The sequence below is a fragment of the Pantoea sp. SGAir0215 genome (assembly GCF_043543215.1).
On sequence record NZ_CP028031.1, the window covers coordinates 3,283,361 to 3,398,703 of the forward strand.

Here is a 115,343-nt window from a genome sequence, read left to right on the forward strand (position 1 = left end):
AATGTTGCCCCCAGCCCGTGGCAGGCCAGCGTGATAAATGCCCGTATTCCATGCGGTATCAACGCGTCGTTAAAGTCATAGGCCGCATGGTGCAGCGGCTTGCAGGGCGCGGAGCCGATCCACAGATAGGCGCCGGGTTTGGCCTGCAACATAAAAGCAAAATCTTCTGAGGTGAGCGCGGGCTGAGCCGCGAGGCGTGCCTGCATACCTGCGGCCTGCAGGGCGGCGAGTGCCTGAGTCGCTTCCGCATCACTGTTGATCGTGGCCGGGTAATAGCGCAGATAGTTCACCTCAGCCTGTAAGCCGTGCGCGGCCGCGATGTGTTCTGCCATCTGCCGCAGGCGTGATTCGATGATGTCCTGCGCCGCGGGATTAAAGGTGCGCACCGTACCGGTGATGTTGGCTTCCGCAGGGATCATATTGTGGGAGAAACCGCCCTGCATGCGCGTCACGGTCAGTAGAGCCGGTTCGCAGGGATCGAGTGCCCGTGGCACCAGCGTGTTGAGCTGGACCACCAGCTCGCTCAGCGCCAGCAGCGTGTCATGGGTCAGATGAGGCTGGGCAGCATGCCCGCCTGCGCCTTTGATGGTGATATCAAAACGGTCGGCTGCCGCCATAATCGGCCCCGGACGGGTTTGAATCTCCCCAAGCGGCAGCTCGGGCCAGTTATGCAGCGCATACACGGCATCGCAGGGAAAGCGTTCAAACAGGCCATCGTCGATCATAGCCTTCGCGCCCGCCAGCCCCTCTTCTGCCGGTTGAAAGATAAAACACACCGTACCGTCAAACGCAACGTCACGCGCCAGTTTCTCCGCTGCGCCCAGCAACATGGTCGTGTGGCCATCATGACCACAGGCGTGGCTGCGGTTTTGTTGCAGGCTGGTCCAGGCAACCTCGCCTTTATCCTGCACAGGAAGCGCATCCATATCGGCACGCAACCCAATCATGCGCGAATTTGTGCCTTTCTTCAGTATGCCCACGACGCCGGTTTTACCGATGCCACGATGCACTTCAATGCCCAGATCGTGTAAAAAGCGGGCAACAATGTCGCTGGTACGCTGCTCCTGAAATCCCAGCTCCGGGTTACGGTGCAGATCCCGGCGCAACGCCACTAAATGATCCATCTTAATATCCTCGTGAACGATCGATAACGCCGTGCAGCGGCTCACCGCGCTGAAAACGCCGCAGGTTGGCCACCAGTGCGCTCACCGCGCTGTCGTTTTGTGTGCGGCTGGCAATGTGGGGCGTGAGCCAGATGGCGGGATGGGTCCAGAACGCATGACCGGCAGGGAGCGGTTCCGGCTCCGTTACGTCAATCACAGCGGCCCGTAACTGACCGCTGTCCAGCGCGGTCAGCAAATCCTGTTCGTTAAGCTGCGGTCCGCGTCCGGCCTGCACCAGCGCGGCCCCGGCGGGCAACTGGCTGAACAGTCTGGCATTGAGCAGGCCCTCTGTGCTGGGCGTCAGTGGTAACAGGCACACCAGAATGTCGCTGCGTGCCAGAAACGCGGGCAGCTGCGCGTCACCGTGCCAGCACACTGCGCCCGGTATCTGATGGGGCGTCCGGCTCCAGCCGCCGCAGTCAAAGCCTAATGTCTGAAGCTGGGTCAGTGCGGCGCGCCCCAGTTCGCCGAGTCCCATGATCCCTACGCGCCGTTCGCTGGCGGGCACGGCTGAATGCGCCTGCCACTGCTGCGCACGCTGTTGCTGGAAATAGCGCGGCATATCGCGATGCAGTCCCAGCACGGCGAAGGTAATGTATTCCACCATGCCCTGCGTCAGCCCGGGTTCAATCATCCTCACTAACGGCAGGTGCGCAGGAAGCGCGGACAGATCGAACTGTTCCGCCCCGGCACCGACAGAAAACAGAATTTTCAGGTTGGGAAACCGGCGGGTCACATCGTCCGGCGGCACCCAGGCGATCACCGCCTCCACCTGCTCCGGCTCACCCGTTTCGGGCCAGAGATGTAAGTGGATATCCGGCGCATGCGCCGCCAGCCAGCGCTGCCAGTAAAGGCCGCGCTGGGGCTCCGATTTGTACACGATATGCATCAGGCCATCGCCTGGGTCATTAAGCCAAACGCCTGCATGCCCTGTGGTGCCCACACCTGGCCACGTACCATGGTGACCGGGGCATCCACATTGGCCAGTCCAAGACTTTCAAGCCAGCTGGCCATCGGCAGCGCGGCGTCGGTGTCCATGCGCAGATATTCCCCTTTCAGGCCCTGCATTAACGCGGCGGTCAGTGCCTGTGCCACCGGTAAACTGTCCGCGATCACCGGTCCAATCACCCAGCCGCGGCCAAAACGGCGCAGGCTGGCAAACCCGCGCGCCTGTTGTGCGTCATCCTGCAAAATAACGGTCTGGTTATCGTTAATAAGATGCGCAATAAGTTCAGGGCGGTACAGCCCATGCGCCGCCTGGTCCATCTGCACCAGCCTGTCCTGGTCGTCGACGGTTGCGGCAGACAGAGTTAACCCCGCCGGGATGGGCACGGCCGGCACGCTGCTCAGGGACGGCGTTTGGTACTGGAGAATGTTGCCGCAGGCCACAAAACCCAGTTTCTCGTAAAGGCCCTTGCCCATGTCGGTAGCGTGCAGACGTACGTTATAGCCGGGGACTTTTTCCAGCAGCGCCAGCATCAGCTGCTTGCCCAGTCCCCGGCCCTGATGCTGATTGGCCACAATGACCAGGCCAATGGTGGCGGCCTCGTCACCCCAGCGCCACAGAATCGCGCTGCCGATGATCTCACCCTGCTCTTCAATCACTACGCCTTCGCCAAGCTGGATGCCGATCGCCCAGTCCTCGCGACGGTGCGGCCAGTTAAGTGCCTGGCTCATGGCGTGAACCTGCGGGATATCGTCTGAGGTCATGGTACGAATGTGAAATGTCATTTTGCTTTCCTTACATCATGCCAGGTGCACCAAGTGCGCTGCCGTCAGTGAAACGGCTGTAGCGATAAGGTGTCGGATCGACAACCGGCGTGGCGTCAGTTGCCAGCTCGGCGGCAAGGCGGCCCGCACCGGGGCCAATGCCAAAACCGTGGGCGCTGAAGCCCGCCGACAGCACCAGACCGGGCAGTTTTGCCACGGTGGAAATGACCGGAATCGCATCCGGGGTGCTGTCAATCATGCCGCCCCAGGCCTGGGCAACCTTCAGGTTGGCCAGGGCAGGAAACTCCCGGCGCATCGCTGCCAGGCCGTTTTCCACCACCGAGCGATCGGCGGCCGGATCGAGAATACGCATGCGCTCAAACGGCGAAACGCTATCCAGATCCCAGCGGCCCATGGCTTCAGGCCCATGGAAAAACGGTTTAATCCCGAGGTTCAGGGTAAGGTTTTTACGACGACTTTTGAATGTGGGATAAAACTGCTTCAGATAGCGCAGCCCCTGCGCGCCGGGCTCCAGTCTGCCGCGGCCGGAGACGGAAACCGTATAGCTGCCGTCCAGTTGTGGGCGACAGGCGAAACGTTCGGTATAAAACGGCACGGTAATGGCCTGCCGAATGGGCTGGGTGCGAAACGCGGTGCCAATCACGTTGCCAAGCGGCAGATCGAGACCGTGACGACGGCAAAACATTGAGGTCCATGCCCCGGCAGCACAGATAACACGGCTGGTCTTGATCAGGCCGCGTTCCGTAACGACGCCGCTGACACAGCCCGCCGTGATATCCAGCCCGCGCACGGCACACTGCTGAAAAACCTGCGCCCCGTTTTTCTGCGCCCCTATGACAATGCCGGGGGCGGCGAGTCGCGGCTCAGCAGCACCGTCCGTAGGCGCTGATACGCCGCCCAGCCAGTCAGTGGTACTGCCCGGCGTCATCGCTTTAGCCTGCCGGGCATTCAGAATATCGCTGCGCACGCCGTACTGCTTCGCCATCTGCCCCCACTTATCCCAGGCGGCAATATCCGCTTCATTGCGGGTGGCATACACCAGGCCGCTGCGGCGAAACCCCAGCTCTTCCCCGGTTTCCTGACTCAGTTGTTCCCAGCCGCGCAGGGCTTCAATCACCAGTGGCAGTTCACGCTCGTCGCGATTCTGCTGGCGGCACCAGCCCCAGTTGCGGCTGGACTGTTCGGCCCCGACCAGGCCTTTTTCTATCAGCACCACTTTCAGGCCCTGCTTTGCCAGATACCAGGTTGCGGCTGCACCGGCGATACCGGCACCTATCACCACCACATCAGCAGCATCCGGGAAATCCGGGCTGTCCTGTACATATCGAATCGGTGCGGGCATGTCGTCACAACCTCGTCGTGTGTTGGGGCAACATGGCAATGGCGTGCTGCCCTGCCCCGGAATAGGGGGCGCTTGTTTACCGGTTATTCGGCTTTCAGGATCTCTTCGTGCTCGTCGAGCCAGCCCTGACGGAGTTCAGGCACGGCACGTTTCAGGCGTTCAAAATAGAGCTCGCGGGTCGGCTGCTCGTAATTTTCCCGCGCCAGTTGGGTGACGATAGCGCCATTGCGCATGACGACGATCTCATCGCACACCGCTCTGACGGCGTGCATATCGTGGCTGATAAAGATGACAGACAGCCCCAGTTCACGGCGCAGCTCACTAATCAGATCCAGTACCGCCGAGGCCACCACGGTATCGAGCGCCGAGGTTACCTCATCGCACAGAATGACATCCGGCTCTGCCGCCAGCGCGCGCGCCAGGTTCACGCGCTGCTTTTGTCCACCGGACAGCGACCAGGGACGGCGCGAGAGCACGGTACGTGGCAGCCTGACCAAATCCAGCAGTTGATACAGCCGGTTCTGCCGGGCGATGCCGCTCAGCCCATGAAACAGCGTCAGCGGGCGTGACAGAATTTGTTCCACACTGTGTGCAGGATTGAGCGCCGTATCCGCCATCTGGAAAACATACTGAATACGACGCAGTTCGTTATCCGTGCGCTTTTGCATCTGACCGGCCACCATGTGACCGTTAAACAGGATTTGCCCCTGACAGGCCGGGTTCAGGCCGGCGATAGCATGAGCCAGCGTGGTTTTGCCCGAGCCGGACTCACCGATAATGCCGATGGCCTGGCCTTTCCAGAGCGTAAGATTGATGTTTTCCAGAATGCGCACTTTGGGCAAACCATCACTGCCTTTGGGTCCGTAACCCGCAGACAGGTCGCGTACTTCCAGCAGCGGCAGCTCATTCGCCTTTGCCGGGCACCAGTTGCTGGGGCGTTCTTTCTGTTGCGCCGCCGCCATCAGCAGGCGCGTATAGTCCGACTGCGGTGCGCCTATCAGATGGGCCGTGGTGCCGTATTCGGCAATTTTTCCCTGCAGCAAAACCAGAATACGGTCGGCCATTTGTGCAACGACGGCCAGATCGTGGCTGACATAAATCGCCGTCACGCCACGCTGTTTGACCACGCGGCGGAAGGCTTTGAGCACTTCGACCTGCGTGGTGACATCCAGCGCGGTAGTAGGCTCATCAAGAATCACCACCTCCGGATCGCTAATCAGCGCCATGGCCGTCATTAAGCGCTGTAGCTGTCCGCCTGAAACCTGATGCGGAAAGCGATCGCCAATGGTGTCCGGATTTGGCAGCGCCAGCTCCCGAAACAGGCCCAGCGCTTTGGCTTTTGCCGCCTTGCGCGTCATCGTGCCGTGAATCACCACTGGCTCGATCACCTGGTCGATAATTTTCATGCCGGGGTTAAACGAGGCCGCCGCACTTTGCGCAATGTAGGCGACCTTATTTCCGCGGAAAAAGCGAAGTTCGGCAGGCGTCAGTGCCATGACGTTGGTGCCCGCGACGTGGATATTTCCCTCGGCGATCTTACAACCGTGGCGGGCATAGCCCATCAGCGCCATTGCGATGGTGGTTTTCCCCGAGCCGGATTCACCAATCAGCGCCAGGACTTCCCCCTTCTGCACGGTGAAGCGAATATCGGAGACGATATCCAGCTCATCGCCATTGTCGTTGTGCGCCGTTACGCGCAGCTTATCCACCGAAATCACAGGCATCGCCGTATGTGGTGTCACGTTCATGCCCCCTCCTTTGCCAGCGTCAGCGGACGCATGCTTTGCAGACTGTCAATAAACAGGTTTACGGCGATAGTAAGACTGGCAATCGCCAGGGCGGGCATCAACACCGCCGGCGAACCGTCAAACAGCCCCTGAATATTTTCGCGGACTAAGGTGCCCCAGTCGGCATACGGCGGCTGGACGCCCAACCCCAGGAAGCTCAGGCCGCTCAGCAGCAGGACGATGTACACAAAGCGCAGACCAAAATCGGCCAGCACCGGATGAACCATGTTCGGCAGAATATCGTGGATGGCGATGTACCAGCGGCTTTCGCCCCGCAGCCGGGAGGCGCGGACGTAATCCATATTGCGCAAACTACTGGCCAGCGCAAACGCAATGCGGAAGGCGCCCGGCCAGTAGGTGAACACCGCCGTGATCAGCAGCATCGGCAGTGAAGAACCAAATACCGCCACAATCATCAGCGCCAGAATTTTACCCGGCAGCACCAGCATCGCGTCGTTAATGCGACCCAAGAGCTCCTCCAGCCAGCGTCCGGTGACCGCCGCGATTAAGGCCAGCATCGTCCCAATCAGGCTGGCCAGAATGGCCGCGCCGAGTGCCAGGCCCAGCGAGAATTTCGCGCCGTACATAATGCGCGTGAGCATATCCCGCCCCAGATAATCGGTGCCCAACAGGTTTTCGGGGGTGAATCCGCCCATCAGCGGCCCGGAACCAATATCGTCGAGGCTGTGCGGTGCCCACCAGGTGCCAAACAGCGCGATGACCAGCCAGAACAGGGTCACGATCAGGCCCAGGCGACCTGATAACGACAGTGACTGAAAAATGCGCCAGGGAAGCAGAAGTTTCATCAGCTCCTCCATTTCGGGTTAAAGGCGATAGTGACAATATCCGCAGCCAGCAGCAGCAACAGATAACAGCCGGCAAACAGCATGACGCAGAGCTGCACGACGGGCAGATCGCGGTTACTGACCGCATCCACCATCTGGCTGGCCAGACCGGGATAGCTGAAGATGGTTTCAATGATGATGACGCCACCAAACAGATAAGAAAGGCTGAGGGAAATCGCGTTTGCAATCGGGCCAACGGCGTTAGGTAAGGCATGACGCAACACGGCGCGCATCGGGGAAACGCCTTTCAGCAACGCCATTTCCAGATACGGGCTGTCGAGCTGGTTAATGATGGCCGCACGCGTCATGCGCGCCATCTGGGCGACCAGGCCGCAACATAGCGTGATGACCGGCAATGCATAGGCTTTTATATAGCTGGCGAAATCCATGTTGGGACTGCCCAGTGACATAGCCGAGACCCAGTGCAGCTTCACGGCGAAGATCAGCACCGCTACGGTCGCCACCAGAAATTCCGGTACGGCTACCGTGGCCATAGTGCCAATCACCAGCGCGCGATCCAGCTTCGAGCCGCGGTTCATCGCGGCGGCAATACCGATAATCAGCGCAAGCGGCACGCAGATGGCGGTGGTGGTCGCCGCCAGTTCAAACGTGGCCGGAAGCCGCTGTGCCACCAGCTGTGCCACCGGCAGATGACTGGCAAATGAGGTGCCAAAATTCCCTGTCAGCATGCCGCCGAGCCAGGTGAAATAGCGCACCAGCAGCGGCTGATCTAAGCCCAGTTGCTGACGCAGGGCCGCCACAGTTTCGGGTGTGGCGTTTTGCCCCAGGATCATTTGCGCCGCATCGCCCGGCAGCAGACTGGTGATAAAGAACACCACCGCTGAGACGATAAGCAAGGTCAGGATGCCGGCGCCAATGCGCCGGGCAATCAGGAACATCATGTATCGGTTCATCGGCGAACTCCTCTTACAGACGCGTGATCAGGCAGACAGCCAGGCAAACTCATGGAAGCGATAGCCCATCAACATGCCTGACGGCCAGGCTTCCAGCCCTTTCAGCTTTTTGCTGTAACCATCCATCGAGCTGATAAAGGCAGGAATCAGCGTGCCGCAGTGGTCATAGATCAGGGTTTGCATATCGCCGTACATCTGCTTGCGTTTGGCTTTATCACGTTCGCCACGCGCCGCAATCACCAGCTGATCGAACTGTTCATTTTTCCAGCCGCATTCGTTGTTCGGTGCGCTGGAGAGATAAAACTGTGAGAACAGCATATCCAGTGTTGGCCGCGGGTTGATGGAGCCGTAACCAATGGGATCTTTCATCCAGTGGGTACCCCAGTAGCCTTCATACGGCACACGACGCACGTTGACGTTCAGTCCGACGTTGCGACCTACCTGCTGAATCAGCTGCGCGCCTTCGGTTGCGCCTTCCAGCGGCGGCGTCGTAACAATCTCAATGGTTTGCCCGCTCATGCCGGCTTTGTTGATATAAAACTTCGCTTTTTCCGGATCCAACGGACGGGGTTTGAGATCGGCGTTGTACAGCGGGTGCCACGGCGGCACCGGCGTGTCGTTGCTGACGTCGCCAAAGCCCTGCAACACGGTTTTCACCACGATCTCTCGGGGTTGCAGATATTTCATCGCCAGCACGAAATCCGGATTACTGCCGGGTTTAATGTCGGTGCGGATAATCAGGTTGGTGTACATGCCGCCCTTGGTTTCAAGCACCGCATGATCCGGTGTACGGCTGATGCGCATACTGTCCGAGGCTTTCAGCCCTGAAGCCACCTGAATATCGCCTGATAACAGGGCATTGACGCGGGCCGCCTGATCGGTCACGCCGAGCAGTTCCACCTGGTCCAGATGCGGCAGCCCCGGTTTAAAATAGTTGGGATTTTTCGTGCCAAGCGTACTGACGCCAGGCGTAAAGCTTTTGCAGACAAACGGCCCTGTGCCGATACCTTTGCTGAAATCTTTGGTGCCGTCCTGCACGATCAGGAAGGGCGACGTCGCGAGCATGTAAGGAACATCAAAGTTAGGTGCCACCAGAATAAGCTGCACTTCATTGTCGTTGACGGCGTTGATGGTTTTGAACTGCTCAGCCAGCTTGAAAGCGCTGGACGCGACGGCCGGATCTTTATGGCGGCTCAGTGAATAAACCACGTCTTTGGACGTAAACGGCTTACCATCATGGAAGGTCACGCCTTTACGCAGCTTAATGCTCCAGGTGACGCCATCGTCAGAGTCGATGGATTCCGCCAGCGCAGGTTTCACCGTCAGGGTTTTATCCACCTCTGTCAGACCGCTGTAGAACATAAACTGGCGCGTAAAGTCGGCGCTGTTATTGCCTTTCGCCGGGTCCAGCGTGTCAGTCGCCGACGCATTGGACATGCCCACACGGATTTTGCCGCCCTGAGTCGGTTTCTCCTCTGCCAGCGCCATGCCAGGGAAGCCGATCAGCCCGGTGCTCATCGCGGCCCCGGCTGAAAGCAATTTCATCAGGCTGCGGCGGGACAGCGTACCTTCAGTGATCATCCGCGTCAGAGCAGGATTGGTTACGTCAGATTCTTTATTATCAATTTTACTCATCTGTACACCCTCATTACATTTTCAAGCGAACGGTGAAATTCCCTGCGTTAATCAGACGGCACATGCTGTGTGGCGCGCACCGCGAAGGCGATGATCCGGTCATGATGTTTCGACCCGACAATGCCCCGGCGGCCTGAAAAACAATGTGAAGTTATGAAAGGCGATCCTTTGCTTTGTAGTAGAGCCCGGCGAGAGGCAGGAACCACGGTTTTCCGTGATAACCCGGCAGTGCAGGCCATGTCTCGCGCTGCCAGGGGTTATCGCGGGATTTCTCACTCAACAGATCGGCCATGACCCGGCCCATCCATACCGACATCTGCGTGCCATGCCCGCTGTAACCCAGCGAGTAAAACACACCGTCCTGTTCGCCTGCGTGCGGCAGGCGATCGGCGCTCATATCCACCATGCCGCCCCAGCAGTAGTCGATCTGCGTATGGCGCAGTCTGGGGAACATACTGGCCATGGCGGCGTGCAGGATGTCCCCGCTGCGGGAGTCTGACGTTGGGTTACTGATGGCGAAGCGTGCCCGGCCACCGAACACCAGACGGCTGTCCGCGGTGGTCCGGAAGTAGTTGCCGATGTTCATGGAGGTCACATAGTTACGTTTATGCGGCAGCAAGCCGGTAAGAAGCGCCCTATCCAGCGGCTCGGTCACCACGATAAAGCTGCCTACCGGCACAATACGGCGCTGGAACCACGGGAACGGACCGTCACTCGAACAGCCCGTCGCCATCAGCACTTTATCGGCCAGAATGTCACCTTTGCTGGTCACCACCCGATGGCGGTAGCCGTCAAGCCGTTCCAGCTTCGTAACGTGATGGTGCGTATAAATTTTTGCCCCACTGCGGGCCGCGACTTCGGCCAGGCCGACGCCAAATTTGCCCATGTGCATCTGGCCGCCGTGATGCTGTAGCAGGCCGCCATGAAAGTCGCCGCCGTCGATCTCCTGCGCAATCTCTGACTGACTGAGCAGCTCCACTTCCGGATCCACCGTACGGCGCATCAGTTCCCAGGCCTCACGCAGGCCGGAGAAGTGCGACGCCTTACTGGCCAGTTTGAGCTTGCCGCACAGACGAAAGTCACAGTCAATCTGCTCGTCTTTAATCAACTGTCCGACATAGGTCACGGCATCATCGAATGCCTTATAGAACCGACTGGCCTGCTCAAGCCCCTGGCTGGCCACCAGTGAAGCAAAGTTTTGCGCCACGCCGGTGTTGCAGTGACCGCCATTACGGGCGGAGGCCTGACTCATTACCTCCCCGCTGTCCAGCACCACCACATTGATCCCACTGCGCGCCAGCGATAAGGCCGCCGAAACACCGGTAAAGCCCGCCCCGATCACCACCACATCCGCGTGGGCGGGTAACGGACCGCTGGCGGCCGCGCGAAACGCCGGTGCGGTCGCCTGCCAGTACGATTCTAGTTTCATGACGCTGTCCTCACAGACCCACGACGCCGGGCAGGCCGCCAATGTCTTTGATTTCGGTGTATTGGTAATAGGGGTTAGCCGGTTCGTGGCCACGGTTGACCCAGACCTTGTGTTTGATGCCAAGATCGTGCGCCGTCATCAGGTCATAGCGGAAACTGGAGGAGACATGCAGAATTTCGTCCGGACGGCAGTCCAGTTTCTCCAGCATGTATTCAAAGCCTTTCATCTGCGGTTTATACGCGCCCGCTTCTTCTGCGGTAATCGTCATGTGGATGGGCGCACCCAGACGAGGAATATGGTGTGGAATCAGATCCTTCATTGAATTGGTCAGCAGCACCAACGGGAAGGCTTCCGCCACTTTAGCTAACCCGGCAGGCACATCCGGATGCGGTCCCCAGGTGGCGCAGTCGGTGTAAATGTAATCGCTGTCAGCCTGCGTCCATGTCACGCCCCACTTTTTACAGGTGCGCTGAATCGCATTGCTGACCACATCGTAATAGGGTTTCCACGCGCCCAGCACTTCGTCCAGGCGGTAGCTGGAAAAGTCGGTCACAAAGGCCGCCATGTCTTTCGCGTCGACGCGATCGTGAAAACAGCGTTTTGCCGCACCGGCCATATCAAAAAAGATCAGCGTGCCATAGCAATCAAACGTGATGAATTTGGGTTTAAACAGTGCCATTACATTAACCTCGTTATTGTCTGGTTAGGTGCTTAAAAATCGATAAGGACGCTTTTATGGCGCTGGCAGGCCTGGAACGCCTGACGACCCAAATCTTTGCCGATACCGGACCCCATGAACCCTCCGGTAGGAATAATGAAATCGCCGGACCGCCCGTAGCGGTTGACCCATACCGTGCCGGAAGCGATTCCCCGTATCGCACGCATCGCACGTGGCAGGCTCAGCGTGTGCACCCCGGCGCACAGGCCATAGGTCTCATGTGCCGCCAGCGCCAGCCCTTCGTCTTCGCTGTCGAACGTCTGAATTGTCAGCACAGGCCCGAAGATTTCCTGCTGCACTGCCGGATTATCCTGTTTCACCTGCGTCAGCAGCGTAGGTTGCCAGAACCAGCCCTCGTCGGTATCCGCGAAGCGGTCACCGCCCACCAGCACGTCTGCGCCCTGGGCTTTCGCCGCCTCAATCACGGACTGCACTTTTTTGCCCTGACGCGCATCAATCAGCGGGGCATAGCGGCTGGTTTCCTGCCAGGTCACGCCAGGCCGGACCTCACGACACAGCGCCGCCAGCCGTTCCGTCAGCGCATCGGCAATACCGCGCTGCACAATCAGGCGCGTCCCGGCAACGCAGGCCTGGCCGCCGTTGGCGGTAAAGCCACGCAGAATACGTTGTGCCAGCACCTCAATCTCGCCCGCATCATCAAACACCAGTTGGGGGCTTTTGCCGCCTAACTCCAGCGTGACGGGCTTCATGCCAAACTGGGCCGCATCACTCATAATGCGCGCGCCTGTCACAGTGGAGCCGGTAAAGGAGACTTTGCGCACCAGGGGATGCCTGACCAGGGCGCTGCCGGTCACCGCACCGCTGCCCTGCACAATATTCAGAATGCCCGCCGGTAACCCGGCCTGTACCGCCAGCTCGGCCATACGCACGGTGGACAGCGGCGTCAGCTCTGAGGGTTTTAGCACTACCGCATTGCCTGCGGCCAGCGCAGGTCCGCATTTCCACGAAGCCATCGACAGCGGGAAGTTCCACGGCGTGATCGCCCCGATAACGCCATAGGGCTCCGCAATCAACATGCCCAGGCTACTGTCGCGTGTCGGAAACAGATCGCCGCTGTATTTGTCGGCGCACTCGGCATAGAAGCGAATGGCTTCGGCAGTAAAGGGAATTTCATGTTGCACGACATCGGTAATCGGACGGGTTGAGCCAAGGGCTTCAAGCTGCGCCAGCAGGGGATCCTGTTCGATTAAGTCTGCCCAGCGGCGCAATACCCGACCACGTTCACGCGGTGCACATCCTGACCAGCCGCTGGTTTTCAATGCCTGATGTGCCGTCATGACGGCATGGTCAACATCCTCTGCCTGGGCTTCGCGCAGCGTGGCAAACACCTTGCCATCAGACGGGCGTTTAACGGCAAAAGCGTCGCCCTGGGTCTGTACATGTTTTCCGCCAATATAGTGACCAGGCGGGAGTTGCACGCTTTCCGGGTCGAAACTCAACATGAAAGAATCCTTATTTGTTACACCCATCACACGCTGGATGAATTAATTTCTGGCAATGCTTTTCGGCACGCTTTATTAGGTAATGCAGAAAGTATGCCAGCCGTTAAAAAAATAAAAATGCGTTTAAAACCGCCCAAAAAAATTTTTGTGCCGTATTCGTGAAGGATTTATTGCGGAATTGCCGAAGGGTTAAACAGATGATTTAGTTCACAAAAAAGCCGCATTGCTTTGGTGCAATGCGCATGAAACTTGCACTAAAAAGGAGAATACCGATAAAACGTCGATCTGGCGCACAAAAAAAACGCCAGCATAACGTTCATGCTGGCGAGGAATATCAGAAATTAAAAGTTAAATTACAGGCTGCCCATGTGAAATGTTTTTTGCTCCAGATATTCGTCAATGCCATATCGTGACCCTTCGCGACCTATGCCGGATAATTTCACGCCGCCAAACGGCGCGACTTCCAGCGAAATGACGCCAGTATTAAAACCGACCATGCCAAACTCCAGCGCTTCCGCCACGCGCCAGGCTCGACGGATATTTTCAGTAAAGAAGTAAGCGCCGAGGCCAAAGGGTGTGTCATTTGCCATCGCCAGCGCCTGTTCTTCATCATCAAAGATAAACAGCGGAGCCACCGGTCCAAAGGTTTCTTCCTGCGCGATACGCATCTCACTCGTGACCTGTCCCAGCACGGTGGGCTGCACCCACGTACCGGGGCCGTTGCTGATGCCACCGGTCAACAGCGTTGCGCCTTTTTGCAGCGCATCATCAATGTGCCCGTTGACCTTCTCCACCGCGGAGGTATTGATCAACGGCCCGATAGTGCTGCCAGGGGCAAAACCATCCCCGACCTTCAGGGTCGCCACCGCGTCCAGCAGTCGGGCGGCAAAGCGTTCATAGATGTTACGCTGCACCAGAATACGGTTGGCACACACACAGGTTTGTCCCGCATTACGGAATTTGCTGGTCATCACGCCTGCGACGGCAATCTCGATATCCGCGTCGTCAAAGACAATAAGCGGCGCGTTGCCGCCCAGCTCCAGACTCAGGCGTTTAATGCTGTCAGCGCACTGCTTCATCAGCAGCTGGCCCACGCGCGTTGAGCCGGTGAACGAGATTTTACGCACCAGACGGCTTTCGGTCAGCGCGGCGCCGATGTCTGTCGGCATGCCGGTGAGCACCTGTAAAACGCCTGCCGGGAAACCCGCGCGCTCGGCCAGCACGGCCAGTGCCAGTGCAGACAGCGGCGTCAGGTCAGACGGTTTAACGATAATCGGGCAGCCTGCCGCCAGTGCCGGTGCGACCTTGCGGGTAATCATTGCGATGGGGAAATTCCAGGGCGTAATCGCTGCCGCGACGCCAACCGGTTGTTTCAGGACAATAATGCGCCGGTCGGTCGTTGGGGCGGGAATGGTGTCGCCATAAATCCGACGCGCTTCTTCCGCAAACCATTTCACAAAACTGGCACCGTAGAGCACTTCACCGCGCGCCTCCGCCAGCGGCTTGCCCTGTTCGGCCGTCATGATGATGGCCAGATCGTCAGCGTTATCAAGAATAAGCTGATGCCATTTTTCCAGCAGCGCCGCACGGGTGGCATTGGGGGTTGCCGCCCATGCATGGCGGACCGATTCGGCACAGGCAATCGCCGCCTCCGTTTCCTGGCGACCTAACGCCGGTACGCTAGCCAGCGTTTCGCCCGTAGCCGGATCGTTAACGGCGAGCGTTGCGCCCTGATAACCGTGTTGCCATTCACCGGCAAACAGCGCCTGCTGGCGCAGTAGTGTGTGATCTTTCAGTTGTATACGTGACATCGCATCCCCCTTTTTCAGTTCTCTTCACTTTATCGGTTGGGGGAAGCGCAGGATGTTGTTATTGGCAGCCAGAAAGCGTTCGCTATGGCGAATGACGGCCGAAAAAAAATTTTATGCCGTCAGGGCGCAACGCGGAGTCAGATTTGAAAGTCGATTACGGGCTCATCATCGCCTGCCGTAGAGAGCGCCTGCGCTTTAATTTCTTCAAGCGACAGATTCGCGTTGCACAGCTCAAGGAACTGCCAGACGTAATTGCGCTGCAGTTGTCCCCGTTTCAGGCCCAGCCAGACGGTGTTGGCGTCGAACAGGTGAGTGGCATCCAGCCGGACCAGCTCTCCGCCCGGCTCCTTTTCACAGGCCTGATCGGCCAGAATACCGACGCCCAGCCCGAGTTTGACATAAGTGCGCACCACATCGGAATCCTGGGCGCTGAGCACGATATCCGGTTTTAAGCCGGCGCGCTGAAACGCGCTGTCCACCCGGGAGCGGCCGGTAATGCCCTGCCGGTAGGTAATTAACGGATGCTGACTGAGGGCATTCAGTGAGACCGGCTGCTGTTGTGCCAGTTCATGATCGCGCGGGACCAGCAGTGCATGATGCCAGCTGAACCAGGGAAACGCGGCCAGGCTGTTATTATTGGCCAGCATTTCACTGGCAATCCCGACATCCACCTCACCGGCCAGTAGCATATTCACAATTTCCTGCGGCGATCCCTGATTAAGTTCAAGCCGGACATTAGGATAAAGCTGGCGAAAGGACTTGATGACCGGCGGCAGGCTGTACCGGGCCTGCGTGTGTGTGGTGGCGATAGAGAGAATGCCGCTGGATTCGTTCGTGAAGACATCGGCCAGGCGACGCACTTTACCGGCTTCATCGAGAATGCGTTCGGCGATGGTAAGCAGCGCCTTGCCCGGCTCCGTCATACCAAGCAGGCGCTTGCCCCGGCGGACAAAAATTTCGACGCCAAGCTCATCCTCCAGATCGCGAATATGACGGCTGACGCCTGATTGCGAGGTAAACAGCGTGCTGGCGACCTCCGTGAGGTTGAACTCCTGCCGCGCGGCTTCGCGAATAATTTTAAGTTGCTGGAAATTCAAAATATTTACCTCTCTTTACGCAATCTGATCATTTGATAATAAAAACGCTTATCGATAACCTGAAATAATAAAAAAGATTTATTTATGCATTTGAAGCATATAGAAGGCGGCAGGACGCACAGAGAGGACAGCCTGGAAGAGGAGAAAAGGCAGCGGCGCGGTTTTACGCGCCCTGCTTGAGAGGGATAAACAGAACGCTGTGTTTAGCTGACCAGCGTGAGTTCTCGTTTTTCAGTCAGTGGCTTGTTGAGCAGCGACAGCAGAATATTTTTAACGGCCTGTGCGGGTGGCGATAACGGCAAGCGGTGTGAAAGATTCAGTGACAGCGGCAGGCTGATGGTCGGGCTGGTGATCCGCGCCATCCAGGCCTGGGTTGAACCAACCAGCGCTCTGGCCGCCGATTCAGGCAACACGGTCACGCCCATCCCGCTGGATATTGCGGCGGTGAGCGTCGAAAGCGATTCGATCTCGCCAATAATGCGCGCGCTCAGGCGGCGCAGTGAGAAAGCCTCATCAACCCGCTGGCGCACGGCGCTGTAATCACGCGGCAGAAACAGGCTCATCTGGGCTACCTCGGCCAGATCGACGTTGGCGCCAGGGCAGGCGGTTGCGCCGACCAGATAGAGATCTTCTTTCAGCAGGGGCACGCTGTTGATGCCCGCCGTGGGGGCGCGGTCATACAGCACCGCCATATCCAGTTGCCCGCTGATGATGTTGTCATTCAACGCACTGCTGCTGTTTTCATGCAGGTAAATCATGATATCCGGGTACTGTTCCCGTACGGTTTGCAGAAGCGGCATAGTTAACGCGGATGCCGCCGTGCCCGGTGCCAGACCGATTGACACCTGCCCCTCCACCACCTGACCGGCATTCATCACCGCAGACTGGGCCAGCTCACACTGCCGCAGAATGACGCGTGCATGGCTGTAAAGCAGTTTACCGGCTTCGGTCGGTGTGACGCCGCGTTTGGTCCGGTTCAGAAGCTGCTGTTCCAGTTCGCCTTCCAGCGTAGCAACCTGCTGGCTCAATGCAGGCTGAGCAATATGCAGCACTTCTGCTGCCTGTGTCAGGCTACCGATATCGACGATTTTCACAAAGTATTTCAGCCGTCTTAAGTTCATCTTGCCTCCGTCGCTACGTCAAGGTGTCTGGCTGGTCGCTACTTACCAGCCTGCATGAGAGGGAATTGCAAGATGCAGACCAGGTTTATTCAGTTTGCAAAATATCTTTGAAAATTTTTCTAACAGTCGGATAAAAAAGCGTTTCCTGTTACCTCTAAAGAGGTAATCCCGGACGACTGCCAGACCTGCTTTTCCCATTCATGTCGCCCTGCACCGCAATAGTGCGCAACATGACAGACCAGCGTGCAGGGATGGTTAACAGGCAATCTTCACCGAGGATGAGGATTGATGAACGGTAAATCCTCCCACCTCTCCGGGGCAGGGTTTATCCGTAAAAGGCGGGAAACGTAACAGGTTTAGCAGACCGCCGGGGCGGCGTTATTGCGGCCCGGCAGACGTGCAAAGACGCGTTATTTAAAAGGAATAACCGAAACGGGACGACGCAAACGCATGTGTGATGTAGCAAGGCGGCGGTGGCGCTTAGTCCCGGGCACAGGGTGAACGATGTGACTGGGATAAGCGCCTGCCGCCAGCGCCGCTACAGCGCCAAGGCGGCAGCGTATTCAGCGTTTGGCACGGTTGCGTCGCATATCGATGGTCACTGCGGCGACGATGATGATGCCTTTGATGATATCCTGGATGTACGCATCTACCCCGACAAACGTAAAGCCGCTTTTAATCAGTCCCAGTATCACCGCGCCTATCAGCGTGCCGGTAATGCGCCCTACGCCGCCCATCAGGCTGCTGCCGCCGATAACCGCCGCGGCAATCGCATCCAGCTCATAGCCCACGCCCATGCTCGACTGACCGCTACTGACGCGCGCCGCCAGTACCACGCCCGCCAGGCCGGACAACGCGCCTGCGATGGTATAGACAATAATCAGGTATTTATTGACGTTGATACCGGACACTTTGGCCGAGGTCATATTACCGCCGATGGCGTACACGTATTTGCCGTAGCGGGTATGTTTCAGTGCGATGTGGAACACCAGCGCAACCACCAGGAAGATAATGACCGGCATTGCGCCCTGGCCAATCGAGGTGAACCCGTCAGAGAGAAAACTGATAGGGTTACCCTGGGTGTAATACTGTGCCAGTCCACGGGCCGACACCATCATGCCCAGCGTGGCAATAAACGGGGGAATACCGGTACGGGTAATTAATACGCCGTTAATCAGACCGCACAATAACCCTACCCCAATGCCGGCCCCAATCGGCACCACCGCGGGCATGTTCACCAGTGACGGGAACATCGGGGTCAGCGTATCTGAAGTTTGCGCCAGACTGGCGGCTACCACGGCAGTGAGCGCGATAACCGACCCGGAGGACAGATCGATACCGGTGGTAATAATGACCTGGGTCACGCCCACAGCAATGATGCCGATAATGGCAACCTGCAGGACGATAAGAATCAGACGATTGGTGTTCATCAAAAAAGACTGATCGCGCACATACCAGCCAAACATTTCGAAAATCAACGCAATGCCGACCATCACGACAAAAATGCCGGTATCTTTTGGCAGTTTCTGACGTAAATGCGCAAAAAAAGAGGGTTGATGCTGAGGAGCCTGCGTGGCCGTTGCTTTCATATTACTCATCGTGGTTTCGCGCCTCATTCGGATGCTAACGACAAAATAGTTTCCTGATCGGCCTCGTCTTTATCGAGGATGCCGGTAATGCGCCCACCATGCATCACCATGATACGGTCACTCATGCCCAGAATTTCCGGCAGCTCTGACGACACCATAATGATGGCAACTCCACGGTTGGCCAGTTCACTGATCAAACGGTAAATCTCTGCTTTCGCCCCGACGTCAATTCCACGGGTCGGCTCATCAAGAATCAGGATTTTGGGTTGAGCCAGCAGCCAGCGGGCAATCAACACTTTCTGCTGATTCCCTCCGCTCAGGTTATTAATGATTTGGTCCATGGTGGGGGTTTTGATATTCAGACGGCGGATCTGATCCATGCAGTCCTGAGCCATTTTCACATGACTGACAAAACCGCCTTTACCGCTGTATTCAGGCATGTTGACGATGCTCATGTTCTCTAACACCGACAACACCAAAAACAACCCGGACTTCTTGCGATCTTCTGTCAGAAACGCCATTCCTTTTTCGATGGCGACCGACGGCGAATCAATAGCGACAGGCACACCATCAATCAGGATTTCGCCGCTGTCGAAAGGCACCATGCCAAACAGGCTTTCCATCACTTCACTGCGTCCGGCACCAACCAGACCCGCCACACCGAGAATTTCCCCACGGCGCACGCCAAAGCTGACGTCGGAAAAGCGGTCCTGACAACTCAGATGACGAACGGTGAGCACCTCTTCCCCAATCGCATTATTGAATTTCGGGAACAGCTGCGTCAGCTCACGTCCGACCATTTTGGTAATCAGCGACTGACGCGTGAATGCGCTGGTACTGTCGCTACCCACCCAGCTGCCATCGCGGAACACGCTGATTTCATCCGTAATGGCGAAGATCTCATCCATTTTGTGACTGATATAAACGATGGCTTTGCCCTGCTCGCGCAGATCACGAATGATGGTAAACAGATGGGCGACCTCGGTTTCCGTCAGGGCGGAGGTAGGCTCGTCCATGATCACAATGTCCGAGTTCCAGGACACCGCTTTGGCGATCTCCACCATCTGCTGTGACGCAATACTGAGTTCGCCCACCAGCCGATCGGCTTTCAGTCTGATGTTCAGGCGGCTTAACAACTGCTGGGTTTCTTCATTCAGTCGGGCGTGATCGACAAAACCAAACTTCACCGGCTCCCGTCCCAGCCAGATATTCTCTGCGACGGTCATATGCGGCACCAGGTTGAGTTCCTGATGAATCATGGAAATACCGGAACGTAACGCATCCATGGTGTCCCTGAACTGCACTGGCTCCCCTTTAATTTTAATGGAGCCCTGATCGGGACGGTACATCCCGATCAGGCATTTCATTAAAGTGGATTTGCCCGCGCCATTTTCACCCATCAACGCATGTACCGTTCCCGGACGCACACGTAACGACACATTATCCAGTGCCTTCACGCCCGGAAAGAACTTGCTGATGCCTTCGGCTTCAAGCGCAAACGCGGTCATACATCACCTCCGTTCCACAGGTTCAGGACGTTTATTTTTGGTTCATGCTGGTGTATTTGGTGTAGTTGTCTTTGGTGATCAGCTGGAACGGGATATCGACGATCTTTTGCACTTTCTCACCTTTGACGAGCTTAACCGCCGTTTGAACGGCACCTTCACCCTGTCCTTTTGCGTCCTGGAACACGCTGGCGACCATTTTGCCGTTCTTAATCATCTGCAGCGCATCGGGGGTACCATCGACACCGGCGACCAGAATATGTTTATCGTTTTTACCCAGCGCCTGAATGGCACCGATGGCCATTTCGTCGTTGTTTGACGCGATGGCGTTGATATCGTCTCCGGCGGTCATCCAGTTACTCACGACGTCCACCGCATCGTTACGGCTAAATTTCGCCGTTTGCTTTTGTACCACTTTAATATTCGGGTATTTCGCCACGACCGCTTCCACCCCTTTGGTGCGCTCGCGGGTGGATTCGTTCGCCAAATCACCCAGCAAAATAGCCACGTTACCTTTTCCGTTCATGGCTTTTGCCAGCGCTTCCATCTGCAGACGGCCCGCCAGTTCGGAGTCAGAACCCACAAACGCCATCTTGTCACCCAACTGCGCCTGGGGTTTGCGGTTGACGAACACCAGCGCCACACCCGCCTTAGATGCCTGATCGATAATCGGTTTCACCGCGTCGGTGTCCACCGGGTTAACAATAATGGCGTCGACGCCCTGACCAATAAAGTTTTGTACCTGCTGAAGTTGCTGCGCGACATCGCCTTTGGCATCTTCAATCTGGCCTTTTACGTCATCCTTTTTCATCTCATTTTGTATAGCGTTACGCACAATGGTCAGGAAGTTATCGTCAAACATCGCCATCGAAACCCCCACGGAAATATCTTTCGCCATCGCAGCGGCGGGCAACATGCAGGCTAACAGTGAAGCAACAATCGTTTTTTTGATGTTCATAGGGACCCTTCTTATTTGTTAACTTGCTAGCGACTGACCTGTTGAATGAAAAATATTTTTTACATTCATACCGCCTCGCTGGCGTTTTTAATGGAAAATTTGAGGTAAGACGACTACGTTGACGCTTTTCTGACACCCCCACCACTTTTCTTATCTTCATGATTTCCATAAACATGCGCTACAGGCGACGCGGACACATCTCAGAACATTCCATTTTGTCGCCGTAAACAGTTTATTTATTCCATAAATTACTTTTTTGAAATTTTTATCATAAAAGCACTGAAACAAGTGTTTTGATATCGTCAAATAACAAAAATTTGACATGCGTCTAACATCTACCCGGAAATGGGTTTAAAGTGAGATCCTGTTAGCAGTTTGAAAAGCAAGCGAATGCGTCAGATCTTCGCCAATGCGCTGCTTTTACACGCACTTGAACGCAAACCGTTAAAGAGTGCTTTGACATCCCGTACTGACGCCGCTACTATTCGCCCCGTTCCGACAATTCCTCTGTAGTTCAGTCGGTAGAACGGCGGACTGTTAATCCGTATGTCACTGGTTCGAGTCCAGTCAGAGGAGCCAGATTGAGAAAAGCCCGCTCAGGGAAACCTGAGCGGGCTTTTTGTTTGGTGCGCTTTTGTGAACGCTTGCAGGACATATGTCCCGTTCGACGGCCCTTACGCGGGAGTGAGGCGTCGATGCAGAGTGAGGACGGCCAGCAAGAAAGAGAATAAGCCCTGTCACTGACGCTGCGGCTGTCTATCCGCTGCGGTGAACGGCGCTTTACCCCTGTTCAGGCTGCGTCACCGTTGCGCAGTGCACAGCAAACGTGCTCGCGCTGAGCGTGCGCCAGACGGCGATGCGGATCGTCATTAAAATTCAACGATGATATTGTTCTTTGGAATGCTACAGCACGACAGAATGTAGCCCTCTTCCACATCCTCATCGGTGATGCCGCCGTTGTGGTTCATCTCGACGTCGCCGTCCAGGCACTTCACCTTACAGGTGCCGCAGATGCCCATGCCGCACGCTTTTGGAATATGCAGTCCCAGTTTGGCCGCGGCGGCGTGCACGGTTTCGCCGGGGGCGATTCTGACGCTCTTGTCGCTTTGGGTGAATGCCACGCTAAGCAGTTCTGAACTGCACAGCGCGTCGGCCATTTCAGCGGCCTCTTCGGCCTCCTGTTCGACCTGCTCCTGCACGACCTCTGGTGTGGCACCAAACGACTCTTCGTGATAGCGCGTCATGTCATAACCGACTTCCTGTAACAGCGTTTTAATCGCGCGCATGTACGGTGTCGGGCCACAGCAGAAAATCTCGCGGTCCTTGAAATCCGCAGCAATCATTTGCAGCATCGCCAAATTGAGGAAACCGCTGAAGCCGGACCAGCACTGGCCCGATTCGTACCGCTCACAGATGATGCTCAGTCTGAAATTGGGGATACGCGCCGTCATGTTTTCCAGATCGCGTCGGAAAATAATGTCTTCCGGCGTTCGTGCGCTGTGCACAAACACCATGTCCACATCCGCATTGGTATCAAAATACCAGCGCGCCATCGACATCATGGGCGTAATGCCCACGCCGCCAGAGAGGTACAGCACCTTGTTGCTGGGATAGTCGATGCAGTTAAACTGCCCTACCGGACCATGTACTGCCAGATTCATGCCCTCGCGCAGTGTGGCATGTAACCAGTTCGAGACCACGCCGCCCGGCACCTGTTTTACCGAAATGGAGAAGCTGTAAGGCACGGAGGGCGAACTGGAGATGGTATAGGAGCGGAAAACCGTTTCATTCTCGATCAGCAGTTCCAGCGTGACAAACTGCCCCGGTTTGAAAAAGAACATCACCGGCTGCTCTGCCATAAAGCAGAAGGTTTTCACGTCATGGGTTTCCTGTATCACCTTCACACAGCGCACCGCATGGCGGCCATTGGTCCAGGTTTGTGTTGTGACAGGCTCAAAAGCATTGGTATTCAGTACGGTGATATTTCGGTCTGACATACGTTTCATTCCCATCAGAAGTGGAGAGTTCAATTGCCTGTCTGACTGGCGACATCGCAACAGGCTTTTGAGCCGGTAAGCCTGATTTTCCGTTTAACCCTGTTTCAGCATTTAGTTATTCGCGACACGGAAATGCTTAAAAAAACCGTCCCGCTAAGAAATTTCGCGCGCACGTCTTTAACAGAGGGGATGGATGTCGCTGGCAGAACATTGGCGTGCGCGTAACCCGTGCAGCATGGACGTCACCCTTAGCCGTTACGCGTGTATCAACGTCTGGCCTGACGGAAAATTTGGGTGGTTGGCATCCTGTTACGCCTGGAAAGGCGCAAAACACTCTCCTTAACCGCGCGGGAAGATCACTATGAGCCATAACGATCTGCTGAATATCACCTGTACAAGCCTTGTCGATGCGAACGACCGTATACGCGATTTGCTCGAAAAGCGTCAGCCCAACTACTCGCTGCCGCAGGCGCTTTATAACGACCCGACTCTGTTTCGCATTGATATGGAGGCGATCTTTCAGAAAGAGTGGCTGTTTGCGGGAATGAGCAGTGAAATCCCGAAAAAAGGGGACTACTTCACCCTTGAGGTGGGTCAGAACCCGGTGCTGGTCTTGCGGGACGCGGAAGGTAACATTAACGCCTTTCATAATACCTGCCGTCATCGCGGCTCCCGACTCTGCTCAAAAGAGCGTGGCAAAGTAGCGAACCTGGTGTGTCCCTATCATCAGTGGACCTACGACCTGAAAGGCAATCTGTTATTTGCCGGCTCGGAAATGAATCGGGCATTTGATATGAAGCAGCACGGGCTGAAAAAGGCGCACTGCAAAACCGCCGGCGGCTTTATTTTTGTCTGTCTGGCTGATGCGCCGCCACAGTCTGACTTTGACGCCTTTCTGGCCACCCTGGACGAATACATGGCGCCCTATGACGTGGAAAACACCAAACTGGCGGCAGAATCGCACATGTACGAAAAAGCGAACTGGAAACTGGTGCTGGAGAATAATCGCGAGTGCTATCACTGCGCCGGAAGTCATCCTGAACTGCTGAACAGCCTGCTGGAGTGGGACGATACCAACGATCCGCGCGCGCCGCAGAGCTTCCACGATTACTACAATAAACAGGCCGCACGCTGGGACGAACAGGGGATTCCTCATCGCCACCAGAGCTTTGGCCTGCGTAACCGCATCGTGCGGATGCCGCTGAAAGAGGGCACGAAGGCGATGACCATAGATGGTCGCGAAGGCTGCACCAGACTCATGGGGCGCTTTTTGAGTCACGATCAGGGTTCCATGCGCATCCTGCACCTGCCGAACTCCTGGAACCACATGCAGAGCGATCACTTTATTGTGTTCCGCGTATTACCCCTCTCGGCGCAGGAAACGATGGTCACCACCAAATGGTTTGTGCATAAAGACGCGGTGGCGGGTGAAGATTTTGATCCCGAGAAACTGCGTGCCGTCTGGGATGCGACCAATGAGCAGGATCGCGTTCTGGGGGAAGAGAACCAGCGTGGGATTAACTCTGTCGGCTATCAACCGGGCCCTTATTCGGAAACCTATGAGTTCGGCGTGATTAACTTTATCGACTGGTACAGCGAAACCATTCTCAAAAACGTGAAAGACTGATGATATTCCTGCCTGGCGAGGATAAAGCCAGGCAGGATCAGCGTTGCCCTAGCGAATCACCCCCTCCTCCAGCAGCAGATCAAAGACCGCCTGCGCCATTTCCTCTACCGGTTTATTTTGCAGAACCTTTCCACCGTCGCTCTGTGATTTGGCGGTTGCCGCTTTAAAGCGGTCAGCAGCCGTTTTGGCTTTGATCTTTTTGAGACGCTTCGGCCGTTTGACCGCCGGGGCAATCTGCCATTCCGCTCTTGCCGCATCCCGCACCTCAACGCCCGGCTGCGCCATAATCGTCGCCCGGTTTGCCGGACCAAAGGCGACCTGACGCGGTGCGCAGGCGGCCATGTCGACGCTGGCGATAAACGGCAGCGCAATGCGTAGCAACCGGCGCTGTCCACGCGGCAGTGCCTGTAATACTTCGGCATCGGTGCCGTTCAGGCTGACGATTTCCGCCACGCCGACCACCACCGGCATCGCCAGCGCTTCCGCCAGCAGAAAAGGCAGCATACCGGACGACTCACCCCGCTCCGACCGGCCGCCGGTCAGGATCACGTCCGGCTGATCCTGACTAAGGTAATGGCTCAATACCGCCACCGCGTCGCCCTGTTCGTCCATGGCGAGCACGCGCAGCGCCTCCACGCCCATCCCGGCATAGCTGCGCAGCGCCGCATCATGCGGATCGCCCGCATGCAGGACTTCCAGGGTGTCCTGCGCCAGCGTCAGCCCAAGCTCTACCGCGCGGGCGTCCTGTTCCGCCCGACGGGCGCGTCCGGATTCCGGATGCCTGCCCACCGACACCAGCGCGGTGATACGGCAGCCGCTGTGTTGCACATTATGCTGCATGATGTAACTCCTCTTTGCGCCAGTCACGCACCCGCCGTGCCAGCGCTGCCAGAACCTCATCACTGTCGGCAATCACGCTGAGCGAGGCGCGGCTGACCATATCACAGCCGGGGTCGGTATTAATGGCAATCACCCGGTCACACTGCGCAATGCCCTGTAAATGCTGTACCGCGCCGGAGATGCCCACCGCCACATAAACCCGTGCCGTTACCCAGGTGCCGGTGGCCCCTACCTGACGGAAACGCGGCATATGACCGCTGTCCACCACGACACGGCTTGCGCCTTCGGTGGCCCCGAGAAGCGCGGCCGTGGCATGAAACTGTTCCCAGTTGCCGATGCCATTGCCTGCCGACAGAATGAATTCCGCTTCGCCCAGCGGCACCGCAGCCGGATCGACCGGTATCAGGCCGCAGTCCTCAATACGTTTTGTCCGGATACTCAATGGCCCGATGCTGACCGGCAAGACCTCATGCCGGGTGTCGTCGATCGGTTCGGCGCACTCCTCCGCCAGCAACATCACGCGCGCAAGCGGTCGGGTAATATCCGCGCTGCCGCCTGCGGCACGGCTGGTGCAGGTTTCCCCGGTTACGCGCCAGACCTGGGTTGCGGGCCGTTCGCCCGTGCGGGCGGCAAACCGGCAGCCAAGTTCGAAGCCGCCCGCGACGCTGTCCGGGAACAGCCAGAAACGCGGTGCCAACTCTTTTTCAACCGCCATCAGTGCATGAATGCGCTGCTCCGGGCGGTAGCCGGTATAGTGCTCGCCGCTGAGATGCAGCAGGCGATCCACACCGGCCGTCGCAAAGTCCCCTTCACGATGCTCGCCAAACACCACGGCCATCACCACGCCAGCGCCACCAGCATGCTGGATCAGCTGATGAGCCTGGCCCAGAATATCGCGATCGTGGCGGGTAAGGCGTCCGCCGGACATGTCGAGCACCACGGCCACGCAGTAATCGGGCTGCTCCACACGATACAGTGGTCGTTCGACCGGATGATCAGCCCCGGCCAGACGCCGGCTGGCGAGCTGCACGCAGGCATTACCGTTCTCGCGGTCAATGCGCCTGAGGCCAGTCGGGCCGGTAAAGCCTACGCCGTGTGGGTTTTTACGCAGCAACCCTGACGGGCCGCGGCTCTCCGGCGGCGGCTGACACCGCTCCGCATGCTCGGGATGCAGGCGGTTGCGGCTGATCCACTCAAGGCGCGGATCGCGACGTATGATCGTTTCCATCAGATAACCTCCACAGCAATTTGGCGGTCGCGGATTTTCGCGGGCAGCGGTTTTTTGGGTTCGCTCAGCGCCTCAGCCACCAGTTCGGCGATGTCTTTTACCGCCGGACGTGGCCCGACAACGCCTTCCAGCATCGCGGTACACTGCTGGCAACCGACAGCGATCAGTTCCGCCCCGGTCTCTCTGGCATCCTCCATGCGCATATCGGCGATACGGCGTTCACCAGGAATATCCGTCACCGGCGCACCGCCCCCGCCACCGCAGCAGCGGGAACGAAAGCCGGATCGGGTCATTTCAGACAGCGTGATCCCCAGCTCCGCCAGCACTTCGCGCGGAGCGGCGTATTCACCGTTATAGCGGCCGAGATAACAGGGATCGTGCCAGGTCACCTTGCCGCCCTTGTAATCCTTCAGGTCCAGGAGCTGCGCCTTAACCAGTTCGTTGATGAATGTCGTGTGGTGCAGCACCTCGTAGTCGGGCTGCGTGCCAGCCGGATAGTGTTCAGGATATTCATTCTTCAGACAGTGAAAGGCATGCGGATCGGTGGTGACGATGCGGTTAAAACGATACTGTTGCAGCGTCGCAATGTTGCTTTTCGCCAGGCGCTGGAATGTGGCGTCATCGCCCAGCCGCCGCGCCACGTCGCCGCTATCCCGTTCTTCATCGCCCAGCACCGCAAAACGCACATTGGCGGCCTTAAGAATATTGACGAAGGCGCGCAGGATACGCTGACTGCGCATATCAAACGCGCCGTCCGATACCCAGAACAGCACGTCGGTCTGTTTCACGTCGCGCATCAGCGGCAGGTTCTGGTCAGCCGCCCAGTGCGTACGGCTGCGCGGATTAAAGCCGTTCGGGTTGTCAGTGAGACTGAGGTTTTCCAGCACTGCCGCGCCCTTGCCTGGTGTTTGCCCCTTTTCCAGCGTCATAAAACGGCGCATATCGACAATGGCATCAACGTGCTCGATCATCATCGGGCACTCCTCAACGCAGGCGCGGCAGGTCGTACAGGACCACAACGTCTCTTCTTTAATCAGCCCCCCGACGATCGGTTGATGCGGCTGGCCGCAGGCCTCACCGACGGGTACACCGGGATAAGGGCTGCCCGCAAAACGGGCATCGTTGCCGCCTGCCATACCGATCACCATGTCCTGAATCAGCTTTTTTGGGTTTAGCGGCTGACCCGCCGCAAATGCCGGGCACATTGCTTCGCACTTACCGCACTGGACGCAGGCGTCAAATCCGAGCAGTTGATTCCATCTAAAATCCGCCGGTTTTTCGACGCCCAGCGTTGGCGCATTGAGATCGACGCTTTTGAGTCCGGTTGAACGTCCGCCGCCAAAGCGTTCCGGGCGGCGATGAAAAGCCAGATGCAGTGCGCCCGCAAAGGCATGTTTCATCGGTCCGCCCCAGGCCATGCCAAACACCATCTCACCCAGTCCCCAGATGATGCCCGCCAGCAGAAGCAGCGCCAGCGCCCAGCGTCCGGCCTCGCCAAACCGATCCGAGATCGGCAATGTGGTGATAAAGAAGGTGAACGCAAACACCAGCAGACTTTTCGGCAGCCGCATCCAGGGGCCACGCGAAAGCCGGGCGGGCGGATTGCGGCGGCGATACCAGACAAACAGCGCGCCTGTAAACATGACGATCAGCGCGGCCGCCAGTACGCCATTGACCAGTACGTTGCTGATGCGAAAGAGGTGAACCGCCAGAATCAGTAAAATTGACAGGACAAAGCCACCTGCGGTCGCCACATGGGTGCGCGACATGTATTTATCGCGTGCCACGACATGATGCAGATCGACCAGATAGCGCCGTGGCATGGCCAGCAAACCGCTCAGCAGGGCCACCTTTTCAGGTTGCCCGCGCCGCCAGAGCAGCATGCGCCTGACCATACCGATGAGGGCGAGTATCACTGCGCCAAGCAGTAACCAGGGAAGTAACCGATCGAGTACCATGATGTGCCCTTACCAGACAATTTCTGCGATGTGCAGCGCGCGGGCTGCACGTCAACGACGGCGAATTACAGGTCCTTACACAGACGCAGTGCATCGTAAATCGCGGCGTGGGCATTGCGTTGCGACACGCAGTCGCCCAGGCGCCAGAGGATCATGCCACTGCCCGGCTGCGACAACACCGGCTGCGGTTTGATGTCAAACAGCGCCTCTACATCAATCTGCCCGTTGTTGCGCGATTCGGCTTTCAGCGCGTAGTACAGCGCCTCATCAGGACGCGTGCCGTTCTCGACCACGATCTGATCGACCACCCGCTCCTCTTTCTGGCCGGTATACTCATTTTCCAGCACCGCCACCAGCTTCTCGCCTTCGCGATACACTTTCTCCAGCGCCAGATCAGCGGTCATCACGACCGCTTTTTCATACAGGCTGCGATAGTAGGTTGGGAACGTCGTGCCGCCGATGCCAATGCCGGGTTTGATGTCGCCAGTGACAAGTTCGACTAACGCGCCGCGTGCCGCCAGGAAGTCGGCGGCGGACATGCCAGAGAATTCACAGATGGCGTCGTACACCAGTACGTTTTTGCCCGGCTCCACCACGCCGTTGAGAATGTCCCAGCTGGAGACCACCCTTCCGTCGGCTGCGCCCCATTCCGGATTTTGTTCAAGGAAAGGTTGTCCACCCGTAGCGAGGATGCAGACATCCGGATTCAGGTCCCGGATCATCGCCGTATCCGCTGTCGTATCAGTCATAACGTTAACGTTAAGGCGCGCCAGCTCCATCGCTAACCAGCGCGTAATCCCCGCCATCTGGTCGCGCTGCGGCGCTTTGGCGGCAATGGTGATCTGCCCGCCCAGTTCACTGGCGCGCTCGATCAGTGTCACCTTATGACCGCGCTCGGCTGCCACGCGTGCGGCTTCCAGTCCGCCAGGCCCGCCGCCGATGACCACGACGTTGCGCACAGGGCCGTCGGTTTTGGTAATGATATGCGGCAGCCCCATGTACTCGCGCGAGGTGGCCGCGTTCTGAATACACAGCACATCCAGCCCCATATACTGACGGTCGATACAGTAGTTCGCCCCGACGCACTGACGAATCTGGTCTACCTGATTCATTTTGATTTTGGCGATAAGGTGCGGATCGGCGATGTGGGCGCGCGTCATGCCGACAAAGTCCACATAGCCCGCGGCGAGAATGCGCTGTGCCTGATTGGGATCTTTAATATTCTGCGCATGGATCACCGGCACCGAGACCACTTCTTTAATGCCTGCCGCCAGGTGCAGGAACGGCTCGGGCGGATAGCTCATGTTGGGGATCACGTTAGCCAGCGTGTTATGGGTGTCACAGCCGGAACCGACCACACCGAAATAATCGACCAGGCCGGTTTTATCGTAGTACGCGGCAATCTGGCGCATGTCCTCATGGCTGAGGCCGTCCGGATGGAACTCATCGCCGGTGATGCGCATGCCCACCACAAAGTCCGGCCCCACCGCGTCACGCACGGCAGTCAGGACTTCAAGGCCAAAACGCATCCGTTTTTCAAAGCTGCCACCCCATTCATCCGTGCGCTTATTGACGCGCGGCGACCAGAACTGGTCGATCATATGCTGATGCACGGCCGATAACTCGACACCATCCAGGCCGCCCGCTTTCGCCCGCACCGCCGCTTTGGCGAAATCGCCAATGATGCGCCAGATCTCCTCTTCCTCGATCGTTTTACAGGTGGCGCGGTGCACCGGTTCACGAATACCGGACGGCGACATCAGATTCGGCCAGTTTTCCCCATCCCAGCGTGAACGGCGACCCATATGGCTAATCTGAATCATGATTTTGCCGCCGTGCTGATGCACGGCATCGGCCAGATTCTGAAAGTGCGGAATGATACGATCAGTGCTCAGGTTGACCGAGCTCCACCAGCTCTGCGGACTGTCGATGGACACGACGCTTGAGCCGCCGCAGATACAGAGGCCACATCCTCCCTTCGCTTTCTCTTCATAGTATTTCACGTAGCGATCGGTGGTCATTCCGCCATCCGTGGCGTACACCTCGGCATGGGCCGTGCTGACAATGCGGTTGCGGATAGTCAGTTTATTTATCTTCAATGGCTCAAACAGCAGATCAAACTGTGACATAGCTTCACCTTCACGTAATTCTGATAGCCCGCCGCCAGCCAGCGGTTCCTTCAGGTCATGCGTCTTACGCAGCAGGCTGCGGCGCGTGCGTGTTTAGCGCGGCGAAACGGTGAAGATGCCGTAATCACAGCCCTCTTCCGCCGCACTCTGCGTCTGCACCGCCTGCGTTCTTACGCTGTAGCCCAGGCTTTCGGCGATCTGGTCCATGGCACCGGCAAACCAGCCGGTAAACATGTAGTCCACCTTACGGTTCACTTTGCCGTACTGATACACAAACGCGGAGTGATCGAGCCGGATGCGCGCGGTCCCCTGCTTCAGGTCCAGCGACTCGGTGGTAAAAAAGCCCCAGCCGCGCTGAGAAAGGCGTTTCATGTAGTGTTCAAACACCGCCTCACCCGAAAAACCGTGCAGTTCGGCCTCTTTCTGACACCAGTGCCAGGCAGATTTATAGCCCGCTTTGTAGAGGATCGCGGCATAGCGTTCTGCACCGATTTCCTCTTCGATGCCCATATGGTTATTCACAAAAAAGTGGCGCGGTACGTACAACATCGGTAACGCATCGGTGGTCCAGACGCCGGTTTCATCATCGACGCTGATAGGCATTTCAGGCGCATGTGCCATGGTTTAACCTCACGTGTTCACAGGAATGGGTAACGGATTTACTCGTTCCAGACATTGGCCAGCAGATTGAGCCAGTTTTCGCCCATAAATTTACGCACCTGCTTTTCGGTGAAGCCGTGACGTAACAAGGCGGCGGTTAAATTCGGGAATTCGCCCAAAGTACGAATGCCCTCCGGGTTGATGATCTTGCCGAAGTCTGTTAACTGGCGGGCGTAGCCTTTATCGTGAGTCAGCCATTCGAAAAATGCCTGGCCATGTCCCTGGGTGAAATCGGTGCCAATGCCGATTTGGTCTTCCCCGACCCGGTTAAAGATGTAGTCGATGGCTTCGACATAATCCTCGATGGTGGAGTGGATACCGTTCTTTAAAAACGGGGTAAACATGGTGACGCCAACAAAGCCGCCGTGATCGGCAATAAACTTCAACTCTTCATCCGATTTATTGCGTGGGTGATCTTTCAGACCTGATGGCAGGCAGTGTGAGTAGCACACCGGTTTTTTCGAGGCGAGGATCACCTCTTTCGAAGTTTGCGCGCCGACGTGCGACAGGTCGCACAGCATGCCGACGCGGTTCATTTCCGCCACGACTTCATGGCCGTAGCCCGAGAGGCCGCCGTCACGCTCATAGCAGCCGGTACCGACCAGGTTCTGCGTGTTATAGGCCATCTGCACCACACCGACACCCAGTTCTTTAAACACCTGGATATAGCCAAGCTGGTCTTCAAACGCATGGGCATTCTGGAAGCCCAGCAGAATCCCGGTTTTGCCTTCGTCCTTAGCGCGGCGGATATCGCGCGTCGTGGTGACTTTGGTGACCAGATCGGCGTTTTGCGCAATCAGGTGATTCATCTCGACAATGTTATTCACCGTGCTCTGGAAGCCCTCCCACACGGATACCGTGCAGTTGGCCGCGGTGAGTCCGCCGCGGCGCATATCTTCAAACAGCGCTCTGTCCCACTTCGCAATGACCAACCCATCAATGACAATCGCAGAATCATGCAATTCAGTCGCGTTCATATCTTCCTCTCTGGTTTACGTCATAACCGGATGCGGCCTGATGAAAACAGAATAGGGTTTACGCGCGGGCAGAATTGTTCTGAAAACGTCACTTGCCTGACCGCTGGCGCAGATCAGGGCACAGAAAAACGGCAATACGTTGCGGGACCCGAAGCAAAAAACAGCCCCGAAAGGCTGTTTTTTGCTGACGCAGTGGGGTAAGACAGGCGTCAGAGATTGCCCGGCAGCGTGACGGAGCCAAAGGTGGGTTCAAACCGCGCTTCGTTCAGAATACGCAGGGAGGTGGAGACGGTGCTTTCCTGCTGCCAGTTAGTCAGGCCGGGCAGGTCGGCCATGAAAAACTGCGTCAGCGTTTTGCCGCTGCCCTGGCTGTGAACGCCGCGCCGCTCTTCACGCGGCGGCACGCCAAGGTGTTCGCGATAGCATTTACTGAAGTGCGGCGTGGAAACAAAACCGCAGGCCAGCGCAATTTCAATAATCGACATGGAGGTTTGTTTTAATAACTGACGGGCGCGGAACAGACGCAGCTTTAAGTAGTAACGTGAGGGCGAACAGTGCAGATATTTCTGGAACAGCCGTTCCAGCTGTCGCCGGGACAGGCCCACGTATCCGGCCAGTTCATCCAGATCGATGGCCTCTTCGATATTGGCCTCCATCAGGGAAACGGCTTCGACCAGGCTGGGCTGGGCGGTGCCGAGTACATGGCGCAGGGGAATACGCTGGTAATCGGACTCGTTGCGGACCCGGTCGCAGATAAACATCTCTGAAATGGCGGCGGTGAGCTGATGGCCAAAATGCCGTTGAATCATCGTCAGCATCATATCCATCGGTACAGTACCGCCACTGCTGGTCATGCGATCCTGCTCAATCACAAACAGCTGATTGGTGCAGATCACGCGGGGATAGGCTTCCTGCATGGAGGCTATGCATTCCCAGTGGGCGCTGCAGTGATAGCCATCCAGCAGCCCCGCTTCCGCCAGCAGGTACGGGCCGGTACAGATGCCACCAATCAGGATCTTACGGCGCGCCAGACTTTGCAGCCAGCCAATCTGTCGACTGGAATAGCTGCGGGTAATGTTGACACCGCCGACCACAATCAGGACATCCAGTGCCGGCACGTTCGCCATCGAATGGTCGGGTGTAATGGCAATCCCGTCACTGGCGACAACGGGCGCGCCCTCTTCACTGACGGTATACCAGCTGTACAGCTCCTTGCCGCTCAGCTGGTTCGCCATGCGTAAGGGTTCAACGGCGGTTGCCAGCGCGATCATGGTGAAATTATTCACCAGCAGAAAGCCTACGCTGCGCGTTTTATTTTCAGTAGAGGAACGTTTATGAATTGCGTCTGTATCGAACATGTGCGCTGACCTCTATTAGGCTTAACAGGAACATCACCCAGGGGTATTTCACCCAACTGCTTTCCAACACCTATAGAGTAAGCAACAGCCATGCCATTCGTCACCAGGTCGCACGACGCAAAAATGACACACAGTTAACATAAGCGAAACAAATGTTTGTTCAGCTTCACAGATTTGATCATTGCTGCCCTTTCAACGCAGGCAGGCTTCATAACGGTGCACCCGCTGAACCGTTTTAGTCATATGACGGTTTTATTGCACTGTTTTGTGACGTGTTTTTCTGGCTGTTTTTTATTCGAACCCATAAGCGCAAGTAACCAAAAACCAACACATTGTTAACATTCAATCGCGTTGACCGCCAGCCCACCGCGCGAGGTTTCCTTGTATTTATCCTGCATATCCCGTCCGGTGTCGCGCATGGTGCGAATCACTTTATCCAGCGAAATAAAGTGCTGACCGTCGCCGCGCAGCGCCATCTGTGCCGCGTTTATCGCTTTCATTGCCGCAATGGCATTGCGTTCGATGCACGGCACCTGCACCAGTCCGCCAACCGGATCGCAGGTCAGACCGAGATTATGCTCCAGCGCAATCTCGGCGGCATTTTCGACCTGCTCGGGCGTGCCACCCAGCACCTCGGTCAGGCCGGCTGCTGCCATAGCACAGGCGGACCCCACCTCACCCTGGCAGCCGACTTCGGCCCCCGAAATGGAAGCATTTTTCTTGCACAGTGCGCCGATCGCCGCCGCCGCGAGCAGAAAATCGACCACATCGTCTTCGCGCGCCTGGGGTTCAAACTTCATGTAGTACATCAGTACCGCCGGGATAATACCTGCCGCCCCGTTCGTGGGCGCGGTAACCATACGCCCGCCTGCCGCGTTCTCCTCATTGACCGCCAGCGCATAGAGGTTGATCCAGTCCATCGCCGACAGGGTTGAACTGATCACATTTTCCGCTGAGGCGCGGCACAGCGATCGGTAGAGCATGGGCGCTCGTCGGCGCACGTTAAGCCCTCCCGGCAGGATGCCTTCATTTTCCAGACCATTGGCAATGCACTGCTGCATCACCTGCCAGATCTGCGCCAGACCGGTCCGAATCCCGGCCTCCGTGCGCCAGACTTTTTCATTCTCCAGCATCAGTGCACTGATGCGTAACTGCCGGTCCGCACAGTGTGCCAGCAAAGCGGCGCCGCTGTTAAAGTCGTAGGGCAGCGTGCACTGTGGCACCAGATGTGCCGACGCCAGCGCCTCATCCTCATCCATCACAAATCCGCCCCCAATGGAGTAATACACGGTCGAACGGCTTTGCCCGTTGCGGTAAAACGCGCTCAGGCGCATCGCGTTCGGATGGTAAGCAAGCACATCATCGACAAACAGCAGGTCCTCATGGCTGTCGAACGCAATGTTTTCTCCCCAGGGCAGTGTGAGGGAGCCGGTTTCATCAATCGCCTGTATCGTGCTGTTGATCGTAGCGGGATCGACGGTATCGGGTGAGGCGCCCATCAGCCCCATCAGTACCGCTTTATCCGTACTGTGCCCGCGCCCGGTGGCGCTGAGCGAACCAAACAGTTCGACTTTGATGCGGTAAATCATCCCACGATCCTCACGGTGACCGAGCGGTTCGACAAAGCGTTGTGCCGCGCGCATAGGGCCAACGGTATGTGAACTGGAGGGACCAATTCCGACTTTGAACAGATCGAAGACACTGATACTCATGTTGCGCTCCCGGGCTTATGCCTGCCGTTGAGTGAATGACAGCCGCATTATCTGCGCGGATGAAAAACAAGAGATGCCGGATAACGACGTATTTGGCGATGAATTCGCCATGTTTTGCCCTTTCTGCCGTTCCTCACCGTTCAATGTGTCCGCCTTGCGTGGGTATGTCGCAAATTGACATCGCCGGGGCGCTACCAAACATTCCGGCATCGGTGACGCTGGTTATTATCCCTCCCACATTCACTCTACCGCTGCCCTGAACGGTTCAGGCCCAAAGCAGGCGCTGCGTGGTTATCCGGGCAAGGAGAAAAGCATGTTTGCGAAGCGCGACGATATTCAAAGCTTTGACAGTGAACTGTGGCAGGCCATTGAACAGGAAGCGGTGCGTCAGGAAGAGCATATTGAGCTTATCGCCTCCGAGAATTACACCAGCCCGCGCGTGATGCAGGCTCAGGGTACGGTACTGACCAATAAATATGCAGAAGGCTATGCGGGGAAGCGCTACTACGGCGGCTGTGAATATGTCGACGTAGTCGAAAAACTGGCAACAGAACGTGCCTGTGCGCTGTTTGGTGCCGATTACGCTAACGTGCAGCCCCATTCGGGTTCGCAGGCGAATGCGGCGGTCTATATGGCGTTGTGCCAGCCGGGCGACACCATTCTGGGCATGAGCCTGGCGCACGGTGGTCATCTGACGCACGGCGCCCATGTCAGCTTCTCCGGCAAAATTTACCGTGCCGTGCAGTACGGCCTGAATGAAGCCAGCGGCGAAATTGATTATGAACAGGTCGAAGCGCTGGCGCTGGAACACCGGCCGAAAATGATCGTCGCCGGTTTCTCGGCCTACTCACGCGTCGTGGACTGGGCGCGCTTCCGCGCCATTGCCGATAAGGTCGGTGCCTGGCTGTTTGTCGACATGGCGCATGTGGCGGGCCTGGTCGCGGCGGGCCTTTATCCCACTCCACTGCCCTATGCCGATGTGGTCACTACCACCACGCATAAAACCCTGCGCGGTCCGCGCGGCGGCCTGATTCTGGCAAAAGCCAACCCCGAGCTGGAGAAAAAGCTCAACGCTGCCGTGTTTCCGGGCGGCCAGGGCGGTCCGTTGATGCATGTGATCGCCGCCAAAGCCGTCGCCTTTAAAGAGGCCATGCAGCCTGACTATACCGACTACCAGCGTCGCGTGGTCAACAATGCCCGCGCGATGGCCGACGTGTTTATGACGCGTGGCTACGATGTGGTCTCAGGCGGCACCGACAACCACCTGTTTTTACTCAGCCTGATTAAACAGGGGCTGACCGGTAAAGCGGCCGATGCGGCGCTGGGACGCGCCAACATTACCGTCAACAAAAATGCCGTTCCCGGCGATCCACAATCCCCGTTTGTGACCTCCGGTCTGCGCATTGGCGCGCCGGTTGTTACCACGCGCGGCTTCAGCGAAGCGCACTGTCGCATGCTGGCCGGCTGGATTGCCGACATCCTGGATGTGATGAACAACGCCGACATGCTGGAGACGAAGATTGCTCAGGTGAAGCAGCAGGTGCTGTCCCTGTGCGCGGACTTCCCGGTTTACCGTTAGGCCAGGCGGCCACCGGCTTCGGTCGGCGGCGCGGTTTTATCGTCTGTCAATTCGCCCACGCGCGAGAGTTACTGGAGTAGAAATGATGCAACGCTATTCAGGATTTGGCCTGCTCAGGCACAGTCTGAGCTATCACGAGAACTGGCAGAAAGTCTGGCGCAACCCCACCCCGCAGAAACGCTACGACGTTATTATCATCGGCGGCGGGGGGCACGGTCTGGCTACCGCCTACTATCTGGCGAAAGAGCACGGCATCACCAACGTGGCGGTGCTGGAAAAAGGCCATCTTGGCGGCGGCAACATCTGCCGTAACACCACGATTGTGCGCTCCAACTACCTGTGGGATGAATCCGCAGCGCTGTATGAGCACGCCATGAAATTATGGGAAGGCCTGTCACAAGAGCTGAACTACAACCAGATGTTCTCTCAGCGTGGGGTTTATCACACCTGCCATACGTTGCAGGACCTGCGCACCAATGAACGACTGGCGAATGCCAATCGCCTGCAGGGCATCGACAACGAGATGGTTTACGGCGACCAGTTACAGAAAGAGATCCCCGCACTGGACTGCAGCAAAGATGCGCGCTATCCGGTACTGGGCGCGTCGGTACAGCGGCGCGGGGGCAATGCCCGTCACGATGCGGTGGCCTGGGGTTATGCCCGTGCGGCGGACAGCCTGGGCGTCGATCTGATTCAGAACTGTGAGGTCATTGATATGGAAATCAGTGACGGCAAAATCACCGGCGTCAAAACCCGCCACCACGGCGTGATTAAAGCGGATCGGGTGGGGTGCGTCACCGCCGGTAACTCTGGCGTGATGGCCAAAATGGCCGGCTTTGAGCTGCCGGTTGAATCCCATCCGCTTCAGGCGCTGGTCTCCGAGCCGATCAAGCCCTTCCTGGATACCGTCGTCATGTCCAACCATGTGCATGGCTATATGAGTCAGTCAGATAAAGGTGATCTGGTCATCGGCGCAGGTATTGATGGCTGGGTCGGCTATGGTCAGCGCGGCTCCTACAGCGTCATCGAACACACCATTCAGGCCATTGTTGAGCTGTTTCCGTGCACCAGCCGTGTCCGCATGAACCGTCAGTGGGGCGGCATTGTCGACACCTGCCCGGATGCCAGCCCGATTCTCTCGTCCACCCCGGTGCGCAACCTGTTCTTTAACTGCGGCTGGGGCACCGGTGGCTTTAAGGCTACGCCTGGCTCCGGCAACCTGTTTGCCCATCAGTTAGCGCACGGCACGCCGCACCCGATTGCCGAACCCTTCGCCCTGTCCCGGTTTTATACCGGTGCGCTGGTCGATGAACATGGCGCCGCAGGCGTAGCCCACTAAGGAGTGACAACATGCTGCACATTTACTGTCCTCACTGTGGTGAGTATCGCGAAGAAGAAGAGTTTCATCCCCGTGGCCAGGCGCATATTGCGCGGCCTGCTAACCCGGATCAGTGCAGTGATGAAGCGTGGGGAACCTTTCTCTATTTCCGTAAAAACCCGCGCGGATTACATCACGAACTTTGGGTGCACAGCGCGGGATGCCGCAAATTCTTTAATCTGGTGCGTGATACCCAGACCTATGAGATCAAACAGGTTTACACACTCAACGAACAGCCTGAATCCCGTGAACACGCGTAAGGAGCGGAGCGCATGAGCCAGAAGAATCGCCTGCCGTCCGGCGGCAGAATTAACCGTTCCAGTACGCTGACCTTTACGTGGAATGGCAAGCCGTATCAGGGCTATGAAGGCGATACCGTCGCCTCCGCCCTGCTCGCCAACGGCATTGATATTGTCGGTCGCAGTTTTAAATACAGCCGTCCACGCGGCATTGTCGCCGCCGGCGCTGAAGAGCCGAACGCAGTGCTACAGCTTGGCGCGACAGAAGCCACGCAGGTGCCAAACGTGCGCGCTACCCAGCAGGCCCTTTATGACGGCCTGGTCTGTTCGGCCACCAACGGCTGGCCGTCTGTCGAATCCGACCTGATGAGTCTGGTAGGCAACCTTGGCGGCAAAGTGATGCCGCCGGGGTTTTACTACAAAACCTTTATGTATCCGCAATCGATGTGGCCGACCTATGAGAAGTTCATCCGCAAAGCCGCCGGTCTGGGTCGCGCGCCACGCGAGAAAGATCCCGATATCTATGACGCCATGAACCAGCATTGCGATCTCATGGTTGTGGGCGGCGGGCCTGCGGGCCTGATGGCGGCACTCGCCGCCGGTCGCAGCGGCGCCCGCGTCATCCTGGCGGATGAGCAGGATGAATTCGGTGGCCATCTGCTTGCCAGCCGGGAACAGATTGACGGCAAACCGGCGATGGAATGGGTCAACAAGGTGGTGGCGGAACTGGCGACGATGCCGGAGGTGACGCTGCTGACGCGCGCCACGGTGAATGGCTATCACGACCATAACTTTCTTACCGTTAACGAGAACCGAACCGACTACAAAGGCGATCGCGCTGCGGCGGCACAGGTTCGCCAGCGTATGCACCGCGTCCGGGCACACTGGGTCGTGCTGGCCACCGGTGCCCAGGAGCGACCGCTGGTGTTTAGCCATAACGATGTACCGGGCTGCATGATCCCTTCTGCCATCTCCACCTACATCAACCGCTATGGCGTGGTGCCCGGTCACCAGCTGGTGCTGATGACCACCAATGACAGCGCTTACCGAACCGCGCTCGACTGGGCTGATGCGGGACGCGAGGTGGTCGCCGTGGTAGATACCCGAACCGTGACCAAAGGTGAACTGGCCGCCGCTGTTCGTGGCCGCGGTATTCGAATCATCACCGGCAGTGCGGTCATTGAAGTAAAGGGCAAAAAGCGCGTCAGCGGCGTCACGATTGCCGCCCTGGATAAAAAAGGTGAGGCGATCGCCGGCAAGCCCTTTTCCCTCACCTGCGACACCGTAGCCAGCTCTGGTGGCTGGAGCCCGGTTATTCATCTGGCGGGCCATACCGGCAGCCGTCCTGTCTGGAACACGGACGTGACGGGTTTCCTGCCCGGGCCGACACATCAGAAACAGTTGACGGCAGGCGGCATCAACGGGCGCTATGCGCTTGGTAACGTGCTGCAGGAAGGCATCAGTGCCGGGCAGGACGCTGCGCTGAAGCTGGGCCTGACGCCGGTCGAGGTCGCCCTGCCCGATGTGAAAAAGTGGCTGGAACATCCGCCCGCCGCCCTGTTCCATATTCCGCACATCAAACCGATCAGCCGCGCACCCAAGCAGTTTGTGGATTTGCAGAATGACGTTACGGCCGCCGGTATCGCTCTGGCAACGCGGGAAGGGTTTGAAGCGATTGAGCACATTAAACGCTATACGGCAATGGGGTTTGGCACCGATCAGGGAAAGCTGGGCAACATCAACGGCATGGCGATTGCCGCCAAAGTGATGGGCAAGAGCATCCCCGAGACCGGGACCACGGTATTTCGTCCGAACTATACGCCGATCGCCTTTGGCGCTATCGCGGGGCGTAACTGTGGTGAACTGTTTGAACCCAAACGCTTCACCGCCATGCACCCGTGGCATGTCAGGCAAGGTGCGATGTTCGAGGATGTCGGCCAGTGGAAGCGCCCCTGGTACTACCCGCGTGCCGGCGAAACGATGCAACAGACGCTGGATCGCGAATGTCGTGCGGTGCGCAATGGCGTGGGCATTCTGGATGCGTCCACGCTGGGCAAAATTGATATTCAGGGCAAAGATGCCCGTGAGTTTATCAGCCGTGTTTATACCAACGCCTGGGCCAAACTGGGCGTCGGCAAATGCCGTTACGGTCTGATGTGCGGCGAAAGCGGCATGGTATTCGACGATGGCGTGACGTCATGCCTGGCGGAAAACCACTTCCTGATGACCACCACCACCGGCGGCGCGGCACACGTCATGGAATGGCTGGAGCTGTACCATCAGACCGAATGGCCGGAGCTGGAAGTGTTCTTTACCAGCGTGACCGATCACTGGGCCACGATGACCGTATCCGGCCCCGACAGCCGCAATTTACTGGCTGAACTGTGCAGCGACGTCTCGCTGGACAAAGAGACCTTTAAGTTTATGGACTGGCAGGAAGGCAAGGTAGCGGGCGTACCGGCACGACTCTTCCGTATCTCCTTTACCGGTGAGCTGTCGTTTGAGATCAACGTACAGGCCAATTACGGCCTGTACGTCTGGGAGAAACTCTTTGCGCACGGCGCAAAATACGATCTGACGCCTTACGGCACCGAAACCATGCATATCCTGCGCGCCGAGAAGGGATTCATCATTGCCGGTCAGGACACCGACGGCTCGGTGACGCCGCACGATCTCAATATGAGCTGGTGCGTCGCGGACACAAAACCGTTCAGCTATATCGGCAAACGCGGCATGGCGCGGGCTGACTGCGTGCGTGACCAGCGCAAACAGCTGGTCGGGCTGAAAACACGCGATCCTATGATCGTCTTGCCGGAAGGCGCACAAGCGGTGGCCGATCCTGCTCAGCCTGTCCCGATGGATATCCTGGGCCACATCAGCTCCAGCTACTGGAGCGCTAACCTGAATCGCAGCATCGCCATGGGCTTTATCAAAGGCGGGCTGTCTCGCATGGGCGAAACCGTATTCTACCCGCTGGCCGATGGCCGGGTGGTCGAAGCGGAAATCTGCAGCACGGTCTTTATCGATCCGAAAGGAGAACGTCAACATGTCTGAAACCCTCTTACCTGAAACCAAACCGGCAAAGACTGTCAGACAGGTGGCGGTCATGGATCAGTGTGCGCCTGCGCAGGTACGCGCCGAATCCCCTTTGCATCACGTCGGGCTGGACAAGCTGGCGGCCAGCCATGCGCAGCCCGGTGGCGTTCAGCTGCGCGAACAGGCGCTGCTGGGCCATCTGGTGCTGCGCGGTTCACAGCAGAACCGGAGTTTTATGCGGGGTTGCCTGACGGTGCTGGGTATAGCGCTGCCCACCGTCCCCCTCACCTCCTGTGAAGAGGGCGACATTTCTGTGCGCTGGCTGAGTCCCGACGAGTGGCTGGTGGTTCTGCCAATGGATCAGCTGTTTCCGGTGGAAAAAGCGTTGCGCGCAGAGATTGACGGTCACTACTCCGTGGTCAACGTCAGCGGCGGACAGACGATACTGACGCTCTCCGGCAAACATGCCATTGATGTGCTGAAGAAAAGCACGGTGTTGGATCTCCATCCCCGTGCGTTCCCGGTGGGCAAAGTCGCAGGTTCGGTATTTGCCAAAAGCAGCGCACTGATCCGCCGGACCGGCGAAGACCGCTGGGAACTGGTCGTCCGTCGTAGCTTCGCCGACTACATCTGGCTGTGGTTACAGGATGCCAGTCGTGAATATGGCCTGACCATTACGAAGTAATGCCCTGTTGTGCCGGCCGGACGCGTTTCCGACGGCACGCGTTTCTCTTCTTCACAGGAGCTGCCCATGAGCGCGCTGCCCGATTCATGGATTTTTACCGCCAGTTGCCCGAGTAAACTGGGTACCGTGGATGTTGTGACCCGATTCATGGCAGAGTCCGGTCACTACATTAATGAAATACACTCTTTTGATGACAGGGTCAGTCACCGTTTTTTTATTCGCGTTGCCTTTTCACCCGCCTCCCCCTTCAGTACCGACCTTTTTCGGGATAATTTCACGCCGCGCGTGATGCCCTTTGAAATGCACTGGCAACTCACGCCGCCGCAGCATCGCGAACGCGTCGCTATTCTGGTGTCTAAATTCGATCACTGTCTTAACGATCTGTTATTTCGTCACCGCACCGGCCAGCTCAATATTGATGTCCCGCTGATCATTTCTAACCATCCCGATCTCTGTTCCCTGGCCGAATGGCACGGTATTCCTTATTACCATCTGCCGGTAAATAACGCGAACCGCGCCGAACAGGAAGCCCGCATTATGGCGCTGCTGGCGCAGCATCATATCGACCTGGTAGTGCTGGCCCGTTATATGCAGGTCCTGTCACCTGCCATGTGCGAAAAACTCGACGGAAAAGCCATCAATATTCATCACTCCCTGCTGCCGGGCTTTAAAGGCGCGCGCCCTTACCATCAGGCCTGGGAAAAAGGGGTAAAAATGGTCGGCGCCACTGCCCACTATGTGAATAACGATCTGGATGAAGGACCGATTATTACCCAGGGCATTCAGAGCGTCGATCACGCCCTTTATCCGGATGACCTGATTAGTCGTGGACAGGATATTGAGCGGGTAACGTTATTTAATGCCGTGCGTTATCACGTTGAAAAACGCGTGTTTTTAAGCGGAAAACGTACGGTGGTGTTCAGCTGAATGAAAGGAAAGGCGACTGATAGCCGCACTCTTGCACCACAGGAAAACAGGGATTGTCAGGGATGAGCGAAACGATGTCCGTTAACTAAAACAGAGCCAGCCCGGCGTGCTGAGAATGGCATTAACAACAACGAACAAATCGCGAGGAAATGATTATGGCAGACGCCAGAGATCCCATGCTGCCTGACGGGGACGTCGCACCTTATGATACTGATTATCAGGTGGGGCAGGACAATATTGTGGTAAATGTTGGCCCCTTCGGTCTGGATATTCACAACCGGGTATTTGTCCTCTCCGGGATGGTCATTATTGCCTTTATCGTTTTAACGCTCGTCTTTCAAAGTGATGTGGCACCGCTGTTTAAAGGAATGCTGAACTGGCTGACCACCCGACTCGACTGGTTCTTTATCAGTGCCGGAAATATTTTTGTTCTTCTCTGTCTCGGCCTGATTATTTCCCCCCTCGGTAAAGTGCGCCTCGGCGGCACGCTGGCCCGCCCTGACTACAACTACGTGACCTGGTTCTCCATGCTGTTTGCCGCCGGAATGGGCATTGGCCTGATGTTTTATGGCGTTTCCGAGCCTTTGTCGCACTTCTCCAGCTCAATGGGTGGCACCGTTGTGGAAAACGGTGTACGTACCGACTGGGCTCCCCTGAATGGCGCAGTTGGCGCGGCCGACAATGCGCAGCAGCTGGCGATGGCCGCCACGATTTTTCACTGGGCGCTGCATCCCTGGGCCATTTACGCCTTTCTGGCATTAGGTCTGGCGCTGTTCTCTTTCAATAAAGGTTTACCGCTGACGATCCGCTCGCTGTTTTATCCGCTGTTGGGCGACGCGGTGTGGGGCTGGCCGGGACACATCATTGATATCCTGGCTGTACTGGCGACGCTGTTTGGTCTGGCAACCTCGCTGGGGCTGGGCGCTTCCCAGGCGGCGTCCGGCCTGAATTTTCTGTTTGATGTGCCATTAGGACAAACTACGCAGATTGTCCTGGTGATCGTCATCACCGCGATTGCCACCTTTTCGGTGGTGGCCGGGCTGGATGTCGGCGTACGGCGGTTATCTGAAGCCAACATGATTCTGGCTGGGTTACTGCTGCTGTTTATCATTGTGGTCGGCCCTACCCTGATTTTGTTTAGCGGTTTTTTCTCAAACCTGGCTTCCTATCTTGCGTTTTTGCCCGCCCTGTCGAATCCGGTTGCCCGCCCTGACAGCAATTTTGCCGCAGGCTGGACCTCGTTTTACTGGGCATGGTGGATCTCATGGTCGCCCTTTGTCGGGATGTTCATTGCACGCATCTCGCGTGGTCGCACGGTGCGTGAATTCATGATCTCGGTACTGCTGGTGCCGTCACTGGCCTGCGTGCTGTGGATGACGGTGCTGGGCGGCACCACCATTCATCAGTATTTCACCGAAGGCTATCATAGCATTGCCGATGCTGTTCTGCCGCTGCAGTTGTTCACCATGCTGGATACGTTGCCGCTGGCAAAAATCACCTGCGTGGTGGCGATTATTCTGGTGGTGGTGTTTTTTGTGACGTCGGCGGATTCGGGCACGCTGGTCATCGATATTATTGCTTCCGGTGGCAAGATCGACTCTCCCACTTCACAACGCGTGTTCTGGTGCGTGTTTGAAGGGCTGGTTGCGATAACGTTGATCCTCGGCGGTGGGCTGGATGCACTACAGGCGATGGTGGTCTCAACCGGGCTGCCGTTCGCACTGGTCTTGCTGATCGCCTCAGTCGCGGTGGTGAAAGGACTGATGTCAGAACCGCGGCTGGCACGTTCTGCCCCTGCGGTGCGTAATCAATAAGTCAGCGTTGAGCGGACCGCGCAGGTCAGGCTGTCCGCTGTGGCAGAAAAGGAGGTCACCGTGCAGTCAGCCCATCAGGAAATTATCGACTTCATTCAGCGCTATCCGCCGTTTGACACCTTACCGCTCACGGCGCTGGCGCGCATCGCCGCGCACATTGAGGTCAGCTATTTCAAAGCCGGAACGCCTGTTCTCACCTTTGGCCAGCCTGTCGATGCCTGGTATGTGATTCGCAGCGGCGCGGTGGAAATCTACCGACGCAATGGCGATCTGTATAACCGACTGACGGCCGGGGGCTATTTTGGCGAATTTGGTTTGTTGCGCGAAAACAGCGTACGCTTTCCGGTGACCGCGCTGGAAGATACGCTGACTTACCTGATCCCGGCCCCGATTTTTAATGCGCTGTTTCGCAAATACGAGGAATTTGCCGATTTAGTGGAAGTGGAGGACCGCACCCGTCTCCGGCAAACCGTGGCGCGCACAGAAGAGGCTAACGGCCTGATGGCCTCCCGCATTGAGGCCCTGATTAGCCGACCGCCCGTTACCCTCGACAGCCGGGCCACGGTGCGCGACGCCGCGGTGAAAATGAGTAAAGAGGATGTCTCCTCGCTGTTGATCGTGACGCCGATGGCAGAAGTTAACCCCGCCGTCAGGCCGGCGCTGACCGGCATCGTGACGGATAAAGACCTGCGTGAGCGGGTCATCGCGGGTGGACTCGGGTTTGAGACACCGGTGAAGGCGATCATGACCGCACCGCTGAACCATGTGGAACATTATCAGCTGGTGTCTGAAGCGATGCTGACCATGATGCAGCACAATATTCATCATCTGCCGGTGATGAAAAACGGCTGTCCTGTCGGCGTGATTTCACAATCGGACATTATCCGCTACGAATCGCAAAACAGTCTGTTTATCGTCAGCCGCATTTTTCACTGCCAGCGCCCGGACGAACTGAGCGCCCTGAAAAACGAGGTACGTGCCTGTTTCAGCCGCATCGTACGTGAAGATGCCAACTCGCAGATGACTGGCCGCGCCATGGCGGTCATTGGTCGCAGTTTCACGCAGCGCCTGCTGGCGCTGGCCGAGGCGGAACTGGGGCCGCCGCCGGTCCCCTACTGCTTTATTACCCTGGGTTCGATGGCCCGCCAGGAGCAACTGCTCGTCACCGATCAGGATAATGCCCTGATCCTGGATAACCGTTATGACCCACTGCGCCATGCGCCCTATTTTATGGCGCTGACCCGGCGCGTGAGTGACGGGCTGGACGCCTGCGGCTATCGCTACTGCAAGGGAAATATCATGGCGACAAACAGCCGCTGGTGTCAGCCGCTCTCCGTCTGGGAACGCTATTTTGATGAGTGGATCGATTCGCCCTCACCGCAATCGCTGCTGGACAGCGCGATTTTCTTCGACCTGGACGCCGTCTGGGGCCAGGTGGAATGGGGAGAACAGCTTAACCAGCGTATCAGACACAAAGCGCGGCACAACGCCCGTTTTCTCGCCTGTCTGGCGCGCAATGCCTTGCTGCGAAAGCCGCCGCTGGGGTTCTTTAAAAACTTTGTGATGGAGCCCTCCGGCCAGCATACGCAATCCATTGATATGAAACGGCGCGGAACGGCCCCGCTGGCCGATCTGATTCGTGTGCATGCGCTGGCGGCGGGCGCAACGGCGCATAACTCCTTTGATCGGCTGCAGACGATTATGCAGGCCGACATTTTGCCCCACGGACGCGGTCAGGATCTGCGGGATGCGCTGGAGTTTATTTCGATGGTGCGCATCCGCCACCAGGCGCAGGATGTGGAGAACGGCCAGGAACCGGACAACCGGATTGAACCGCTTAATCTGTCTGACTTTGAGCGCAAGAATCTGAAGGATGCCTTTCAGATCCTCAGCAATGCGCAAAAATTTTTAAAATATCGCTATCAGCCAGGGCGGAGCGTTTAATGCTGCATATCAATAAAGCATTGCTGTGGCCCTGTGTCCGCGCCCGCCAGGACAGCGTGCTGCCGCAGGACTGGCCCGCCGTCCTCGCCAGACGGGCCAGGGAAACGCGCCATGCCGCGCTGAAAAACTACTACTTGTCTGGCATGCCGTCACCCGATACACCGTTGTCCGACGTTCCCTTACTGGCGATGGATTTTGAAACCACCGGCCTGAATCCTCAGCATGACGATATTGTCAGTATCGGTTTACTGCCGATGAGCCTGTCGCGCATCCGTATCCAGGGCAGCCAGCACTGGATACTGAATCCGCGTGCCGACCTGCGAACAGAGTCGGTGGTTATTCACGGCATCACACATTCCGCAATTGCCCACGCCCCGGACCTGAATGCTGTGCTGCTCAGGCTGCTGGCAATGATGGCGGGAAACGTGATGGTGGTCCATCACAAAGGGATCGAACAGCCTTTTCTGGATGCAGCATTTAAAAAGCGCATTGGCGAAGGCATTGTGTTCCCCTGTATCGATACGCTGGCGCTGGAGGCGCGCGTTATTGCGGCACAGCGGCAAAACGGCTGGCGACAGAAATGGTGGCGACCGCGCCCCCGACTGTCGTTGCGCCTGTCTGACTGTCGGGCCCGTTATCATCTGCCGCACTATCCGGCCCACAACGCGCTGACCGATGCGCTGGGCTGCGCCGAACTGTTGCAGGCGCAGATTGCGCATCATTTCTCAGCCAGCACGTTGCTTGGCGATCTTGGGTGACCCGTCGGGTCACGCTTTCTCTGACGTGTTGACACCGCAATGGGTGATAAGCACTTCCCCTGCGATGCTGCACAGTCCCTGGCCTGCTTCGCGCCGATGCCGCCCTCGCTATGCGGAGGAATGCTTATGTCGCAGTTTTATGCGCCGCCAGCGAGGCCATCAGAAGATAACCCGGGCGGGTGCCCGGTTGGTGACCTTTATGCCTCACACCGGCTCCTTGCGGGCGACCGTCCCCACGTGCTTTACCGCACCCTGTTGCCGCGAATGCGGATGTGCGGCGTCATCCTGCAAAGAAATACGTGAGGTTTCGGGCAAGCTCAGCCCGCCCGCCAGCGCCAGCACCGCGACCGCAACAAGATAAAAGGCCGGTGACAGCGTATTGCCTGTGTAGTCAATGAGCCAGGTTGCCACCAGCGGTGCGGTGCCGCCGAAAAGCGTATAGGCCAGATTGTAGGTAATGGCAGAGGCGGTATACCGTGCCCGCGTGGGGAAGACTTCGGAGAGTAACGCGGCCGTCACGACGCCCGAAAACACCGCCCCCGTCGCTAACAGCATATCCCCGAGGATGGCGGCCCAGAGCAGGCCCGAACTGGCCAGCCACCAGGCCGGTAAGACACTTACGATCACCCATCCGCCCGTGACAGCCACCGTCTTTCTTCTGCCTATCCCGTCACAAAGCGCCCCCGCTACCGGACAGAGCCCCGCCGCAAACAGCAGCGCGAGGAAGGAGACCAGCAAGGCCGAGGCCCGACTGAAGTGGCCCTGCAACTGGAGAAAGGTCGAGAAGTAGGTGGTAAACATATAAAACGTCAGCGCGGTTAAGGCGATAAAGGCCCCCAGCCGCAGGATGTTTCCTGTCTGCTGGCGTAACGTGTCAGCAAGTGCCGCATGTGTTCCCGCCTCTTCGCGACGTGCAGCCCGGAAAGCAGGCGTCTCTTCCATACGAATGCGCAGATAAATCCCCACCAGCCCCAGCGGGGCCGCAATCAGAAAAGGAATACGCCAGCCCCACGCGCGCATCTGATCCTGGCCCAGCGCGGCATCTGACAGAAAAGTGATAACTGCCGCAGCCGCGAAAGCAGAAAACGTCGAGACCGTGATAAAGCTTCCGTACCAGGCGCGTTTGCGTGGCGGTGAATGCTCCATCACATAGGCGCAGGCTCCGGCATATTCCCCTCCTGCCGAAAATCCCTGAATACAGCGGGCCAGCGTCAGCAGAATCGGGGCCATGATCCCCAGATGCCTGTCGGTCGGAAGCAGGCCAATCAGCGTGGTCGCGCCCGCCATCATGAGTACCGTCAACGATAAGATACGTTTACGCCCATATTTATCCCCCAGCATACCGAATATCACCCCACCTAATGGCCGCAAGGCAAACGCCACGGCAAACACCAGGAACGTCTGTAATAAGGCGGTCTGCGGAAGTGCCTGTGAAAAAAAGTTTTGGGCAATAATCGTGGCCAGGAAACCATAAACGGCAAAATCAAACCACTCGACAAAATTACCTATAGCGGCAGCGGCTGTTACCTTTCTGAGCGTAGCGGGCGACGCGGGCGTAACAATATTCATTGTCCTGTTCCTTCTACGTAATGATTAACACTCAGCGACCATTGCGGTTGATGATATATTGCGGTCGACATGCCAGAAATAACCGTCAGCGATACGGTAATCCTCTGGCGATAACGATCGCAGGGTATTAAGGCACGATATTCTGACGCTTTATTTCGTAAATGCCGGGTTATTGCAACCCTTAATTAAAACCTGACCGCCTGAAAAAAATGAAGTCAAAACGCGTGAGCTAATTCATTTTTATCATAGCATTGTCTGACGTGAAATAACGGCATAGGAAAAGCCTATATAATAAGCGACGTTGTCGCCGACAGATAATTACAGGTCGTTTTTAATAAAATCATTTTATTTATTTTCGACAGGATGTCCGGACAGGCTTTATTGCACAATGGCGATCTGTTTTTATTATTTCTGTTGATGTCGCCATTCTGCGTTTTTTCCCGTCCCGATGTCGTTGTCAGATCATTTAACCATCACTGACTTGCTTACACTGCCTTTGCAGACCGGTAAGTACCTCACCCTACATGCATGATACCGCGCTGCCAGACAGACCTCTTAATCAGCCAGACAGGACATTACTATGGGAAACGCTTCCAATAAAGGTGTGGTATATCAGGGGCCCGGTAAGGTTGAAGTGATGGATATTGCCGATCCGAAATTCGTCAGCCCCGCGGGTAAAAAAATCGATCACGCGGTCATCATCAAAGTGCTGTCAACCAATATCTGTGGCTCCGATCAGCATATGGTACGTGGACGCACCACCGCACCGGCGGGCATGGTGCTGGGGCATGAAATTACCGGCGAAATCATTGAAAAAGGCACCGACGTTGAAATGCTTAACGTGGGAGATATTGTCTCTGTCCCCTTCAACGTGGCCTGCGGACGTTGTCGCTGCTGCCGGGAACTGGATACCGGCGTGTGCCTGACGGTTAATCCGGCACGCGCTGGCGGCGCATTCGGCTATGTCGATATGGGCGGCTGGGTTGGCGGACAGGCAAAATATGTCATGGTGCCGTATGCCGATTTTAACCTGTTGAAGTTTCCTGACCGGGATCAGGCGCTGGCAAAAATTCTGGATCTGACCATGCTGTCAGACATTCTGCCGACTGGCTTTCATGGTGCGGTCACGGCGGGCGTGGGCGTCGGTTCGATGACCTATGTCGCGGGCGCGGGCCCGGTTGGCCTGGCCGCGGCAGCCTCAGCGCAAATTCTGGGTTCAGCGGTCGTGATGGTTGGTGACTTCAATCAGGATCGCCTGGCGCATGCAGAAAAAATGGGCTTTGTGCCCGTCGACCTGAGCAAACACGATCGCCTGGGTGAAATGATCGCGGATATCATAGGTGTGCCGGAAGTCGACTCGGCGATTGATGCGGTCGGCTTTGAAGCGCGGGGCCATTCGGGTAAAGAGCAGCCGGCTATTGTCCTGAACAGCATGATGGCTGTCACCCGGGTGGCCGGTAAGATTGGTATTCCGGGACTGTATGTAACAGACGATCCGGGCGCTCAGGAGCAGGCAGCCCGTGAAGGATCCCTGAGCCTGAAGTTTGGCCTGGGCTGGTCAAAGGCGCAAACCCTGCACACCGGACAAACGCCAGTGCTGCGATATAACCGCCAGCTCATGAATGCAATTTTGCATGACCGGTTACCCATCGCGAAAATTGTGAACGCCAAAGTGCTGCCCCTTGAACAGGCGGCCGAGGGTTATGCCAGCTTTGATGCCGGCGTGGCCGCCAAATATGTCCTGGATCCACACGGTTTGCTGGCGTAGGCCTTGTCTGCCCCGATGCCGGGACAGGTCGCGGCATCGGCTTACTGTCTTCTTTCCGCCAGTGGCGCGGTTAACCCGTCGGGTTAATGTCATGGTTTAGACAGGGCGAACCGCGAACACATGCAGCGATCGTCCGGCTGAATCTCAGGCTGGCATACTGCTCAGGGCGTTGCTGGCGGGCAAGCCTGCCAACCCGGTGCCGGCCGATACGTCAGTGGCGACAATATGCGAATCCTGCCCGTTCGGAACACCAGAACGGGCAGTGTGATGTCCCTTACATTCAGCCGATTGCCGCCGTCCCTTTATAACACCTCAGACCAGCTCATAATCAGCTTTGCCTGCACAGGATCGGCCAGCAGGCTGGGATCGGGTTGCCAGCTGTCCCAGTCGCGGAACGCGCTGAAATCAAGCCCGGTGAGTGTTTCCAGTGAACGAATCGAAACGCGGTATTCGTCCACCTGCGGGACCGCTTCCGGCTGCTGAAGCGGCAGTACGCGGCGCGGCTCGTCCAGCAACTTATCCTGACTGACCAGCAGTGCGGTGGCCTGCGGCGTGCCCTGCGGCCCGATGCGCAGTACCACTTTCCAGAACATCAGCGGCACCTGTAAGTTCCCGTATTGCCGGTGCTGATCGTTAAGTACCGGTCCGGTCAGCACGCTAATCTGCTGTTTGGTTTTTAACACACCATATTCCAGGATGTAGCGCTCAACACCTTGCCAGTACTGCACACTCTGGTTAAAGCGAAAATGCTGCGGTGAACAGTTGGTAAAATGAAACGTGTCTTTATTGGCGCGCACTGCTTCGGCCGCAGTGCCCCAGGTAGGATCGCTACGGCGGGTGAGATGGCCCCGATCAAACCAGCGGCTGAATTCACTATAGAACGCCTGGCCGGTGATATAGCGACTGTCGATACGGCTGTCTTCATACCAGCGGTCGCCTTCAGGGAGCAGCGAAGGTTGTCCACTGCCGCGGTCAATATTGATGTAGCGCGCACCATCAATATTGGTGGCTGTGAAAAAGGCCAGCTTCCGCCCTGCGCTCATGATCAGCGAGAAGTGCTCATAATCCAGCGTGGCTTCTGCACCGCTGCGCCCATTACGCAGCGGTGCGACTTCACTGGCGCGTGGCGCGATAATGCCGGCGACATCAACATGCGTGCCCGACAGAAAGCCCGCCTGATAACCATCGCGATTAGCGTAATTTTCATCGGGTGCAGCGGCACTGGGCAACACCTGTTCCGCTGCAGGCTCAGCCTTGAGCGCCTGCATCAGCGACGATTGCCAGGCTTCAGGTAACGTCGGCAGCGCGCCTTTAAGCCAGTCGGTAAGCGCGCTGATGCGGATGCCTTCATTGACCCATTTTCCGTTCTCTTCCACGCCACCGTGATGAAGCGCCACCAGCTGCCAGCTGTCATTGAAAACGGGTGCGCCCGACGAGCCACCTTCGCTGTCGGCTTCGTAGTGCAAAAACTCTTCATGACGGGCTAACAGTGCATTATTGCGCAGCGAGACCTGCTGCGGCGCACCGCCGGGATGGTGGATAAGATTAAGGTGGATGCCCAACGCATGTTTATCGTTGCGGTCATTGAGCGCCAGCGGCAGCGGTTGCTCGCCACTGTCGTCAAGCGCGTCGCCTAACGCGATCAGCGTGCAGTCCAATGCTTCGGTCGGGCTGGTGAGCCAGAAGCGTTCCGCATCCACACTGAAAAGACGTCCCTGAATCATCTCACCCGCTTCCCCCTGGCGGTAGCCAAACTGAAGCGTAATACGGCCTTTTTCAGGCGGTTCAGGTAACAAATGGTGATTCGTGACAAACAGGTTGCCCCAGGTTAAAAACCCACTGCCTTTGGGTACGCCATCTTCCCTGACCAGTGCCACCGCCCTGGCGGCGCTCAGCCCCTGCTGCAAAAAAGAGACGGGCAGCAAATCATTCGTGCCGATGATGACCTGTTGTCTGGCGCGTTGCTGAAAGGCATAACGCTGTGCGCGTCGTGAATCAGGTTCCGCTGGCAGACCCTGACTCAGCGCCGTGCGCGTCTGTTGCCGCTGTCCGGCTGTCAACGCCAGCCTTGCGGCAATCTGTGCTTGCAGTTGCTCGTTCATTCACTTCTCCATGGTCGACGGTGCCCCTTTAACCATAGCTGTTTAAAACGGAGTACGCGGCAGGTGAGCATATCAACGGGCATACTGCACTTTTGCACTGAGAGGCGAACGACATCACCAGGCTGTTGATTCAGCCTCGTGCGGAAGGGCTTTGCCCCTGGGGGATAAGCGGCGAACAGTCAGAGAGGGAGTGGATAGCAGGCGCATAAAAACGGATGCGCGTCTGGCCGCTGTCAGGCGCGAACGCAAAGGTCACGTCCGGGCCTTCAGTCTTACTTTTTCTTATCCAGCATTGCCTTTAAATCCGCAAAGGGATTATAGGTGGCTTCGCCCACGTCTTTTTGCGCGTCCTCACCCGCCACAACCCGGGTGCCATACTGGTCAGCTTCCGTATACTTCGAGTGTTCGTGATCGTGGCAGTACAGGCACAGCAATTCCCAGTTACTGCCATCTTCCGGGTTATTGGTGTGGTCGTGATCAATATGATGAACCGTTAATTCACGCAGGTTGGAATAGACAAACTCGCGCGAACAGCGCCCACAAACCCATGGATAGATTTTCAGGGCTTTCTCACGGTAGCCACTTTCAAGCCGTGAGTAGTTTTTTGGAATCAACGCCATGACGATATTACCTGTGATAAAGAGTGTTTGAGACAAGCTACAGGGACGAATGCTGCATACTACGTCCGTGGATGGCGCAACGCCAGCCTTCTGCGGTGCGTTTGTGGCTGTGGTAAGGAAGACGTAGCACGCTATCGCTTACCGATATGCTGTGGAAACCTGTGGCGCGAATGCACTCGACGTGAATGAACAAAAGCAGGCTGTGCTCGTTTATCAAAAGCTGGGCTTTGCCATCCTGGGCCGCCTGGAACAGGATGGTCAGGCTAATCCGTTTCCTTTGTTGCATAGGCATCGATGATGCGGGTCGCACTCACCTGTCCGGCATGGGTGCTGTGATAAAACCATTTTATGGATGAAGAAGATCGGGAATGCGCAAAGTTGCGCTTGAAACAACCAGAATGCTGAATCCTTCAGCAAACAGACTGTCCGGCGCGAAAACCGCTTTGACTCAGTAAGATCAGTCCATTACTATGCGCCCTGTAGCACGATTCCTCTGTAGTTCAGTCGGTAGAACGGCGGACTGTTAATCCGTATGTCACTGGTTCGAGTCCAGTCAGAGGAGCCAGATTAGAAAAACCCGCTCAGGGAAACAGGAGCGGGTTTTTGTTAGTCTCTTAAACTCTCTCTGCGCCCGAAGTCGTTTCAGTCAACACCGGGTTGTCAAGATAAACCGCTTCGCTCTCCAGTATTAAACCATTCACTCGCTGTTCGCTAATATAAAACACTCGTTTATCAACGGTTTATAGACCGAAATATACGCCGGGTGCTAGTGTTTCGCCTTATAACAAAAATATTAACCCTTGAGGCGATTAATGAGAAAGCGTGTGCTGTATTTTGCTTTAACGATGATGTTGACAGGATGTGTAGCCCGTTCTCATGAACCCGATCCACTACAAGTGCAGCTTGCCAGTTACGGTACGCTGCCAGACACTTATAAAACGGATGTCAAAAATACGTTTTATTATCATCTGAAAGATCCTTACAGCGCGCATTATCGTTTTTTTAAACCTTTTAAAGGATATACCTGGGTAATGAATGTGCCCGAAGATAAAGAAGAATTGATGTTTGGCTGGGTCATCCCCGGCGTGATTAATGCAAAAAACAGTTTTGGCGCTTATGTCGGCGCGCGCAGATTCGTGGTGATTTATTCAAATGGTCAATACCACAATCTTTACTACACGAAAGGCACGAAAAAAATCGGGCGGGCACCTTAAAACAGCATTCAGTTTTCTGAACCATTAACACGCCATCGTCAATGGCGTGTTTTTCAAATCACAACGATAAAGGCGCAGAGTTTCGCGGAATGAATGCCCATTGTGTCGCCTCATATTACCTCTGCCCACGCCAGAGACATCAAAATGCCTTTTATGGCATCCCGGCTTTTCCGTCATTTCCTGTTCTTTATAACTGTCGCGTCAACGCTACGTTAAACGCGGCTGAGTCCGGCTGCATCACAGATGCTGCATAAGATTCAGCCGGTCATATCAGTGTGAATTTTTAACCGGATAAGCGGTCAGCGGTTTGATCTCTTTAAGCACAAACATACTTTGCATCTCTTTAATGCGCGGCAATCTGCGTACTACAGACATGGCGAACTCCGCATAAGTTTCGAGATCGCTCGCCACAACCTGTAGCAGGAAATCGGCATCACCACCGATACTGTAGCAGGCCACCACATCATCCAGCGCCGTGACCTGTTGCTCGAATTTTTTTGCCTCATCCTCGCTGTGGCAATCAATAACCACACGAATAAACACCATGACCCCGGCGCCGATTTTTTTGCGGTCCAGTACAGCCCGGTACCCCTGAATGACGCCCTGCTCTTCCAGCCTGCGCACTTTACGCCAGCACGGTGAGGCAGACATACCAATCTTGTCAGCCAGTTCCTGATTAGTAATACGGGCATCGTCCTGTAAAACACGCAGGATTTTCATTTCTGTCTTATCAAGCAGCATACCGGTCAATTCCTTCCGCTACATTTCGTTTATGAGGTTAATTCTTGCAAAGAATACGATAAATGAATGTGATTGAGACAGCCTATTTCTGTCTCGCCAGGACATACTGTTTTCAGGTGCTGTACAAGGTGCAGATCAAAAGAAATGGCCGGACAGGGCAGATTAAGGCGGCAGACGAGTCCGGGTTGTCCTCGTCATGCCGCTTTTCATGGCCAGCCTGTCTGGATTTTATCCCGACATAACATTTATGAAGGAAAGACGATGCCTGCGATAACAGAATTACTGCCTTATATACTGGCGCTGGGTCTGGCCGCGGCCATTCCCGGCCCGGGCATGACAGCGATCGTGGCCCGTACCCTTAACGGGGGCTCTCTGGCGGGTTTGGCTGCGCTTGCAGGCGTAATAATGGGCGATTTATTTTATTTGACGCTCGCCGTGTTTGGCCTGGCCGTTGTCGCTCATACCTATACCGGACTGTTTACACTGATTAACTGGGCTGCGGCGCTCTATTTAGCTTTTCTGGCCTGGCAGTTCTGGTCTTATCAGCCGCATTCCATCACGCTGGACCAAAAAGTGACGCACAAGCAACTGACTTCTGCCTGGCTGTCAGGCCTGACCATCACACTGGGCAACCCGAAAACAATCGCGTTTTATCTGGCCATATTACCGCTTGTGATATCGCTGGAGAGCATATCCTTTACATTCTGGGCAGCCATACTGGTGCCCGTTACCGCAGCGGTGCTGCTGATGGTCGGAGCCATGTTTATTCTGGCGGCAGTAAGCGTTCGCGCATTACTGACCAGCCAACGTGCACAGCGCATCATGTTTAAATCGGTCGGCGTTATCATGCTGCTGGCCGCCATCGGTATGATCCTGAAAACGCTTTAATGCCGTGACCGAGGTGACACGGCTTCCCGTGCGACGTCAGAACAGACTGATTAATCTTCATTTGCTCTCGGTATAAGTAACAGCCCTGATCCGCTGTGGTAACATCTTGCCCTCACCTTCTCGTTACCGGGCACCCTGTTGAGCACTATGTCAGACACTACGAAACGCAAAAATGATCCTGAAGGACTTAAAAAGCGCATTCTTGCGAGCGCACTGACGACCTTTGCTGAGTTTGGTATGCAAGGCGCCCGTCTTGAGCAAATTGCTGAAAATGCCCAGACGACTAAACGAATGGTGGTTTACCATTTTGGCAATAAGGAACAGCTCTATATCGATGCGCTGGAACAGGTTTACCAGCAGATCAGGGAGCATGAAACTGGCCTGAATCTGGCCTCGCTCGCCCCTGAGCAGGCCATCATAAAACTGGTTGAAGCCAGCTTCGATTACCATGTTTCCCACCCGGATTTTGTGCGTCTGATCTGTATGGAGAACCTGTCTCGCGGCCGCTACATCTCGCAGTCTGCCCGTCTGAGCCAGCTGAACCGAAGTGCGCTGGACTTACTGGACGATATTCTGAGCCGGGGACAGCAGCAGGGACTGTTCATCAAAGAGATCGAGACACTGGACGTGCATCGCCTGATCAGCAGTATTTGTGTGCATCAGGTCTCCAACCGCTTCACCTTCAATACGCTGTTTAGTCGGGACAAAAATGAAGACGAGATCATCCGTCGTAATCGCCAGCTCGCCGTCACGGCAACGCTGCGCTACATCGGTTGCTCACGCCACGCGTCCTGAGCGCTGAAAAGGATAGTCTATGCTTAAGTGGTAATAACAATATCACTTAAGTAAGGAAAGCAGCTTGAGCAGAGACGCCAGCCTTTATCCGCTTCGCCAGACGCAGCGTGAACCTCATGACAATACACTCTGGAACTGGGCGCAAAACGCGCCGATTGGTACACAACAGCAGGTAAAACGCCCTGCCAATGAGGCGGCTTTGCAGCAGTTACTGCGCGACACTCACAACACAGTGCGCGTTATTGGCAAAACCTACTCACCCGGCAGAATGCTGGCTGTGCATCCCGACGATCTGCTGCTGGATCTGAGCGCCTTTACCGGCCTGCTCCGCAGCGATGCTCACAGCGTTACGTTTGCAGGCGCCACACCGCTCAAACAGATCTACAGCACCCTGACAGACATGGACCGCATGCTGGCCTCTTCGCCGGGCGTGATCTCCGTGCAGACGCTGGCCGGTGCGATGGCAACCGGTACGCACGGTCAGGGTCTGCAGCAAAGCTCCATTGCGGATGAAGCCGAGCAGATCCGTCTGGTGCTGAGCGACGGCTCCATACGGGAGCTGTCGCGCGGTGACGACGATTTTGCGGCGGCGCTGGTGTCGCTCGGCACCCTGGGCATCGTGACCGAAGTGACGTTGCGCACCCAACCGTTCCGCATCTTCACCTGCCACAAGAATGCGGTTTCGGCGGACAACCTGGAAAGCGATCTGCTGCGCTGGAATGAGGATTATGCACTCAGTAAGGCCTGGTGGTTTGTTGACGATAACATCATGCACGTCTGGAATGCACATCAGGCCAGCTACGATGAGATCCAGCGTTACGAGCAGTCGGGACGCGAAGTAGTAGAACATGCCGATGAAGGTGATGACAGCCTGAACGATACTATCGAACAGACGCTGGAGCACATGCATCGCGATACGCAGATTCACGGTAAAGGCGGCAAACAGTTCCGCACTGTGACTCGCTTTCGCGACTTTACCGATGTCACAGGCGACATCTACCAACTGTTCTGTCGCGGTATCGCCGTGCCGCAGATCAACGTTGAGATTGGCGTTCCGCTGGCGCGCACGCCGGCGATCATCAGCAAGATCAAACGCTGGTATGCCGAAAATCGTCCGCACATGCACTATCCGATTATCCTGCGCTGCACCGGTGCCTCATCCGCCTGGCTGAGCCCCGCCTTCGACCAGCCCACCTGCTTCTTTGGCTTTGTCGTTTATTACGCAGATGATGGATCGCTTTCTGAGGCCGGCCTGCACTTTTTAAGCGAGGTGGAGAAACTGCTGGCCGAAGAAGGTGGGCGTCCGCACTGGGGTAAATATTACGATGCCTCGCTCTACCACTGGCGGGATCTTTATCCGCACTGGGACCGCTTTCGCGCCCTGCGTGAACAACTTGATCCGCACCACCGCTTCAGCAACGACTATACCGCTGCACTGTTTAAATAATTTAAAAAAGGGATGTTATGTTTGCCTGGGTAACGTTACTGACGCAACCGGATTATCTGGTGGGCGTGAAAGCGCTGCACCGTTCACTGCAACAGACGAAAACACGCTGGCCACTGCTTGTGATGGCCACCAATGCTATCAGTGACAGCGAGTGTGAAGCCCTCAGGGATGAGGGCTGTATTATCCGCCGGGTTGATCCGCTTTATCCGGATAATGATTTGAATCAGCACTATGCCTCTGAACGCTTTGGCGAGGTCTGGACTAAGCTGCGCGCCTGGCAGTTGACCGAGTATCGGCGCGTGGTATTCCTGGATGCTGACATGCTCATCTTAAAGAATATGGATGAACTGTTTACACTGGACCTGGGTGACTTCGTGCTGGCCGCCTGCCACGCCTGCCGCTGTAATCCCAACCAGATTGAGTCCTATCCTGACAGTTGGGAGCCCGAGTTCTGCCACTATACCTGGCAGGAGCGCGAGCAGACGCCGCCGGCCCATGTGGATTATTACCTGAACGGTGGATTCCTGGTGCTGGAACCGGATGAGGCTGTCTTTAACGATCTTGAAGCGCGTATTGCCGCCATTGATGACCTGCGCGCCTATGCCTTCTCAGAACAGGACTTGCTCAACGAAGCTTTTAAAGATAAATGGCTGCCCCTTTCCTATATTTATAACGCGCTAAAAACGCTTCGTTTTCAGCACGATACATTGTGGGAATGTAAAGAGGTGAAGAACCTGCACTACATTCTGGCGAAGCCCTGGGAGCGGGATTTGTCACAGCCGGTGAGCCAGCGTGACCGCTATTACGCGATGGACAAGCTGTGGTGGGACAAAGCATCTGACTGCTGATAACAACGTGCGCCTGCCTGTCCGCAGGCGCACAGGTTCCCGTCTGTGCATTAAAGTATGCTGTAACTACTATCAGACTTCCTGCCAGCACCGTTCTGTGGCGGACAGCGCAATCGCCTCCAGCACCTTTTGTACCTGCAAACCTTCGGCAAAATCCGGCCACATACGATCGCCTGCGGCGACGCCATTAATCAGATCGCGTATTTCCACGGTCTTTTGATCGTTAAAGCCGATACCGTGGCCTGCTGACACACAGAAACTGGCGTAATCCGGATGAGCAGGCCCGGTCAGAATCGTTTTGAAGCCCTGACGCCCGGCGGGTTCATCATGAAGATAGAGTTCAAGCTCTGCCATCCGTTCCTGCGTATAGCGCAGCGTGCCTTTGGTGCCCGTCACCACATAGGTCAGGCCCATCTTGGCTCCGCAGGCAATGCGCGAGGTTTCAATCACGCCGTGAGCCCCGTTCTGGAAACGCAGCAATGCGCTGGCCTGATCTTCGTTTTCAACCGGTAACTGACGACTGAGATCTTTCGGGTCAGGACGCGACCTGATGACCGTCATCATATCGCCGCTGACTTCCACAATATTGCCGACCAGATAATGCGCCATATTGACGATATGCGCAGCCAGATCGCCCAGGGCGCCCAGTCCGGCCAGCGCTTTTTGGCAGTGCCAGTCGAGCGGAGTGTCAGGTTTTGCCAGATAGTCCTCGTTGTGCGTGCCATAAAAGTGCACCACTTCGCCGATTTCGCCTCGGGCAATAATCTCTTTCGCCAGCTGACTGGTGGGGTTTTTCATGTAATTGAAGCCCACCAGCGTTTTCACGCCGGCCTTTGCAGCGGCTTCCACCATTTCCCGGGCATCCGCTACGGTCAGGGAAAGCGGCTTTTCGGAATAGACATGTTTACCGTTAGCAATCGCAGCCAGCGCCATCTCTTTATGCAGAAAATTGGGCGCACAGATATCCACCACATCAATATTGGGATCGCACACCAGCTCACGCCAGTCACCGGTTGAGCGGGCAAACCCAAAGGTGGCGGCCTGCTTTGCCGCCAGTTCCGGATTCACCTCTGCCAGCATCTCACGGATAATCTCCCCTTTTAACGCAAACACCGCAGGGGCCTGGGCATAAGCAATCGCATGACAGCGGCCAATGTAGCCACTGCCGATCATGCCGATTCTGACTTTGTTCATTTGGACTCCGGGCGAACAGCGAAAGTTGAAATGAAATTTAAATTCCATTTATTAGCATTTCAAACTAAAAATGAAATAAATGTGACGAACATAAAGAACAATCGTCACTGTCCAGTCCAAGGCGACGTTTTACGCGGTTTGGGTTTCTGTTTACGCAATAAGAAACCCTGTGAAGCCGCTTGTTAGCGTTAGCGATACGGCACAGCGCACAGAGTTGGCGAGTATTTCAGCAATCAGACACTTTTATGAAAAAGAGTTTTGACAAGCCTGCACGACGTCGATAATATGCGCCCCGTTCAAACGATTCCTCTGTAGTTCAGTCGGTAGAACGGCGGACTGTTAATCCGTATGTCACTGGTTCGAGTCCAGTCAGAGGAGCCAGATTTAGAGAAGCCCGCTCAGTGAAACCTGAGCGGGCTTTTTGTTTTGGGAATGGCGTGAAATACGCAACAATCCAGGTCGCGTTACAGCGCAGGGAACTTAACGCAGGCGCTGCTCCGGCTGCGCTACTTCTTACCCACGATAAAACCCGCTACCGCGCGTAAGCCATCGATGATCGGCATCGTTGCCGCCCCCGCCAGGAAGTCCTCGTAATCCGCCTGGTTACGTTGGCGAATATCCGCAAAGCGAGCGAGTGCCTTTTTCTCACTGGACGCACTCATCTCCTCAAATTGCTTTTCATAGCCCTGCGCAATGAGCTGGGTAGCCTCGTCTGTAGACGATTTTTCCAGCACGACAATCTGCTTACCCTTTTGGAAAAAACAGTAATGTGGCATGTCAGGCTCCTTAAACGGGGCGGTTGATTCTGTAACTATAAACGGTGGTTAGAGCAACACAACCCTTAACGCGCTGGGGAAAGGTTCTCTTCTGACTCCGGTGTCTCGACCTGCAACACGATACAGCCCTTGCTGATCTCTGCCCTTACCTTCGTCCCCGTCTCGAATCCCAATTCACGTAACCATTTGCCACTAATGTTCAGTGCAGGTGTGCTGGTGTCCCCGAATTTAGGTACATATCCAACTGTATAATGTCGCTGGGTTTTAAATGAGGCCGCCGTAAGTGCAGCGTCAGAAGATCGGGCATTCATCGTCATTTGCAAGCTCCTGGTCAATAAGGTGAGTCCATCATTCGCGAGGCCATTTGGCGCGATACAGGCCGGATGAGGCTGTACCTGCTTCTGGTGCACCAGCACCGGGTTTGCGCCTTCAGACAGCCCGCTTACTGTTTATGTATGCAAGACATCAATGAGTTACAAGAGTGCCGACGCGCTGATATCGGGAGGTTTTCTTACTGGGCTGGTCCCGCTATCGGGTCTGACAAACGCTTGTTAACCATAACGATTTTAGCGGATGACAACAAGTCAGGACCTGGAAGCTAACTCGCATAACGTTGACAATATTCTGCTGTCTGTCCCGTCCGGCCCTGCGGCCGACTGTTAATGCGCCTCCAACGCATACGGCGCGCCAACTGACACGCCGTATGCGCGAATGGTTGATGTGAATGGTGGGACCTGAAGCCTGACTTTTGGCAGGCGCAAAGCAATACCGTTTACCCGGGCGGAAAAGCGCGGGATAACCTTTATCCGCGCAGGGTAACTTATCTGAGAAGTGAGTCGGTAAACGCAAAATCCAGGGCGTATGCTTTAACCGGTAAGGTGGTCAGTCTGCTTACCTTTATCAAGACGTGAATTCATCGTCCGGTACGCTAAGCGGGCTTGCCGTCTGAATAGCGTTGCCTTCAGACAGCTTTTCGCCATTCCTTACGGGAATTTTAAGTTAATCAGATTACTGTACTGCGTGCGTGAAAGAGAAAGGGGTGCCTGGTTTTTAAAAAAAACCTTCACAAACTCGGCACTCGTGCCATACAGCTCCACACGCTGATATTCATGGCGGATAAATTGCTGAAGGATGGGCGTCATGTCCCGCGCATGATCCTGGGGCCAGGCGTTATGGGATGCCACGGTTTGCTCAAAGGTGAGGGGCGTACGCATTTGATCGTCGGGTTTAAAATTAGCGCGTTTACGCTCCGCTTCTGTTTTGAAGTCTTCAAAGGCTTCATGTGCAGTATTAAAGAGATCCGCGAGTGCTTTGATATGGGCAGCCATCTGATTAACGGCAACGGTTTTTTTGTTGACGAAGTAGACGCCTACCGCAGAAAAGAGTGCCGCCAGTACAGGAAGAGAGCCCCGTCCAATAATACTTCCAAGACCCTGGTAAGCGGACCATAAAACCACACCTGTAGCGCCAGTAGAGCTTGATATCGCACCTGTCGCAATCGAACTTGCCTGCTGAACTCTGACGCCGCCAATACGATTGTCAAGGTGCCGAATTTCTCCGCCAGGCCTCCTGACTGAAGCCGACTCTTCGTTCCAGGTTTTATAACGACGGTTATTATCTTCTTTATAATTCGACATCGCATAAGCAATCTGGCTGGTATCGGTTTTACTCAGCCGGGCGATTTCCGCTGGTTCAAACGATCTGACTAAAATCAGCGCTTCATCAAGCACCTCTTTGGACAGAAAGTTAGCGGAACCCGCAGGATTAAAACGAGGGTCCGTAGTCAGGCCCTCAATAAGACTCACTTTTGGAAATGCCATAACGCCCTCACTTTTTGATGCCGCCCGACGAAGTCATTAGTTTTCTTTATTTTGTTTAATATCCCAGCCCATCTGTACAGAAGCGGCTTTCGTACCCTGAGAAGCCTGTTCCCAGTATTCCAGTGCCACTTTGCTGGCCTGAAAGGAATATTGCATACCCAGCGTTGACGCGTGCCCGACGCCGGTGAAGTCAGTCTGTGTCACCAGGACATCCTCAAGTGTGATGCGGGTATACTCCACTTCCTGTCCACCCGCCTTGCAAACGGACAGCTGAACTTTCGGCAGATGTTTACCACTGGCGCAATATTTCACTAATGCAGGCGTGGCCTTATCAATTAAGGCCTCAACGGTTAAATCGCGGTAATTTACTTTACCTGCTCCCCCACCGCCGCCAACGGCCATATTCCCTGGCTGCTGCGCGCCCCAGTCAAATGAAAGTACATCAATCCATTTTTTATGATTCGCATTTTGCGACTCACCTTCAATCCCGTCTATCTTCAAAAATATATCAATAGCCATTTTTCACCTTTATATTTACGGGCAGATTAACTCAGCTCTCTTTATTTTGTTTAATATCCCAACCGGCTTTGCTTTCCGCACCTTTAGTCCCGCTGGCGCTTTGCTCCCAATAGCTGGTAGAAACTTTAGATGCCTGAAAGGCATAGTCCACAACAATAGTGTCACTTTGCCCGATACCGTTGAAATTCGTTGCGGTGACCAGAACATCTTCCAGCACAATTTTCGTGTACTCAATCTGACTACCGCCAGCTTTGCAAACCGACAGTTCAACTTTTGAAACATGCTTTCCGCTGGAACAGTATTTAAGAATGGCTGGCGTGGATTTATCGATTAAGGCTTTGATCCGCAGATCGTTAAAACTCACTTTCCCCGCGCCACCACCGCCGCCAACAGCCATATTGCCGGGTTGTGAAGCCCCCCACTCAAATGAGAGTACGTCGGTCCATCCTTTATGTTTACTGTCCTGTGATTCACCTGTGGTGCCTTCAACTTTCAAATAAATATCGATCGCCATTCTTTTTTCCGGTTAGTTTGGGGTGGGACAAAATGCACGATGCACATCGCCAGGCTGAGACATTTCGTCAGCATCAGTGCCATCTTAAATTCAGGATAAGCACCAGCCTGTCATTTCTGTTCGCTATAAAGTGGAAATAAAAAGATGACTGCGTTATTCACGCAGCAATTAGGGATAGTTAATCAGGCAACGATTCTTTCTACGCCCTTTACTCATTAATAAAATTAACATGAGTTCATGTCAATTAATTTACAACGCGCATGATTTTATTGAGATAAATCCGAAAGAATTATTCTTAATAAGAAATTGTGTCGCGACGAAATAGTTTTTTAAAATAAAAAAACGGCATTCACTGCTACGTAACCGGGAGAGAAGACAGGACATCAGGATGGAAAAGAATGAAAAACCCCGCGCAATCCGGACTGCGCGGGGGCCTTATTCTCACAGAATCAGTTAGCGTTTAACGCCAGCCTAATTCAGGAGCGACATACTTCAGAATCGCTTCAATCACATGGGCATTATATTCCACGCCCAACTGATTCGGCACGGTGAGCAGCAAGGTGTCCGCTTCGGCAATCGCCTGATCCTCTGCCAACAGTTTGATCAGCTTTTCGGGTTCAGCCGCGTAACTGCGACCGAAAATGGCGCGGGTTTTCTCATCCAGAAAACCGACGGAATCCTGATCCTGACCACTGCGACCAAAGTAGGCGCGGTCCATATCATTCACCAGCGCGAAGATACTGCGGCTGACGGAAACCCGCGGTTCACGTTGATGCCCTGCCGCTTTCCAGGCGTCACGGTAGGCGCGAATCTGTTTGGCCTGCTGGATGTGGAACGGCTCGCCGGTTTCATCATCTTTCAGCGTCGAGCTTTGCAGATTCATGCCCATTTTCGCTGCCCATACTGCGGTGGCGTTGGAACCCGAGCCCCACCAGATACGCTCACGTAAGCCTTCCGACAGCGGTTCAAGACGCAGCAAGCCCGGTGGATTGGGGAACATTGGCTGGGGATTCGGTTTAGCAAAGCCTTCGCCACGCAGCGCATCCAGGAACACTTCCGTATGGCGACGGCCCATGTCCGCATCCGTCTCGCCTTCCTGCGGCACGTAGCCGAAGTAACGCCAGCCATCAATCACCTGCTCGGGTGAACCACGGCTCAGTCCCAACTGTAAGCGACCGTTGGAAATCAGATCCGCAGCGCTGGCATCCTCCACCATATAAAGCGGATTTTCATAGCGCATGTCGATCACGCCAGTCCCTATTTCAATTTTTTTGGTGCGTGCACCGACCGCAGCCAGCAGCGGGAACGGCGAGCTGAGCTGACGGGCGAAGTGGTGCACACGAAAATAGGCCCCATCCGCGCCCAGTTCTTCCGCTGCGACGGCCAGGTCGATAGATTGCAGCAACACATCCTGGGCAGAACGCGTGGCGGACTGCGGCGAGGGCGTCCAGTGGCCAAATGAGAGAAAACCAATCTTTTTCATCTGTAACATCTCCTGGCGAAAGACGGGTGCTTTCGCATGATAAACATCGATGAAATAAGGTTACGCCAGCCATGTCATGAGGGATAGTGAATATACTTAAGCACTATATTCAAGATTTTTGACATAGGTCGCGCTCAATGGAACACGATCAATGCGCGATTCTGTGCCCATGCGGAATGTAATAATGCTTGCGGGCAGAATGGATTTTAACGCATAACTAAACTTTCTGTCCTGCATCTGGACAGGCGCGTTTAACAGAGGGAAAAGGGATGCGTATTTTACTGGTAGGTGCGGGTGCAACCGGCGGTTATTTTGGTGCGCGGCTGATGCAGGCCGGGCAGGATGTGACCTTTCTGGTCCGTGAAGGCCGTTTCCGTCAGTTACAACAAACGGGCCTGGTGCTGCAGACCCCATCAGGGCAGGAAACGCTGCATCCGACGTTGATCACTGCCGACAGGCTGGATACGCATTACGACTTAATCATCATCACGGTCAAAAGCACCGGTCTGGATCAGGCCATCCAGGACATTGCGCGGGCTGTCGGTCCGCATACGCTGATCATGCCGATCCTGAATGGCATGCGGCATATCGATACGCTGGTCACCCACTTTGGTGCCGACAGGGTGATCGGTGGGCTGTGCAAAATTAACGCCACGCTGAACGACCAGGGCCATGTGGTGCAGTTAACGCCTCTGCACCAGATCTGTTACGGCGCGCTGGATGGTAATAATGATGCCCGGCTTCAGCAGGTTGATGTTGCCCTTCGCAGCAGCGTTGTCGACACAGTTTTTACCGACAATATTATCGGTGAATTATGGGAAAAATGGCTGCTGCTGAGCACGCTCGGTGCCGTGTGCTGCCTGGCGCGGGGGAATACGCAACAGGTGCTGAACCAGCCAGGCGGCGAGATGTTGCTTCAGGGCATTTATAGCGAAGTGCTGCAGATTATCTGTGCTGAGGGCTACCAACCGCGCCCGGCCGTGACCGCCAAAATCTACGCGCTGCTGAACGACGCGTCGACGCCGATGACCTCCTCAATGTATCGTGATTTGACCCAGGGCTTTGCGATTGAAGCCGACCCGATCATTGGCGACCTGCTGTTACGTGCCAGCCGTCATGGCATCACTGCACCGCTGTTGAACGCGGTCAATGTCAACCTGCAGATCTATCAACAGAACCGTTAAACACGGATGTGATGAGCACGCAGCCACGCCGTTGCACGACGCGTGGGTAACGGAAATTTGTTACACTCGCTGCCTCATCTTTTGGAGGAAGAATGACGTCCCGCTCTGTGACCCTTGATGATGTTGCCCAACTGGCGGGCGTTTCCTATCAAACCGTTTCTCGTGTGCTTAATCGCTCTGAGCAGGTTTCTCCCCGTACCCGCGAAAAAGTGGAAGCGGCGATGCAACAGCTCAACTACGTTCCCAATCGGGTTGCGCAGCAGTTAGCGGGTAAAGCCACGCGGACCCTTGGCCTGGCCACCAGCAATCTGGCGTTAATGGCCCCAGCGCAGATTGCCTCGGCAATACAGCAGCGCGCCGCCAGAGCCGGCTACCATTTAGTCATTGCCATGGACAGCGCGGACGATGCCGAAGCCACGGTGAATGAACTGATGGCGCAGCGCGTTGATGCCGTACTGATTAATATGCCGCTTGAGGCCGCCGACGCGGAAAAAATCCGTCGTCTGTGTGGCAAAAAACCGGTGCTGTTTCTGGATGCTGAACCGCACGCCGTTGTGTCTCATTGCCAGTACTCCAATGAAAAAGGGGCGCGGGCCGCAGTTGAGCATCTCGTCGCGCTCGGACATACGCACATCGGCCTGCTGAATGGTCCGGTTCGCTCGGTATCGGCCCGTCAGCGTGAAGCGGTCTGGCGCCAGGCGCTGGCCGGGCACGGTCTGTTTCCCTGTTGTGTGCTGCGCGGCGACTGGAGTGCCCAGTCGGGCTATCAGGCTATGCTGTCTCAGTTACCGGACGCGCTGCCCCAGGCGCTGCTGGTAGCGAATGATGAAATGGCGCTGGGTGCCATGCGGGCATTGCATCAGCATGGCGTGGCGATTCCGGCTGAAATCTCCATTGTCGGCTACGATGACACGGCAGAAAGCGCCTGGTACCAGCCGCCGCTGACCACGATTCGTCAGGATCTCCAGCAACTGGGTACCACGAGCGTCGAGCAGGCGCTGGCCGCGCTGCAGGGAGAAGCGGTCGCGTCACGGACGCTGGAGCCGGTACTGGTCGTGCGGGAAACCACCGCCGCGCCGGTCAGCAAAGACGCAGACTTATCCGCGCTGGCCCGTCAGTTACAGCAGATTGCCCGCAAGCTTTCCCGCTGATCGCGGACGCAAAAAAACCCGCCCAACCGGATGGCTGGAGCGGGCTGGTTATCCGCGATAATACGCGTTGCCTTATGGCGTTTTCGTCTCGCCCACGCCCATGGTCTTGAGCTTTTTAGACAGCTCGCGGCGCTCTTTAGACAGGTCAGCGTTTTTGATGATGTACTCATCCACGCGATCTTCATAGTCAGCACGCATGCTGGCGATGATTTCCTGAATCGCCTCAACGCTCATGCCGGGTTTGATGTATTCGCTCAGGTTATCCAGCAGCAGCACACGCTTTTGGTTGTCACGAATTTTCTTCTCATTATCGACGATTTCACGCTGCAGTTTGTTCTTGCGGCGGAACGTACGGACAAACTCAAGTACGTCCTGAAATGATTGCTTGGCATTTTCCATGATGGCACCTTTCTTTAAGCCTGCTAAAGCAGGGAGAGAGTCAAAACGATCAGCTTAGCGGCCAGCCAGCCTTGTGGGCAATTCTCACAGCTAAATTCGGACTGGCTCTTATCTTAGCGCAAAAAAACCGGGTTTCGCATTAAGTCATTGTCTGAGGTGATTATTTACGCAGCGCCAGGCGCATCAAATCCGTCATGCGTTCCAGTTGCTTCGCCAGCTCCAGACTCAGCCAGACATAGCCATAAATCGGCGCTTCTTCCAGACGGTCACTCCCGTCAGCGATCAACTGCTTAAGCTCTTTGACGATTTCCGTTAACTCATGATTGGCCGCGATGATGTCGTAGGTTTCCCCCTTCACAGCCATGACCGATAAGGTTCGCAGCGCGTTTTCGGTCATCTCCTGCGTGCGGCGTAACGTCGGAGCATTCAGCATGATCAGATGACTTTCGCGTGATGCCCACCAGGCATTAATTTGCATCTCAATGGTGTACACCATATTACGGTTCAACGTCTGTATCGCTTCAAACACCGATTTGGGGATGCGGGTTTCTTTACTGGACGGCTCCAGCAGGGCACGCATTTTCACCACGCTGGTGAGCAGTTTGCCCAGCGGTTTGTTCAGCCGGGGCTTTTCCACGAGGTTGGCGGAAAACCCTGCATGGTAGATTTTGGCCATTTCTGCCAGCGTATCTGACAGCTGAATACGCCAGTGAATATACGCACGCTGCGCCCATATGGCCGTAAATAACAGCGCCAGTAACGATCCTAAAATGACATCGCCACCGCGCCACATCGCCACGGTGAAATCCCCCATTGGCGCGCCTACAACCACGCACAGCGTGATGCCAATCAGCAATGCCATGTAAGGGTGTTTCCCCAGCGTCAGATAGCCGCTGATAAACATGATCACTGCGCACCATGCCAGCATGCCGGGCAGCGAAATCATCTCCAGCCTGAGGGCGATAAGACCAGAGATTGACCCGGCAATCGTTCCGCCAATGCGTTGAATGGCGCGCGGGAAGACGTTTCCCCAGGTTGAGATCGGCCCCATCACCACAACCAGGGTAATCAGAGGCCAGGTGCCTTCGGGAATGCCCGTGACGCGGACAAGCAGAAACGCACACAGAAACGCCACTGCGATGCGTAACCCGTGCACGCTGCGGTAATGACGATATAACCAGAATTCCAGATTTGAGATGGGTTTATCAGAGCGCAAAGTCGCTTGTCCGCTGGTAAAAAAATGATTCTACGCGTCGCGCCCTGCCGATCCTGGCGCGCCGTCAATGTTTTCGCTTGTACAGCGTTGAGCGGACCATTATCAACAACCCTGCCCCGGAAATCAGCAAAATTCACCACGACGACAACACATGACGCACTATAGCGGGTTCATCCCTGCCCCGCGAAGGCGAAGCAGGGACGTAACGATTAGAACTTGCGTTTCAGGTAGTCCGTGATGCGGCTCACTACGCCCGCCTCGTTAACGGCGGTGAGTGCCACCAGCGGATAGCTGGCGATCTGCTTGTCCTTGTCCATCACCTGGATTTCACCAATATTCTCATTGGCTTTAAGTGGCGCTTCCAGGTCGGTGCGGTTGATCACGTATTTGGCTTTGACGTTCGGGATTTCGCTGCGCGGCAGTGACAGATAAACATCGTTTGCCGTGCCCACGTCAACCTGGTGCGGATTACCGTACCAGACATGTTCACTGCCAATTTTCTTACCGGCATGGAACAGTTGTACGGTATCAAACGTATTCTGGCCCCAGACCAGCAGCTTGCGCGCCTGCTCTTCACGCCCTTTCGCACTTTTCCCGCCCATGATGACGGCAATCAGGCGGTGCTGACCCACAATGTTGGAGGCAATGATATTGAAACCCGCCGTTTCAGTATGGCCCGTTTTCAGGCCATCGACGTGCAGGTTGTTGTCCCACAGCAGGCCGTTACGGTTGTTCTGGGTAATGCCGTTCCAGGTGAGGGTTTTTTCACGGTACATGGCATAGAAATCGGGCTCGCCATCAATAATGGCGCGCGACAGTTTTGCCATATCCAGTGCGCTGGAATATTGCCCCGGCGCATCCAGACCGTGTACGGTTTCGAAATGGGTATTCGTCAGCCCCAGTTTCTCCACGTAGTGGTTCATTAACTTAACAAAGTTGTCCTGGCTACCGGCCACGTAATCCGCCAGCGCAACGCAGGCGTCATTGCCTGAATCAATGATCACGCCGCGGCTGAGATCACGCACGCTTAACTTATCACCGGGCTTGAGAAACATCAGTGAGGAGCCTTTAAAGACCGGATTGCCTGCTGCCCAGGCATCTTTTCCCACCGTCACCATGTCGTCGCGGGTAATTTTCTTTTGGTCGATCGCGCGGTCGACCACATAGCCGGTCATCAGCTTGGTCAGACTGGCGGGATTCCGGCGCTCGTCGGGATTGCCCGCGGTCAGCACCTGCCCCGTGGTGGCGTCCATCAGCACCCAGGAGGCTGCATCAATCGCCGGTGGCGTCACAGGAAATGGCATATCGTCGGCCTGTGCCAGCGAAGCCCAAAAAACAGTTACGGTAATTAACAGACGCCTTTTCAACACTTCATCCTTAGTTGAGCAAGTAAAACGGACATGAACAGCGGGACGTTTTACGGCAAAACCCTTAATAAGGTTTAAATAAATTGAAAAAAAGTATGAACTGCTGCGCACCATTCAACAGCCTGCGCCCTGGCAGTTGTACTCAGGCACGCAGACGACTATCCTGAACGTTGATTTTTTGCAGACAGGACAGCGACGTGCCCGCCTCTGAATTCACTTTTTTGTTTCACGATTACGAAACCTTCGGCACCAGCCCGCAACGGGATCGTCCGGCACAGTTTGCCGGTTTGCGCACCGACAGCGAGTTCAATCCGATTGGCGAGCCAGAGGTATTCTACTGCCGCCCACCGGATGATTACCTGCCCCAGCCTGAAGCGGTCATGATCACCGGTATTACGCCGCAATTAGCCGCCTCCCGGGGCGTGAACGAGGCCGAGTTTGCTGCCCGTATTCATGCGCTGTTTACCACCGAACAAACCTGCGTCGTGGGTTATAACAACGTGCGCTTTGACGATGAAGTGACGCGCAATATCTTTTACCGCAACTTCTACGATCCGTACGGCTGGAGCTGGCAAAACGGTAATTCCCGCTGGGATTTGCTGGACGTGATGCGCGCCTGTTATGCGCTGCGCCCGGAAGGTATTAACTGGCCAGAGAATGATGACGGCTTTCCCAGCTTCCGGCTGGAGCATCTGACCAAAGCCAACGGCGTGGCGCACGAAAACGCCCATGATGCGATGTCAGATGTCTATGCCACGCTGGCAATGGCGAGACTGGTGAAAGAAAAACAGCCAAAACTGTTTGAGTTTTTGTTTACGCATCGCAACAAAAATAAGCTGATGACCCTGATCGACATCCCGCAGATGAAGCCGCTGGTCCATGTTTCTGGCATGTTTGGCGCGGCGCGCGGCAATACCAGCTGGGTGGTGCCGCTTGCCTGGCATCCGGACAACCGCAATGCGTTGATCGTGGTGGATTTGGCCGGGGATATTGCGCCCCTGCTGACGCTGGATGCGGACAGTTTGCGCGAGCGCCTGTACACACCTAAAAGCGAGCTGGGCGATCAGCCTGCTGTGCCGGTGAAACTGGTGCACATCAATAAGTGTCCGGTGCTGGCACCCGCTAATACCTTGCGTCCGGAAGATGCCGGGCGGCTGGGTATTGATCGTCAGTTCTGCCTGGATAATCTGGCCACGCTGCGTCAGCATCCTGACGTACGTGAAAAACTGGTGGCTATTTTTGCTGAGGCGGAACCTTTTGCGCCGTCAGAGGATGTCGACACGCAGCTCTATGACGGTTTCTTTAGCGATGCCGACCGCGCCGGAATGAACATCATCCGCCAGACCGCGCCTGCCAATCTGCCTGCGCTCAATCTGACATTTGACAGCCCACGGGTGGAAAAGCTGCTGTTTCGTTATCGCGCCCGTAATTTCCCCGGTACGCTGGATGATGCCGAACAACAGCGCTGGCTGCAGCATCGTCGTGAGGTTCTGAATCCAGAAAAAGTGCAGGCTTTTCTGATGGAGCTGGAATCGCTGGCCAGCCTGCACGAAGGGGACGCGGAAAAACTGTCTCAGCTTAAAGCGTTGTACCGGTACGCGCAGGAACTGGTGTCCTGACGTCCCGGCAGACCGGGAAGGTCTGTCGCCCTCCCGGTTTGTATATCAGATTACCCACCACAGCGCCCAGGTCAGGGCAAAGCCGCTCAGCCCCATCAGGGTCGTCAGTACCGTCCAGGTTTTTAAACCGTCCGCCACCGACAGACCCAGATAGCGCGTTACCACCCAGAAACCTGCATCATTCACGTGCGACAGGCCCAGACCGCCGAAGCACGCCGCCAGCGTGACCAGTACACGGTGCATATCATCTATGCCAGTCACGGCCTGGGTCAGTAATCCGCTGGTCGTGAGGATCGCCACGGTTGCCGAGCCCTGCGAAGCGCGTAGCGCCAGCGACAGAATAAACGCGGCAGGAATCAGGGGCAAATGCAGCGTTTCCAGCGCCCGCGCCAGCGCGTTGCCGACACCGGACTCCACCAGTACCTTACCAAACGCCCCGCCCGCGCCCGCCACCAGAATCACGCTGGCCGATCCCGGAATGGCGCGACCGGTCAGGTCCTCCAGCTTGTCCTTGCTCCAGCCACGACGCAGGCCCAGTAGCCAGGCGGCCAGTCCCAGGGCGATCAGCAGCGCAATCGGCGGGGTGCCAATAACCGTCATCACCTTGCGCAGCAGGCTGTCTTCCGTCAGCAGCGAGTGCGACAGCGTGCCTGCCACGATCAGCACAATCGGGACGACGATCAAACCGCTGATGGTCAGCGCGCCCGGCGGTGCGGGTTCATTTTTCTTCTGTACCCCTTCCGGCTTCGCCATCTGCAACTGTTCCAGTACCTCAACCGACAGGTGGTACTGCCGACGGTTCATTGCCTTTGCCACGTAATAGCCGAGGATACCGACCGGCACCGAGACCAGAATTCCCAGCATCATCAGCCAGCCCATATCAGTATGCAAAATGGCCGCGGCGGCGGCGGCACCAGGGTGCGTCGGCAGCGCCACATGCACAGTCAGCATGACGCCCGCCATCGGTAAGCCAAACTTCAACGGGGACACCCGCGCCACTTTGGTAAAGCCGTAGATCAGCGGAATGACAATGATAAAGCCCACTTCAAAAAATACCGGGATGCCTAAAATAAAGGCAGCCATCGTCAGGGCGGCAACGGTACGTTTCAGACCCAGCGTTTTGCTGAAACGCTGGGCCAGCGACTCTGCGCCGCCAGAGGCTTCGATGATGGCCCCCAGCATCGCCCCCAGCACGATAATGATAGTGATATGTCCCAGCAGTCCGCCCATCCCGCTGATAATGGTTTCCATGATTTTTTCAGCCGGAATACCGGTCGCGATGGCCACCAGCAGACTGACAATTAACAGGGCAACAAAGGGATGGACTTTGGCTTTAATGACCAGCAACAGCAATATCACAATGCTGGCGGTCGCAATGGCTAACAGCAACGCAGTCGTCATAGTAAACCTCTGGAATAGTTATCTTTTTTCGCGTTTTTTCGTTAAAGCTCAACCTGGTGCCGCTCCGTTTCAGAGACGAGCAGAATGGCACCGGTACCGCAGCACCGGTGTGATTTTTTCACGTTAACTCAGCGGTTTTTCATCCAGGGCACCAGCCAGCTCAGTCCCTCTACGGTGTCGCCGCGCGGGAAATATTCGCAGCCGACCCAACCGTCGTAGCCCACCTCATCTAACAGGCTGAACAGCCAGGGGTAGTTGATCTCGCCCTCGTCAGGTTCATGCCGACTGGGCGCGGCGGCGATTTGCACATGGCGATAACGTCCGGCGTAATGGCGAATCAGATGGCTGAGATTGCCGTCCACAATCTGGGCATGAAACAGATCCAGTTGGGTGAATACGTTGGGCCGGTCGATAAAGTCGACCATCTCCAGCGTCTGATACTGGCTGGCATAGAGATAGTGCGGTTTGGTCGTGGGATTAAGGGCTTCGATCAACAAGCGGATGTTATACGGGGCAAATCGTTCTGCCGCGTAGCGCATGTTGCGGATGAATGTCTCGACATAGCGCTGGCGATCGGCACCCGGCGGCACCGTTGCGGCCATGATATGCACCTGTGGGCAATCCAGCGCCCGTGCATATGCCAGCGCCCGGTCGATATCTGCGCGCGCGTCGGCTTCCCGTCCGGGAATAGCCGAAACGCCCCATTCCCCCGCGTCAACGTTGCCCGGTGCGCTGTTAAACAGCACCAGTTTAAGCCCGTTATCCGCCAGCAGCGCTTTCAGTTGCTCAGCCGGATATTCGTAGGGAAACAGAAACTCGACCGCGCTGAAGCCCGCCTGTGCCGCCGCGGCAAAGCGTTGCAGAAAAGGCATTTCGTTGAACTGGGTAGATAAGTTAGCTGCAAACTTTGGCATTACCGGCTCCTGAGTTCAGCGACGTCGTCGGCGGTTAAATAACGAATGGCGCGATCGCCCAGGGTAAACATCAGACGCGCCGTTTCTTCCAGCTCCTCGGTATTATCCGCCGCTTCGCGCAAGGTTTTGCCGACCACCACCGGACCATGGTTTGCCAGCAGGAAGGCGCGGTAACGCGGGGCAAGCAGCGCCAGATCCTCCGCCAGCCGCGCATCACCCGGTTTATAATAAGGCACCACCGGTACATCGCCTACCCGCATCACCACATAGGGCGTGAACGGGCGGATGCAGTTCTGGCTGTCCAGATGTTGCAGGCAGGAAAGCGCGGTCAGGTAGTGACTGTGCAGGTGAACCACCGCCCGACAGTCCGGATTATTCAGGTAGAGCGCCCGGTGAAAGGCGATCTCTTTCGACGGTTTATCCCCGGCTATCCACTCCCCCTGTAACGTCACGTTAGACAGACGCTCCGCATCCAGTTCCCCCAGGCAGGACCCCGTGGGCGTTGCCAGTAAGGTGCCGTCGTCCAGCAGCAGCGACAGATTACCGGCCGAGCCGGTGGCGTAACCACGCTGGAAGAACGAGGCACCCAGTCTGACCATCTCTTCGCGGGCCTGTTGTTCAGTCATGTGAAAACTCCGTTTGTGCGCGGCGGAAGAACTGCTCATCGCCAAAATTGCCAGACTTCAGCGCCAGTGACAGCGGCTGCTGGATATCTCTGACCCAGGGCACACCGGGCGAAATCACCGGACCAATATGGAAGGCGGTCACGCCCAGGCTTTGGGCGACCACGCCCGAGGTTTCGCCGCCCGCCACGATAAAGCGCTGCCAGCCGCGGGATTGCAGATCTCTCGCCACCTGAGCAAACAGTTGCTCTACCGCCTCACTGCTGCGCTGTGCACCGAAATGCTGCTGGATCGACTGCAGCTGTTGCGCATCCGCAGTGGCAAAGAGCATCGGGGCCAGCGGCCCGTCGGCATGCTCAACGACCCAGTCGCACAGCGCCCCGGCGTACTGTTCATCGTTGAGGCAGCGCTCAACGTGAATTTCCCGGGCGGGTGCCTGCTGGCGATACGCGTTGACCTGGCGGTTGGTCATTGGTGAACAGGAACCCGAAAGCACCACGGCCCGCTGCCCCTGCGGATAGCCCGCGCGCTGCGCCTGACCATCGTCGCAGCCAGATGTTGACCACTGGCGCGCCAGGCCAATGGCCAGCCCGGAGCCGCCCGTGACCAGCCGCATCGACGTCAGCGCTTCGCCCTGATTCAGCAGATGCTGCTCAGTAAGCGTGTCGATTACGGCATAGTTCACGCCCTGAGCACGCAGATGTTCAAGTTGCTCTGTTATCGCGCCTGCGCCCTGCTCGACCGTGGCTAACGGAATAAGCCCGGCTTTTCCCGTGCTCTGACACGCCATCAGTCTTAGCAGGTTACTGTCGGTCATCGGCGTGACAGGATGATGGCGCATGCCGGACTCCGACAGCAGGTGTTCCCCCACAAACAGGTAGCCCTGATAAACGGTACGTCCGTTGACCGGCAATGCCGGGCAGATCACCGTCAGCGTCTCATTCAGCGCGGCCATGAGCGCATCCGTCACCGGACCGATGTTACCCGCAGCGGTGCTGTCGAACGTGGAACAGTACTTGAAATAAAAGCGCTCACAGCCTTGCGCCTGCAGCCAGCGCAGCGCCGCAAGCGACTGACTGACGGCCAGCGCCGGCGCACAGGATCGCGATTTCAGACTGACCACAATGGCCTGGGCATCCGGGACCGTTGTCTGTTCTGGGATGCCGTTAAACTGAATGGTAGAAAGCCCGTTCTGCACCAGAAAGCTGGCAATGTCGGTTGCGCCGGTAAAATCGTCGGCGATCACCCCTAAGCGCATCACATCGCCTCCTCGCGCTGGGGCAGCGTAATGCCGCTGAAGATTTTAATCACCGCACTGTCATCCTCGCGGCCAAAACCGGCATTGCTGGCCTCAGTGAACATATTCAGCGCGGTAGAGGCCAGCGGTAGCGGGAAATGCAGGGCTTTCGCCGTATCGGCGACCAGATTCAGGTCTTTGACAAAGATGTCCACTGCGGATTTCGGTCGATAGTCGCCGTCGACGACATGGCGCATACGGTTTTCAAACATCCATGAGTTGCCCGCTGCGTTAGTGACCACCTCATACATCGTATCGAGCGGAATCCCGGCGCGGGCGGCCAGCGCCATGGCTTCGGCCCCGGCGGCAATGTGCACGCCCGCCAGCAGCTGATGAATGATTTTGACTGTCGATCCCTGACCGATTTCCGTGCCGACGCGGTAAACCTTTGCGGCGACGGCATCCAGTACCGGTTGCAAAGCCGCAAAGGCCGCATCGCTCCCGGATGCCATCACGGTCATCTCGCCACTGGCGGCTTTGGCGGCCCCGCCGGACACTGGCGCATCCAGCATCAGCAACTGACAGTCCGCCAGTCTGGCGGCGATCTGCTGCGCATCCTGCGCGGACAAGGTGGAGGATACCATCACCGCCGTGCCCGGCTTCAGCCTGGCCGCCAGCCCCTGCTCGCCAAACAGAATCGCATTAACCTGCCGGGCATTCACGACCAGCAACAGGACAGCATCCAGGTGTTCGGCAAAGGCATGAGCCGACGACTGCGCGTCACGCGCACCTGCCTGGCGCAGCGTTTCGCAGGCCTGCGGATTCAGATCAACGCCCCATGTCGCCAGCTCAGCCCGGATGCAGGACTGCGCCGCGCCCATTCCCATTGAGCCTAAACCTATGACACAGATGTTTGAAGCGGGCATCGGTGGCCTCCCTTGTTAAATTAAGTGAATTTTTGGTCTCTGCTGGTAATAGTGGCAGGAAAGTGCAGGTAAAAACGTGCCGTATTTCACATAAATTAACTTCATAAGGCCGCAGTTGAACATTTATTCACATCAGCCACGTAACTGTTATTACCAGGTATCGCGGTCAAATCGCCACCAGCAAAGGGGATCTGGTGCAAAATTTCCGTGCGTCTTTGTGAAGGCATCCCCTACAATGTGAAAAAATGATAAACCGAGGTGTATATGATCCCCGTTGAGCGTCATCAACAGATTCTGGCACTGGTGGCCGAGCGCGGCGTAATGAGCATCGCCGAACTGACCGAGCGTTTTGGCGTGTCACACATGACGATTCGTCGGGACGTGCAGAAGCTGGAGGAACAGGGCGCGGTGCTGTCGGTTTCCGGTGGCGTGCGCTCCGCTAACCGCCTGGCGAGCGAACCCTCGCACCTGACCAAGACCGCGCTGTGTAATGAAGAAAAAAACGCTATTGGCAAATTGGCCGCTCAGCTGATTCCGCCTGACAGCTGTATTTATCTGGATGCCGGTACGACCACACTGGCGCTGGCGCGGGAAATTGCCGACAGGGAGGACCTGTTAGTGGTCACCAATGATTTTATGGTGACCAATTTGCTGATGGAGGCGAGCCGCTGCCGGGTGATTCATACCGGTGGCACCGTATGTCGGGATAACCGTTCCTGCATTGGCGATGCAGCCGCACGCCACCTGCGGCAACTGGCAATTGACATTGCCTTTGTCTCCACTTCCAGTTGGGGATTGCGCGGTTTGTTTACGCCGGATGAAGACAAGGTAGCGGTTAAACAGGCCGTGTGTGACGTCAGCAGCAAACGCGTGCTGCTCAGCGACAGCTCGAAATACGATAAAATCGCGACGTGGCTGGCCTTACCGCTGGAAAAGTTTGATGTGATTGTGACAGATGATCAGTTAAATGCCGCAGGACGGAATGCGTTACAGGCAGGAAGCTGGGAACTGATGCTGGCAAGTAAAAGCTGACAGAAAACGGCCCTGCTCTGTGAATGAGCAGGGCCGGGGGATTACACTTCTTCGCTAAACTGTGGAACGGGATTGCGGAAGCTGCGCGTCACAAAGGCCAGGTAAACAATACCAATCGCGGCCCAGATCAGTCCCAGCACCATAGAACTTTGCTCCAGGTTAACCCACAGTGCACCCACGGTCAGGGCACCCATCATCGGCAGAACCAGATACTGGACGTGATCTTTCAGGGTCTTATTCCGTTTTTCACGTACCCAGTACTGCGCAATCACTGACAGGTTAACGAAGGTAAACGCAACCAGCGCACCAAAGTTAATCAGCGCAGTCGCGGTGACCAGATCGAAGTTGATCGCCATCAACGCTACGGCACCCACCAGAATCACGTTCAGGGACGGCGTGCGCCATTTTGGATGGATATAGCCGAAGAAACGCTCCGGGAACACACCATCACGGCCCATCACGTACATCAGACGTGAAACGCCTGCGTGCGCTGCCATACCGGACGCCAGTACCGTGACCACAGAGAAGATCAGGATACCGATCTGCAACGCTTTACCGGCCACATACAGCATGATTTCAGGCTGCGACGAATCCGGCTCTTTAAAGCGCGAGATGTCCGGGAAATACAGTTGCAGGAAGTACGACGCGACAATAAACATCAGGCCACCAATCAGCGCCGTCAGGAAAATCGCACGCGGAATGGTACGTTCTGCATCTTTCGTTTCTTCTGACAGCGAACTGATGCCGTCAAAACCGAGGAATGAGAAACACAGAATCGTCGCACCGGTGATCATCGGCACCACATGGGCGTTTTCAGACCAGAACGGTTTACTGCTTACCACTGTTCCCGCACCTTCGCCGTGCGCCACGCCGTAAATCACCATCGCGGTGATACCGACCATGACCACCACCTGAAGGATGACAATCACGCTGTTGAAGTTAGCGACCGTTTTGATGCCCTTAAGGTTGGAGAGCGTCATAAAGCCCACCAGCAGCACCACGAAAATCCACGACGGGATCCCTGGCACCAGGGTTTCAAAATAGTTTTTAGCCAACAGAATGTTGATCATCGGCATGAACAGATAGTCCAGCAGCGATGACCAGCCCACCATAAAGCCGACGTGCGGACTGATGGCCTTCTGAGCATAGGTATAAGCGGAGCCCGCAGATGGGAAGCGGCGTACCAGCTTACCGTAACTCACGGCGGTAAACAGAATCGCAATCAGGGCGAAAGCATAAGCGGTGGCAACGTGACCGTCCGTCAGGCCCGATACGATACCAAAGGTATCAAACAGGGTCATCGGCTGCATGTAGGCCAAGCCCATCATGACAACAGGAAGTAACGTCAGCGTTTTTTTCAGTTGGGCACGTTGTGGTGCGGCAGAGGTATTAAGCGACATGCTTCAGTCCTCCTTGCGCAGCAACCTGGCTGGGTTGATTCACAAGGAAACTGCGCATTAAGCGACAGGGAGTAAGGCTGGCGGCCAGCGCGGCGCCGTAGTCATCACGGAAACGTGTACCAGCCTGGGCTGGCAGAGTGTTAAACATCCCCATCTTTACATCCTCAATCTCACGCGGCTGCGTGTTTTCAGTGTTTATCTATCCGGGTGCGTGCCCGGCCTCGTTGGTGTCAGCTAAATGCTACGCGTTAAAAACAATATGCAAAAAAATAACCGGCGCGGTGAGCGTCGGTTATGTTCTGAATTTGCAGGGGGCGTATTTTGCCCTAACCCAACGCATTATTTCAAGACGTTGTCGCATAGAATGCAAAATTTTAATCAGGCGTTTTTCAGCATCCAGTCAATTTCGGTGGCAGTGATTAATCTTTCGAACTGCATAAGCTCATAATTTTTGCAGCTAAACCACACTTTGGCAAATTTCTCACCCAGTAATTTTTGTAAAGGATAGCTGCTTTCGAAGGCATAGAGTGCATCGCTCTGCCGAATCGGCAGCGGCAGCCCTTCCGCTTCATGGCCGTTTCCTTTAACCGGCTGTGGCAGCGGCAGCTGCGTATCGAGGCCGTGCAACATGCCCGCCAGAATGGTAGCCATGACGAGATAAGGATTCGCATCCGCCCCGGCTACCCGGTACTCGATGCGGCGACTTTCCAGATCGCCACAGGGAATACGCAACGCTACCGTACGGTTATTGTGGCCCCACGACGCCTGCAAAGGAACGTAGGCATCGGGCACAAAACGACGGAAGGCATTGACGTTGGGGGCCAGCAGCGCCATGGAAGCAGGCATAAGGTCAATCATGCCCGCCAGCGTGCGTTTCAGCAGCGGGGAATCGCTTCCGTCATCACAGGCAAAGGCATTATGGTCAGCGGCATCAAGCATGCTGATATGGACGTGCATCCCGCTTCCGGCGTAGTCCTCATAGGGTTTTGCCATAAATGTTGCCGTCATGCCGTGGTTCTCTGCCACCTGGCGGATAAGGCGCTTGAGCTGGATAGCATGGTCGCAGGCGCTCAGCACATCACGGGTATGATGGAGATTGATTTCGAATTGCCCCGGCGAGGCTTCCGCCAGCGCGCCATCCGCAGGAATGCCCTGCAGACGGGCCAGCGCATCAATATCACGCAGGACATCGGCGAAGTGATCGAGATTATCCAGCGAGTAAACCTGGCTTTGTCTGTTGCGATCGTCACTGCCTGGCGCACAGGGCGGTTGAATATAGCCTTCTGCATCGCGCTTTTTATCGACCAGATAGAACTCCAGCTCTACCGCTACCACCGGAAACAGTCCACGATTACGCAGCTGTTGCCACAGCCGGTTCAGAACATTTCGGGGTTCAACGTCAAAGGGAGTGCCATCTTGGTTGCACATGGTTAACAGCAGTTGTGCAATGTGTTGCGGATCGGCGGCGGAGGGGACGAGCGTGCCATGGACGGGAAGGCAGAGGTTATCGGGTTCACCAAGCGACTGGCCCAGACCGGCCTCTTCGACGGTATTGCCGAGAATATCCATGGCAAAAACCGAGGCGGGAAAGTAGCAGCCTTTTTCCAGCCTGGCTAAGGCCGAAACCGGGATGCGCTTACCGCGAAAAACACCATTTAAATCGTTGAGCAAGATATCGACATACTGCGTTTCAGGGTGGCGCTCCAGCCAGTTTTTCACTTCTTGCTGGAACGCGCTGGTTCGTCTCTCTTCACTGTGAAGCGTGAAGTCTTCTACTTCTACCAGGTTAGTCATGATTTCATCCGCCTTTGACCACAAAAATGGGAGTGCGTAATGCTCAAAAAAACCGCCACTCATCTAACATAGCTCTAACGTAAAAAGTGTGCAAATGTAACAAATCTGTTTGAAGATCGACCAATGGATTGCTAGATTGACAAAATATTGCACACTTAACCATCAGACATGCCCTTTTCGTCAAATATTTCGAACAGCAGTTAAGGGGGAAAGATGGGCATTATTTTTGACAAGCCTTTGATTGGCGTAGTGATGTGCCAGACGCACAATCAGGGCCACCCGATTCAGTCTGTCCACAACAAATATCTTGATGCCATCGTCCTGGCGGGCGGCGTGCCGCTTGCCCTGCCCCATCACCTTATGGCTGCCCCGCATCTATCAGAAAACGCTATGGCTGTGCTGGACGGCATTCTGCTGACCGGGAGCCCCAGCCACCTGGAGCCCTGGCTGTATGGCGAAGAAGGCGAAGAGCCGGAGGCAGATGCCGGCCGCGATCGCCTGGCGTTTAACCTTATTACGCATGCTGTCGGCAAACAGATGCCGCTGCTGGGCATATGTCGGGGCATGCAGGAGCTGGTCGTGGCCAACGGTGGTGCCCTGTATCGCCACCTTGACCACCATCCGCAGTTTCAGCGCCACCATGCAGACGAGGATGCCTTACCTGAACAAACTTACGCACCCGCTCATGCCATCCAGATTGCACCGGGAGGATTGCTGGACAGGCTGCTGGGGCGTGCGCCGATCACCGTCAACTCCGTTCATCACCAGGGCATTCGTGAAGCGGGACCGCAGGTGCGCGTTGAGGCCCGTGCGCCCGATGGTCTGATTGAGGCGGTCAGCCTGCCAGCGCACCCTTTCGCCCTTGCCGTACAGTGGCATCCTGAATGGCAGCTGAAACCCGCCACGCCGTCCTTTGCGCTGTTTGACGGCTTTGTTCAGGCCGCCCTGCACTATCACCAGAGGAAAAAGGTATGAATGATGCGGCTCAGGCTCCGGGACGCCGCCTGGCGCAGATCCGTCAGGCCATGGGACTGTCACAACGGCGCGTCGCGGAACTGGCCGGACTGACCCACAGCGCCATCAGTACTATCGAACAGGATAAGGTCAGCCCGGCGGTCAGCACGCTGCAAAAGTTGCTGAAGGTTTATGGCCTGTCTTTGTCTGCGTTTTTTTCGGAGCCGCACGCTGAGGACGCGCCCAAAGTGGTGGTCCGGCCTGAAGATCTGCTGGAAATCGGCAGTCAGGGCGTTTCGCTTAAACTGGTTGATAACGGCACGAAAACCCGGGCGTTAGGCATGTTACTGGAAACTTACCAGCCAGGTGCCAGCACCGGCGAAAAGTTACGCCATGCGGGCGAAGAGACCGGCACTCTGCTGGAAGGACGCATCGTACTGGAAGTTAACGGTCAGCAATTTCATCTGACGGCCGGCGAAAGTTACGTGATCGATACGGGTTTGCCGCACAGTTTTACCAACCAGGCCGATGTGCCCTGTCGCATCGTCAGCGCCCATACGCCCGCCAATTTTTAATCAGGGACGTTCGCCAAGGAGCTTGATATGAATTACGTAGAAAACTACTACACCTCCACACGGACCCCCCATGCGCCCTGGCCGGTGCTGCAGGAAAGCATCCAGTGTGACGTTTGCATTATTGGTGCCGGTTTTACGGGCTTATCGGCCGGCCTGTTTTTAACCGAAGCGGGTTACGATGTGGTGCTGCTTGAAGCGGCTCGCGTTGGTTATGGTGCCAGCGGCCGCAATGGCGGCCAGGCCGTGAACTCCTACAGCCGCGACGTGGATGTGATTGAACAACGCTACGGCAAAGACAGCGCGAAAATGCTGGGCAGTATGATGTTTGAAGGCGGTGATATTATTCGTGATCGTATCGACCGTTACGCGATCGCCTGCGATTACCGCCCGGGCGGTATCTTCGCCGCGTTTAACCGCCGTCAGATGGCGCACCTGGCCAGTCAAAAAGCCGCCTGGCAGCGTTACGGTAACGACCAGCTTGAACTGTTAGATGAGCGCGGCATTCGTCGCGAGATCGGCTCAGAGCGCTATGTAGGTGGGCTGCTCGACAAACGCGGCGCACATCTGCATCCGCTGAATCTGGCGCTGGGAGAAGCCGAAGCCATTCGTCGCCACGGCGGTCGTATCTATGAACAGTCCGCCGCGTTAAGCGTCAGCTACGGTTCACCTAATCGGGTAAAAACGGCACAGGGAGAAGTCAGCGCCACGTTTCTGATTTTTGCCGGCAATGCTTATCTGCCTTCCGAACTCGAACCGCGCCTGAGTCGCAAAAGCATGCCGTGCGGCTCGCAAATCATCGCCACCGAACCGCTGTCCCGTGACCGGGCATTAGCGCTGTTACCCAACAACTATTCGGTAGAAGATTCCAATTATCTGCTGGACTATTTCCGCCTGACCGCCGACAACCGGCTGCTCTATGGTGGCGGTGTGGTTTATGGGGCGCGCGAGCCTGGCGATGTGATCACGATGATCCGGCCTAAAATGCTACGCACCTTTCCGCAGTTGCAGGACGTGAAGATTGATTTCGCCTGGAGCGGAAATTTTCTGCTGACGCTGTCGCGCATGCCACAGTTTGGTCGGCTGGAAAACAACGTCTACTTTATGCAGGGCGACAGCGGCCACGGCGTGACCTGCACGCACCTTTCCGGCAAGCTGATAAGCGAAGTGTTACGTGGGGATGCTGAGCGCTTTGATGCCTTCGCGAAGCTTCCGCATCTGCCCTTCCCTGGCGGACGGCGATTTAAAGTGCCGCTGACGGCCATGGGTGCCGCCTGGTATGCCTTACGCGACCGACTCGGCGTGTGATCAGGAACAGAACACAACGCTTTCCCCGCTAAGGGGAAAGCCACACTCACTCCAGCGGCATTTTCTGCGGATCGTCGTAGCGGTATTCAAAGCCCAGCTCGTGACAGATACGCGCGCCGTCAATCAACTTACCGCTGTCGTCGTGCGTCTGCGGTTCAAAGGTGGGCGGCGTCATGCCCAGCTGGCGCGACACACAGGGATAGAAATGGGCGCGGGACGGATGTTTCAACGCACACAGGTTAAACGTCCTGCCGCCTTTTGGCGTTTGCAGCAGCAGCATAATCGCCTCCACCACATCATCCAGATGCACCAGATTCACCCCGTGCGATCCATTGGGTAAATCCTGTTTGCCGGCCAGGAAGCGACCGGGATGCCGTTTCGGGCCCACCAGCCCGGCCAGACGCAATACATCGACGCTGGTGCCGGGTAAGTCGTGCAGCCAGTTTTCCAGGTCCACCAGCGTTTTGCCTGCCGTGGTTTCTGGTTGAAGCGGGCTTTTCTCCGTTTTGATACCGGCGCTGCCGCCATAGACGGAGGTGGAACTGGTAAAGATGATCCGTGGGACATTGCGCGCCAGCGCGGTATCCACTACGTTTTGTACTGCCTGCACATAGGCGTCGCCGCCCTCTGCCGTGCGGCTGGCGGGCAGGGTGACAACCAGCGCATTCACGTCAAACAGCGCCTCCAGGTCCTCGGCCTCACAGACCAGTTCGGGCGTCAGTTCAAGTTGAAACGCATCGATGCCACAGCGACGGGCCGCCTCTACGCCATCCGGCGTGGTTTTACTGCCGGTCACCTGCCAGCCTCGCGCGGTCAGCGCCATCGCAAGCGGCATGCCCAGCCAGCCGAGTCCTACAATTGCGACCTTTTTCATATTGTCTCCTGCTGCGAACGTCAAGATTCAGCCATCTTAAGCTGCCCCTGAGTTGCAAACCAGTGCAAAGTGTTTCTGTGCTTTGCGAAGAACAACATTAAAAAAGAGTTGCCAATTTCAACTATCTTCGTTAGGTTAATTCCACACAAATGAATAACTTTTCATTATCGAGAATTTTATGACACGCGTTCAGTTCAACCATCATCACCACCATCACCCTGACTAGTCTTTCAGGCGATGTGTGCTGGAAGACGTCTAGGATCTTCCAGTGGTGCGAACGCAAGAGAACCCCCGGAAGATCGTCTTCCGGGGGTTTTTTTATGGGCTGACGCAAAATACGCATTCAGGACAGGTTAATTAAGGGGACAGGAAAAATGTTAGACAATAGCCGTTTACGCATAGCTATGCAGAAATCAGGTCGGTTGAGCGATGATTCACGCGAGCTGCTGGCGCGCTGCGGGATCAAAATCAATCTTCAGCAACAGCGTCTGATCGCCTTCGCTGAAAATATGCCTATTGATATTCTGCGCGTGCGCGATGACGATATTCCGGGCCTGGTGATGGACGGCGTGGTCGACCTGGGCATTATCGGCGAAAACGTGCTGGAAGAAGAGTTACTGACGCGCCGCGCACAGGGGGAAGATCCTCGCTACTTCACGCTGCGTCGCCTCGACTTTGGCGGCTGTCGTCTGTCACTGGCCATGCCGGTCGATGACGCTTACACCGGCCCGCAGTGCCTGAACAATGCCCGCATCGCCACCTCCTATCCTCACCTGTTAAAACAGTATCTCGACAAGCAAGGTATCGCCTTTAAATCCTGTCTGCTGAACGGCTCGGTCGAAGTGGCGCCGCGTGCCGGCCTGGCTGATGCGATCTGCGATCTGGTCTCCACCGGTGCCACGCTGGAAGCGAACGGTCTGCGTGAAGTTGAAGTGATCTATCGTTCTAAAGCCGTGCTGATTCAGCGCGACGGCGACATGCCCGCGGCCAAGCAGGAGCTGATCGATAAAATGATGACCCGTATTCAGGGCGTGATTAAAGCACGTGAATCCAAATACATCATGTTGCATGCACCGAGCGATCGTCTGGAAGAAGTCATCAGCCTGCTGCCGGGCGCCGAGCGTCCAACCGTGTTACCGCTGGCGGGCGATGTGAGCCGTGTGGCAATGCACATGGTGAGCAGCGAAACGCTGTTCTGGGAAACCATGGAAAAACTCAAAGCGCTGGGTGCCAGTTCGATTCTGGTGCTGCCAATCGAAAAAATGCTGGAGTAAACGATGAGCAAAATCATGACACCCGTGAACTGGCAGGCGTGCAGCGCGGAGGCGCAACAGGCGCTGCTGGCACGCCCGGCGCTGTCTGCCTCTGACAGCATCAGTCAGATTGTGCGTGACGTTCTGGCGCGCGTGAAAAGCGAAGGCGACGCAGCTCTGCGCGATTTTAGCGCGCGCTTTGACAAGGTTGAGCTGACGGATTTTCGCGTGACCGCTGAGCAGATGCAGGCTGCCAGCGATCGTCTCAGTGATGAACTCAAACAGGCAATGGCGGTGGCGGTCGCCAATATCGAGACTTTCCACCGTGCGCAGATTCTGCCAGCCGTGGATATCGAAACCCAGCCGGGCGTGCGTTGCCAGCAGGTGACGCGCCCGATGCAATCGGTCGGCCTCTATATTCCCGGGGGGACCGCCCCGCTGTTTTCCACCGTATTGATGCTGGCGACACCGGCACGTATTGCCGGATGCGGCCGCGTGGTGCTGTGCTCACCGCCGCCAATTGCCGACGAGATTCTCTATGCGGCCCAGCTGTGTGGCGTAGAAGAAGTATTTCAGGTGGGCGGTGCGCAGGCCATTGCCGCCCTGGCCTTCGGCACCGAGACCGTGCCGAAAGTGGCTAAAATTTTCGGACCGGGCAACGCCTGGGTCACCGAAGCCAAACGTCAGGTCAGCCAGAGCCTCGATGGCGCGGCTATCGATATGCCCGCGGGCCCGTCAGAAGTGCTGGTGATCGCCGACGACGGTGCCACGCCCGCGTTCGTGGCGTCCGACCTGTTGTCTCAGGCGGAACACGGGCCGGATTCGCAGGTGATTCTGCTGACGCCTTCACAGGGACTGGCTGAGCGCGTGGCTGACGCTGTCGAACAACAGCTGGCGCAGCTGCCGCGTGCCGCCACGGCCCGTAAGGCGCTGGAAAGCAGCCGCCTGATCGTGGCCCGCGATTTGCAACAGTGTGTGGCGATTTCCAACCGCTATGGTCCGGAGCACCTGATTCTGCAAACCCGCACGCCGCGCGACCTGGTTGAGCAAATCACCAGCGCAGGCTCCGTGTTCCTGGGCGACTGGTCGCCCGAGTCTGCAGGCGATTATGCCTCCGGCACGAACCATGTGCTACCTACCTATGGTTATACCGCGACCTGCTCCAGCCTGGGGCTGGCCGACTTCCAGAAACGTATGACGGTACAGGAACTGACGCCGCAGGGCTTTATGGATCTCGCCGCCACCATTGAAACCCTGGCCGCCGCGGAGCAGCTGGATGCCCACAAAAATGCCGTCACGTTGCGCGTCACCGCGCTCAAGGAGCAAGCATGAGTCAGGATATTGAAAAACTGGCCCGCGCCAATGTGCGTGCGCTGACGCCCTATCAGTCGGCGCGCCGTCTGGGCGGCAACGGTGATGTCTGGCTGAATGCTAACGAGTTTCCGCTGCCGGTGCCCTTTGAGCTGTCGCAGCAAACCCTGAACCGCTACCCGGAATGCCAGCCGAAGCAGGTAATCACCCGCTATGCGGCTTACGCGGGCCTGTCTCCTGAGCAGGTGCTGGTCAGCCGCGGCGCAGATGAAGGCATTGAGCTGTTGATGCGGGCGTTCTGTGAGCCCGGCAAAGACGCGATTCTGTTCTGCCCACCGACTTACGGTATGTACAGCGTCAGCGCGGAAACCATCGGCATTGAGTACCGTACCGTGCCGGCACGTGAAGACTGGCAGTTGAACCTGCCCGCGATTGCCGAACAGCTCGACGGTGTGAAAGTCGTTTATATGTGCAGCCCGAACAACCCCACGGGCAACCTGATTGATCAGGACGCTATCCGTCAGCTACTGGCGATGACCGCCGGCAAAGCGCTGGTCGTCGCGGATGAAGCCTATATTGAATTTTGTCCACAGGCGACGCTGGCGGGCTGGTTGCGCGAATATCCGCACCTGGTCATTCTGCGCACCCTGTCGAAAGCCTTCGCGCTGGCCGGTCTGCGCTGCGGATTTACGCTGGCGAATAAGCCGGTTATCGACCTGCTGATGAAGGTGATTGCGCCCTATCCGCTGGCGACGCCGGTGGCCGACGTGGCGGGCCAGGCACTGAGCGACGAAGGGATTGCCTTAATGCGCCAGCACGTCGATGAGCTGAATGCCAACCGTAGCTGGTTGTTTGAACAGTTGCCGCAAATTCGCGTCGTGGAGCAGGTCTTCCCCAGCGAAACCAACTATATTTTGGTGCGCTTTACCGATTCACCAAAGGTGTTTAAAACCTTGTGGGATCAGGGCATTATTTTGCGTGACCAAAACAAGAACCCCGGCCTCGCAGGTTGTCTGCGCATCTCGGTGGGAACCCGCACCGAGTGCGAACGCCTGATCGCCGCGCTGCAAGCCTTATCTCTGGAGTAAGCATGAGTCAGAAGACCCTTTTTATTGACCGCGATGGCACGATTATCTCGGAACCGCCGCAGGACTTTCAGGTGGATCGGATGGATAAGCTGGCGTTTGAGCCGGACGTCGTGCCTGCACTGCTGGCGCTGCAGGACGCAGGCTATCAGCTGGTGATGATTACCAATCAGGACGGTCTGGGCACGGACAGTTTTCCACAGGCGGACTTCGATGGCCCACACACGCTGATGATGCAGATTTTGTCATCGCAGGGCATTCGTTTTAGCGATGTGCTGATTTGTCCCCATAAGCCTGAAGACCGCTGCGCGTGCCGTAAGCCGAAAACCCAGATGGTTGAGGCCTGGCTGGCTGAAGGCGCCCTTGATACGGCCAACAGCTATGTGATTGGCGATCGCCAGACCGATATTCAGCTGGCGGAAAATATGGGGATTCAGGGCATTCGCTATGGCGCAGAAGGTCAGGACTGGAAAGCGATTCAGCAGCAGCTGACGCAGCGCGACCGCTACGCGCTGGTCCAACGCAACACCAAAGAAACCCAGGTCCGCGTGGAACTGTGGCTGGACCGCGAAGGCGGCAGTAAGATCAACACTGGCGTCGGCTTCTTTGATCATATGCTGGACCAGATTGCCGTGCACGGCGGCTTCCGCATGAACATCGACGTCAACGGTGACCTGTATATTGACGATCACCACACGGTAGAAGATACCGGTCTGGCATTAGGCGAAGCGCTGCTGAAAGCGTTGGGCGATAAGCGCGGCATTGGCCGTTTTGGCTTTGTGCTGCCGATGGATGAGTGCCTGGCGCGCTGTGCACTGGATATCTCTGGTCGTCCACATATCGAATTTAAAGCGGAATTCAGCTATCAGCGCGTTGGCGATCTGAGCACCGAGATGGTCGAGCACTTCTTCCGTTCCCTGTCCTACGCCATGATGAGCACCCTGCACCTGAAAACCAAAGGGAAAAACGATCATCACCGTGTGGAAAGTTTATTCAAAGCCTTTGGCCGGACCTTACGTCAGGCGATTCGCGTTGAGGGAAATACCCTGCCGAGCTCTAAAGGAGTGCTGTAATGAACGTGGTGATCCTGGATACAGGCTGTGCCAACCTGTCGTCGGTAAAGTGGGCCGTTGAACGTCTGGGCTATACGCCAGAGGTCAGTCGCCATCCGGATGTCGTCCTGCGCGCCGATAAGCTGTTTCTGCCCGGCGTTGGCACCGCGCAGGCGGCCATGAACCAACTGCAGGAGCGTGAGCTGATTGAGCTGGTCAAGGCCTGTACGCAGCCGGTGCTGGGTATTTGCCTGGGCATGCAGCTGCTGGGCAGCCACAGCGAAGAGAATGGCGGTGTGCCCACGCTGGGCATTATCGACCAGCCCGTGTCACTGATGGATACACAGGGTTTGCCGTTACCGCACATGGGCTGGAACCAGATCACCGCTCAGGCCGGTAATCATCTGTTCCGCGGCATTGATGAAGGCAGCTACTTCTACTTCGTACACAGCTTTGCGATGCCCGTAAATGCCAGCACCATTGCGCAGTGTCACTATGGTCAGGCGTTCACGGCCGCGGTACAGAAAGATAACTTCTTTGGCGTGCAGTTCCACCCGGAACGCTCTGGCAAAGTCGGCGCGCAGTTGCTGAAAAACTTCCTGGAGATGTAATGATTATCCCCGCATTAGATTTAATTGATGGCAAGGTTGTGCGCCTGCATCAGGGTGATTATGCCCGTCAGCGCGATTACGGCAGCGATCCGTTACCCCGCTTACAGGATTACGCACGCCAGGGCGCAACGGTACTGCACCTCGTGGATTTAACCGGTGCTAAAGATCCGGCGAAACGCCAGATTACCTTACTGAAAAGCCTGCTTAACGGCGTGGATGCGGTGGTCCAGGTTGGCGGCGGCATTCGCAGTCGGGAAGACGTTAAAGCGTTACTGGACGCGGGTGCCAGCCGTGTGGTGGTAGGGTCGACCGCCGTCAAACAGCCCGAGGAAGTGAAAGCCTGGTTTACCGAGTTTGGCCCGGACGCGATTGTGCTGGCGCTGGACGTCCGTATTGATGCGACCAACCGCAAAGAGGTGGCGATTAGCGGCTGGCAGGAAGCTGCGGGCGTTACGCTCGAAGAGGTCATTGAACAGTTCCAGCCTGTCGGGCTGAAGCATGTTCTGTGCACCGACATTTCCCGTGATGGTACGCTCAGCGGGTCGAACGTGGATCTGTATAAAGAAGTGACCGCACGCTTTCCGCAGATTGCGTTTCAGTCCTCAGGCGGTATTGGTGAACTCAGTGACGTTGCCGCCCTTCGCGGCAGCGGTGTTCAGGGCGTAATCGTCGGACGTGCGCTACTGGAAGGCAAATTTACAGTTTCGGAGGCCATAGCATGCTGGCAAAACGGATAATTCCTTGTCTCGATGTGCGTGACGGTCAGGTGGTAAAAGGCGTTCAGTTTCGTAACCACGAAATTATTGGCGACATCGTGCCGCTGGCGCAGCGCTATGCGCAAGAAGGTGCGGACGAGCTGGTGTTTTATGATATCACCGCTTCATCGGACGACCGCGTAGTGGATAAAAGCTGGGTTGCGCGCGTTGCCGAAGTCATCGACATTCCGTTCTGCGTGGCAGGTGGCATCAAAACCCCGGAAGATGCCGCGCGGATTCTGGAGTTTGGTGCGGACAAAATTTCCATTAACTCCCCTGCGCTGGCCGATCCTTCATTGATCACCCGCCTGGCCGACCGCTTTGGCGTCCAGTGCATCGTGGTCGGTATTGATACCTGGTTTGATGACGCCAGCGGGAAGTACCATGTTAATCAGTATACCGGCGACGAATCCCGTACCCGCGTGACCCAGTGGGAAACACTGGACTGGGTGCAGGAAGTGCAGAAACGGGGCGCAGGCGAGATTGTCCTCAACATGATGAACCAGGACGGCGTGCGCAACGGTTATGACCTGGTGCAGTTGAAAAAGGTACGTGATGTCTGCAAGGTACCGCTGATCGCCTCTGGCGGTGCGGGTACCATGACTCACTTCCTTGAAGCCTTTGAGCAGGCCAATGTCGATGGCGCGCTGGCGGCGTCGGTTTTTCACAAACAAATTATTAATATCGGCGAGCTGAAACGCTTTCTGATCGACAACGGTGTGGAGATTCGTGCGTGTTAACTGAACAACAACTGGCCCGGTTAGACTGGGAAAAAACCCAAGGCATGATGCCGGTCATCGTCCAGCACTCTGTTTCTGGTGAAGTTCTGATGCACGGTTATATGAATCAGGCGGCGCTGGAAAAAACGCTGCAGGACGGCAACGTGACGTTCTTTTCACGCACCAAAAACCGTCTGTGGACCAAAGGCGAGACCTCAGGACACTTTCTACAGGTCGTGAGCATCACACCTGACTGCGACAACGACACGTTGCTGGTGCTGGCCAACCCGATTGGCCCCACCTGCCATCTGGGCACCTCCAGCTGCTTCTCCCCTGCTGCGCCTGACTGGACGTTCCTCTATCAGTTGGAACAACTGCTGGCGTCCCGTAAGCAGGCCGACCCGGAAAGTTCTTACACTGCCAGACTCTATGCCAGCGGCACCAAACGTATTGCGCAGAAGGTCGGTGAAGAAGGCGTGGAAACCGCGCTGGCTGCCACGGTAAACGATCGTGAGGAACTGACGAACGAAGCCTCCGATCTGATCTATCACCTGCTGGTACTGCTGCAGGATCAGGATCTGGATCTCAGCACCATCATCAATAACCTGCGCGCCCGTCATAAGTGACAGACTGCGTTATGGCTGCTCGACGGTTTGCTGAGCAGCCTTTCCCGTCCATTTGACCTGTAAGGATTTTACCGTGACTACGCATGAAAAACTCATTGCTCTGCTCGACCAGCATCGCGCGCGTTACCGCCTGATGCAGCATGAGGCAACCGGCAAATGTGAAGCCGTTGCCAAAATTCGCGGCACGGCAGTCGGACAGGGCGCAAAGGCGCTGGTGTGTCATGTGAAAGGCAATGGCATCAAACAACATGTTCTGGCGGTACTGCCTGCGGATCAGCAGGCCGATCTCAGTAAAGTCGCCTCAGCCGTAGGCGGACGCCGGGCATCCCTTGCCTCGCCCGCAGAGGTCGATGTACTAACCGGCTGCGTATTTGGTGCGATTCCCCCGTTCAGCTTTCATCCTGATTTAACTGTGGTGGTCGACCCGCTGCTGTTTGAGCGCTATGACGAGATTGCCTTTAACGCCGGCGTACTCGACCAGTCTGTCGTACTGAATACCCAGGATTACCGTGGCCTTTGCCAGGCTAACATTGTGAAAATCATCCTCTAATTGCCATTATCCCGGGTGAAAGGTACTCTGCGTAATACACTATTACGACAACAGAAGACCGAAAACGATGGCAATCACTTCTCTGAAAACCCGTTTACACAAAGCGTTAGCGCTGGCCCTCCTGGCTGGCTGCGCGTTTGGCGCCCAGGCGAAAATTGAGCAGGTTCGCTTCGCTGTTGATCCCACCTATCCCCCTTTTGAATCCAAAACGCCGCAGGGGAAGCTGGTCGGCTTTGATATCGATTTAGGTAACGCGCTGTGCGCGCAGATGCAGGCCAAATGTGTCTGGGTGGAAAGCCAGTTCGACGGGATGATTCCGGCGCTTAAAGCGCGTAAATTCGACGCCATTCTGTCTGATATGGGCATCACCGAAGAGCGACTGAAGCAAATCGACTTTACCGTGCCGCTGTACGATACGCACACCCAGCTTATCGCGCGTAAGGGGTCGGGCCTGTTGCCCACCCCGGAATCGCTGAAAGGCAAAACCGTAGGCGTAGAACAAGGCACTGTGCAGGAGCGTTATGCCCGGGCAAAATGGCAACCTTTTGGCGTGACGGTCGTGCCCTATGGCGATCAGGCGCAGGTTGAAAGTGATCTGGTGGCCGGGCGCCTTGATGCGGTCTTTACCGATGCGGCTCAGGCGGCAAACGGTTTTCTCAAACAACCTCAGGGCAGCGCCTTTGAACTGGCCGGGCCGATTGTGAAAGACCCGATCATCGGGCCGGGCACGGCGATTGGCCTGCGTAAAGGCGATACCGAACTGAAAACTGCGCTGGATGATGCCTTCGCTGCCATTAAGAAAAATGGCACCTTTGACAAACTGCAAAAGAAATATTTCGCCACGGATATTTCCATTCAACCGTAACGTCAGGGCAGGCTTTTTCCCCCTCCTCCGCCTGCATGACTATACTCAATGACTTTATGGGCGGCATTTGTCCGCCCCTGAACCGACAAAAGGACATTAACACGGTATGTACCAACAACATCACCCTTTGTTAAGCGCCTCTCTCGGCACCCAGCGTGAAATTATCAGTTTTCATTTTGGCGATGATCACAGTCGCCAGGTCTATATTCAGGCTTCCTTACATGGCGACGAGATCCCGGGGATGGCGGTGGCCTGGTATCTTAAGCAGCGTTTACAGGCGCTGGAATCTGCCGGACGACTCAAAGCTTTTTTCTCCCTGATACCGGTATCCAATCCGCTGGCCCTGAGCCAACACTGGCACGGTACGCATCTGGGACGCTTCCACGCACAGTCCGGCCAGGATTTTAACCGCAAATTCCCGTCTCTGGGTGCACTTCTGGCGGGGGAACTGGCCGAGACGCTGACCCAGAATGAGAGTCAGAACCGGCAGCTGATTCGTGATGCGATTGACCGTTACTACCGTGACACAATCGCCAAAACTGAACTGGAAGCCCAGCGTTATACGCTGATGCGCATGGCCAGTCAGGCCGATCTGATGATTGATTTGCATTGTGACTGGGAGGCGGTTCCACACCTTTACACCACGCCACATGCATGGCCGGATATCGAACCCTTAGCACGCTGGCTGGGCAGTGAAGTGCAGCTACTGGCACAGATATCGGGGGGTGAGCCCTTCGACGAAGCCTGCTGTGAACCCTGGCTGACGCTGGCTGAAAAATTTGGTGAAACATTCCCGATGCCGCGCGGCCTGCTGCCGGTAACGCTGGAGCTACGTGGCGTACGTGATGTCTCGCCTGAACAGGCTGAGCAGGACGCAGATGCGATCATTAACGCGTTGCAGGAATCCGGCTATATCTCTGCGGCCGATACGTCCGTGTCCGTTGAAGTCGCTGCGCCGGTGATTGGCGGTGATGAGCTGGTGTCGGTGGTGAGCGGCGGCGAGGATGTGGTCGGTGTGGATGAGAGCGGCACCGGACTGGGTGCGCCTGGTGTGGCGCAGGCCGCAGAAGAAGGCAATATTATCAAGCAGCGTCACACCGAAGGCACGTCGGCTTTAATGCCGCCGCTTAAAAATCCCCCGACGCCGCTGGCGGGTTGTGAATATGTTCACTCACCGGTATCGGGCCTGATCCTGTATCGCAAACCGCTAGGCGCGCGAATCCGTCCAGGGGAAGTGGTTGCGGAGATTGTTGATCCTGTCACCGACCACATCACGCCGCTGGTCGCAGAATTTGGAGGCGTGCTATACGCGCGGCACTGGGCCAGATTTGCGACGGCAGGCATGCTGGTGTTAAGGCTGGCGGGCGATAAGGCGGTGAGGAGTGGGGAGTTGTTGGTTTAACATGGCATTTAATCATAATCGAATGAGTAATTATCTTCTTTTTGACTAAATCATCGATAAACGAAGTTATATATGGCTCAAGCGTGAGCACAGAAAAAAAAGGTTGGTCAAAATACAGGCCAACCTTTCAAATTTTTACAGGCCCCGATTACGATAGCTAATGAGTGAATTACGCCCAATAACTATAAATGATCCCAGTAGCGCTCCAATTATAAATGCAAGAATCAAAGCTAAGCCTTTTTTAGGACTAACGCGTTTAAGTGGTAAGTCAGGCTGCGAGATATAACGAAAAGATTGTAGGTTGTCAACCTCAATTTTTAGATGCGTAACAGCAAGTAAAGCACGTTGCGCGTCATAATATTCTTTGCTGAAATCTAATGGTTTGGAGTTTTCATTCTCTACCATCGCTTTAAGTGCATCACTGCCCAATAAATATAAAGTATCATCAGAAAGAAACTCTGCCTGATTAACTTGTAACTTACCTACATTAGATGCATCGGCGATTTTCAAAGCCTGTTTTATGACATCAAGACGATGCTCTTTTTGGTTCAATGCAACTTGCTTATAAGTATCTAAAGTATTGGTAAGCTCACGTGTTTTAACGCTTAAATTTCTTTTAATATCATCGCCATAGTCTTTAACAACCTCATCGTTTACCTGGGAAATATATTGAGTCAGTTGCATTTGGGCTTCTTTTGCGCTTTGTCCGACAAATGAAATGCTTACCGCGTCGTCACTACCCTTGACGGGCCTTAAAGTTAACGTCAGAGGCTTTTCGAGGTTAGCGAGAGCCCCAGCTAACGCGCTCATTGAAGCAGTAAAACGATTAAACATTTGAGTCTGGAGCCCAGTGAGCGAAGGTTTATCCTGTGGAGAGTCAGCATAAACGATACTCAATGCAGCATTGTAATTCGCGACCTGCCCAGCGGCAGGAAGAGTTACCGTCGATGTAGAAACCCACTTTTCTTTCACGACGTTGATGTAAACCACACCAATTAAAACAGAAATAATAACGGTAGAAATGATTACAACCTTACCACGCCATAGCTGTAAGACTAAATCAAATAAATCAATATCGGAATCAGGCTGCTCTTTCACGTACCCACCATGTGAGGATGAATGCTCGTCGTTTGTATTGCTTTTATTAGTCATAAATTCATTAATTCAGCTCGAATTACCTTTAATTGTGAGTCAAAGATCCAGAGTGACAATAATTGAAAAGCCTCCGTTAGAAAAGAGGCTTTTTTATATTTTATTCGAGCCACTCCGTATGGAACACACCTTCTTTATCGATGCGTTTATAGGTATGCGCACCAAAGAAGTCGCGTTGTGCCTGAATTAAATTAGCAGGCAGAACTGCTGAGCGGTAGCTGTCATAATACGCAACTGCTGACGAGAAGGTTGGTGTCGGGATTCCGTTCTGAACAGCAAAAGCAACCACATCACGGAGTGCTTGCTGATATTCATCAGCAATTTTTTTGAAGTAAGGTGCTAAAAGTAAGTTAGCAATATTTACATCCGCGGAATAAGCATCAGTGATTTTCTGAAGGAATTGAGCACGAATAATACAACCTGCACGGAAAATTTTAGCAATTTCACCATACTGCAGATCCCAGTTATATTGATCTGAGGCAGCCTTTAATTGTGAGAAGCCTTGTGCATAAGAAACAATTTTACCCAGATACAAAGCTTGACGAACTTTTTCAATAAATTCGGTTTTATCTCCGGTGAACTTTTTGGCTACTGGCCCACTTAAAACTTTAGAAGCAGCGACACGTTGAGATTTAAGAGAAGAAAGGTAGCGAGCAAATACAGATTCTGTGATTAATGATAACGGCTCACCGAGGTCAAGAGAACTCTGGCTCGTCCACTTCCCTGTCCCCTTATTAGCTGCTTCATCTAAAATGACATCAACTAAATAATTACCATCTTCATCTTTTTTGGTGAATATATCTTTAGTAATGTCTATGAGATAGCTACTTAACTCACCATTATTCCATTCCGTAAAGGTGTCGGCTAACTCTTCATTTGTTAAGTTGAGTGCACCTTTTAACAGAGAGTAGGCTTCTGCGATTAACTGCATATCACCATATTCAATGCCATTATGAACCATTTTAACATAATGGCCTGCGCCATCAGAACCAATATAAGTCACACAGGCTTCACCATCTTCGGCACGCGCTGCGATTTTGTTAAGAATAGGCGCAACAAGTTCGTAAGCTTCTTTTTGACCACCGGGCATAATTGAGGGCCCTTTAAGCGCCCCCTCTTCTCCGCCAGATACACCTGTGCCAATAAAATTAAATCCTTTATCCGATAGTTCTTTATTTCGACGGATAGTATCTTTATAGAAAGTATTACCACCATCTATTAAAATATCGCCTTTATCAAGATGTGGTGTGAGAGATGCAATAGTTTTATCAGTAGCCTCTCCAGCTTGCACCATTAATAAGATACGACGTGGCTTCTCAAGGGAGTCTACGAAATCCTCAACAGAATAAAATGGAGCTAATTTTTTGCCTGGATTTTCAGCAATCACTTCATCCGTTTTTTCACGCGAACGATTGAAAACTGAAACAGTATAACCGCGGCTCTCAATATTGAGAGCCAAATTACGGCCCATTACAGCCATACCTACAACGCCGATTTGTTGTTTGGACATTTTTTACTCCTTTCAGATTTACCGTTGCGACTCAATATGCATAAACACAGATTAGCATATTCTCGTAGAAAAAAACGACTAAAATTAGTGTAGCACAGTACGCAAAGACTTTAGATTCAAATAACTGTAAAAAATTCACCCACTGATAGTGTAATATTCAGAGATATCTTTATTTATAGATTCTGGATTGACTTCATAATTACCATCAGAATTTTTATTAATTATATAAATATCGTCGCCGATAGCAGATATATGCTGAAAAGGACTGTGACAATTATTATCAAACAATGAGCAACCAATGAAATAATTTGCGTGATTTTTGATACCAAGCATGTTCAGAATCGTTGGGGTTAGAGAAAGACTGTTTTTACCGGCACCATCTATGACAGTATGTTGCACACCAGCACCAATAATAACCAAGGGGATTTTATCCACAAAATACTTTGTATCAACGTCGAAACTTTTTTTAAATTCTGGTGCAGGAAAAGAGGCGTGATCAGCAGTAATAACTAATATCGTATCATTGTAATATTTAGACTTTTTAAAGTAATTAATAAACTCTCCGAGCTGATAATCATAATTATAAAACTTATTATAGATTTTATTGTTTCCATCTTTATAGCGTACATCTGGACTATCCATTCCGTGATGAGTTCCTGATGGATATACACCAATAAAAAAAGGTGTGTCTGTGTTATAACTTTCAAGAAGTTGCTTTAATGATTCAAAGACTTTTTTATCAGACATCCTGTCTCCCTGCTTCCATCCAAAATCTTCCATTCCATAAACTTTTCGAAAAGGCATTGATTTAAGCAAGGCATTAAGATTGCTATCGTTTTCAGTCGAGGCGAGGAAAAAAGTATTGAAATCATTTTCCTTTAGAATAGACGGGAGAGAAATAAGCCTCCCGAAATAGTTCGTTTCTACCTCTTTATGACTAATCTGAAAAAAACCACCAACTTTGTTATTAGTTCCATCTCTGTATTGATATGCTGATGTGAGCTGACCACGCAGCCCACGGAATGTAGCAGCAGTATGATTATAATAATTTTTTACTACAACGCCTTCATCATAGAGTTTATCGATATTCGGGGTAAGATGGAGATCTAAAGTGTTTTCACGATCAATAACATGTGAAGAAAAGCCTTCTGTAAAAACAATAATAACATTTTTAGGTTTACTTTCGATAAAATTAATATGATGCGAGTTTTCATAAACATTAAATTTTAAATACTTTTTTGCAATATCAGGGTAATTATATGATGGCTTGTAGGTCAACTGCTTATAGTAACCATGCGAGGCTGAAGAAAAATTTGAGATAGCACCATTAATAAAGAATAGTGGGATGAAGAGAACAATAAAATAAACTGAAAATTTTGTTTTTCGTGGAATCAAACAGGTCAAAGAAACAAGACAATATGTCAATGTAATAAGAAGCGTTTCAACAAACTGAGAATGCCCTATAGCCCTAAACTCCGACAGATTATCTAACGTCAGAGTTGAAACAAAATCCCCTGTCGATCTCAAAGAGGACACCTGAAGTCCCAAGGTGAAGCCATAAAAGAGACTGATAACAATACGAACAGGGCTGCCTAAAGCTCTGCAAGCAAAACTAAATAAAAGGATTTCGAGATAAATATTTAACTCTACACCTGTATCAAGATTACTCCTCTTTAGCAATAAGTGAGTTAATATTATTAGACTGGTGAAGTGCAAAAATAAAAGATATTTATATTTATTCATTTTCTTTATATTATTTAAAATTATTTTCTTTCGAAATAAACTTTGGAGTATTCTGCAACCATTGTCTCTTTAGTGAAAGTATCAAGAGTATGTTTTTTTGCCTGACGGCCTAATCTTTTGACTTCATCTGGATGATTGATTAAATACAACATCTTTTCAGCAAATTCTTCAGGTCCGTTTTTATAAAGTTGACCTGTAATATTGTCGAGCACCACTTCTGGTATACCCTCAACGCCATGCGCAATAGAGGGTATTTGAAAAAGTGCAGCTTCGGCAAAAACTAAACCAAATGCTTCCCACAGCGAAGGTTGGCAAAGTACATCAACATCATTAAAAAAAACGTTTTTGTCAATGATCCATCCCGGCATCACAATTTTATCTTCGAGACTGTATTTACTAATTAATTTTTTACACTCAGAAAAAAGTTTACCATTACCTGCCAGTGTAAATCTAACATTATTACTGACATGATATTTATTAACAAGAAGGTTAACTGCTTCGATAAATTCTAATGGATTTTTCTGTGTGTCCAGTCGTCCTAAAAATGCAAAATGCAAACCACGTTCGTTATGAAAGTTTTTTATCTCACATTGATAATCTTTTATACTCACGCCATTGTAAATCAAATGACTCTTAACCAAAGGATAATATGATATATATTTCTTGTTAACAGTGACATTTACATCACCGAATAATGTAGAAAAGTTCTCTAATAAATAATAAAAAATACGTTTAGGTAATGCTTCGTATTTATGAAACGCCACCCCATGAACCGTATGAACTATTTTATTGATTCCTGCAAATTTTGCAGCTATTCGAGCTACAATTCCAGGTTTAGTCGAATTGGTGTGTACAATATCAAAATTGTATTTCTTAAAGACTTTGTAGAGCGCAATAAAACTTTTTAAATCATGAAACCCAATATTTCTCTTTATTGAAGGAACAATGATGATTTCTACGTCAGCATTTCTGAATGATTCCACGAACTGTTCTGTTGGATTTTCACCGCAAATAACATACTTTTCTAAGTCACTATTTTTTAAACCACTAAGAATATCTAAAGAAATTTGTTGAACACCAGACATTTTGGGTATTACTTGAACATGAGCTATCTTCATTAATTATTCTCATTAATTCTTTTTAAAAATTTTTCTAAGAACTGCTTTAATCGTCCTGATTCGATAGCTAACTTTGAAGGATAAACTTGCGCCGCTTTTAAAACCCGTCGTTGTCACTGTCGCACTATGCCTACGATAGTGAATGAGTGGTTCGTCGATAAATTTAATTTTGCCATACAAAATAGCAGTTAAACCAATCCAAAGGTCATGGCCGAGACTTTCTTGAGGAAATGGAAAAGCCTTTTCAACTAATTTTCTGTTAAATGACATACAGCAACCATGGAAAGAACTTTTATATAATGTTCTAAAAAAACTCGAGCTCGGCTTTATGTATTTAAAATATGAATCAGCAATTGTTTTTTTTTGCTCATCAATAATTTTGCAATTGCAAACTACTAGTCTGGGCTCATTGGCTTTTAAGAACTCGATCGTCTTCTTTATGCGTCCTTCAATCCAGATATCATCCTGGTCCGACAAATAAACATAGTCTCCTTTGGCATTTTTTAACGCATTTTGTACATTTAATGAAACTTTATAAAGTGTATCACGCTGTTCATCGCGTTTACTTCTGTAATTCTGAAAAATTTTAATACGATCATCCCCGATGCTATTAATTTTACTAATTGTCAAATCAGTAGAATTATCATCTGAGATAACTATTTCATCATTGATGTCTAGTTGAGCCAAGATACTCCTGACCTGTTCCTCAATAAATGCTTCACCATTGAACGTTGGGATGCAAACAGAAATCATCTTTGGCCTCGAACATAAAAGCGGGAAAAATAGAGAATAAATTGTTTTTCTTTCGTTCTTAAAGTAAGTTTAATGGCTCTATTCAAAACCATAAAAAAATAAATACCATCATCAATAAAATTATTTCTATGGCAATTTCTTGCACATTTACAATAGATTTTGAACCTATTTAATAAAGAATTTGTATCAGGTTCATCATTGGAAAGATCCTGTATAACTAATAAAGGCATGACATAGAAACAGTCTACATTTCTTTTTAATTTTTCAATAAATTGAAAATCGCTAAAGTCTAAAAATACTTTTTCTTCATATCCACCACATTGAATGGCAGATGATGTATTTAGCATCATGCCACTGTTAATAGGAGAATAGCGATCGAGCGGATAAATTCCCGGTTCAATTTCTTTTAGAACGAATCCCCGATGCAGTGAATATCTTAAAGGTGAACATAGCTCACCTTTTGTAGTTTTAAGCCTTGGGGCAACTAGTTTAATATGCGGATTATTCTTTATAGCTTTAACGTATTCCTTAACCGAGTCTGGAGGAAATTTTGTGTCTTGATCGAGTAGTAATACATATTCATAATTAAGCTCTTTAGCTTTTGATAGTCCTTTATTATAAGCTGCGCTCACACCTGAATTAGAATAATCGTTTATATAATATACTTTCCTGCCACGATAGCTTTCTATTATTTCATTGTTGTCTTCACATGCAGGGGAATTGTCATATACAAAGATTTCGGAAATTAATCCCTCTACATCAGAATCTAGTATGCTATTAATACTGTCTGAATGACTCAAGCCTATTTTATAAAGAACGACAATCGGGAGGAATTTTATGTCCATTTAAAAATGATATCCAGAAATAATTTGATTGTGATATAAGTTTAAAGAAAGAATACAAGCGCTATATAAGATTACTAAAAGTTTTGCTACATTTTTTTGCTGACATCTGTAAACGATCATCGGTAGCAGTACTATTTCAGCCACGGCAAATATTTCACTCATTCTTATAGCAAAGGCTGGAATAGCTGAAAACAAAACTAAGCAAATGGGTGACAAAGCATATATTTTCAGAAACAAAACAAATCTTTCATCTCCGCTAAACTTTTTATAAGAAGCAAAAACAAAAATGAGAATAAATATACGGAACAATTGCATTATCGAAAAAACGTTGACTGGTTGTATCATTCCCTGCTGCGTTTGATAATTATATATTCTCAACTTTTCCTGAATGACCGGCACAGGTAAATATCCTAGCAATTCAACAGGGTTGATTTTCCATAATATCGAAAAATAGCAAAGCCCTATTGAACACAGAATAATATAAATATATTTGCTACTAATTTTCTTTCGATTAAATTTTAATGCGACAAGCATTACAACCATAGAAAAATGAAAACAACAGGCTGCAATGATGTAATAGATGAACTTTCTCTTATTACCTTCCACCAAAAATTTTAGCGCAAAAAAGCCTATTGCCACTCCAACGCCGATTCTTATCTGTGTCATCTCATGTAAAAAATAAAAATTACTGTAATACACAAGTAATGACAAGAATATATAAGGTGAAAACTGCTTAATATATTTCACTTTATAAAAAAGCGCTACGAAACAGAATGCTATAAAAATCAATTCATATGAATTAGTCAATAAATATGAGACCCAACTCATCAAATAAAAAGTTGGTTCTATAGTATAAGGTTCACCATCAATAATGTATTCGTAAATGCTTATATAGGTTTTATAATCTCGGTCGACATCAATACCACGAAAAGCCGCCAATATAAAAAGAGTGGTAATGAAGAAAAAATATATTTTTTTATTTTGATTATTTAATAGACTAAATAATGCCAACCCCGAAAAAATACATAAATATATTGCCATTATCAACCTGCTAATGATTATCGAATTTTCTTAGGCCTTTACAGAATAGATATTTTGCCAGATAAAATCTTCGCCTGATGCCCCAGAAAACTTTCATCGGTTTTGCCAAAATTTTATTATATAACCTGACGTTAAAACCAACACTTTCAATTTGGTTTTTCTTAATATCAGCGCCCATTAACGTGAAGCATTTGATTTTATCTTCCACATTTTTACTGCTATTCTCTTTGTAAGTCTTCCACCCGTGGTGTACGGCTTTAAGCGTACGTGGCGTTCGACAAGAATAGAGTTCTGGTCTGAGATAACGTATATGGTCGGGATAAAGCCCGAAACTATTTATTGACCAATCCCATCGATATAATGCTGCAGTAGTATCAACCGGAGAAATAAATAATTCGCCGATTTTTCGTTCCTTATCGTAAAGCGCTTTCTCTTGTGAAAGGATATTTTCAAAATACATATCGTTTTCAATATCAGCCCAGTCCAGCGACATTCCTAGTTTGCCAATACATTTGTATTGTTCCATATATTTCACAAGAACTGTAAGCCAGCATTCTTTATTTTCATTCAATGAGGGGAATTCAATGTCACCATCAGTTAACAAAAAATAGTTTGAATTATGACTCTCTTTTATTTTTTTTAGATGCTCGTTAACACCCAAAACCCATAGATTGCTTTTGTTTCTGAAAATCTTAATATTCTTGTATGTAGCATATTTGTCAAGCAACGCATTTTGAATAGGTGAATTCGAACTATTATCAATTACATAAATAAAATAAGGGTATAAGGTATTATTGATTATACTTTCAATACATAACTCAAGAAACTCATCATCATTCCTGGTCATGATTACTATCGGTAAGGCATTATCGTCCATATCGCGCTCTTAACTGGCTTTTAATTAACCCTCTTAAATCGGGACTCAAAACTGCAAATAATAACGTACATGGGACGCCTATTATTACAGTGAAAACACAACATTTAAAGAGTAAACTCATTACCCCCTCGACTTCAATGGGATAAGTTTTTGCGTAAGATACAAATATGAAACAGAAAAAAACGGCAATAATTGCTGGCACCCATGAGAGAAAATAGTCTTTGAGAAACGTATTTAAATCTAACTTGAACCCGTACTTATATAAATAGTACGGCCTGACAATCATTATAATTACTACATTTGAAAATATGGTACCTATTATTACTCCATTAATACCCATGTATTTAATTAATATTAAAGAGATTATTAGGTTTGCCACACCTTCTATTAGTGGCAAGTGTATATCTGACATATATCCATACGAAACCTTAAAAATATCAACTGCGCTTCTGGATATCAGGAAAAAACAATTTACACTTATTAAAAGGACAGATTCATTAGCGAGTAAAACTGACTTTCCTAGCCAAAGTGTTATGACATCATTGACGACAAAATAAAAGACAATGCTCACTACCGAAGCACATAAGAAAAAAAACACATTTACTTGAAGAAATTTTTTGTAAGTTGCTTCTCCCCCTTTATCATGTAAATAATTACCCAATGCTGCACTCAATGGTGCACTCACTGTCGTGATAAGAAACGATAACGCCTGGATAATCATGATATACGAGGAATAAGATGTTACATACGCTAGTCCTAGAAAAAATGAAACTAAAAGATAGTCAGTATTAAAAATCAACACCCCGGAAATTTTATGGATAAATGTTTTTTTCAGTTCTGTAAAAACTTCTTTCCTAAAAATTGTTGTTTCTTCTTTATTTTTTATGGATTTTAAATGATATTGTTTTTTTACGATGTTTTTAAAGAGGAGTAATTGCAGGATATTAGAAGTTAATTCAATAATACTAAAAACGATTATCCCATACCCTAGTTTTAGAGACAGAATTTGAAGAGAAAAACTTATTACCCTTCCTAAACCATTAATAACTCGTACATAATGTAATTTTTGGTCGGCTGAAAGTAATATTGATTCCGAACTGTAGCTATAAGATAGCGTCGTTGCTAATACGAAAAGCACCCAAGGTATATAAAGCTCAAGATACTGTAATTTATCTTTGACTATGAATGGGAGGAAAAAGGCTATAGCGAAGCCAATTATCAATACGAGAAGCTGTATTTTTTTATAGAGATCTCGGATGGTTGAAATAATTATTGAAAGTTCTGTATTGTCTTTCTTGTGTAAAGGTTTAAATAAAAGATACGTTGATGCAGTCCCAAGTCCTAGTTCAGCTAAATTTATAAAGCCTAACAATTGGTTGATCAGCAAATAAAAACCTGTAAGTTCACTTCCTAACTCATCAAGAAATACTTTCCTCACAAAAAAAGTCATGACCATTATGAGCACTGAAAAGAAAAGCCCATATTTGAATGATTTTATTACGTTTTCTCTTCTCATTATACGCTCATTGAAAAAGCCAGTTTTTAACTGGCTTTTTGCTTCGCTATTATCAATCTTTTATAAAGTTAGTTATTAAATATTTCGCGGAATGACTTCGCTTTTTCGTCTTTTACAGAAAGTTTGTAATGACAATCAATTACCGGCCATTCTATGTTTAGATCTGTATCGTTATAAAGAATACTGTTTTCTGCTTCTGGATGATAATAATTTGTTGTTTTGTAAAGAAACTCAGCATGGTCACTCATTACGGCAAAACCGTGAGCAAAGCCTTCAGGAATCCAGAGCTGCCGTTTATTTTCAGCTGACAAGATAATGCCGAACCACTGCCCGAATGTTCTCGATCCTTTTCTGATATCAACAGCCACATCAAAAACTTCACCTGCAACACACCGCACCAGTTTTCCTTGAGCATAAGGAGCATTTTGAAAATGTAGGCCACGGAGAACACCTTTCGTCGATTTTGAATGGTTATCCTGTACAAAGTTTATTTTTTTGCCTACAGCCTCTTCAAATGAGCGTTGATTGAAACTCTCAAAGAAAAAACCACGTTCATCACCAAACACTTTTGGCTCAATAATAAGTACATCTGGTAAGGATGTTGTTGCAATCTTCATCAATCAATTACCTTTGATCATATTAAGCAAATATTTACCATATTTGTTTTTTGCGAGTGGCTCAGCTAAATTTTTAACCTGAGCAGCATCAATAAATCCTTTTCTGTAAGCTATTTCTTCTGGGCAGGAAACTTTTAAACCCTGTCGCTCTTCAATAGTTTGAATGAAATTACTGGCTTCAATTAAACTTTGATGAGTACCCGTATCAAGCCATGCGAACCCTCTTCCCATCATCGCTACAGATAATGTTCCTTTTTCAAGGTACAGTCGGTTGATATCGGTAATTTCCAACTCTCCACGTGAGGAGGGTTTAAGGTTTTTGGCCATCTGGACAACATCATTATCATAAAAATACAAACCTGTTACAGCATAGTTGCTCTTAGGCACCTCAGGCTTTTCTTCCAGACTAATAGCTTTACCATTTTTATCAAACTCTGCAACACCATAACGCTCAGGATCATTAACATGATAAGCAAAAACTGTTGCACCACTCTCTTGTTCGATTGCCGTTTCCATTAATTTGGGTAAATCATGCCCATAAAAAATATTATCACCCAGAATTAAAGCACAGCTATCGTTACCAATAAATTCTTCCCCAAGTATAAACGCTTGTGCTAACCCATCCGGGCTGGGTTGGACTTTGTACTCCAGTTTAATTCCCCATTGGCTCCCATCACCCAGAAGGTGTTCAAAACGCGGCGTATCTTGTGGCGTGCTAATAATTAAAACATCGCGAATGCCCGCCAACATTAATGTTGAAAGTGGGTAATAAATCATCGGCTTGTCATAAATAGGTAAAAGTTGCTTACTGACAGCCATTGTGACCGGATACAGACGGGTACCAGATCCGCCCGCAAGAATAATTCCTTTACGCTTCGCCATTCATTTATCTCTTTAAGCAAAAATGCCTGTTACAGGCATTAAATTTCTTTTAACGTTCTGAAGTTAATATTTCCGTAAGCATACGTCTGACACCAACATGCCATTCAGGAAGTGTCAATTTAAAAACGGTTTGAAATAATGTATTATCTAAACGTGAATTTTGAGGCCGTTTTGCAGGTGTTGGATATGCACTTGTAGGAACAGCGTTAACTTTTTCAACCTTCAATGGGATACCAAGCCGACGAGCTTCGTCAAATACATATGTAGCATATAGATACCAGTTCGTGGTACCACTAGCTGAAAGGTGATAAATACCTGCAACCTGGGGTTTTTCCAGTGCTACGCGCAATGCATGTGCTGTGCAATCTGCCAGAATCTCTGCACCTGTAGGTGCCCCGAACTGGTCGTCAATAACAGATAGCTCACTTTTCCCTTTAGCCAGTTCCAGCATTTTTTTGGCAAAGTTACTACCTTTTGCTGCATAGACCCAGCTTGTTCTAAAAATCAAATGCCTGGTACACTCAGATATCAGATTTTTTTCACCTAGAAGCTTACTTTTACCATAGGTATTTACAGGTTCGGCAATATCCGACTCAGACCATGGTTTTTCACCTAAACCCGAAAACACATAGTCTGTTGAATAGTGCACTACCCATGCTTTGAGCTTCTGCGCTTCTCTTGCTATGACTTCTATACTCTGGGCGTTTAAAAGATAAGCCTCTTCTTTTTCAGATTCAGCTTTATCCACTGCAGTGTAAGCAGCAGCATTGACGATTATCGCGGGCTTTATTTGACGAATGGTCTCAGCAATTTTGTCAAGTTTACTTAAATCTCCACAATAATCTTCAGCATGCCGATCAAGCGCAATAACATTGCCTAGTGGAGCTAATGAACGTTGCAGTTCCCATCCAAGCTGACCTGACTTACCAAAAAGCAGGATGTTCATTACTGACGTTCTCCATAGTTTTCATCAATCCAGCTTTTATAGGCACCGCTTTTGACATTTTCAATCCAAAGACTATTTGTCAAATACCAGTTAACAGTTTTTCTAATACCACTTTCGAATGTCTCTTGCGGTTTCCAGCCCAGTTCTTTAGCAATTTTTGTAGAATCAATTGCATAACGACGGTCATGTCCAGGCCGGTCTTTTACATATGTAATTTGTTCACGGTAGGAAACATTTTTTGGCACTATTTCATCTAATAAATCACAAATAGTTAGCACCACATCGAGATTTTTTTTCTCATTATGCCCACCAATATTGTAGGTTTCTCCAATTTTTCCGGTTGTGACAACCGTGTACAGTGCCCTCGCGTGATCTTCAACATACAGCCAGTCACGAATCTGATCACCTTTGCCATAAACAGGTAATGATTTACCTTCAAGAGCATTAAGGATGACAAGAGGGATGAGTTTTTCTGGGAAATGATAGGGGCCGTAATTGTTTGAACAATTTGTAATGAGCGAGGGCAAACCATAGGTACGTGACCATGCTCTGACTAAGTGATCGCTGGATGCTTTTGATGCAGAGTAAGGGCTGCTTGGCGCATAAGAAGTGTCTTCTGTAAATAAAGGCAGCGATGAAGATTCTTCTACTTCATCTGGATGAGGCAGGTCACCATACACTTCATCCGTTGAAATATGGTGAAAGCGAAAAGCGTTTTTCTTCGATTCATCAAGCCTGAGCCAATACTGACGTGCTGCTTCCAGTAAAGTGTATGTCCCTACAATATTGGTTTCTATGAATGCTGCGGGTCCAGATATTGAACGATCAACATGACTTTCTGCAGCCAGGTGCATAATTGCATCGGGTTGATGACGTTCCAGTACAGAAGCCATTTGACCTGAATTACAGATGTTTGCATGTTCAAAGCTGTAACGTTCACTGTTCTCAACATCTTTAAGTGACTCAAGATTACCTGCGTAGGTCAGTGCGTCAACGTTTACAACGCTATCTTGCGTATTTTCGATTATATGACGAACTACCGCGGATCCAATAAAACCTGCACCACCAGTCACTAAAATTTTCACAATTGCTGTCCAGAATAGTATTTCACATTTCGCATTCAGACCCGACGCCGGAATGGGAGAGTCATGATGCAATTCAATTTAGGTGTAAATTTTACCTTTGCATCAGCGCGCACTGATGCAACCTGCCAGAATAAACGCAGTGTCAGAATTTATCCGCCAACGCTTCGTTTTCACTCTGATTTGACAGAGTTATTGCGTTTATTCTATGAAATCTCGCTGATTTATTGATAATCGCGTTAAAGGAAATGAACAAAGCAATGAACGCCAGAAGTTGCCAGCAATCACTTATGCCAATACTTTCGAATACAATACCAATTATTGCGAGCGTCACAGCACAACAAACCATGACGGCAAGTGTACCGCGTCCGGTCAGTCCACCTCTCATCAATAGATGGTGAAGGTGTTCTCTGTCTGGCCTGAAAGGACTGCAACCACGTCTGATACGTGAGGTCATCACTCTGACCATGTCCATCAAAGGAACCGCTATCAACCAGAGAGCAGTAACTGGCCGCATTACCGCTTCAGTTCCCTGAGTCGCTATCATAAGCAACCAAATTACTGTAAAGCCAATTAAGGTGCTTCCTGCATCGCCCATGAAGACCTTGAATTTCTTACCCCATGGAATACCAAGATTTAATAAAATGTAAGGCAGGCAGGCCGCCATCAGGCAGGTGCACCATAACGCGAGCTTTGAATTACCCCCAAGTTCAAAAACGACCCCCAGAGCCCCAAACGTTACGCATGATAGTGCGCCTAACAGACCATCAATTCCATCAACCATGTTGAAGGCATTGATTGCCCCAATAACGGCAAAAAGCGTAAACGCATAGCCAAACATCCCCAGCACAAGCTGAAAACCGAACAAAACATTGCCAAGGGAGTAGAGATAGTACCCGTTCCACATCATGATGCACGCCATTAAAGCCTGGATCATTATGCGAGGCATAACAGGCAGATCGAAACGATCATCCATCACACCTACAGTTAAGAGTACGGTGGCGCAGAACATATATATGGTGAAATCAGGCAGCCAACCTGGCTGCATGATGTATAAAATCCATAGTGATAAGTAGACCGAAACGCCGCCAACTAAGGGAATGTGTCCTTTATGCTGCTTTCTGTCGTTAGGCTTATCGACCAGTCCGACTTTGCGAGCGACCTTGCGCGCAATGAATAGCAACGCGAATGCACTTAGAAAAACACAAACGATCTCTTGCATGTATGCACCACTGCTGAGTTGTCATATTTTAACCACGCTACCGCCCCTGGCTATCGCTACCACTTGCGTGAACATAGTTTTAGCCATCGTTAAGCATAGACTGCATTACAAAATGGCGTTGTCTTGCCCGGTTATTATTTTCGAGAACCTGGCTGAATCGATAAAAAACCTTACGATTCTCGTACTATCCTGGCTTTGAGACAAGGTTTAAAGCGCCACTTTTTGACAATTTTCTGATCACACAAGATTTGGCATCTGAAATCTGACCATTTAATCAACAGATTTTGTTTTCTGTGGCAAGCGGGATGGGTTGAAAGCGCCCTAGATTTTTGATTTATGGACAAAAAATAACTAAGTCCATTTTTTAACAGGTGAGTGCTTACAATGATGTGAACGGTTTAAAGACAATACAGGAACATCCCATACGTGCGGCTGCTTGTTAGCATCGAACGATATGGGATTTTACAAATGCTAATGAGTAATATTAACGAAACCCTTCCGGATTTTTCGACTGCCAGTTCCACGTATCGCGCATCATCGCGTCAATCCCCCGTGTCACACGCCAGTCCAGTTCACGGTTCGCCAGCGACGCATCCGCCCAGAACGCCGGCAGATCGCCATCGCGACGTGGTTTGATTTCATACGGAATCGGTTTGCCCGAGGCTTTTTCAAAGGCTTTGATCATCTCCAGTACGGAGAAGCCTTTGCCACCACCCAGGTTGTAGGCTTTATAACCTTCAATTTTGTCCAGATGATCCAGCGCTTTAAGGTGGCCTTCCGCCAGGTCAACGACATGAATGTAGTCACGCAGGCAGGTGCCGTCTGGCGTATCATAGTCACCGCCAAACACACCGAGTTTATCCAGACGACCGATAGCGACCTGGGCAATGTAGGGCAGCAGGTTGTTTGGAATGCCTGACGGATCTTCACCGATCTCACCCGATTCATGCGCGCCAACCGGATTGAAGTAGCGAAGCGCAATGGTTTTGAACTTCGGCTCAGCTTTGGCAAAATCACGGATAATGAATTCGACCATCAGCTTGGAGGTGCCGTACGGGCTGGTCGTCCCCCCAATCGGGGTAGTTTCAACGTAAGGTACCGGCGCGTTAGCGCCGTAAACGGTGGCAGAGGAACTGAAAATGAAGTTCCAGACGCCGGCGTTACGCATTTCTTCCAGCAGAACAACGGTACCGGCAACGTTATTTTCGTAATATTCCAGCGGCATACGCGTGGATTCACCCACCGCTTTAAGTGCGGCGAAGTGAATCACGGCAGAAATACGGTGAGAGGCAAACAGATCGCGCAGGCAGGCGCGGTCAAGGACATCACCTTCAATAAAGGTGGCTTTCTTGCCGGCGAGTTTCTCAACACGGTTAATCGCCTCACGCGAGGCATTGCACAGATTATCCAGGACGACGACGTCGTCACCGCGCTCCAGCAGCGCCAGTACGGTATGAGAGCCGATGTAACCCGCGCCGCCTGTAACCAAAATTGCCATCTCAACTTCTCCCTTTCTGCCGCGTTAACCGCGGCGAATTATACAGTGATTACTTCGCCAGAATATGCTTGATCGCTTCGCGGAAATCACGGCCCTGCGCATTGTTTCGTAAACCGTACGAGACAAATGCCTGCATGTAACCCAACTTGCGTCCACAGTCAAAGCTGTGCCCGGTCATCAGGGACACATCGACCGTTTTTTTCTTGCTCAGGCTGGCAATCGCATCGGTTAACTGAATACGTCCCCATGCGCCCGGTTCGGTGCGTTCCAGTTCTGGCCAGATATCGGCAGAGAGGACGTAGCGCCCTACCGCCGCCAGGTCTGAGTTTAACTCAGCCGGATGCTCTGGTTTCTCAACGAAGTTACTGATGGTGCTGACGTCGCCCGGGTTTTCCAGCGGTTGTTCCGTCGTGATCACCGAGTATTCTGACAGGTCATAATCGGTCAGATGCTTCGCCAGAACCTGGCTATGACCGGTCTCTTCAAAACGCGCCACCATGGCCGCCAGATTATAACGTAAATGGTCAGCGGTAGAATCGTCCAGCAGGACATCAGGCAGAACGACAACAAACGGGTTATCGCCGATCATCGGACGGGCACAGAGGATGGAGTGTCCCAGACCCAGTGGCTGCGCCTGACGTACGTTCATGATGGTCACGCCTGGCGGACAAATTGACTGTACTTCACTCAACAGTTGGCGCTTCACGCGCGCTTCAAGCAACGCTTCAAGTTCGTACGTTGTATCGAAGTGGTTTTCCACCGCATTTTTGGACGCATGGGTGACCAGCACAATCTCTTTAATACCTGCAGCTACGCACTCGTCAACGATGTATTGAATCATTGGCTTGTCCACAACAGGCAGCATCTCTTTCGGAATGGCTTTGGTCGCCGGAAGCATATGCATGCCGAGACCCGCAACCGGGATTACTGCTTTAAGCTTGGTCATATTTATTCCATCTAATGAAGTGAAGACATGCGTCAATTATGCCGGATGGACCGGAAAAGGAAGTATAATCTTTATCTGAAAAGCCCACACTAACTCGCTGTGAAATCTTACAAATTCGGGATTTTCCCTGGGTTTTCGCCGTTTGGAAATAAAGCGCAATCCCGCAGACAAGCGAGTCTCTGGCGGTCCGAATGCAACGCCCTTTGCCCTTTTTAAGGCCAGCCATAAAACGACACGGGCGACCCGAAGCCGCCCGTGATAATGACACTTACAGCCACTGTTCAAACCATTCCGGCATCACGAAAAGGTTGAAGTGATTGACCAGCAGCATCAGTCCCGCAAACAGCACGGAGACCGACACCCACTGTCGGGCATAGGGTATAAAACGAATGCCAATGACCGGTTTAATAAAGAACGGATGCGCCAGGGCGGAAATTAACACCTGCGAAATCGACAGCGTCAGCGCGACATAGAGGACGTTCGGCCAGATAAAGGTCGTGGCCAGCACCGCCACCACCACCAGACTCGCTACGATGTTCCAGTAGAACTCCACGTTGGTGCGACCGTTAGCCTGGGAAATAGCACCAGTCAGACCGCCCATCGGCCGCAGCATGCCAAACAGCAGCATCAACGGAATGAGATGGTAAACCTGCTCATGTGAGGCACCATACAGCACGCGAACAATGACGGGTGACAAAATACCAATAGCCAGATACATCGCGCTGCTGAACAACATAATCACCAGCGTGCCCTTGAGGAACAGTTTCTTCAACTGCTCTGGATCGTGCTGCTTCTCGGCAAAGCGCGGCAGCGCCAGGCGGTTAATCACGGGCGACACCAGCTTGAGCGGTTGTAGCACCAGCTCTTTCGCCAGTGAGTAAACACCGAGCATGTCAGCGCCCATCACTTTCCCCACCACCAGCGCATCGGCCTGGGTGCGTAACTGGTTAATCGTCTGCGAACCGAGCTGGTAAATTCCGTAGCGTACCGCGTTAAAAAAGGTCTGTTTGTCGAACTCCAGCGTAGGCCGCCAGGACTTCTCTCCAAGCGCAATCATGAACAAAATACGAGTGAACGCATTGATAAACAGGCCCAGAATCGCTGCTGCGACGGTGAGCGACGTAAACTCCAGCATGGCGACAA

The 115,343-nt window shown here is 53.6% G+C and carries 102 protein-coding genes, 3 tRNA genes and 1 other annotated feature (2 of these 106 running past the window's edge); of the genes, 38 read left to right on the forward strand and 67 right to left on the reverse strand.

Going from position 1 to position 115,343, the window contains the following annotated elements:
- From C1N64_RS15370 to C1N64_RS15450, 17 genes are all read right to left on the reverse strand, one after another.
- A protein-coding gene (locus C1N64_RS15370) for a M20 aminoacylase family protein (RefSeq protein ID WP_133745332.1) crosses the window boundary here: on the reverse strand, positions 1-1,124 show its 5' portion. Its footprint begins 10 nt before the window's first position; only the first 1,124 of its 1,134 coding nucleotides appear in the window; its start codon is at positions 1,122-1,124; the stop codon falls past the left edge of the window.
- A 1-nt stretch (position 1,125) separates the two neighbouring features.
- Positions 1,126-2,052: a 2-hydroxyacid dehydrogenase gene (locus C1N64_RS15375; protein ID WP_172912973.1), complete on the reverse strand. Its 927-nt coding sequence runs from the start codon at positions 2,050-2,052 to the stop codon at positions 1,126-1,128.
- The gene (locus C1N64_RS15380) at positions 2,052-2,894 is read right to left on the reverse strand and encodes a GNAT family N-acetyltransferase (protein ID WP_263757849.1); all 843 of its coding nucleotides are present in this window, start codon (positions 2,892-2,894) and stop codon (positions 2,052-2,054) included. The genes C1N64_RS15375 and C1N64_RS15380 overlap by 1 nt, the downstream gene beginning before the upstream one ends.
- 10 nt (positions 2,895-2,904) lie before the next feature.
- The gene (locus C1N64_RS15385) at positions 2,905-4,236 is read right to left on the reverse strand and encodes an NAD(P)/FAD-dependent oxidoreductase (protein WP_394514932.1); all 1,332 of its coding nucleotides are present in this window, start codon (positions 4,234-4,236) and stop codon (positions 2,905-2,907) included.
- Between the two features lie 83 nt (positions 4,237-4,319).
- Positions 4,320-5,984 (reverse strand): ABC transporter ATP-binding protein, encoded by a 1,665-nt coding sequence (locus tag C1N64_RS15390; RefSeq protein WP_110268287.1) that lies wholly within the window; start codon positions 5,982-5,984, stop codon positions 4,320-4,322.
- Positions 5,981-6,829 carry an ABC transporter permease gene (locus C1N64_RS15395; RefSeq protein WP_006119653.1) on the reverse strand — a complete coding sequence of 283 codons (849 nt, stop codon included), beginning with the start codon at positions 6,827-6,829 and terminating at the stop codon, positions 5,981-5,983. Before C1N64_RS15395 ends, C1N64_RS15390 begins: the two co-directional genes overlap by 4 nt.
- Positions 6,829-7,782 carry an ABC transporter permease gene (locus tag C1N64_RS15400; RefSeq protein ID WP_039338049.1) on the reverse strand — a complete coding sequence of 318 codons (954 nt, stop codon included), beginning with the start codon at positions 7,780-7,782 and terminating at the stop codon, positions 6,829-6,831. Before C1N64_RS15400 ends, C1N64_RS15395 begins: the two co-directional genes overlap by 1 nt.
- Positions 7,783-7,809: 27 nt before the next feature.
- Positions 7,810-9,417, reverse strand: a complete 1,608-nt coding sequence (locus C1N64_RS15405) for an ABC transporter substrate-binding protein (RefSeq protein ID WP_039338050.1) — start codon at positions 9,415-9,417, stop codon at positions 7,810-7,812.
- Between the two features lie 151 nt (positions 9,418-9,568).
- Positions 9,569-10,846 (reverse strand): NAD(P)/FAD-dependent oxidoreductase, encoded by a 1,278-nt coding sequence (locus C1N64_RS15410; RefSeq protein WP_394514933.1) that lies wholly within the window; start codon positions 10,844-10,846, stop codon positions 9,569-9,571.
- A 10-nt stretch (positions 10,847-10,856) separates the two neighbouring features.
- Positions 10,857-11,525: a haloacid dehalogenase type II gene (locus tag C1N64_RS15415; protein ID WP_039338052.1), complete on the reverse strand. Its 669-nt coding sequence runs from the start codon at positions 11,523-11,525 to the stop codon at positions 10,857-10,859.
- Positions 11,526-11,557: 32 nt separating this feature from the next.
- Positions 11,558-13,027, reverse strand: a complete 1,470-nt coding sequence (locus tag C1N64_RS15420) for an aldehyde dehydrogenase family protein (RefSeq protein WP_394514934.1) — start codon at positions 13,025-13,027, stop codon at positions 11,558-11,560.
- Between the two features lie 353 nt (positions 13,028-13,380).
- Complete coding sequence (locus C1N64_RS15425) at positions 13,381-14,838, reverse strand: NAD-dependent succinate-semialdehyde dehydrogenase (protein WP_058701619.1); 1,458 nt, start codon at positions 14,836-14,838, stop codon at positions 13,381-13,383.
- Positions 14,839-14,975: 137 nt separating this feature from the next.
- Entirely contained in the window at positions 14,976-15,935 is a 960-nt protein-coding gene (cbl, locus tag C1N64_RS15430; protein WP_033740363.1) for an HTH-type transcriptional regulator Cbl, read from the reverse strand.
- 203 nt (positions 15,936-16,138) lie between these two features.
- A complete protein-coding gene (gene nac / locus C1N64_RS15435) occupies positions 16,139-17,056 on the reverse strand; it encodes a nitrogen assimilation transcriptional regulator NAC (RefSeq protein WP_006119661.1) in 918 nt (305 codons plus the stop codon).
- A 563-nt stretch (positions 17,057-17,619) separates the two neighbouring features.
- On the reverse strand, positions 17,620-18,645 hold the full coding sequence (locus C1N64_RS15440; protein WP_369974382.1) for an ABC transporter permease: 1,026 nt from the start codon (positions 18,643-18,645) through the stop codon (positions 17,620-17,622).
- Positions 18,646-18,668: 23 nt separating this feature from the next.
- A complete protein-coding gene (locus C1N64_RS15445) occupies positions 18,669-20,153 on the reverse strand; it encodes a sugar ABC transporter ATP-binding protein (RefSeq protein WP_033740365.1) in 1,485 nt (494 codons plus the stop codon).
- A 31-nt stretch (positions 20,154-20,184) separates the two neighbouring features.
- Entirely contained in the window at positions 20,185-21,108 is a 924-nt protein-coding gene (locus tag C1N64_RS15450; RefSeq protein WP_033740368.1) for a sugar ABC transporter substrate-binding protein, read from the reverse strand.
- A gap of 503 nt (positions 21,109-21,611) precedes the next feature.
- Between C1N64_RS15450 and C1N64_RS15455 the strand changes: the two genes are divergently transcribed.
- Positions 21,612-21,687, forward strand: a tRNA-Asn gene (locus C1N64_RS15455).
- A 290-nt stretch (positions 21,688-21,977) separates the two neighbouring features.
- On the opposite strand, the gene C1N64_RS15460 is transcribed toward C1N64_RS15455, so the two are convergent.
- Positions 21,978-23,105 (reverse strand): hybrid-cluster NAD(P)-dependent oxidoreductase, encoded by a 1,128-nt coding sequence (locus tag C1N64_RS15460; protein ID WP_110268332.1) that lies wholly within the window; start codon positions 23,103-23,105, stop codon positions 21,978-21,980.
- A gap of 361 nt (positions 23,106-23,466) precedes the next feature.
- Between C1N64_RS15460 and C1N64_RS15465 the strand changes: the two genes are divergently transcribed.
- Complete coding sequence (locus C1N64_RS15465; protein WP_394514935.1) at positions 23,467-24,732, forward strand: aromatic ring-hydroxylating oxygenase subunit alpha; 1,266 nt, start codon at positions 23,467-23,469, stop codon at positions 24,730-24,732.
- A gap of 48 nt (positions 24,733-24,780) precedes the next feature.
- Here C1N64_RS15465 and C1N64_RS15470 read toward each other — a convergent pair whose 3' ends face one another.
- The 8 genes from C1N64_RS15470 to C1N64_RS15505 form a co-directional block, all read right to left on the reverse strand.
- Positions 24,781-25,572 (reverse strand): electron transfer flavoprotein subunit beta, encoded by a 792-nt coding sequence (locus C1N64_RS15470; protein ID WP_039338057.1) that lies wholly within the window; start codon positions 25,570-25,572, stop codon positions 24,781-24,783.
- Positions 25,562-26,800 carry an electron transfer flavoprotein subunit alpha gene (locus tag C1N64_RS15475; RefSeq protein ID WP_394514936.1) on the reverse strand — a complete coding sequence of 413 codons (1,239 nt, stop codon included), beginning with the start codon at positions 26,798-26,800 and terminating at the stop codon, positions 25,562-25,564. Before C1N64_RS15475 ends, C1N64_RS15470 begins: the two co-directional genes overlap by 11 nt.
- Positions 26,800-28,758, reverse strand: a complete 1,959-nt coding sequence (locus tag C1N64_RS15480; protein ID WP_394514937.1) for a (Fe-S)-binding protein — start codon at positions 28,756-28,758, stop codon at positions 26,800-26,802. The genes C1N64_RS15475 and C1N64_RS15480 overlap by 1 nt, the downstream gene beginning before the upstream one ends.
- 65 nt (positions 28,759-28,823) lie before the next feature.
- The gene (gene dgcA / locus C1N64_RS15485; RefSeq protein WP_054687575.1) at positions 28,824-30,887 is read right to left on the reverse strand and encodes a dimethylglycine demethylation protein DgcA; all 2,064 of its coding nucleotides are present in this window, start codon (positions 30,885-30,887) and stop codon (positions 28,824-28,826) included.
- A gap of 93 nt (positions 30,888-30,980) precedes the next feature.
- Positions 30,981-31,508 carry a DUF5943 domain-containing protein gene (locus C1N64_RS15490; RefSeq protein WP_033740376.1) on the reverse strand — a complete coding sequence of 176 codons (528 nt, stop codon included), beginning with the start codon at positions 31,506-31,508 and terminating at the stop codon, positions 30,981-30,983.
- 38 nt (positions 31,509-31,546) lie between these two features.
- Entirely contained in the window at positions 31,547-32,524 is a 978-nt protein-coding gene (locus C1N64_RS15495) for a dipeptidase (protein ID WP_033740378.1), read from the reverse strand.
- A 209-nt stretch (positions 32,525-32,733) separates the two neighbouring features.
- A complete protein-coding gene (locus C1N64_RS15500; protein WP_033740379.1) occupies positions 32,734-33,882 on the reverse strand; it encodes a choline metabolism transcriptional regulator GbdR in 1,149 nt (382 codons plus the stop codon).
- A 335-nt stretch (positions 33,883-34,217) separates the two neighbouring features.
- Positions 34,218-35,594, reverse strand: a complete 1,377-nt coding sequence (locus tag C1N64_RS15505) for an L-serine ammonia-lyase (RefSeq protein ID WP_394514938.1) — start codon at positions 35,592-35,594, stop codon at positions 34,218-34,220.
- Positions 35,595-35,907: 313 nt separating this feature from the next.
- On the opposite strand from C1N64_RS15505, the gene glyA reads away from it, so the two are divergent.
- The 9 genes from glyA (at position 35,908) to C1N64_RS15550 (ending at position 47,954) form a co-directional block, all read left to right on the forward strand.
- The gene (gene glyA / locus C1N64_RS15510) at positions 35,908-37,173 is read left to right on the forward strand and encodes a serine hydroxymethyltransferase (RefSeq protein ID WP_394514939.1); all 1,266 of its coding nucleotides are present in this window, start codon (positions 35,908-35,910) and stop codon (positions 37,171-37,173) included.
- Positions 37,174-37,258: 85 nt separating this feature from the next.
- Positions 37,259-38,512 (forward strand): sarcosine oxidase subunit beta family protein, encoded by a 1,254-nt coding sequence (locus tag C1N64_RS15515; protein ID WP_033740946.1) that lies wholly within the window; start codon positions 37,259-37,261, stop codon positions 38,510-38,512.
- Between the two features lie 11 nt (positions 38,513-38,523).
- A complete protein-coding gene (locus tag C1N64_RS15520; protein ID WP_033740381.1) occupies positions 38,524-38,811 on the forward strand; it encodes a sarcosine oxidase subunit delta in 288 nt (95 codons plus the stop codon).
- Between the two features lie 12 nt (positions 38,812-38,823).
- Entirely contained in the window at positions 38,824-41,844 is a 3,021-nt protein-coding gene (locus tag C1N64_RS15525; RefSeq protein ID WP_367143873.1) for a sarcosine oxidase subunit alpha family protein, read from the forward strand.
- Positions 41,837-42,511, forward strand: coding sequence for a sarcosine oxidase subunit gamma (locus C1N64_RS15530; RefSeq protein WP_367143872.1), 675 nt, complete (start codon positions 41,837-41,839; stop codon positions 42,509-42,511). The genes C1N64_RS15525 and C1N64_RS15530 overlap by 8 nt, the downstream gene beginning before the upstream one ends.
- Before the next feature lie 66 nt (positions 42,512-42,577).
- Positions 42,578-43,438 (forward strand): formyltetrahydrofolate deformylase, encoded by an 861-nt coding sequence (gene purU, locus C1N64_RS15535; RefSeq protein ID WP_033740385.1) that lies wholly within the window; start codon positions 42,578-42,580, stop codon positions 43,436-43,438.
- A gap of 155 nt (positions 43,439-43,593) precedes the next feature.
- Positions 43,594-45,252 (forward strand): BCCT family transporter, encoded by a 1,659-nt coding sequence (locus C1N64_RS15540; protein ID WP_394514940.1) that lies wholly within the window; start codon positions 43,594-43,596, stop codon positions 45,250-45,252.
- 60 nt (positions 45,253-45,312) lie between these two features.
- Positions 45,313-47,196 carry a DUF294 nucleotidyltransferase-like domain-containing protein gene (locus C1N64_RS15545; protein ID WP_033740948.1) on the forward strand — a complete coding sequence of 628 codons (1,884 nt, stop codon included), beginning with the start codon at positions 45,313-45,315 and terminating at the stop codon, positions 47,194-47,196.
- Positions 47,196-47,954 (forward strand): 3'-5' exonuclease, encoded by a 759-nt coding sequence (locus C1N64_RS15550; RefSeq protein ID WP_394514941.1) that lies wholly within the window; start codon positions 47,196-47,198, stop codon positions 47,952-47,954. Before C1N64_RS15545 ends, C1N64_RS15550 begins: the two co-directional genes overlap by 1 nt.
- A gap of 204 nt (positions 47,955-48,158) precedes the next feature.
- Here C1N64_RS15550 and C1N64_RS15555 read toward each other — a convergent pair whose 3' ends face one another.
- Entirely contained in the window at positions 48,159-49,523 is a 1,365-nt protein-coding gene (locus C1N64_RS15555) for an MFS transporter (RefSeq protein ID WP_172912963.1), read from the reverse strand.
- Positions 49,524-50,103: 580 nt separating this feature from the next.
- On the opposite strand from C1N64_RS15555, the gene fdhA reads away from it, so the two are divergent.
- Positions 50,104-51,291, forward strand: a complete 1,188-nt coding sequence (gene fdhA / locus C1N64_RS15560) for a formaldehyde dehydrogenase, glutathione-independent (RefSeq protein WP_058708382.1) — start codon at positions 50,104-50,106, stop codon at positions 51,289-51,291.
- Between the two features lie 302 nt (positions 51,292-51,593).
- Here fdhA and C1N64_RS15565 read toward each other — a convergent pair whose 3' ends face one another.
- The 3 genes from C1N64_RS15565 to C1N64_RS15575 form a co-directional block, all read right to left on the reverse strand.
- Positions 51,594-53,393, reverse strand: a complete 1,800-nt coding sequence (locus tag C1N64_RS15565; protein ID WP_133745348.1) for a DNA/RNA non-specific endonuclease — start codon at positions 53,391-53,393, stop codon at positions 51,594-51,596.
- A gap of 272 nt (positions 53,394-53,665) precedes the next feature.
- Positions 53,666-54,013 (reverse strand): HNH nuclease YajD, encoded by a 348-nt coding sequence (gene yajD / locus C1N64_RS15570; RefSeq protein ID WP_033740398.1) that lies wholly within the window; start codon positions 54,011-54,013, stop codon positions 53,666-53,668.
- 37 nt (positions 54,014-54,050) lie between these two features.
- Positions 54,051-54,299 carry a hypothetical protein gene (locus C1N64_RS15575; RefSeq protein WP_394514942.1) on the reverse strand — a complete coding sequence of 83 codons (249 nt, stop codon included), beginning with the start codon at positions 54,297-54,299 and terminating at the stop codon, positions 54,051-54,053.
- 203 nt (positions 54,300-54,502) lie between these two features.
- Here C1N64_RS15575 and C1N64_RS15580 point away from each other — a divergent pair.
- Together C1N64_RS15580 and C1N64_RS15585 are read left to right on the forward strand one after the other, a co-directional pair.
- Positions 54,503-54,578, forward strand: a tRNA-Asn gene (locus tag C1N64_RS15580).
- Between the two features lie 247 nt (positions 54,579-54,825).
- Positions 54,826-55,227: a hypothetical protein gene (locus tag C1N64_RS15585; protein WP_054633511.1), complete on the forward strand. Its 402-nt coding sequence runs from the start codon at positions 54,826-54,828 to the stop codon at positions 55,225-55,227.
- 270 nt (positions 55,228-55,497) lie between these two features.
- Here C1N64_RS15585 and C1N64_RS15590 read toward each other — a convergent pair whose 3' ends face one another.
- Positions 55,498-55,968 carry an Lrp/AsnC family transcriptional regulator gene (locus tag C1N64_RS15590; protein WP_039338077.1) on the reverse strand — a complete coding sequence of 157 codons (471 nt, stop codon included), beginning with the start codon at positions 55,966-55,968 and terminating at the stop codon, positions 55,498-55,500.
- A gap of 261 nt (positions 55,969-56,229) precedes the next feature.
- On the opposite strand from C1N64_RS15590, the gene C1N64_RS15595 reads away from it, so the two are divergent.
- The 4 genes from C1N64_RS15595 to C1N64_RS15610 all read left to right on the forward strand — a co-directional run bounded on the left by C1N64_RS15595 (position 56,230) and on the right by C1N64_RS15610 (position 59,946).
- Entirely contained in the window at positions 56,230-56,856 is a 627-nt protein-coding gene (locus tag C1N64_RS15595; protein WP_054687572.1) for a LysE family translocator, read from the forward strand.
- A gap of 147 nt (positions 56,857-57,003) precedes the next feature.
- Entirely contained in the window at positions 57,004-57,651 is a 648-nt protein-coding gene (locus C1N64_RS15600; RefSeq protein ID WP_039338080.1) for a TetR family transcriptional regulator, read from the forward strand.
- 64 nt (positions 57,652-57,715) lie between these two features.
- A complete protein-coding gene (locus tag C1N64_RS15605; RefSeq protein ID WP_394514943.1) occupies positions 57,716-59,098 on the forward strand; it encodes a D-arabinono-1,4-lactone oxidase in 1,383 nt (460 codons plus the stop codon).
- Between the two features lie 17 nt (positions 59,099-59,115).
- On the forward strand, positions 59,116-59,946 hold the full coding sequence (locus C1N64_RS15610) for a glycosyltransferase family 8 protein (RefSeq protein ID WP_039338083.1): 831 nt from the start codon (positions 59,116-59,118) through the stop codon (positions 59,944-59,946).
- 72 nt (positions 59,947-60,018) lie between these two features.
- On the opposite strand, the gene C1N64_RS15615 is transcribed toward C1N64_RS15610, so the two are convergent.
- The gene (locus tag C1N64_RS15615) at positions 60,019-61,140 is read right to left on the reverse strand and encodes a Gfo/Idh/MocA family protein (protein ID WP_172912959.1); all 1,122 of its coding nucleotides are present in this window, start codon (positions 61,138-61,140) and stop codon (positions 60,019-60,021) included.
- Positions 61,141-61,445: 305 nt separating this feature from the next.
- On the opposite strand from C1N64_RS15615, the gene C1N64_RS15620 reads away from it, so the two are divergent.
- A tRNA-Asn gene (locus C1N64_RS15620) sits at positions 61,446-61,521 on the forward strand.
- Positions 61,522-61,646: 125 nt separating this feature from the next.
- Here C1N64_RS15620 and C1N64_RS15625 read toward each other — a convergent pair.
- From C1N64_RS15625 to C1N64_RS15650, 6 genes are all read right to left on the reverse strand, one after another.
- The gene (locus C1N64_RS15625) at positions 61,647-61,916 is read right to left on the reverse strand and encodes a hypothetical protein (RefSeq protein ID WP_110268265.1); all 270 of its coding nucleotides are present in this window, start codon (positions 61,914-61,916) and stop codon (positions 61,647-61,649) included.
- Positions 61,917-61,981: 65 nt separating this feature from the next.
- The gene (locus C1N64_RS15630; RefSeq protein WP_172912958.1) at positions 61,982-62,233 is read right to left on the reverse strand and encodes a SymE family type I addiction module toxin; all 252 of its coding nucleotides are present in this window, start codon (positions 62,231-62,233) and stop codon (positions 61,982-61,984) included.
- A gap of 666 nt (positions 62,234-62,899) precedes the next feature.
- Complete coding sequence (locus C1N64_RS15635; protein WP_033740411.1) at positions 62,900-63,736, reverse strand: hypothetical protein; 837 nt, start codon at positions 63,734-63,736, stop codon at positions 62,900-62,902.
- Between the two features lie 36 nt (positions 63,737-63,772).
- Positions 63,773-64,255 (reverse strand): Hcp family type VI secretion system effector, encoded by a 483-nt coding sequence (locus C1N64_RS15640; protein ID WP_033740412.1) that lies wholly within the window; start codon positions 64,253-64,255, stop codon positions 63,773-63,775.
- A 31-nt stretch (positions 64,256-64,286) separates the two neighbouring features.
- A complete protein-coding gene (locus C1N64_RS15645; protein WP_039338087.1) occupies positions 64,287-64,769 on the reverse strand; it encodes an Hcp family type VI secretion system effector in 483 nt (160 codons plus the stop codon).
- Between the two features lie 460 nt (positions 64,770-65,229).
- Positions 65,230-66,252 (reverse strand): LLM class flavin-dependent oxidoreductase, encoded by a 1,023-nt coding sequence (locus C1N64_RS15650; protein ID WP_054633503.1) that lies wholly within the window; start codon positions 66,250-66,252, stop codon positions 65,230-65,232.
- A gap of 269 nt (positions 66,253-66,521) precedes the next feature.
- On the opposite strand from C1N64_RS15650, the gene C1N64_RS15655 reads away from it, so the two are divergent.
- Together C1N64_RS15655 and C1N64_RS15660 are read left to right on the forward strand one after the other, a co-directional pair.
- On the forward strand, positions 66,522-67,436 hold the full coding sequence (locus C1N64_RS15655) for a ketopantoate reductase family protein (RefSeq protein WP_058701604.1): 915 nt from the start codon (positions 66,522-66,524) through the stop codon (positions 67,434-67,436).
- 92 nt (positions 67,437-67,528) lie between these two features.
- Positions 67,529-68,587: a LacI family DNA-binding transcriptional regulator gene (locus C1N64_RS15660; protein ID WP_394514944.1), complete on the forward strand. Its 1,059-nt coding sequence runs from the start codon at positions 67,529-67,531 to the stop codon at positions 68,585-68,587.
- A 72-nt stretch (positions 68,588-68,659) separates the two neighbouring features.
- Here C1N64_RS15660 and tmaR read toward each other — a convergent pair whose 3' ends face one another.
- The 3 genes from tmaR to dacD all read right to left on the reverse strand — a co-directional run bounded on the left by tmaR (position 68,660) and on the right by dacD (position 71,569).
- Complete coding sequence (gene tmaR, locus C1N64_RS15665) at positions 68,660-68,986, reverse strand: PTS system regulator TmaR (protein WP_033740422.1); 327 nt, start codon at positions 68,984-68,986, stop codon at positions 68,660-68,662.
- Between the two features lie 160 nt (positions 68,987-69,146).
- On the reverse strand, positions 69,147-70,202 hold the full coding sequence (locus C1N64_RS15670; RefSeq protein WP_033740425.1) for an FUSC family protein: 1,056 nt from the start codon (positions 70,200-70,202) through the stop codon (positions 69,147-69,149).
- 209 nt (positions 70,203-70,411) lie between these two features.
- Entirely contained in the window at positions 70,412-71,569 is a 1,158-nt protein-coding gene (dacD, locus tag C1N64_RS15675) for a serine-type D-Ala-D-Ala carboxypeptidase DacD (RefSeq protein WP_172913000.1), read from the reverse strand.
- Positions 71,570-71,766: 197 nt separating this feature from the next.
- On the opposite strand from dacD, the gene sbcB reads away from it, so the two are divergent.
- Positions 71,767-73,188, forward strand: coding sequence for an exodeoxyribonuclease I (sbcB, locus tag C1N64_RS15680; RefSeq protein WP_058708388.1), 1,422 nt, complete (start codon positions 71,767-71,769; stop codon positions 73,186-73,188).
- A gap of 45 nt (positions 73,189-73,233) precedes the next feature.
- Here sbcB and C1N64_RS15685 read toward each other — a convergent pair whose 3' ends face one another.
- From C1N64_RS15685 to ltnD, 5 genes are all read right to left on the reverse strand, one after another.
- The gene (locus C1N64_RS15685; RefSeq protein ID WP_054633499.1) at positions 73,234-74,589 is read right to left on the reverse strand and encodes a GntP family transporter; all 1,356 of its coding nucleotides are present in this window, start codon (positions 74,587-74,589) and stop codon (positions 73,234-73,236) included.
- A gap of 128 nt (positions 74,590-74,717) precedes the next feature.
- Positions 74,718-75,503, reverse strand: a complete 786-nt coding sequence (otnI, locus tag C1N64_RS15690) for a 2-oxo-tetronate isomerase (protein WP_367143866.1) — start codon at positions 75,501-75,503, stop codon at positions 74,718-74,720.
- Positions 75,503-76,129, reverse strand: coding sequence for a 3-oxo-tetronate 4-phosphate decarboxylase (locus C1N64_RS15695; protein ID WP_006119816.1), 627 nt, complete (start codon positions 76,127-76,129; stop codon positions 75,503-75,505). The genes otnI and C1N64_RS15695 overlap by 1 nt, the downstream gene beginning before the upstream one ends.
- Positions 76,122-77,384: a 3-oxo-tetronate kinase gene (gene otnK, locus C1N64_RS15700; RefSeq protein ID WP_054633497.1), complete on the reverse strand. Its 1,263-nt coding sequence runs from the start codon at positions 77,382-77,384 to the stop codon at positions 76,122-76,124. Before otnK ends, C1N64_RS15695 begins: the two co-directional genes overlap by 8 nt.
- Positions 77,384-78,289, reverse strand: a complete 906-nt coding sequence (gene ltnD, locus C1N64_RS15705; RefSeq protein WP_367143865.1) for an L-threonate dehydrogenase — start codon at positions 78,287-78,289, stop codon at positions 77,384-77,386. Before ltnD ends, otnK begins: the two co-directional genes overlap by 1 nt.
- Positions 78,290-78,553: 264 nt before the next feature.
- Here ltnD and ygbI point away from each other — a divergent pair, with 264 nt between their 5' ends.
- Entirely contained in the window at positions 78,554-79,321 is a 768-nt protein-coding gene (gene ygbI / locus C1N64_RS15710; protein ID WP_006119819.1) for a DNA-binding transcriptional repressor YgbI, read from the forward strand.
- A gap of 41 nt (positions 79,322-79,362) precedes the next feature.
- On the opposite strand, the gene C1N64_RS15715 is transcribed toward ygbI, so the two are convergent.
- The 3 genes from C1N64_RS15715 to C1N64_RS15725 form a co-directional block, all read right to left on the reverse strand.
- The gene (locus tag C1N64_RS15715; RefSeq protein ID WP_039338101.1) at positions 79,363-80,721 is read right to left on the reverse strand and encodes an APC family permease; all 1,359 of its coding nucleotides are present in this window, start codon (positions 80,719-80,721) and stop codon (positions 79,363-79,365) included.
- Positions 80,711-80,875, reverse strand: coding sequence for a hypothetical protein (locus C1N64_RS15720; RefSeq protein WP_006119821.1), 165 nt, complete (start codon positions 80,873-80,875; stop codon positions 80,711-80,713). The genes C1N64_RS15715 and C1N64_RS15720 overlap by 11 nt, the downstream gene beginning before the upstream one ends.
- A gap of 224 nt (positions 80,876-81,099) precedes the next feature.
- A complete protein-coding gene (locus C1N64_RS15725) occupies positions 81,100-82,515 on the reverse strand; it encodes a glutamine synthetase family protein (protein ID WP_394514945.1) in 1,416 nt (471 codons plus the stop codon).
- Positions 82,516-82,728: 213 nt separating this feature from the next.
- Here C1N64_RS15725 and puuD point away from each other — a divergent pair, with 213 nt between their 5' ends.
- From puuD to C1N64_RS15740, 3 genes are read left to right on the forward strand one after another with little or no spacing between them, the layout of a single operon-like run.
- Positions 82,729-83,490, forward strand: a complete 762-nt coding sequence (gene puuD / locus C1N64_RS15730) for a gamma-glutamyl-gamma-aminobutyrate hydrolase (protein WP_394514946.1) — start codon at positions 82,729-82,731, stop codon at positions 83,488-83,490.
- Positions 83,487-84,044, forward strand: coding sequence for an HTH-type transcriptional regulator PuuR (puuR, locus tag C1N64_RS15735; protein ID WP_054633493.1), 558 nt, complete (start codon positions 83,487-83,489; stop codon positions 84,042-84,044). Before puuD ends, puuR begins: the two co-directional genes overlap by 4 nt.
- 27 nt (positions 84,045-84,071) lie before the next feature.
- The gene (locus C1N64_RS15740) at positions 84,072-85,349 is read left to right on the forward strand and encodes an NAD(P)/FAD-dependent oxidoreductase (protein WP_394514947.1); all 1,278 of its coding nucleotides are present in this window, start codon (positions 84,072-84,074) and stop codon (positions 85,347-85,349) included.
- Positions 85,350-85,395: 46 nt separating this feature from the next.
- On the opposite strand, the gene C1N64_RS15745 is transcribed toward C1N64_RS15740, so the two are convergent.
- Positions 85,396-86,223 (reverse strand): SDR family oxidoreductase, encoded by an 828-nt coding sequence (locus tag C1N64_RS15745; RefSeq protein WP_006119826.1) that lies wholly within the window; start codon positions 86,221-86,223, stop codon positions 85,396-85,398.
- Positions 86,224-86,401: 178 nt separating this feature from the next.
- Between C1N64_RS15745 and hisL the strand changes: the two genes are divergently transcribed.
- The 12 genes from hisL (at position 86,402) to C1N64_RS15805 (ending at position 96,452) form a co-directional block, all read left to right on the forward strand.
- Positions 86,402-86,449, forward strand: coding sequence for a his operon leader peptide (gene hisL, locus C1N64_RS15750; RefSeq protein WP_100396937.1), 48 nt, complete (start codon positions 86,402-86,404; stop codon positions 86,447-86,449).
- Positions 86,425-86,545: a sequence feature (His leader region), on the forward strand. It overlaps the preceding gene by 25 nt.
- A 52-nt stretch (positions 86,546-86,597) precedes the next feature.
- On the forward strand, positions 86,598-87,497 hold the full coding sequence (gene hisG, locus C1N64_RS15755; protein ID WP_375096419.1) for an ATP phosphoribosyltransferase: 900 nt from the start codon (positions 86,598-86,600) through the stop codon (positions 87,495-87,497).
- Between the two features lie 3 nt (positions 87,498-87,500).
- Positions 87,501-88,808 carry a histidinol dehydrogenase gene (gene hisD, locus C1N64_RS15760; RefSeq protein WP_394514948.1) on the forward strand — a complete coding sequence of 436 codons (1,308 nt, stop codon included), beginning with the start codon at positions 87,501-87,503 and terminating at the stop codon, positions 88,806-88,808.
- A complete protein-coding gene (hisC, locus tag C1N64_RS15765) occupies positions 88,805-89,875 on the forward strand; it encodes a histidinol-phosphate transaminase (RefSeq protein WP_039338110.1) in 1,071 nt (356 codons plus the stop codon). The genes hisD and hisC overlap by 4 nt, the downstream gene beginning before the upstream one ends.
- Before the next feature lie 2 nt (positions 89,876-89,877).
- Positions 89,878-90,945, forward strand: a complete 1,068-nt coding sequence (gene hisB, locus C1N64_RS15770; RefSeq protein WP_324021243.1) for a bifunctional histidinol-phosphatase/imidazoleglycerol-phosphate dehydratase HisB — start codon at positions 89,878-89,880, stop codon at positions 90,943-90,945.
- On the forward strand, positions 90,945-91,535 hold the full coding sequence (hisH, locus tag C1N64_RS15775) for an imidazole glycerol phosphate synthase subunit HisH (protein ID WP_006119831.1): 591 nt from the start codon (positions 90,945-90,947) through the stop codon (positions 91,533-91,535). The genes hisB and hisH overlap by 1 nt, the downstream gene beginning before the upstream one ends.
- The gene (hisA, locus tag C1N64_RS15780) at positions 91,535-92,272 is read left to right on the forward strand and encodes a 1-(5-phosphoribosyl)-5-[(5-phosphoribosylamino)methylideneamino]imidazole-4-carboxamide isomerase (RefSeq protein WP_033740446.1); all 738 of its coding nucleotides are present in this window, start codon (positions 91,535-91,537) and stop codon (positions 92,270-92,272) included. Before hisH ends, hisA begins: the two co-directional genes overlap by 1 nt.
- The gene (gene hisF / locus C1N64_RS15785) at positions 92,254-93,030 is read left to right on the forward strand and encodes an imidazole glycerol phosphate synthase subunit HisF (RefSeq protein ID WP_006119833.1); all 777 of its coding nucleotides are present in this window, start codon (positions 92,254-92,256) and stop codon (positions 93,028-93,030) included. The genes hisA and hisF overlap by 19 nt, the downstream gene beginning before the upstream one ends.
- Positions 93,024-93,635: a bifunctional phosphoribosyl-AMP cyclohydrolase/phosphoribosyl-ATP diphosphatase HisIE gene (gene hisIE / locus C1N64_RS15790; RefSeq protein ID WP_006119834.1), complete on the forward strand. Its 612-nt coding sequence runs from the start codon at positions 93,024-93,026 to the stop codon at positions 93,633-93,635. The genes hisF and hisIE overlap by 7 nt, the downstream gene beginning before the upstream one ends.
- A gap of 73 nt (positions 93,636-93,708) precedes the next feature.
- Positions 93,709-94,185, forward strand: coding sequence for a YbaK/prolyl-tRNA synthetase associated domain-containing protein (locus tag C1N64_RS15795; protein WP_394514949.1), 477 nt, complete (start codon positions 93,709-93,711; stop codon positions 94,183-94,185).
- A 67-nt stretch (positions 94,186-94,252) separates the two neighbouring features.
- Positions 94,253-95,050, forward strand: a complete 798-nt coding sequence (locus tag C1N64_RS15800; protein ID WP_033740450.1) for an ABC transporter substrate-binding protein — start codon at positions 94,253-94,255, stop codon at positions 95,048-95,050.
- 106 nt (positions 95,051-95,156) lie between these two features.
- Entirely contained in the window at positions 95,157-96,452 is a 1,296-nt protein-coding gene (locus C1N64_RS15805; RefSeq protein WP_033740451.1) for a succinylglutamate desuccinylase/aspartoacylase family protein, read from the forward strand.
- A gap of 135 nt (positions 96,453-96,587) precedes the next feature.
- Here the strand turns inward: C1N64_RS15805 and wzzB are convergent, their stop codons facing one another.
- From wzzB to C1N64_RS15890, 17 genes are all read right to left on the reverse strand, one after another.
- Positions 96,588-97,550, reverse strand: a complete 963-nt coding sequence (gene wzzB / locus C1N64_RS15810) for an LPS O-antigen chain length determinant protein WzzB (RefSeq protein ID WP_243835877.1) — start codon at positions 97,548-97,550, stop codon at positions 96,588-96,590.
- A gap of 154 nt (positions 97,551-97,704) precedes the next feature.
- Entirely contained in the window at positions 97,705-99,114 is a 1,410-nt protein-coding gene (gndA, locus tag C1N64_RS15815) for an NADP-dependent phosphogluconate dehydrogenase (protein WP_205955487.1), read from the reverse strand.
- Between the two features lie 135 nt (positions 99,115-99,249).
- Positions 99,250-100,857 (reverse strand): LTA synthase family protein, encoded by a 1,608-nt coding sequence (locus C1N64_RS15820; RefSeq protein ID WP_394514950.1) that lies wholly within the window; start codon positions 100,855-100,857, stop codon positions 99,250-99,252.
- Positions 100,858-100,877: 20 nt separating this feature from the next.
- Positions 100,878-101,975: a glycosyltransferase family 4 protein gene (locus C1N64_RS15825; protein ID WP_394514951.1), complete on the reverse strand. Its 1,098-nt coding sequence runs from the start codon at positions 101,973-101,975 to the stop codon at positions 100,878-100,880.
- Positions 101,976-101,987: 12 nt separating this feature from the next.
- Complete coding sequence (locus C1N64_RS15830) at positions 101,988-102,728, reverse strand: glycosyltransferase (protein ID WP_205955489.1); 741 nt, start codon at positions 102,726-102,728, stop codon at positions 101,988-101,990.
- Positions 102,725-103,573 carry a glycosyltransferase gene (locus C1N64_RS15835; RefSeq protein ID WP_050504922.1) on the reverse strand — a complete coding sequence of 283 codons (849 nt, stop codon included), beginning with the start codon at positions 103,571-103,573 and terminating at the stop codon, positions 102,725-102,727. Before C1N64_RS15835 ends, C1N64_RS15830 begins: the two co-directional genes overlap by 4 nt.
- Positions 103,574-104,614, reverse strand: coding sequence for an EpsG family protein (locus C1N64_RS15840; RefSeq protein ID WP_033740460.1), 1,041 nt, complete (start codon positions 104,612-104,614; stop codon positions 103,574-103,576).
- A 10-nt stretch (positions 104,615-104,624) separates the two neighbouring features.
- Entirely contained in the window at positions 104,625-105,491 is an 867-nt protein-coding gene (locus C1N64_RS15845) for a glycosyltransferase family 2 protein (RefSeq protein WP_033740463.1), read from the reverse strand.
- Positions 105,481-107,007 (reverse strand): lipopolysaccharide biosynthesis protein, encoded by a 1,527-nt coding sequence (locus C1N64_RS15850; RefSeq protein ID WP_205949847.1) that lies wholly within the window; start codon positions 107,005-107,007, stop codon positions 105,481-105,483. Before C1N64_RS15850 ends, C1N64_RS15845 begins: the two co-directional genes overlap by 11 nt.
- A gap of 68 nt (positions 107,008-107,075) precedes the next feature.
- Entirely contained in the window at positions 107,076-107,624 is a 549-nt protein-coding gene (gene rfbC, locus C1N64_RS15855; protein WP_033740468.1) for a dTDP-4-dehydrorhamnose 3,5-epimerase, read from the reverse strand.
- Between the two features lie 3 nt (positions 107,625-107,627).
- Positions 107,628-108,506, reverse strand: a complete 879-nt coding sequence (gene rfbA / locus C1N64_RS15860) for a glucose-1-phosphate thymidylyltransferase RfbA (protein ID WP_367143859.1) — start codon at positions 108,504-108,506, stop codon at positions 107,628-107,630.
- 49 nt (positions 108,507-108,555) lie between these two features.
- Complete coding sequence (rfbD, locus tag C1N64_RS15865; protein ID WP_033740471.1) at positions 108,556-109,452, reverse strand: dTDP-4-dehydrorhamnose reductase; 897 nt, start codon at positions 109,450-109,452, stop codon at positions 108,556-108,558.
- On the reverse strand, positions 109,452-110,537 hold the full coding sequence (rfbB, locus tag C1N64_RS15870; protein WP_033740474.1) for a dTDP-glucose 4,6-dehydratase: 1,086 nt from the start codon (positions 110,535-110,537) through the stop codon (positions 109,452-109,454). The genes rfbD and rfbB overlap by 1 nt, the downstream gene beginning before the upstream one ends.
- A 142-nt stretch (positions 110,538-110,679) precedes the next feature.
- The gene (gene wecA, locus C1N64_RS15875) at positions 110,680-111,756 is read right to left on the reverse strand and encodes a UDP-N-acetylglucosamine--undecaprenyl-phosphate N-acetylglucosaminephosphotransferase (protein WP_033740476.1); all 1,077 of its coding nucleotides are present in this window, start codon (positions 111,754-111,756) and stop codon (positions 110,680-110,682) included.
- Between the two features lie 484 nt (positions 111,757-112,240).
- Positions 112,241-113,254: a UDP-glucose 4-epimerase GalE gene (gene galE, locus C1N64_RS15880; protein WP_033740479.1), complete on the reverse strand. Its 1,014-nt coding sequence runs from the start codon at positions 113,252-113,254 to the stop codon at positions 112,241-112,243.
- Between the two features lie 49 nt (positions 113,255-113,303).
- A complete protein-coding gene (gene galF / locus C1N64_RS15885; RefSeq protein ID WP_006119858.1) occupies positions 113,304-114,200 on the reverse strand; it encodes a UTP--glucose-1-phosphate uridylyltransferase GalF in 897 nt (298 codons plus the stop codon).
- Positions 114,201-114,468: 268 nt separating this feature from the next.
- Positions 114,469-115,343 carry the 3' portion of a lipopolysaccharide biosynthesis protein gene (locus C1N64_RS15890; RefSeq protein WP_394514952.1) on the reverse strand. Its footprint extends 466 nt past the window's final position, so 875 of the gene's 1,341 nt are visible here — the last part of the coding sequence; its start codon lies off the right edge, out of view — the gene reads right to left on this strand; its stop codon occupies positions 114,469-114,471.

Excerpts from the sequence above, each read along its gene's own strand:
- C1N64_RS15625 (WP_110268265.1), bottom strand. The coding sequence starts at position 61,916 with ATGCCACATTACTGTTTTTTCCAAAAGGGTAAGCAGATTGTCGTGCTG.
- C1N64_RS15565 (WP_133745348.1), bottom strand. The coding sequence starts at position 53,393 with ATGAACGAGCAACTGCAAGCACAGATTGCCGCAAGGCTGGCGTTGACA.
- C1N64_RS15685 (WP_054633499.1), bottom strand. The coding sequence starts at position 74,589 with ATGACGACTGCGTTGCTGTTAGCCATTGCGACCGCCAGCATTGTGATA.
- C1N64_RS15840 (WP_033740460.1), bottom strand. The coding sequence starts at position 104,614 with ATGGCAATATATTTATGTATTTTTTCGGGGTTGGCATTATTTAGTCTA.
- C1N64_RS15555 (WP_172912963.1), bottom strand. The coding sequence starts at position 49,523 with ATGAATATTGTTACGCCCGCGTCGCCCGCTACGCTCAGAAAGGTAACA.
- hisD (WP_394514948.1), top strand. The coding sequence starts at position 87,501 with ATGAGCAAAATCATGACACCCGTGAACTGGCAGGCGTGCAGCGCGGAG.
- C1N64_RS15390 (WP_110268287.1), bottom strand. The coding sequence starts at position 5,984 with ATGAACGTGACACCACATACGGCGATGCCTGTGATTTCGGTGGATAAG.
- C1N64_RS15740 (WP_394514947.1), top strand. The coding sequence starts at position 84,072 with ATGAATTACGTAGAAAACTACTACACCTCCACACGGACCCCCCATGCG.
- C1N64_RS15495 (WP_033740378.1), bottom strand. The coding sequence starts at position 32,524 with ATGAACGCGACTGAATTGCATGATTCTGCGATTGTCATTGATGGGTTG.
- C1N64_RS15850 (WP_205949847.1), bottom strand. The coding sequence starts at position 107,007 with ATGAGAAGAGAAAACGTAATAAAATCATTCAAATATGGGCTTTTCTTT.
- C1N64_RS15460 (WP_110268332.1), bottom strand. The coding sequence starts at position 23,105 with ATGTCAGACCGAAATATCACCGTACTGAATACCAATGCTTTTGAGCCT.
- C1N64_RS15635 (WP_033740411.1), bottom strand. The coding sequence starts at position 63,736 with ATGGCATTTCCAAAAGTGAGTCTTATTGAGGGCCTGACTACGGACCCT.
- C1N64_RS15470 (WP_039338057.1), bottom strand. The coding sequence starts at position 25,572 with ATGCAGCATAATGTGCAACACAGCGGCTGCCGTATCACCGCGCTGGTG.
- wecA (WP_033740476.1), bottom strand. The coding sequence starts at position 111,756 with ATGCAAGAGATCGTTTGTGTTTTTCTAAGTGCATTCGCGTTGCTATTC.
- hisH (WP_006119831.1), top strand. The coding sequence starts at position 90,945 with ATGAACGTGGTGATCCTGGATACAGGCTGTGCCAACCTGTCGTCGGTA.
- C1N64_RS15385 (WP_394514932.1), bottom strand. The coding sequence starts at position 4,236 with ATGCCCGCACCGATTCGATATGTACAGGACAGCCCGGATTTCCCGGAT.
- otnI (WP_367143866.1), bottom strand. The coding sequence starts at position 75,503 with ATGCCAAAGTTTGCAGCTAACTTATCTACCCAGTTCAACGAAATGCCT.
- C1N64_RS15845 (WP_033740463.1), bottom strand. The coding sequence starts at position 105,491 with ATGGACGATAATGCCTTACCGATAGTAATCATGACCAGGAATGATGAT.
- C1N64_RS15630 (WP_172912958.1), bottom strand. The coding sequence starts at position 62,233 with ATGACGATGAATGCCCGATCTTCTGACGCTGCACTTACGGCGGCCTCA.
- hisF (WP_006119833.1), top strand. The coding sequence starts at position 92,254 with ATGCTGGCAAAACGGATAATTCCTTGTCTCGATGTGCGTGACGGTCAG.
- C1N64_RS15395 (WP_006119653.1), bottom strand. The coding sequence starts at position 6,829 with ATGAAACTTCTGCTTCCCTGGCGCATTTTTCAGTCACTGTCGTTATCA.
- C1N64_RS15445 (WP_033740365.1), bottom strand. The coding sequence starts at position 20,153 with ATGACCGCGTTTGCGCTTGAAGCCGAAGGCATCAGCAAGTTCTTTCCG.
- C1N64_RS15600 (WP_039338080.1), top strand. The coding sequence starts at position 57,004 with ATGTCAGACACTACGAAACGCAAAAATGATCCTGAAGGACTTAAAAAG.
- C1N64_RS15825 (WP_394514951.1), bottom strand. The coding sequence starts at position 101,975 with ATGAAGATAGCTCATGTTCAAGTAATACCCAAAATGTCTGGTGTTCAA.
- galF (WP_006119858.1), bottom strand. The coding sequence starts at position 114,200 with ATGACCAAGCTTAAAGCAGTAATCCCGGTTGCGGGTCTCGGCATGCAT.
- fdhA (WP_058708382.1), top strand. The coding sequence starts at position 50,104 with ATGGGAAACGCTTCCAATAAAGGTGTGGTATATCAGGGGCCCGGTAAG.
- rfbD (WP_033740471.1), bottom strand. The coding sequence starts at position 109,452 with ATGAACATCCTGCTTTTTGGTAAGTCAGGTCAGCTTGGATGGGAACTG.
- nac (WP_006119661.1), bottom strand. The coding sequence starts at position 17,056 with ATGAACTTAAGACGGCTGAAATACTTTGTGAAAATCGTCGATATCGGT.
- C1N64_RS15715 (WP_039338101.1), bottom strand. The coding sequence starts at position 80,721 with ATGTCGCTTAATACCTCTGCCGCACCACAACGTGCCCAACTGAAAAAA.
- purU (WP_033740385.1), top strand. The coding sequence starts at position 42,578 with ATGAGCGCGCTGCCCGATTCATGGATTTTTACCGCCAGTTGCCCGAGT.
- C1N64_RS15695 (WP_006119816.1), bottom strand. The coding sequence starts at position 76,129 with ATGACTGAACAACAGGCCCGCGAAGAGATGGTCAGACTGGGTGCCTCG.
- C1N64_RS15540 (WP_394514940.1), top strand. The coding sequence starts at position 43,594 with ATGGCAGACGCCAGAGATCCCATGCTGCCTGACGGGGACGTCGCACCT.
- C1N64_RS15745 (WP_006119826.1), bottom strand. The coding sequence starts at position 86,223 with ATGAAAAAGGTCGCAATTGTAGGACTCGGCTGGCTGGGCATGCCGCTT.
- C1N64_RS15515 (WP_033740946.1), top strand. The coding sequence starts at position 37,259 with ATGCAACGCTATTCAGGATTTGGCCTGCTCAGGCACAGTCTGAGCTAT.
- C1N64_RS15400 (WP_039338049.1), bottom strand. The coding sequence starts at position 7,782 with ATGAACCGATACATGATGTTCCTGATTGCCCGGCGCATTGGCGCCGGC.
- tmaR (WP_033740422.1), bottom strand. The coding sequence starts at position 68,986 with ATGGAAAATGCCAAGCAATCATTTCAGGACGTACTTGAGTTTGTCCGT.
- rfbA (WP_367143859.1), bottom strand. The coding sequence starts at position 108,506 with ATGGCGAAGCGTAAAGGAATTATTCTTGCGGGCGGATCTGGTACCCGT.
- C1N64_RS15650 (WP_054633503.1), bottom strand. The coding sequence starts at position 66,252 with ATGAAAAAGATTGGTTTTCTCTCATTTGGCCACTGGACGCCCTCGCCG.
- C1N64_RS15595 (WP_054687572.1), top strand. The coding sequence starts at position 56,230 with ATGCCTGCGATAACAGAATTACTGCCTTATATACTGGCGCTGGGTCTG.
- hisA (WP_033740446.1), top strand. The coding sequence starts at position 91,535 with ATGATTATCCCCGCATTAGATTTAATTGATGGCAAGGTTGTGCGCCTG.
- yajD (WP_033740398.1), bottom strand. The coding sequence starts at position 54,013 with ATGGCGTTGATTCCAAAAAACTACTCACGGCTTGAAAGTGGCTACCGT.
- galE (WP_033740479.1), bottom strand. The coding sequence starts at position 113,254 with ATGGCAATTTTGGTTACAGGCGGCGCGGGTTACATCGGCTCTCATACC.
- dgcA (WP_054687575.1), bottom strand. The coding sequence starts at position 30,887 with ATGTCACAGTTTGATCTGCTGTTTGAGCCATTGAAGATAAATAAACTG.
- C1N64_RS15590 (WP_039338077.1), bottom strand. The coding sequence starts at position 55,968 with ATGCTGCTTGATAAGACAGAAATGAAAATCCTGCGTGTTTTACAGGAC.
- rfbC (WP_033740468.1), bottom strand. The coding sequence starts at position 107,624 with ATGAAGATTGCAACAACATCCTTACCAGATGTACTTATTATTGAGCCA.
- glyA (WP_394514939.1), top strand. The coding sequence starts at position 35,908 with ATGTTTGCGAAGCGCGACGATATTCAAAGCTTTGACAGTGAACTGTGG.
- C1N64_RS15720 (WP_006119821.1), bottom strand. The coding sequence starts at position 80,875 with ATGGGGATGTTTAACACTCTGCCAGCCCAGGCTGGTACACGTTTCCGT.
- C1N64_RS15505 (WP_394514938.1), bottom strand. The coding sequence starts at position 35,594 with ATGAGTATCAGTGTCTTCGATCTGTTCAAAGTCGGAATTGGTCCCTCC.
- C1N64_RS15380 (WP_263757849.1), bottom strand. The coding sequence starts at position 2,894 with ATGACATTTCACATTCGTACCATGACCTCAGACGATATCCCGCAGGTT.
- gndA (WP_205955487.1), bottom strand. The coding sequence starts at position 99,114 with ATGTCCAAACAACAAATCGGCGTTGTAGGTATGGCTGTAATGGGCCGT.
- C1N64_RS15465 (WP_394514935.1), top strand. The coding sequence starts at position 23,467 with ATGAGCCATAACGATCTGCTGAATATCACCTGTACAAGCCTTGTCGAT.
- C1N64_RS15490 (WP_033740376.1), bottom strand. The coding sequence starts at position 31,508 with ATGGCACATGCGCCTGAAATGCCTATCAGCGTCGATGATGAAACCGGC.
- otnK (WP_054633497.1), bottom strand. The coding sequence starts at position 77,384 with ATGCGCTTAGGGGTGATCGCCGACGATTTTACCGGCGCAACCGACATT.
- C1N64_RS15415 (WP_039338052.1), bottom strand. The coding sequence starts at position 11,525 with ATGGCACTGTTTAAACCCAAATTCATCACGTTTGATTGCTATGGCACG.
- C1N64_RS15640 (WP_033740412.1), bottom strand. The coding sequence starts at position 64,255 with ATGGCTATTGATATATTTTTGAAGATAGACGGGATTGAAGGTGAGTCG.
- C1N64_RS15575 (WP_394514942.1), bottom strand. The coding sequence starts at position 54,299 with ATGCAACAAAGGAAACGGATTAGCCTGACCATCCTGTTCCAGGCGGCC.
- C1N64_RS15475 (WP_394514936.1), bottom strand. The coding sequence starts at position 26,800 with ATGGAAACGATCATACGTCGCGATCCGCGCCTTGAGTGGATCAGCCGC.
- C1N64_RS15450 (WP_033740368.1), bottom strand. The coding sequence starts at position 21,108 with ATGAACATCAAAAAAACGATTGTTGCTTCACTGTTAGCCTGCATGTTG.
- C1N64_RS15610 (WP_039338083.1), top strand. The coding sequence starts at position 59,116 with ATGTTTGCCTGGGTAACGTTACTGACGCAACCGGATTATCTGGTGGGC.
- ltnD (WP_367143865.1), bottom strand. The coding sequence starts at position 78,289 with ATGCCCGCTTCAAACATCTGTGTCATAGGTTTAGGCTCAATGGGAATG.
- C1N64_RS15550 (WP_394514941.1), top strand. The coding sequence starts at position 47,196 with ATGCTGCATATCAATAAAGCATTGCTGTGGCCCTGTGTCCGCGCCCGC.
- C1N64_RS15410 (WP_394514933.1), bottom strand. The coding sequence starts at position 10,846 with ATGAAACTAGAATCGTACTGGCAGGCGACCGCACCGGCGTTTCGCGCG.
- C1N64_RS15405 (WP_039338050.1), bottom strand. The coding sequence starts at position 9,417 with ATGAGTAAAATTGATAATAAAGAATCTGACGTAACCAATCCTGCTCTG.
- hisC (WP_039338110.1), top strand. The coding sequence starts at position 88,805 with ATGAGTCAGGATATTGAAAAACTGGCCCGCGCCAATGTGCGTGCGCTG.
- C1N64_RS15655 (WP_058701604.1), top strand. The coding sequence starts at position 66,522 with ATGCGTATTTTACTGGTAGGTGCGGGTGCAACCGGCGGTTATTTTGGT.
- C1N64_RS15375 (WP_172912973.1), bottom strand. The coding sequence starts at position 2,052 with ATGCATATCGTGTACAAATCGGAGCCCCAGCGCGGCCTTTACTGGCAG.
- C1N64_RS15820 (WP_394514950.1), bottom strand. The coding sequence starts at position 100,857 with ATGAATAAATATAAATATCTTTTATTTTTGCACTTCACCAGTCTAATA.
- C1N64_RS15835 (WP_050504922.1), bottom strand. The coding sequence starts at position 103,573 with ATGGACATAAAATTCCTCCCGATTGTCGTTCTTTATAAAATAGGCTTG.
- C1N64_RS15440 (WP_369974382.1), bottom strand. The coding sequence starts at position 18,645 with ATGAAAGCAACGGCCACGCAGGCTCCTCAGCATCAACCCTCTTTTTTT.
- C1N64_RS15660 (WP_394514944.1), top strand. The coding sequence starts at position 67,529 with ATGACGTCCCGCTCTGTGACCCTTGATGATGTTGCCCAACTGGCGGGC.
- C1N64_RS15805 (WP_033740451.1), top strand. The coding sequence starts at position 95,157 with ATGTACCAACAACATCACCCTTTGTTAAGCGCCTCTCTCGGCACCCAG.
- hisB (WP_324021243.1), top strand. The coding sequence starts at position 89,878 with ATGAGTCAGAAGACCCTTTTTATTGACCGCGATGGCACGATTATCTCG.
- puuD (WP_394514946.1), top strand. The coding sequence starts at position 82,729 with ATGGGCATTATTTTTGACAAGCCTTTGATTGGCGTAGTGATGTGCCAG.
- C1N64_RS15480 (WP_394514937.1), bottom strand. The coding sequence starts at position 28,758 with ATGGTACTCGATCGGTTACTTCCCTGGTTACTGCTTGGCGCAGTGATA.
- C1N64_RS15500 (WP_033740379.1), bottom strand. The coding sequence starts at position 33,882 with ATGTTCGATACAGACGCAATTCATAAACGTTCCTCTACTGAAAATAAA.
- C1N64_RS15520 (WP_033740381.1), top strand. The coding sequence starts at position 38,524 with ATGCTGCACATTTACTGTCCTCACTGTGGTGAGTATCGCGAAGAAGAA.
- C1N64_RS15420 (WP_394514934.1), bottom strand. The coding sequence starts at position 13,027 with ATGTTGAGTTTCGACCCGGAAAGCGTGCAACTCCCGCCTGGTCACTAT.
- C1N64_RS15725 (WP_394514945.1), bottom strand. The coding sequence starts at position 82,515 with ATGACTAACCTGGTAGAAGTAGAAGACTTCACGCTTCACAGTGAAGAG.
- hisG (WP_375096419.1), top strand. The coding sequence starts at position 86,598 with ATGTTAGACAATAGCCGTTTACGCATAGCTATGCAGAAATCAGGTCGG.
- ygbI (WP_006119819.1), top strand. The coding sequence starts at position 78,554 with ATGATCCCCGTTGAGCGTCATCAACAGATTCTGGCACTGGTGGCCGAG.
- C1N64_RS15530 (WP_367143872.1), top strand. The coding sequence starts at position 41,837 with ATGTCTGAAACCCTCTTACCTGAAACCAAACCGGCAAAGACTGTCAGA.
- puuR (WP_054633493.1), top strand. The coding sequence starts at position 83,487 with ATGAATGATGCGGCTCAGGCTCCGGGACGCCGCCTGGCGCAGATCCGT.
- C1N64_RS15830 (WP_205955489.1), bottom strand. The coding sequence starts at position 102,728 with ATGATTTCTGTTTGCATCCCAACGTTCAATGGTGAAGCATTTATTGAG.
- C1N64_RS15615 (WP_172912959.1), bottom strand. The coding sequence starts at position 61,140 with ATGAACAAAGTCAGAATCGGCATGATCGGCAGTGGCTACATTGGCCGC.
- C1N64_RS15525 (WP_367143873.1), top strand. The coding sequence starts at position 38,824 with ATGAGCCAGAAGAATCGCCTGCCGTCCGGCGGCAGAATTAACCGTTCC.
- C1N64_RS15585 (WP_054633511.1), top strand. The coding sequence starts at position 54,826 with ATGAGAAAGCGTGTGCTGTATTTTGCTTTAACGATGATGTTGACAGGA.
- C1N64_RS15800 (WP_033740450.1), top strand. The coding sequence starts at position 94,253 with ATGGCAATCACTTCTCTGAAAACCCGTTTACACAAAGCGTTAGCGCTG.
- C1N64_RS15645 (WP_039338087.1), bottom strand. The coding sequence starts at position 64,769 with ATGGCGATCGATATTTATTTGAAAGTTGAAGGCACCACAGGTGAATCA.
- C1N64_RS15425 (WP_058701619.1), bottom strand. The coding sequence starts at position 14,838 with ATGTCACGTATACAACTGAAAGATCACACACTACTGCGCCAGCAGGCG.